This is a genomic window from Streptomyces sp. NPDC001709 (genome assembly GCF_053596375.1).
This window is the reverse complement of record NZ_JBSFGB010000017.1, coordinates 1-111,211: the sequence shown is the minus strand read 5'-3', so window position 1 is coordinate 111,211 and position 111,211 is coordinate 1. Positions and strand designations below refer to the sequence as shown.

Genomic DNA, 111,211 nt, shown 5'->3' with positions numbered 1-111,211 from the left:
GCACCCGGCGGGAGTACGCCACGCAGGCCGGGCAGTTCGTCCAGATAGGCGGAGGGGTCGACGTAGAACCCGTGTTCTTGCCAATGGGCCTTGATGAACCTCATGGCCGCCATCCTCTCGGCAAGGAAGGCTCCTGCTGAATTCCATATCGGCGCCTCATTGAACCGTCACGGTGACAAGACCGGGCTCCGGCGGCTCGGTCGGAGCGGCGCTGCCGTACCACGAGTACTCGAGGGCGGACAGCCTGCCGCCGCCCACCCAGACGAGCAACTCGCCGACCAGCTCCGGCCTCCGGGACCTGGGCTCTGAGCTCGCGCGCGCCGGTGAGATCCACTTCGAGGAGCTTGGTGAGGAGGCGTCGGTGCAGGGGAGCGAGGGGGGCGGTTGTCATGAGGACGGGGGGCGGTAGCGGAGTAGCGCGGGGATGGTGGCGTGGTCGGTGCTCTCCATGGTCACGATGACTTCTCGGCCGGTGGATGTCCCCAGCCATGTCACGAAGTCGCGGACACGCGCGAACGTCCCCGGGTCCACCACATCGCGCGGATCGAAGGTGAACCCGATCTCCTCGATCTCGAAGAAGTAGCAGGTGAACCACATACCTCCGATGTCGATGGCCAGGCTCACCGATTCCTCCGGATCCTGCCCTAGCCGGGACCAGACGACAGCGGCGTCCGGCACGCTCGTGTCGGTGACGCCGGCGAGCGTCCACGTGAGGACGTGTCTCCCCGGCAGTACGTGCAGCCCCCCGAACACGCGCCGCCAGTCCTCGAGCGCGGTGCCGAGGACACAGACGTCACGCAGGGCTCCGTCGACGACGAAATGCTCCGGCCGGTACCGAGGCTCGCTCTCCCGGCGCCCGGTGCTCATCGCTTGCCGCCTGCTACGAGGGGGCGGAAATCTGCGATGGCGCTTTCCCAGTCGAACCTGACCGTGTCGTGCGGAGGAAGGCCGCGGCCAAGGGCCTCCGCCGCGTGCAGTACGGCGGAGGCCAGCTCCGGAGCGGTTGTCCGGGCGACGACGCCGTTCTCGCCGGCGACCGACAGGCCGTCCTTGGTCCGTCGTACGACAAGACCGAACGAGGTGTCGGCACCGGTGAAGCTGAGCACGCGGGCGTCACCCCGCAGAAAGCCGCGCAGGCTGTCCAGCAACCGGACGACCGAGATGTAGATCATCATGCCCTGATCGGGGACGTGACCGGCCGAGTCGGCCGTGCCGAGGTCCCCGGTGACGGTCATGTCGCCCATGTCGAAACCGTGGGCGTCACCCTGTCCGGGCCGAACCGTGAACTGCACAGTCATCACGGGGTCATTGTCGCCGTGCCCTTCTCCGCCTGCTCACGGGTGGTCCGTGGAGACGCGGTCCGTAGGGGGAAATGTGTATCGATCGGATAACAGGCCTCGCAGCGTCGGTTGTTATGCGCGTAGATAGTCCCTGACCTGGTACATCACTCTCATTCACCAGATCCGGAGAATCCATGCGGAAGTCCCACAGAGCCGTCGCCGCCGGTGCCGCCTGTGCTCTCGCCGGTCTCGCGCTGTACGGCGCGGGCACGGCCACCGCCGGGCAGTCGACGGCGAACTCCACCCACGAGCCCTACAACATAGGGCAGTTGGTGAAGGACATCGACACCTACTACGGCACCCACGCCGACAGCAACGGCGTCTACCAGGCGTCCCCGGACAGCCCGTACGCCCAGGACCTGGCCGACATCGACGCCGGCGCCAAGCGGTACATCGACAAGGCGGCCCGCAAGGCGCACCGTCACGGCGAGAAGCCGGCCGTCGTCTTCGACATCGACGACACGCTGCTCCTCAGCCTCGACTACGAGAAGCGCTACAACTACACGTTCAACCCCACCACGTGGAACGACTACGTGAACCGCGCCGACCGCCCGGCCGTCTTCGGCAGCCCCGAGCTGGTGCAGTACGCCGCGTCCAAGGGCGTCGAGGTCTTCTACAACTCCGGTCTGAGCGAGGCCCAGCGCGCCGCCGCGGTCGCGAACCTGAAGAAGGTCGGCGCCGACGTGAACCTCGACGCCGACCACATGTTCCTCAAGGACAAGGCCAACCCGCCGGTCTACCTGAGCGACTGCGCCACCCCGGCCGCCTGGAACTGCACGACCGTGCAGTACAAGTCCGGGACGCGCAAGCACATCGAGGACGACCTCGGATACAAGATCATCGCTGACTTCGGCGACCAGTACTCGGACCTCGACGGTGGCTACACCGGCCGCACGTACAAGATCCCGAACCCGACCTACTTCGTCTCCTGACGACCCCGCAGCCGCTCGTACCCGGCCCCCGTCACCGGCAGCACCGTGCCGTGGCGGGGGCCGGCCGGCAGACGCCACTCAAGAATTGCCCCCCTGGCTCTCATGCGCGGCAAAGTCACCGGTCACCGCATGAACATGCCCCGCGGCAGTACCGGTGATCGTGTAGCTGTCACCCTTCGCGTCGCGCCCGCCCCGCGCATGGTCGTACTGCCCCGCGAACACCCACTGCCCCGCCGGTACCGTACGGCCCTCCTTGAGCGTCCACCGGTAGACGACGAACCCGTCCCTCTCCTCGACCGCCTGCGTGAAGTCGTCCTCCGGCAGCGAGCGCCACGCACCCGTCGAAGCCACCCCACCGGTCTGCGCCACCTTCAACTCGACGGTGAGGGCAGTCAGTTGCTCGGACGTCTTCAGGGTCAGATCGCTCTGCGCCCAGAAGTCGTTGCTGTGCGGGTCCACCGAGCCGTCCGACCACAGGGGGCCGTCCTGCTCGCCGTGTGCCTCGGGCGGTCGCCGGGAGGCCGTCGGTGTCCGGGAAGGTGTGGCACTCGGGGTGCGGGACGGGCGCGGGGTGCCCGGACCCGGCACCGGATCGGCGGAATGCGCCGGTGGGCGCGCGGTCCCGTTCGGCGAGGAACTCGGCGTCGGGGAGACCGCGACCGTCTGCCGGGCCGGCTGGTCGCCGTGGACCGCGGAGGCCACCGCGTACCCGCCGACGGCGAGCACCCCGGCGACCGCCGCCGTGGCGCCGGCCACCCGCACCCAGCCGAGGAGCGGCGGACGCGTGGCCCGGTGGCCGGAGGGACGGGACGGCATCGCCATACCGCGCTCCACCCGGGCCAGGATGCGCGCCCGGTCGGGTTCGTGGGCCTCGGCCGCCTCGTGCAGCCGGGCGCGCAGCTCGTCGTGCACGTCCTGCTGCCTCATCGGTTCCTTCCTCCGCTCTCGCCGCCCCGGGCGGCCATCGCCGCGTGCACCCGCCGCGGATCGCCCTGGGGGCCGATCAATCGCTGCAGTTCGGCCATGCCCTTGGACGTCTGGCTCTTAACCGTACCCACCGGCACCCCGAGCGCGAGCGCCGTGTCCTTCTCCGAGAGGTCGCACGCATGCCGCAGCACCACGCACGCCCGTTTGCGGAACGGCAGTCTGCACCGCCCTGCGGATCCGGGTGCGGGCCAGGTTGGCGACCACGCCTCGCGCGTACGCCACCGGGTGGTCGGCCGCGCGCACCCGGTCCCAGCGGTGCCACAGCGCCAGCAGCGCGTCCGCCGCCAGGTCGTCGCCGAACCGGATTCCGTAACACAGAGAAAACCTGAAACAGGTTGAACAGGGGAACAATCCAGCCAGCATCCGCAAGCCGATCATCAGGTGACGAGGAGTGGGACCATGTCAGTGGACCGGTACTTCAGGATCTCCGAGCGGGGATCCACGCTCGGCCGGGAGATACGCGGCGGCTTCGCCACGTTCTTCACCATGGCCTACATCCTTGTCCTGAATCCGATCATCCTGGGCAGCGCCAAGGACAAGTACGGGCACGCGCTCGACACCGGCCAACTCGTCACGGCCACCGCGCTGGTGGCCTGTGTGATGACGATCGTGATGGGCGTCGGCGGCAATCTCCCGCTCGCCATCGCCGCCGGCCTCGGCCTCAACGCCGTCGTCGCCTTCCAGCTGGCCCCGCTGATGAGCTGGCCCGACGCGATGGGCCTGGTGGTCCTGGAGGGACTGGTCATCTGCCTGCTGGTCCTCACCGGACTGCGGAAGGCCATCATGAACGCGATCCCGCAGCAGCTGAAGCAGGCCATCGGCGTCGGCATCGGCCTGTTCATCGCCTTCATCGGCTTCGTCGACGCCGGGTTCGTCAGCCGTATCCCGGACGCCGCGCACACCACCGTGCCCGTGCAACTGGGCGCCGTCGGACGCCTGACCGGCTGGCCCGTGCTCGTCTTCTGTCTCGGCGTGCTGCTGACCATCGCCCTGCTCGCCCGGAAGGTGAAGGGCGCGATCCTCATCAGCATCGTGACGATGACCGTCGTCGCGATCATCGTCAACGCCGTCGCCGACATCAAGAGCTGGGGCCTGACCACGCCCAAGGTCCCCGACAAGGTCGTCGCGGCCCCGGACTTCGGGCTCATCGGTCACTTCAGCCTGTTCGGCGGCTTCGCCAAGGCCGGCGTCCTCACCGCCGTCCTGCTGGTCTTCACCCTGATCCTGTCGGACTTCTTCGACGCCATGGGCACCATCGTCGGCATCAGCGCGGAGGCCGGACTGCTCGACGAGAAGGGGCAGGTACCCGGCATCGGCCGCGTGCTCTTCATCGACGGCGCCGCGGCCGTCGCCGGCGGTCTCGGCTCCGCCTCCTCCAACACCGCCTACATCGAGTCCGCGGCCGGCGTCGGCGAGGGCGCCCGCACCGGCCTCGCCAACCTCGTCACCGGCGGCCTGTTCGGCCTCGCCCTCTTCCTCACCCCGCTGCTCACCATCGTCCCGCTCCAGGCGGCGGCGCCCGCGCTGATCGCGGTGGGCTTCCTGATGATGACCCACGTCAAGCACATCGACTGGGACCGGTACGAGATCGCCATCCCGGCGTTCCTGACGATTGCCGCGATGCCGTTCACCTACTCCATCACCGACGGGATCGGCGCGGGCTTTGTGTCCTACGTCGGCATCAAGTCGGTGCTGGGGAAGGCGCGGGAGGTCAACTGGCTGTTGTGGGGGGTTTCGGTGCTGTTCCTGGTGTACTTCGCGATCGACCCGATCGAGCAGATTCTCGGGGTGAAGTGAGGGCCGGGACCCTTACTTCAACGCCGCCTGCATCATCGCCTTGGCCACCGGCGCCGCCAGGCCGTTACCGCTCACTTCCGACCGGGCCGCGTCCGACTGCTCCACCATCACGGCGACCGCCACTTCCTTGCCGTTGCCGTCGGACTTGGCGAAGGACGTGAACCAGGCGTAGGGCGTCTTGCTGTTGTTCTCGCCGTGCTGGGCGGTGCCGGTCTTGCCGCCGACGGTGGCGCCGTCGACCAGGGCGTTCGTGCCGGTGCCGTCCTTGACCACCGTCTCCATCGCCGACTGGAGCTGCTCGGCGGTGGAGGCGGAGACGATCTCCTTGCTGTCCGTGTTGTCGTCGTAGTTCTGCAACACCTCACCGCCACTGTCGGTGATCTGCGACACCATATGCGGCGAGACCAGCTTGCCGCCGTTGGCTATGGCCGCGGACACCATGGCCATCTGCAGCGGGGTCGCGGTGACATCGAACTGGCCGATGCCGGAGTACGCGGTCTGCGGCTGGTCCATCCGGGAGGGGTACACGCTGGCGTAGGAGCGCACCGGCACATCGAGCTTGTCGTCGTTGAAGCCGAACTTCTCGGCCATGGCCTTCACCTTGTCCTGGCCGAGCTGGACGGCCATATGGCCGAAGACGTTGTTGCAGGAGTACTGCAGGGCGACGCGGATGGGGGCGTTCTTGCACGGCGCCGACTTGTTCTCGTTCACCAGCACGTGCGTCGTGCCCGGCGGGGTGTAGGGGTCGGGGCTGTCGGTCGGGTCGTCCACGTTCTTGTACAGCCCGTCCTCCAGCGCGGCCGCCGCCACGACCAGCTTGAACGTCGAACCCGGCGGCAGCGGCTGGCGCAGCGCGCGGTTGGTGAGCGGCTTGTCCTTGTCCGCGTTCAGCGACTTCCAGGCCACACCGGCCGTGTTCGCGTCGGTGAGCGCGGAGGGGTCGTACGACGGCGTGGACACCGCCGCGAGGACCTTGCCGGTCTTCGGGTCGATCGCGACGGCCCCGCCCTTCTTGTCGCCGAGGGCGCGGTACGCCGCCTTCTGCACGTCCGGGTCGATCGTCGTGAGCACGTTGCCCGGCTCGGCGCGCTTGCCGGTGAGCGTGTCCATCACGGTCTTCAGCCGGTTGTCCGTGCCGTTGAGCAGGTCCTGGTAGATGCCCTCCAGCTGCGTGGGCGCATAGGCCTGCGAGGCGTAGCCCGTCACCGCCGCGTAGAGCTTGCCGTCCTTGTACGTCCGTTTGTACGCGAGGTCGCTCTTCGAGGTCCGGGTGGAGCCGGTGATCGCGTCTCCGGCCACGATGATGTTCCCGAGCGGCCGTGAGTACGTCTGGATCACGTTCCGCCGGTTGTCATTGTCGTCCGCGAGGGCCTTGCCGTCGTAGAACTGCACCCAGGTCGCCCTGACCAGCAGAGCGAGCACGAGCAGCAGCGCGAAGACGGACGCCCGCCTGATCGTCTTGTTCATCCCGCTCCGAAGACGATCGAGAGGGGGCCGATCGTTCCCGTACGCCCCGATTTCTCATCCCGCGCTCAGGAAACCCGCCTCGTACGCGGCGATCACCGCCTGGGTGCGGTCCCGGGCGCCCGTCTTCGCCAGGACCGCCGCGACGTGCGACTTCACGGTGGCGGGGCCCACGTCCAGATGCCGGGCGATCTCGGCGTTGGTCAGTCCGCCGGCCATGTGCCGCAGCACATCGCGCTCGCGTCCGGTGAGCTTGCTCACCCAGGGCGCGGCCGGGGCGGCCCGGTGCGCGTGCGCGGCCGCGAGGGACCGTACCGCCGACGGGAACAGCAGGCTGTCGGTGCGCGCGACCAGCCGTACGGCCTGTACCAGGGCGTCGGCGTCGGACCGTTTCAGCAGGAAGCCGGCGGCACCGGCGCGCAGGGCTTCGTACACATAGGAGTCGTTCTCGAAGGTGGTCACGACGACGATCCGCGGCGGCTGCTCCATGCCGGCGACGATCTGCTCGGTGGCCCGGATGCCGTCGATCTCCGGCATCCGCACGTCCATGAGCACGACGTCGGGCCGCAGTTCCCGGACCACCGACACGGCCTCGGCGCCGGTCGTCGCCTCGCCGACCACCTCCAGGCCGGGCTCGGCGGCGAGGATGGCGCGCAGGGCGGTGCGGACCATGCGCTCGTCGTCGGCGAGGACGATCCGGATGGCGGGCGGGTTCATGCGGTTCCTTTCGGGAGCGGTCGGGTGCGCGCGTCGGCCGCCGCGGCCTGCATGGTCAGGGGCAGCCGTACGGACAGGCGCCAGGAGTTCCCGGATCGCCCCGCCTCCGCCGTGCCGCCCAGCAGCCGCACCCGGTCGGCGATGCCCCGCAGACCATGGCCACCGCCGGGGCGGGGTGCCGCCGCGGTACCCAGGGGGTTCTCGACGGTGATCTCCAAGTGGCCGCCGGCGCCGGCGATATGGACGGTGACCGGTGTGGCGGCGTGTTTCAGGGCGTTGCTCAGGCCCTCCTGCACGATCCGGTACGCCTCCCGGGAGACCAGCGGGGGCAGCGCGGCGGGGTCGGCGGCGACGGTGGCCGTCACGCGCTGCCCGGCGGCCCGGGTCCGGCGCAGCAGCCCGTCCAGGTCGCTCGCGAGGGTCGGCGCGGGCGCGGTGCCCGGCGCGTCACCGTCCCGCAACACGCCCAGCACGGCGTCGAGTTCGCCGACCGTACGCCGGGTGGTCTCCTCGATGGCGGCCAGCGCCTCGCGGACGAACTCCGGGTCGGTGCCGAGGAGCCGGCGGGCCGCGCTCGCCTGGAGGGTGACGGCGCTCAGGGCGTGCCCGACGGAGTCGTGCAGCTCGCGGGCGAGCCGGTTGCGTACCGCGAGGTCGGCGGCGCGGGCCTCGGCGGCGGCCAGCCGGTCCTGAGGGGTGGGCCCGAGCAGTGCGGGTGCCCAGTGGGCCAGCAGCGCCCCGCAACCGGCGGCGCACGCGGCGAGCGCGACCAGCGCGGCCAGGCCCGCGACCGGGGAGAGCGCCAGTACCCAGCCGTGGTGCAGGGATTCGGGCAGGCCGAGCGGGTGGCCCAGCGCGACGAACAGGGGCAGGACGATCAGCGCCCCCGCGAACGGCGGCACGGACAGCGTCATGCCCGAGATGATCCCGCCGAGACCGAGGTGCAGCGTGAACCAGGCCGCCGTACGCGCCCGTTCGGCGGGAGTGGGGGCCGGCCCGTGCGCCAGGGCGTCCCCGTCGATCCCGCACAGGGCCCGCGCCGCCCCGGACTCCAGCGGCCGGGTCAGCGGGAACAGCGAGGTGATCGCGGCGATCGGCAACCCGATGCCGAAGGAGCCGAGTTGGAGCGGAAGGGAGCCGAAGACGTTGTCCACGCCGGTGAACGGCCCGATGATCACCGAGCCGACGAGGACGTACGGCATGGCGAGGGCGCCGCCCAGGATCAGATGGATCCAGCGGCGCCGCGCCCGCCCGCCGAAGAGCGGCCTCGACATCCGCGTCACTGCGGGACCTTGCCGGACCGGTCCGCGAGGAAGCGGGCGGTGACGGTCGCCACGAGAAGGCCGGTGATCATCTGCCCAGCGTAGGTCAGGCCGGTCAGCGGTGTCGGCCCGTCGCCCGTGACCAGCACGGCCAGCGACATCCAGCCGCCCCAGCAGGCCACCGCTCCGGAACCGGTCCAGGCCAGCGCCAGCGGCACGGCGACGGGCAGCGTACGGCCCCGGCGGAAGGCGAGCTGCCAGGCGCCGGTGACGGCCGCGGCGAGGAAGAGGACGTAGACGAACTCCATGGACCGGTCCCCGTCCCCGCCGCCGTCCATCGCGATCGCCCCGCAGCCCCGCAGCAGCCGCACCGCGCACGGGAGCAGCGCGACAAGCGCCGCCGACACGGCCGTCACCGCCGTCAGCCGCCGCGCCGCCGTCCCGGCCCCGGCCGGCAGCTCCCGCACCCGCCCGCGCCACAGCCGCCCCCAGCGCTCGCGGGCGTACCCGGCGAACAGCGCGCCCAGCGCCAGCCCCTGCACGATGAACCCGCTGTACACCACGCCGAAGACCCAGTCGTCCAGGAAGGGCTTGTCGGTCGCGTTGCCGCCCCCGCCGCCGTGCAGGACGAGCTGCAGCGGGAAGCCCACCATGATGGGGGCGAGGAGCCCCACGGCGCACCACATCGGCACCGCGAGCAGCCAGGCCGGCACCCGCCGGCCCCACGGTCGGGTCAGCAGCAGCGCCAGCACGACGACGGCCGCGTCCATCAGCACGGTGAGGCCGTTGGTGAGCGCCATGGTCAGCCGGTGCTCCAGCAGCGGGCTGCCGTCCGGGATGCCCAGGTGACTCCCGGCGATCCAGGCGAACTTGAGGGACAGATACGGCAGGCAGGCGGCGATGGCCACGAGCCGGAGCGAACGGCGCCGCGCGGAGATGCCGCCAGGGAGAGCGGCCGTCGAGATCGTCATGCCGCAACGCTCCCGCGCCGCCCGGGGTGTTCACCTCCTGCGGCCCGACGATCCGTCTCCGCCGCACGGGGGAGACGCTCAGCCCTCCAGGACGAGCACGACCTCGTCGATCTCCCGGCCCCGCCCGTTGGCGTAACCCCGTGCCCGGGCCCTCTCGCGGAACCCGCACTTCTCCAGTACCCGCAGCGAGGCGGTGTTGTCGGCCGCCGCCCGCGCGTACAGGGGCCGTTCGGGGACCTCGGCGAGCAGGGCCCGCAGCGCGGCCGTGGCCACGCCGCGACCCCAGTACGCGCGGTCGATCCAGTACGTCACCTCGCGCTCGCCCGGCTCCCCGTAGACCGCGGTGCTGCCCGCCACCCGCCCGTCGACGAGCACCGTCCGCGGTACGGCGGAGGAAGCGCGGATGCGTTTCCACTGGGCGTCGAAGGCGTCCCGGTCCGCCGGGTCCTCGGGTCCGAACGCGGCCATGAGGAGCGCCTCCGGGTCGCTCATCTGCCGGAAGAACACCGGCAGATCACTGTCCCGCACGGCACGCAGCGCGATCTCCATGAGACCCGACCCTACGACGGCGGCGGCCCCCAGCCAACGACAGCACAGCCGACGCGCCCGCGGCGGTACCGGTGGCGAGCGGCGACGCCACGGGCGGCGCATCTGCGCCGCGACGTCACGGCCGGCGCGCCTGCGCTCGGCCGCTCGCGGTCAGAGTCGCCGGGTCGCCAGCGCCAGACGGTCGCGCGCGTCGAACAGGGCGTCCTTGATCATCTGCTCGTGGGCGGGGGTCAGCCGGGCCACCGGCACCGAGCAGCTGATCGCGTCCCGGGCCGGTGTGCGGTACGGGATCGCCACGCCGAAGCAGCGCAGGCCCAGCGTGTTCTCCTCGCGGTCGACCGCGAAGCCCTGCTCCCGTACCTGGTGCAGCTCCTCGATGAGCTTCTCCCGGTCGGTGATGGTGTTCTCGGTGAGCGCGGGCAGGGTCTCCGGCAGCAGCTTGCGCACCTGCTCGTCGGTGTACGTGGCGAGGATCGACTTGCCGAGGGAGGTGGAGTGGGCGGGCAGCCGGCGCCCGACCCGGGTGAAGGGCCGCAGATAGTGCTGGGACTGGCGGGTCGCCAGATAGACGACATTGGTGCCGTCGAGCCGGGCCAGGTGGATGGTCTCGGTGGTGTCGTCGGAGAGCCGGTCCAGGGTCGGCCGGGCGGCGGCCACCACCTCGTCGCCGTCGATGTACGACGTGCCCACCAGCAGCGCCCGCACCCCGATGCCGTACCGCGTGCCGGTCGCGTCCGTCTCCACCCAGCCCAGCTCCACGAGCGTGCGCAGCAGCATGTACAGGCTGGACTTGGGGTACCCGACGGCCTCCTGCACGGCCGCGAGGGAGTGCATGCCGGGCCGGCCGGCGAAGTACTCGAGCAGTTCAACGGTCCGTACCGCGGACTTGACCTGCGCGCCGCCGCCTGTGTCGCCTGCCGACATCGCCCTTGACCCCTTCGTTGGACGCCAAATAGTCTCCGACAGCATATTCATCATCAGAGACAGCGTTCAGTATATCGAACATCGCTGATGGATGACCCCGTACTGCGGCATGACATGTGGAGGGACCCGCGGTGGCAGCAGCACCAGTCTGGAGTGTCGACCCGCGCACCGGGAAGCAGCGTGAACAGGTTGCGGTGGAGGCCACGGCCCAGGAGGTGGACGCGGCCGTCAAGGCGGCGCACGCCGCGCGCGGTGCCCTCGCCGACCGCACCGTACGCGCCGCGTTCCTGCGCTCCGCCGCCGCGGGCCTGGACGCGGCCAGGGACGGTCTGGTCGAGACCGCCGACGCCGAGACCGCCCTCGGCCCGGTCCGGCTGACCGGTGAACTCGCCCGCACCAGCTACCAGCTGCGGGCCTTCGCCGGCATCGTCGACGAGGGCGCCTTCCTGGACGTCGTCATCAACCACCCCGACGACACCGCGACCCCGCCCGTCCCGGACCTGCGCCGCTACAAGGTCCCGCTCGGTGTCGTCGCGGTCTACTCCGCCTCCAACTTCCCCTTCGCCTTCTCCGTGGCGGGCGGCGACACCGCGAGCGCGCTGGCCGCGGGCTGCCCGGTCGTCGTCAAGGCCCACCCCGACCACCCGGCCCTGTCCGAGCTGGTCGCCAAGGTGCTGCGCCGGGCCGCCGCCGAGCACGGCATCCCCGAGGGCGTCGTCGGTCTGGTGCACGGCTTCGAGGCGGGCGTGGAGCTGATCGAGCACCCACTGGTCGCCGCCGCGGGCTTCACCGGGTCGGTGCGGGGTGGGCGTGCCCTCTTCGACGCCGCGGCCGCGCGTCCCGTGCCGATCCCGTTCCACGGCGAGCTGGGTTCGCTGAACCCGGTCCTGGTGACCGAGGCCGCCGCCGCCGAGCGGGCCGATGAGATCGGTATCGGGCTCGCCGGGTCCATGACGCTGGGAGTCGGGCAGTTCTGCGTCAAGCCGGGCCTGGTGCTCGTGCCGTCCGGCGCGGCGGGCGACGGCCTGCTCAAGGCCCTGACGGACGCGGTGAGCAACTCCGAGGCCGGGGTGCTGCTCGACCACCGGATGCGGGACAACTTCATCGCCGGGGTCGAGGAGCGCGGCCGCCTCGCGGACGTGGACTCCCCGGTCACCCCGGGGGCCGGCGGCGCGCACACCGTCAGCGCCGGGCTGCTCACCGTGCCGGCGAACAGGCTGGCCTCGCCGGGGGCGCACGACCTGCTGCTGGAGGAGTGCTTCGGGCCGGTCACCGTGGTGGCACGGTACGACGGCGAAGCCGAGGCCGCCGCGGTGCTGTCCCGCCTTCCCGGCAACCTCACCGCGACGGTCCAGCTGTCCGCCGAGGAGGCCGCCGGCAACGGCCGGGGCGCGGAGATTCTCGCCGAGCTGACTCCGCTGGCCGGCCGCGTGCTGGTCAACGGGTGGCCGACGGGGGTCGCCGTGGCACCGGCCCAGCATCACGGGGGGCCGTACCCCGCGACCACGTCCACGTCCACGTCCGTGGGCGGTACGGCCATCGAGCGGTGGTTGCGGCCGGTCGCGTACCAGAACGCGCCCGCCGCCCTGCTCCCGGCCGAGCTGAAGGACGAGAACCCCTTGGGACTTCCCCGGAGGTTCAACGGGGTTCTGGAACGGTAGCGCGGGCCTCGAAAAGTTCTCCTGAGACAATCGGACCATGGACGTGGAACTTCCCGAACTCCCCTTCCTCCTGCGCACCTACGGCCCCGACGGGCACTGGTCCTACGAGAACGGCGTACTGACCGGATGGGCCGGGCCCCGGCAGGACCGGTTCGTCACGCCCACCGGGGAGGCCCTGGACCCCGCCTCCGACGCGCCCCGGCTGCTGGGGGCGCCGGAAGGGGACTTCCAGCTGATCGCCCGGGTCACCGTCGGGTTCAACGCGTCCTTCGACGCGGGCGCGCTGTACGTCCACGTCGGCGAGCGGGCCTGGGCCAAGCTGTGCCTGGAGTACTCCCCGGACGTGCCCACCGTCTGCACGGTGGTCACCCGGGGGCACTCCGACGACGCCAACTCCTTCACGGTGGAGGGGAGTTCGGTATGGCTGCGAGTCAGCCGCACCGGGCGGGCCTTCGCCTTCCACGCCTCCCGGGACGGTGAACGCTGGACCTTCGTCCGGCTGTTCACCCTGGGCGACGAGAAGGAGACCGGCGACGCGCTGGTCGGCTTCATGACCCAGGCGCCGCTGGGGGAGGGGTGCGTGGTGACGTACGACCACCTCACCTTCCGGCCCGGCTGGCCGGACGACCTCCGAGACGGCAGCTGAGGACGAAGGTCAGGGCGAACAGGATCGCACCCAGCGCCAGGCTCGCCCGCATCCCGGTGGCGAAACCGCCGTTCACCAGCGCGCCGAACACCGCGATCCCGAGGCCCCCGGCCACCTGGCGTGCCGCGTTGAGCACCCCGGCGGCCAGGCCCGCCCGCTCGGCCGGTACGGCGTCCATCATCACGGCCGTCAGCGGCGGGACGGTCAGCGCGCAGCCGAGGGCCACCGGGACGAGCAGGACGGCCACCACGGCGGCGGGCGTGCCGGAGCCGACGGTCAGCAGACCCAGCAGGCCGGCCACGGCCAGCGCCTGGCCGAGCAGCATCGGCAGCCGGGGGCCGTAACGGCCGGCCAGCTTCCCGGAGGCCACGTTGGTCACCGCGATCAGCCCGGACATCGGCAGGAAGAGCAGCCCGGTGTAGAGCGCCGAACGGCCCTGCACTTGCTGGAAGAAGAGCGAGAAGAGGAACACCACGCCGTAGAAGGCCACGCTGCACGCCGCCCCGGCCGCCACGGAGACCCGCACCGCCCGGTCCCGGAACAGCCCGAGTGGCACGACCGGGTGCGGCTGCCGTGACTCGATCCAGACGAACAGCGCGGCGGCCGCCACCGCCACGGCCCCGGCCGCGATGCCCGTCGTACCGCCCTCGATGACCGCGAAGGTGAGGGCGGTCAGCGCGACCACGGCCGTGAGCTGGCCCGGCAGGTCCAGGGGTGCCGGGCGGCGCTCGGAGCGCGGGGCACGCAGCAGCATGAGCAGGGCGACCGCGCCCAGCGGCAGATTGATGAAGAAGATCCCGCGCCAGTCCCAGGCCGTGGTCAGCGCCCCGCCCGCCACCGGACCCAGCGCCACCGCGACCGAGCCCCCGGCCGCCCACAGCGCCACCGCCCGCGCGCGCTGCGCCGGATCGGTGTACGCCTGCCGTACCAGGGACAGCGACGCGGGCAGGACGACGGCCGCCGCGACGCCCTGCACCACGCGGGCGCCGATCAGCACCGGGAGGGTCGGCGCCAGTCCGCAGGCCGCCGAGGCGAGCGTGAAGACGGTGATGCCGAGGGCGTACGCCCTGCTGGCCCCGGCCCGGTCCGCGAAGGCGCCGGTGGAGAGCATCAGGGCGGCGAAGGCCAGCGTGTAGGCGTCCACCACCCATTGGAGGCCGGACATCCCGCCGCCGAGTGACGAGCCGATCGCCGGGAGGGCCACGTTCACCACCGACGCGTCGAGGGTGATCAACGCGAAGCCCAGCAGGGCGGCGGTCAGGGCGCGGGCGGGGGTGTGCCCGGACTCGAACCCGCCCTTCTTCGAGGGGAGTTGGATGGCTCGAAGGCTCTGGTTGGTTGGCATGGCTCCATGCTGCGGATCTCTCCCCGCGTACAGTAGTGGCCTGAACGCCATGCATCCGGAGGTTCTGGCCATGCTGCGAGTCGCGGTCGTCGCGTCCCCGCCCGTGTCGATGTTCAACCTCGCCATCCCCGAGCTGCTGTTCGACAAGGTCGAGGTCGACGGGCGGCCCGGCTACGAGGTGGTGATCTGCGCACCCGACCCCGGCCCCGTGCCCACCACCGGCAGCCTCGACCTGCACATCCCGCACGGTCTGGAGGCGCTGCGGGAGGCGGACACCGTGATCGTGGCGGGCACCGGCAAGCCCTTCTCGCCGGATGCGCGCGTGCTGGAGGTGCTGCGCGAGGTCGCCGGCGCGGGCGTGCGCATCGCCTCCATCTGCACCGGCGCCTTCTCGCTCGCCGAGGCCGGTCTGCTCAAGGGCCGCAAGGCGACCACCTACTGGGCGCACGCCGCCGAACTGCGCCGCCGGCACCCCGATATCGAGGTCCAGGGTGATGTCCTCTACGCCCAGGACGGCCAGTTCCTCACCTCCTCCGGGTACGCCGCCGGCATCGACCTGTGCCTGCACCTCATCCGCACCGACTACGGCGCCGCCGTCGCCAACGAGGTCGCCCGCCTCGCCCTGGTCGCCCCGGTCCGCCCCGGCGGCCAGACCCAGTTCACCCACACCCCGCTGCCGCCCGAGCGCGGCACCGCCTGCGCCGACACCCGCGGCTGGGCCATGCGCAACCTCGACAAGCCGCTCACCCTCACCGACCTGGCCCGGCACGCCGGGGTCTCCGTACGCACCCTCACCCGGCGCTTCCACGCCGAGAGCGGCGTCAGCCCCCTGCAATGGCTGCTGCACCAGCGCATCGAGCGCGCCAAGGAACTCCTGGAGACCACCACCCTGCCCATGGACCAGGTGGCCGCCGCCTGCGGCCTCGGCACCGCCGACTCCCTGCGCACCCACCTGGTCCGCCGCGCCGGCCTCACCCCGAGCGCGTACCGGGCCCAGTTCAGCCGCCTCGGAACCGGACAACCGGCGGTCACGTCCTCCGTAGCATGATCAGTGAACGCGTGACCGGCGGTCTGATGATCCGTACCGCCGTGCCCGCCGAGGCCGAGACCATCGCCGACCTGCACTCCCGCGCCCGCTCGACGTACTACCCGCACGGTGCCCCCCAGTCCGACTTCGACTGGTGCGAGGCTTGGCGCGGGTCCATCGAGCGCCCCGACGGCCATGTGCTGTGCGCCGTCGAGCAGGGCCGGATCGTCGGCATCGCCTCCTTCCGCACCCCCGACGGCGCACCCGCGGAAACGGTCAAGCTGTTCCAGTTCCACGTCGACCCCGACCACTGGCGCTCCGGCATCGGCACGGCCCTGCACGCCGCCTGTGTGGAGGAGTGGCACGCCGACGGCAAGCGCGCGGCCGTACTCGACGTACACGTGGACAACCAGCGGGCCCAGGCCTTCTACGCCCGCCAGGGCTGGGTCGCCGACCCGGAGAACCCGCCCGCCGAGGGCGACCACCACCTCTTCCTGCGCTTCTCCGTGACCGGGGAATGAAGCAGGGGCGGGGAATGATGCGCGCTGCTTGAACGTTCATGTACCGGTGTGGAGAGAGTCTCCGCGCCCGTACGACCTGGAGAGCCGAAGACATGCGCGTCGAAATATGGACCGATATCGCCTGCCCCTGGTGTTATGTCGGAAAAGCCCGTTTCGACAAGGCGCTCGCTGCCTTCCCGCACCGCGACGACGTCGAGGTGGTGCACCGCTCCTTCGAGCTGGATCCCGGCCGCGCCAAGGGCGATGTCCAGCCGGTGATCACCATGCTCACCAGGAAGTACGGCATGAGCGAGGCGCAGGCCGAGGCCGGCGAGGACAACCTGGGTGCCCAGGCCGCCGCCGAGGGCCTGGACTACCGCACCCGGGGCCGCGACCACGGCAACACCTTCGACATGCACCGCCTGCTGCACTTCGCCAAGGAGCAGGGCAGGCAGGACGAGCTGATCCAGGTCCTGTACCGGGCGAACTTCGCCGAGGAGCGGTCCGTCTTCACCGAGGGCGACGAGCGCCTGGTAGAGCTGGCCGCCGAGGCCGGACTGGACGCCGGGGCCGCCCGCGCGGTGCTCGCCGACCCGAAGGCGTACGCCGACGACGTCCGCGCCGACGAGCGCGAGGCCGCCCAGCTCGGCGCCACCGGCGTGCCGTTCTTCGTCCTGGACCGGAAGTACGGCGTCTCCGGCGCCCAGCCCGCCGAGGTCTTCACCCGGGCGCTGACCCAGGCCTGGGGCGAGCACTCCCCGCTGAAGCCGGTCGACCAGGAGGACGCCCAGGCCTGTGGGCCGGACGGGTGCGCGGTGCCGCAGCAGGGCTGAAACCGCAGGTCGGCGCGGATGTATAAGGCCTCCTAAGCGAATCCACGTAAAAATTCGCAATGGACGGGGAGTTCCATGACCCGCACAGTGGGGTCATGGAGACCTTCGAGAGCCTCGTCCGCGCCGAGTTCAGCCCGAAGAACACCTATCTGAACACCGCGAGCAGCGGCCTGCTCCCGGCCCGCACGGTCGCCGCGCTGCACGAGGCGGCGGTCATCCGGGCCGAGGGACGGCCGCTGGATCCGCTGTTCGACGACGTCGAGGGGGCCCGGGCCGCGTTCGCCCGGCTGGCCGGGGTGCCGGTGGCCCGGGTGGCGGCGGGCGCGTCCGTCTCCTCCCAGACGGGCCTGATCGCCGCCTCGCTGCCCACGGGCGCCGAAGTGCTCACCGCCGAGGACGACTTCACCTCCGTGCTCAACCCGTTCCATGTGCGGGGCGACCTCAAGGTCCGCGCCGTGCCGCTGGAGCGCCTCGCCGAGTCCGTCCGCCCCGGCACCGCGCTGGTCGCGGTCAGCGCCGCACAGTCCGCCGACGGCCGGGTCGCCGACCTCGCCGCCCTGCGCGAGGCGGCCCGCGTCCACGGCACCCGCACCTACGTGGACTTCTCCCAGGCCGCGGGCTGGCTGCCGATGGACGCCGGTGCCTACGACTTCACCGTGGCGACGACCTTCAAATGGCTGCTCGGTCCGCACGGGGCGGCCTTCCTCGTCGTCCCCGAGGACTTCGGCGGGCTGTCCCCGCTGCTCGCGGGCTGGATGGCGGCCGAGGAACCGTGGACCAGCTGCTACGGCCCGGTGCTCGAACTGGCCCACTCGGCACGCCGGTTCGACGTCAGCCCCGCCCTGTTCACCCACGCCGGGGTGCGTCACTCGCTCGCCCTGATCGAGGAGCTGGGCGTGACCGCCGTGCAGGCCCACGACCTGGCGCTGGCCGACCGGTTCCGCACCGGACTCGCCTCGCTCGGCCACGAACCGCTGCCCGCCCCCGGCTCGGCGATCGTCTCCGTCCCCGGACTCGGCTCCCGCCAGCCGGAGTTGAGCCGAGCCGGCATCGAGGTCTCCAATCGTGCGGGCAATCTGCGCGCGTCCTTCCACCTCTACAACACGGAGGCGGACGTGGACCGCCTGCTGGACGTGCTGTCCGGCTGACCGCTCAGCCCCGCTCCGGGTTCCCCTCGCACAGATTGGCCTCGACCCGGCCGAGCAGCGTGAGCAGCTGCTCGCGCTCGGCCGGGGCCAGCCCCGCGAAGCTCTGCTCCTCCAGCTCGCTCCACAGCCGCTCCACCTCGGTCAGCAGCCGGGCGCCGGAGTCTGTCGCCTCCACCAGCACCGCGCGCCGGTCCGCCGGGTCCGGCAGCCGCCGCACATGCCCGGCCTGCTCCAGCCGCTGGACCATCTTGGTCACCGTGGAGGGGTCGAGGCCGAGCGTCCGGATCAGGTCCGACTGCCGGGCCGGGCCGCTCTCCCACAGGTGCATCATGACGAACTCCTGGCCCGGGTAGAGCCCGAGTTCGCGCAGCAGCCCGGCGGCCGCCGTGCGGTGCAGCCGGGCGACCCGGCTCAGCGCGTGGCTGACCGGGCCACCCCGGGCGGCCGCGGGCAGCGCACGGGCATGCCCGGCCGCGCCCGCTGCTGCCGGCTCCTTGGTGGCGTCCATCGCTGCTCCCGCGCCTGTTCGACGTTGCGTCGAGTGTCCCCGAAGGGTCCTCGAAGGGTCTTCGAAGGGTACCCACGGCTATTTACTTGGTCGGCCAATGAATCGGTGTAGGGTGGCCTCGACGGCATTACTTGGTCGGCCACATAATTCTTACCCGTGGGGAGAACCATGACCACCGCATTCGACCCGATCGACCTCCCGGGCCTGCGCCTGGCCAACCGCATCGCCATGGCCCCGATGACCCGCAGCCGTGCCGTACCGGGCGGCCTGCCGACCGCCCTCACCGCCGAGTACTACGCCCAGCGCGCCTCCGCCGGCCTGATCGTCACCGAGGGCATCCAGCCCTCCGTCATCGGCCAGGGCTACCCGGACACCCCGGGCCTGCACAGCCCCGACCAGGTCACCGCCTGGCGCGCGGTCACCGACGCCGTGCACGCCGCCGGAGGCCGGATCTTCGCCCAGCTCATGCACACCGGCCGGATCGGTCACCCCGACCTGCTGCCCGACGGACTGGTCAACGTCGCGCCCTCCGCGGTCGCCGCGCACGGCACGGTCTACACCCACGAGGGGCCGAAGGACTTCGTCACGCCCCGCGAACTGACCGGTGACGAGATCCACGCCACCGTCGCCGATTTCGCGACCGCCGCGCGGAACGCCGTCCGGGCGGGCTTCGACGGAGTCGAACTCCACGGAGCCAACGGCTACTTGATCCACCAGTTCCTGGCACCCGGCAGCAACCGGCGAACCGACGAGTGGGGCGGCTCGGTGTCCGGCCGGATCCGGTTCGCCGTGGAGACCGCCCGGGCCGTGGCCGAGGCCATCGGCCCCGAGCGCACCGCACTGCGGCTGTCCCCGGGCAACCTGGGCGACGAGGAGCCCGAGCCGGAGCCCGCGTACACCGCGCTGGTCGACGCGCTGGAGCCGCTGGGCCTGGCCTATCTGCACATCCTGGAGGCCGCCCCGGACGTCCGCGGGCTGACGCTGGAGCTGCGCAAGCGGTTCGGCGGCGCCCTCGTCCTCAACCCCGCGACCGAGGGCCCGACCGGTCCCGAGTCGCTCTCCCTCGTCGAGGACGGCACGGCCGACCTGATCGCCTACGGCCGGCTGTTCCTCGCCAACCCCGACCTGCCGGCCAGGCTGAAGTCGGGCGGCCCGTTCAACACCGCGAACCCGGCGACCTTCTACGGCGGCGGGGCCGGGGGATACACCGACTATCCGGCGCTCTGACACACAGCAGTGGGCCCCCGCACGGAACGCGGAGGCCCACTGCTGTGGCACGGAGCTCCCCGTCCCACACGAGGAGGCCCCGGCCCGGTCTTCCCGGCCGGCTACTTCACCGGCGTGAAGTCCCGCGCCCCGATGAACTCGGGTCGGCGGATGGGCGCGGCGAACGGCTCCACCGCCGTGTTCTCCACGCTGTTGAACACGATGAAGACGTTGCTGCGCGGGAACGGCGTGATGTTGTCGCCCGAGCCGTGCATGCAGTTGCAGTCGAACCAGGTCGCCGAGCCGGCCTTGCCGGTGAACAGCCGGATGCCGTGCTCGCCGGCCAGCGAGGTCAGTGCCTCGTCCGACGGCGTGCCCGCGTCCTGCATCTGCAGCGACTTCTTGTAGTTGTCCTCGGGCGTGGCGCCGGCGCAGCCCAGGAACGTCCGGTGCGAGCCCGGCATGATCATCAGGCCGCCGTTGGTGTCGTGGTTCTCGGTCAGCGCGATCGAGACGGACACCGTACGCATGTGGGGCAGGCCGTCCTCGGCGTGCCAGGTCTCGAAGTCCGAGTGCCAGTAGAAGCCGCTCGCGCCGAAGCCCGGCTTGACGTTGATGCGGGACTGGTGGACGTACACGTCCGAGCCGAGGATCTGCCGGGCGCGGCCGACCACACGCGGATCGCGCACCAGGGTCGCGAACACCTCGCTGATCCGGTGCACTTCGAAGACCGAGCGGATCTCCTTGGACTTCGGCTCCACGATGGAGCGCTCGTCGGCGCGGATCGCCGGGTCGGTGACCAGCCGGTCCAGCTCACGCTTGTAGACCTCGACCTCGTCCGGGGTGATCAGCTGGTCGATGGCGAGGAAGCCGTCACGCTCGTACGCCTGCAGATCGGCCGTGGGGATCGGGCCCGGCGTGTCCGGGGAACCCCACACGACCGGGTCCTGGCGCGGGACGGTCACCTCGGTGGTGCCGCGGGTCGGGTAGAGATCGGTGATGCCGGCAGCGGTCATGGGTTCTCACACCTCCTCGGGCTCGGTGAGCAGCGGGTAGACGCCGTTCTCGTCGTGGTCCTCCCGTCCCGTCACAGGCGGGTTGAACACGCAGATGCAGTGGAAGTCCTCCTTGACCCGCAGCGTGTGCCGCTCGTGCCCGTCGAGGAGGTACATGGTGCCGGGCGTGATGGTGTACGTCTTCCCGGCCTCGTGGTCGGTGAGTTCGGCCTCGCCCCGGGTGCAGACGACGGCCTCGATGTGGTTGGCGTACCACATCGACGTCTCGGTGCCGGCGTACAGGATGGTCTCGTGCAGGGAGAAGCCGACCCGCTCCTTGGCCAGGACGATCCGCTTGCTCTCCCAGGTGCCGGACTTCGCCTTGACGTGCCGGTCGGTGCCTTCGATGTCCTTGAACGATCGGACGATCACGGTGGTGCTTTCCTCCTGGTCGGCTTGCGGTTCAGACGGTTTCGCGGATGGCGCGGGCGAGGGTGCTCAGGCCCTCGTCCAGCTCGTCCGGGGTGATGGTGAGGGCGGGCAGCAACTTGACGACCTCGCCCTCCGGGCCGGACGTCTCGATGAGCAGCCCGAGCTCGAAGGCCCGCCGGGCGACCCGAGAGGCCCGGTCCTTGTCGCGGAACTCCAGGCCCCACACCAGGCCGCGCCCGCGGTACTCCTTCACATCGGCGAGGTTCTCCTCGGTGATGGCGATCAGCGCCTGCTCGACCTGCTCACCACGGGCACGGGTCTGCTTCTCCATGGCCGAGCCGTCGGTCCAGTACGTCTCCAGGGCCGCGGTGGCGGTGACGAACGCGGGGTTGTTGCCCCGGAAGGTGCCGTTGTGCTCGCCCGGCTCCCAGACGTCCAGCTCCGGCTTGAACAGGCACAGCGACATCGGCAGCCCGTAGCCGCTGATCGACTTGGACACCGTGACGATGTCGGGCGTGATCCCGGCCTCCTCGAAGGAGAAGAAGGCACCGGTACGGCCGCAGCCCATCTGGATGTCGTCGACGATCAGCAGCATGTCCTGCCGCTCGCACAACTCCTTCAGCGCGCGCAGCCACTCGGGCCGGGCGACATTGATGCCGCCCTCGCCCTGCACGGTCTCCACGATCACGGCGGCGGGCTTGTTGAGCCCGGAGCCCTGGTCCTCCAGCAGCCGCTCGAACCACAGGAAGTCCGGGACCGTGCCGTCGAAGTAGTTGTCGAACGGCATCGGCGTGCCGTGCACCAGCGGGATCCCGGCGCCGGCCCGCTTGAAGGCGTTGCCGGTCACGGCGAGCGACCCCAGCGACATCCCGTGGAAGGCGTTGGTGAACGACACGATCGCCTCGCGGGACTTCACCTTGCGGGCCAGCTTCAACGCCGACTCCACGGCGTTGGTGCCCGTCGGCCCCGGGAACATGACCTTGTACGGCAGATCGCGCGGGCGCAGCACCAGATCCTGGAAGGCCTGCAGGAAGGACCGCTTGGCCGTGGTCGACATGTCCAGGCCGTGGGTCACCCCGTCCCGGGACAGATAGTCGATCAACGCCCGTTTGAGTACGGCGTTGTTGTGGCCGTAGTTGAGTGAACCGGCACCGGCGAAGAAGTCGAGGTAGGCATGACCGTCCTCGTCGTACATCCGGCTGCCCTGTGCGCGGTCGAAGACCGTGGGCCAGCCGCGGCAGTAGCTGCGCACCTCGGACTCGAGGGTCTCGAAGACGCTGAGGTCGGGCTGGGTGATGGTCACGGTGAATCGCTCCTCAGTGGGCGGTGAAGTCGGTCAGCGGACCGATGCGGTAGAGGACTTCGGGGTCGTGCGGGCCGTCCGGGAACAGCTCGGCGGGGAACAGCACCTCACGCTCCAGGCGTGCCCCGTGCCGGGCGGCGAACGAGGTGAACAGCCGCTCGGAGGCGGTGTTGCCGGGGGTGATGGTCGTCTCCACGTCGGTGATGCCGCGCTCGGCGGCGAGGCGCCTGGTCAGCCCCTCCAGCAGGGCGGCGGCGATGCCGCGGCCGCGGTGGGCGGAGTCGACGGCCACCTGCCAGACGAGCAGGGTGCGGGGGTGCTCCGGCCGCACATAGCCGGTGACGAAACCGACCGGCTCCCCGTCCGCGCCCCGTGCCACCGCCGAGGTGCCGGAGAAGTCCCGGCACCACAGCAGATAGCTGTACGAGGAGTTCAGGTCGAGGGTTTTCGAGTCCTTGGCGAGACGCCAGAGCGCGGCTCCGTCGGTCACCGCCGGCTGGTCGATCAGCAGGTCTGCGGGTGCGGCAGTCATGCGGCACGAATTTAGCGAGGCGAATTAGGAAATGCACGGGCGCCGTCGCTGTGCCGCACAGAGGGCATTATGAAATGCCTGAATTATCCCACGTCAAACCGGGACAAAGCCCTGCCTGTGTGGAGTGTGTCACACCCCGGAAACCGCCGGAAACCCGCTGGAAAACTGCCCGGTTTAGCCTCGCAAAAAGCGGGCAGAAGAAGATGGGAAGCTATCGTCCTGGGAATTGGCGGGAATTGTGAAAGTAAATTGAATTCAGAATCCGGTGGTGCCGTCGATCCGTTCACGCAGAATGTCGGCGTGTCCGTTGTGCCGGGCGTACTCCTCGATGAGGTGGATCAGCACCCAGCGCACACTGACCTCGACACCGGCCATCGGCTCGTCGACGATCCGCCCGGTGTCCTCCAGATCCCGCTCGGCGAGCAGCTCCCGGCCGCGCGCGATCTCCCGCCGCCACACCTCCAGCGCGTCCGCCAGCCCCCGCCCCGGATCAAGGGCGTACCCCGTCTCCTCCTCGAACACCGGCGGCACCTCCCGCCCGGCCAGCACCCGCTGGAACCAGTTCCGTTCGACCTCGGCGAGGTGCTGGACGAGTCCGAGCAGCGTCAGCGACGACGGCTCCGCCGAGGCCAGCCGCACCTGACCGTCGTCCAGCCCCCGGCACTTCAGCTCCAGCGTGGCCCGGTGGAAGTCCAGCCAGCCCTCCAGCATGGGGCGTTCGGGTCCGGCCATCGCGGGCACGGGCCGGCCGTCGGGAAGGGTCTGGGGCGCCTGGGGTGTGGTCATGGCGGCAGCATGGCACGGGGGTACGACAACGTGGCGTGGACGGCGCCGGCCGCCGGTACGGATGCCTGGACCGGGCTGCGGGCGGCCGTGGCACGCCGGTTCGGCCGGGGCGACGGACAGCGCGAGCGAGCGGAACACGAACGCCTGGAGCAGACCACCGCCGATCCGCGATCCGCGCAGCCGCCCCGCTCGGAGCACCTGCGCATCCGCCAGGAGGCGACCTGGCAGGCCACCGGGCGCGGCGAGACGGGCGTGGCCACTGCTTGCCCGGCGTATGTGCGCTACCGCACCTGCGCCCAGGCCGCGTCGGCGGCCCCTCGGGCTCGCTTGTGGTTCACCGGTACCCCGAACTCCGTGAGTGCCGAGCCCAGCGCGGTGAGGCAGGACTCCACGAGGTTCTGCCGGGCGTGCGGGCCATAGTGGTTCACGCGGATCATCTCCCCGGCCAGGGGACCCCCGCCCGCGGCCAGCGGCAGCCCGGGGGCCTCACTGAGGGCCTTGGCCACGACCGCCGACGCGTCCACGCCGGGCGGCGTCCTCAGTGTCGTCGCGACCGGCGCGGCCTCGGCGTCCACGTGCACGAAGGGCTCCAGACCGCCGCCCAGCGCCACCGCACCCGCCCGCGTGGCCAGCGCGGCGCGCCGGTGCCGGGCCATCACCGCCTCCAGGCCTGCCGACTTGATCCGCTCCAGACACGCCTCCAGCGCCAGCATCTCCAGCTGGGCCGGAGCATGCGGCAGCACCCTGCGGCCGGCATCGATCCAGCGCTCCTTCCAGTCCAGCAGGGACAGATAGGAGCGGCGCGGCGCGTTCGGGTTGGCCGCCATCCGAGCCCACGCCCGCTCGCTCACCGAGATCGCCGACACACCCGCCGGGCCGCCCATCGCCTTCTGCGCCCCGATCACGCACAGGTCCACACCCCACGCGTCCGGCAGCACCGGCTCCGCGCCCACGGAGGCCACCGCGTCCAGATAGAACAGCGCGCCCTGCTCCCGTACCACTTCCCCGATCTCGGCGACCGGGTTGGTGTTGCCGGTCGCCGCCTCCGCGTGGACGAGGGACACGAAGTCGACCTCGGGGTGCTCGGCGAACGCCTCCCGGATCTGCTCGGCCGTGACCGCCGTGTGGAAGGGAACGGAGACGTCGTACACGGTCGCGCCGGAGTCGCGCAGCCAGTCGCCGAAGGTCTGCCCGTACGGTCCCGTGATCACGTTCAGGGCCACCGTGCCCGGACCGGCCGCCGCGCGGATCGCGCCCTCCAGCGGCAGCAGCGCCTCGCCCTGCGTGATCAGCACGTCCTGCCGGGTGTCCAGCAGCCGGGCGACCCCGTCCTCGACGGCGGCGAAGCGCTCGGCACTCAGCGGGGGCAGGTCGAGGAAGGGGTGGGACACGGCGGCGCTCTCTTCATACTCGGGGGCAACTCCACCGATCTTAGGTCGAACGGCTCCCCAACCATGGGTTTGATTTGAGAGACTCAAACCCTTCCTTATAATCGGAACTCACAGGTCCCCCACAGAGAAGATCCCCCCCATGAAAACGCTCCTCGGACGCCGGACCCGCCTCCTGGCTGCCACCACCGCGACCGCCGGGCTGGTCCTCGTCGTGGCCGGCTGCTCCTCGAACGGCAGCGGGAGCGGCGGTGCCACCGTCAAGGGGGTCCACATCGCCAAGGCCGGTCAGCTGACCACCTGCACCCACCTGCCGTACCCGCCGTTCCAGTCGGAGATCAACGGCAAGGTGCAGGGCTTCGACGTCTCCCTCATCGACCTCGTCGCCAAGAACCTGGGCGTCAAGCAGCAGATCCTCGACACGCCCTTCGAGAACTTCAAGACCGGCGCGTTCCTGAACTCCGGCCAGTGCGACCTGGCCGCCGCCGGCATGACGATCACGCCCGAGCGCAAGAAGAACGTCGACTTCTCCGACCCGTACTTCGAGGCCACCCAGGCCGTCCTCGTCGACAAGAACAGCGGCGTCAACTCCCTCGCGGACGTCAAGGCCAAGGGCAAGAAGCTCGGCGCCCAGGCGCAGACCACCGGCGAGGACTACGTCAAGGGCAAGGGCTTCGACCCGATCTCCTTCGAGTCCTCCGACGCGGTCCTCAACGGCCTGCGCACCGGCCAGGTCCAGGCCGTCGTCATCGACTACCCGGTCGTCCAGGGGTGGCTGAAGGACAAGGCCAACGCCGAGAAGTTCAAGGTCGTCGACAACCTCAAGACCGGCGAGCAGTACGGCTTCACGGTCAAGAAGGGCAACAAGGCGCTGCTCGACGCCATCAACAAGGCCCTCAAGGACGCCAAGGCCGACGGCACCTACAAGAAGATCTACGAGCAGTGGATCGGGCCGTACAACGCCTCCGTCGCCTCGCCCGCCGCCTCATGACCGAAACGGACGTACAACTCCAGCCGAGGAAAAAGGGACTGACCCGCCGTCAGAAGCGGAGCCTGTCCCGGGGCATCCAGTACGTCGTCTTCGTCGCCGCCGTGGCCGCCTTCGCGGCCGCGGCGGACTGGGGGCGGCTGCAGAACCAGTTCGCCCAGGGCAGCATCGCCCGGCAGATGTTCCCGGACGTCATCACACTGGCGCTGAAGAACACCGTGCTCTACACGCTGTCCGGCTTTGTCGTCGGACTCGTCCTCGGCATGGCCATCGCGCTGATGCGGCTGTCCTCCGTGGGCCCGTACCGCTGGCTGGCGAGCGTCTACATCGAGATCTTCCGGGGCCTGCCCGCCCTGCTGATCTTCATCTTCGTCGGCGTGGCCGTGCCCCTCGCCTTCCCCGGCACGGAGATCCCCGGCGGCACCTACGGCAAGGTCGCGATCGCGCTCGGCCTGGTCTCGGCCGCGTACATGGCGGAGACCATCCGCGCCGGCATCCAGGCCGTGCCCAAGGGACAGATGGAGGCGGCCCGTTCGCTCGGCTTCTCGCCGGCCAAGGCCATGATCTCCATCATCATCCCGCAGGCCTTCCGGATCATCCTGCCGCCGCTCACCAACGAACTCGTCCTGCTGTTCAAGGACTCCTCGCTGGTGCTGTTCCTCGGTGTCACCCTGGAGGAGCGGGAGCTGTCCAAGTTCGGCCGCGACCTCGCCAGTACGACCGCCAACTCCACGCCGATCCTCGTCGCGGGCCTGTGCTACCTGCTGGTCACCATCCCGCTCAGCTATGTCGTCAGGCGCATGGAGTCCAAGGCCCAGGAGGCGATCCGGTGAGCCGCCCGGAGATTCAGGTACGGGACCTGTACAAGTCCTTCGGTGACAACCAGGTGCTCAAGGGCATCGACCTGGAGATCGGCCGGGGCGAGGTCGTCTGTGTCATCGGCCCCTCAGGGTCCGGCAAGTCGACCCTCCTGCGCTGTGTGAACCTGCTGGAGGAGCCCAGCAAGGGCCAGGTCTTCGTCGGCGGCACCGAGCTCACCGACCCGGACGTCGACATCGACGCCGTACGCCGCCGGATCGGCATGGTCTTCCAGCAGTTCAACCTCTTCCCGCACCTGAGCGTCACCGAGAACCTCACGCTCCCGCAGCGCCGGGTCCTCGGGCGGGACAAGGCGACGGCCGCGAGGATCGCCGCCGAGAACCTGGCCCGCGTCGGCCTGGCCGAGAAGGCGGAGGCGTACCCCTCCTCCCTCTCCGGCGGCCAGCAGCAGCGCGTGGCCATCGCCCGGGCGCTGGCGATGGGCCCGGAGGTCATGCTCTTCGACGAACCGACCTCCGCGCTCGACCCGGAACTGGTCGGCGACGTCCTCGCCGTCATGCGCATGCTCGCCACCGAGGGCATGACGATGATGGTCGTCACCCATGAGATGACCTTCGCCCGCGAGGTCGCCGACCGGGTCGTCTTCATGGACGGCGGCGTGATCGTCGAGGACGGCACCCCCGAGCAGGTCATCGGCGACCCGCGGCACGAGCGCACCCGCCACTTCCTCTCCCGCCTGCTCGACCCGGCGATGGCCGAGGTGGAGGAGGAGACTTCCGACCAGGTGGGGAAGGACCAGCCCTAGGTAGTTAAGGTGCGGTCATGAGCGATGGCGCGGTGCTGCACGTGAAGGGGCGGGTCCTCGTCGGGCCCGAGGATGTCCGCGACGAGCTGTGGGTGGTCGGGGGCCGGGTGACCTACGACCGCCCCGCCGGCGCCCGTGACGTGCGTACCGTCGAGGGCTGGGCGCTGCCCGGCCTGGTCGACGCGCACTGCCACGTCGGCCTCGGCACACACGGCCCGGTCGACGCCGGCACCGCCGAGAAGCAGGCGCTCACCGACCGGGAGGCCGGCACCCTGCTGATCCGGGACGCCGGCTCGCCCTCCGACACCCGCTGGGTCGACGACCGCGAGGACCTGCCGAAGATCATCCGGGCCGGCCGGCACATCGCCCGCACCCGCCGCTACATAAGGAACTACGCGCACGAGATCGAGCCCGACGACCTGGTCGCGTACGTCGCCCAGGAAGCCCGGCGCGGCGACGGCTGGGTCAAGCTGGTCGGCGACTGGATCGACCGCGACCTCGGCGACCTCTCGCCCTGCTGGCCGCGCGAAGCGGTCGAGGCGGCCATCGCCGAGGCCCACCGGCTCGGCGCCCGCGTCACCGCGCACTGCTTCGCCCAGAGCTCCCTGCGTGACCTCGTCGAGGCGGGCATCGACTGCATCGAGCACGCGACCGGCCTCACCGACGACCTGATCCCGCTCTTCGCCGAGCGCGGCGTCGCGATCGTCCCGACCCTCGTCAACATCGCCACCTTCCCGCAGCTCGCCGCCGGCGGTGACACCAGGTTCCCGCGCTGGTCGGCACACATGCGCCGGCTGCACGAGCGCCGCTACGACACCGTGCGGGGCGCCTACGACGCCGGTGTCCCGGTGTACGTCGGCACGGACGCCGGCGGCTCACTGGCCCACGGCCTGGTCGCCGAGGAGGTCGCCGAGCTGGTCACCGCGGGCATCCCGCCCCTCGCGGCGCTGTCGGCGACCAGCTGGGGCGCCCGCGCCTGGCTCGGCCGCCCCGGGCTGGAAGAGGGCGCGCCGGCCGACCTGGTGGTGTACGAGGGCGATCCGCGCGCGGACGTACGGGTGCTGGCCGCGCCGCGCCGGGTGGTGCTGAACGGGCGGATCGTGCAGTAGGGGAACGCGCGTGCCCGGTGATTCGAAACGATGTACGGCATATCCACGTTTGAGTGAAGTAGCCCGGGATCGCTGACCGTTCACCCACACCGCGTACAAGGTTGACGGGTCCCAAGCATGTTCCCACTGGGGGTCCCACCGCCTTGAACAGCAAAAACTTCAGCATGCCCGCACGCCGTCTCGCCGCCGTGGCGACGGTCACCGCCCTCGCCGCGGCGCCCGCGGTCCTGGGCGCGGGCGCCGCGCACGCGACCACTGACCACGGTCGCGCCTCCGCCGTCGTCCTGCGCACCGGGCTCGACGTGTCCCTGCTCAACAAGACCGTTCATGTCCCGCTCGCGGTCTCCCTCAACGAGGTGTCGGCACCGCGCAGCGCCGACAAGACCGCACTGTCCGCCCGGCTCGACGGCGTGGCCGGCGGCAAGCCGTTCACCGTCCTCGGTGCGGACGTCGCCTCCGCGAAGGCCACCGTGACCGCGCGGCGCGCCGAGGGCTCGGTCCGGCTCGTCGACGCCAAGCTGCACGTACCCGGCCTGCCCCTGCTGTCCCTGATCGAGGTCGGCACGGTCACCGCCAAGGCGACCTGCGAGGCCGGCAAGGCACCGGCCGCCTCGGCGAACGTCCTCGGCTCCGTCACCGTCCTCGGCAAGCGCGTCACGCTCACCGTCGGCGGCCCGACCGAGGTCAAGGTGCCCGGCGTCGGCGAGGTCCGCCTCGACCTGGCCCAGCGGCGCACCACGACCCGTACGGCCGCCGCCACCGCCCTCGAACTCAAGGTCTCCGTCAACCCCTTGAAGCTCAACGTCGCCGACATCGAGGGCACGGTCACCCTGGCCAAGGCGACCTGCGAGTCCCCGCTGGCCCCGCCCACCGGCCACCCGGTGCCGAGCCACGACCCGGCCGCCGACGTGCGGCCCCAGGGAGCCCGCACCGACCTCGCGGAGACCGGCAGCAGCTCGGCGACCCCGTACATCGCGGGCGGCGCGCTGGCACTGCTGCTGGTCGGCGGGGGAGCGGTGACGCTGGCCAGACGCCGCAAGAGCTGACGCCGACACCCGGCTGGGGGCACGCACGCCGCGCCCCCACGCCCGGCGGTCAGGCGCGGGCGATCTCGTGGCAGGACCCCGGCTACGGCAGGGCAGCGGACAGCGCCGACAGAAAACCGCTCACCGTGCCCCGGTCCCGCACAGCCACCCGCACCCACTCCGCACCCAGCCCCGGAAAGGTGTCCCCCCGCCGAACGGCGTAGCCAAGGTCACGCAACCGGTGTCGTACAGCGGCAGCACCCGGCATGCGGACCAGCACGAACGGCCCCTCCGCAGGCTCCACCACCCGCACACCCCGGTCGGCGAGAGCCGTCAACCCCGCCACCAGATGGGCCCGGTCCGCCGCGATGCGATGCGCCGCATGCCCGGCCTCCGCCAGTGCCCGTGGCGTCACACACGCCTGGGCAGCGGCCAGCGCGGGCGTCGACACCGGCCACAGCGGCTGGGCCCGCGCCAGCTCGCCAATGATCTCCGCACAAGCCAGGACGTACCCGATCCGCAGGCCGGCCAGCCCCCACGTCTTGGTCAGACTGCGCAGCACGACCAGCCCCGGCACATCGGTACGTCCGGCCAGCGCCTCCCGCTCACCCGGCACCGCGTCCATGAACGCCTCGTCGACCACCAACACCCGCCCGGGGCGGGCCAGTTGAGCGATCGCCTCCGCCGGGTGCAGCACCGACGTCGGATTCGTCGGATTCCCGATGACGACCAGGTCCGCATCCTCCGGCACCGCCGCCGGATCCAGCCGGAACCCGTCCTCCGCCCGCAGCAGTACCCGCTCCACGGTGTGCCCCGCGTCGCGCAACGCGGCCTCCGGCTCGGTGAACTGCGGGTGCACGACGACCGGCTGCCGCACTTTCAGCGCACGGGCGAGCAGCACGAACGCCTCCGCCGCGCCCGCCGTCAGCAGCACCCGCTCCGCCGGCAGCCCGTGCCGCGCCGCCACCGCCGCCCGTGCGGCCCGCCCGTCCGGGTAGGCCGCGAGGGCGCCCAGCGAGGCGGCGATCTCCTCCCGCAGCCACGGCGGGGGCGTGTCCGCACGGACGTTGACGGCGAGATCGACCAACGCGGCCCCGTCGTCGCGTACTTCGGCGTCCCCGTGGTGCCGCAGATCGTGCCCGGCCCCAGTCTCCTCAGTGCGCATGGCTGTGCGAGTGCCCCCCGTGATGGTGATGCCCGTGTCCATGCCCGTGTCCATGGCCGTGGTCGCCGTCGTCGTCCGGGTGGAAGTGCGGCTGCTGCGGCAGCCCCACCTTGTCCTCGAAGCCAGGCAGCGCGATCCGGTACACGCACGAGTCGCAGTTCATGCGCAGATCACCCTTGACGGCCTCCTCGTACCGCTCCATCACCAGGTCCAGCAGCTCCGGCTCGGGCCCGATGACATCGGCCGAGCGCACCTCGACCTCCGGGTGCGCGGCGGCCCAGCCCTCGGTCTGCTGCCGCACCCGGTCCGGCAGGATCCCGGTGAACAGGAAGTACGGCAGGACGACGATCCTGCGCGCTCCCAGCGCCTTGCAGCGGTCCAGGCCGCTCGGCACGTCCGGCGCCGCCAGCGACACGAACGCCGTCTCCACCCCGGCGTACCCACGGCCCTCCCACAGCAGCCGCGCCGCCTTGTACACCTCGGCGTTGGCGTCGGGGTCCGTCGAACCGCGCCCCACCAGCAGCACCGTCACATCGGCCCGGTCCTCGGGGCTCCTGCCGGAGGAACCCAGCGCCTCGTCCAGCCGTCGCTCCAGCACGCTCAGCAGCGCCGGATGCGGGCCGAGCGGTCGGCCGTAGGTGTACGAGATGCCCGGGTGCCGCTCCTTCTCGCGGGCCAGTGCGGCCGGGATGTCACCCTTGGCGTGCCCGGCGGACACCAGCATCAGCGGAACCGCCGCGAACCGCCGTACACCCTGCTCGACCAGTTCGGTGACGGCGTCGCCCAGCGGCGGCGGGGACAGTTCGATGAAGCCGCCCGCGACGGGCAGCTCGGGGTGGCGGCGCCCGAGCTCCCGGACGAAGTCGCGGAACGCCTCGGCTCCGGCGTCGTCACGGGTGCCGTGTCCGGCGATGAGCAGGGCGGGCGGGGTGGTCACGAGGTCTCCTCAGGTGAAACGGGGTGGTACAGCAGGGCGTTGAGCGCGGCGGCGGCGACCGCCGACCCGCCCTTCTCGGACACGTTGCTCACGGCGGGCAGCCCGCTCGCGCGCAACGCGGCCTTGGACTCGGCCGCGCCGACGAAACCGACGGGCAGGCCGATGACGAGCGCGGGGGAGGCGTCCAGGGTGAGCAGTTCCTCCAGGGCGGTCGGCGCACAGCCGATCACCCACAGGGCCCCGGGACCGACCTCCTCGTACGCGAGCCGGACGGCATGGGCCGAACGCGTCAGTCCCGGGCCGGACGTGGCGTCCTTCAGCCGGCAGACGGTCTCCCGGCGGGTGATGCCGGCCGCGACCATCTCCACGTCCACGACGACCGGCGCTCCGGCGTGCAGCGCGGCATGCGCCTTGACCAGGTCGTCCTCGGCCATGACGAGATCGGTCGCGTACTCCAGGTCGGCGGCGGAGTGGATGACCCGCTCCACCACCGCCCGGCTCAGCGGCGGGAAGTGCGAGGTGTCCAGCCGGGCGCGCAGCCGCCGGAAGGACTCCTGCTCGATGGGGTGGACGACACGGTTCACTGGGCCTCCTCCGGGCGGGTGTCCTGCCAGCGGTAGCCGCGCGGGGTCACCATGCGCCCGGCGATGTTCCGGGTCGCGGTGTTGCCCACGGTCACGACCGTCATCATGTCGACCGACGCCGGATCCAGTGCGGCGAGCGTGGTCACCCGGCTCGACTCGTCCGGCCGGGAAGCGTTGCGGACGACACCCACCGGGGTCGTCGGCTCCCGGTGCCCGGCGAGGATCGCGAGCGCCTTCGGCAGCTGCCAGTCGCGGCCCCGGGAGCGCGGGTTGTAGAAGGTGACGACGATGTCCGCCTCGGCCGCCGCCCGCACCCGCCGCTCGATGACCTCCCACGGCGTGTGCAGGTCGGACAGGCTGATGGACACGTGGTCGTGGCCCAGCGGCGCGCCCAGGATCGCCCCGGCGGCCAGCGCGGCCGTCACCCCGGGCACCCCGACCACGTCGATGTCGTCCGAGGCCTCGGCGAGCGCCGGGGAGGCCATGGCGTACACGCCCGCGTCCCCGCTGCCGATCAGCGCCACCGCGTGCCCCTTGCGGGCCTCCGCGACCGCCGTACGGGCCCGCTCCTCCTCCGCGCCGAGCCCCGACTCCAGCACCCGGGTACCGGGCCTGAGCAGATCGCGGATCTGGTCGACGTACTGGTCGAGCCCGACCAGCACCGAGGCCCGGCGCAGCTCGGCCGCCGCGCGCGGGGTGAGCAGGTCCCGGGCGCCGGGTCCGAGCCCGACCACCGCGAGCCGCCCGCGCCCAGGACGCCGTACGACGGCACAGGTCGCCATGGCCGGCTGTCCGTCGGCCCGCACGGACTTCCGCTTGGGCACGAGGAGTTCACCGCCCCGCACCAGAGCGGCCGCCTCGGCGACCGACGGGGTGCCGACGGCGGCGAGGGGAGCGTCGGACGGATGGGGCACCTCGACCGCCGCCAGCTCCCCGGCGGAGTACGTCACCAGGGGCACGCCCAGCCGCTCGGCGGCGGCGACGATGCCGGGCTCCTCCGACTTGGCGTCCACGGTGGCGAGTTCGGCCACGGACTTCGGCGACAGCCCCGCCTCCCGCAGCGCCTCCTCGATCAGCCCGAGGACCTCCGCCACGGGCGCGCCCTTGGACGCGCCGACCCCGACCACCAGCGACGGCGGCCTGAGCAGCACCTCACGCTCGCCCGGCTCGACGGCCCGATCCGTCAGCCGGACGGTGTACGCCCCCTGTGCGGAGGCGGGCAGCGGGGGCAGCGGCCACGCCGACTCGGCCTCCAGCGCGACCGGTTCACCGTCCAGCAGCGCCCGGGACACGGCCGCGACCGCACCCTCGTACGGCAGCCCCAGCGTGTCCAGCGCCGCCAGCCCGACGGAGTCCGTCGCGGTGGTCACCACCGGCTCGGCACCCAGCAACCCGCCCACCTCGCGGGCGAGTTCATTGGCCCCGCCGCCGTGCCCGCCGACCAGCGACACCGCGAACCGGCCGCCCTCGTCCACGCACACCACACCCGGGTCGGCCGTCTTGTCGCCGAGCAGCGGCGCGAGCAGTCGTACCACCGCGCCCGTCGCCAGGAAGCACACCAGCTGCTCGCACTCGGCGAACGCGGCCCGCACCGCCTCCCCGACGGGACCCTCGTACACCCGCGCCCGGTCCGGCCAGGCCGCGGCCAGCCGGTCCCGCGCCGCCGCCCCCGCCGCGGTGGCGGAAATCAGGCCGATCACAGAGCAACTCCTTCACTGGATACCGGGGTTCTGACGCCCCAGAGCAGAAACACAGGATTGGTCGCCGCGAGCCGGGTCACATCGCCCGGCAGCGGCGCCAGCCGCGAGGACTGCAGCAGCACCCCGTCGCAGGTGAACCCGGCGGCCGTGAGCGCCTCGCGCGCGGCCGGCACGCGGTCCAGGGCGGCCATGGCGACGACCACGGTCCGCCGGGCCCGCCGGGCGCACGCGGTGACGACGGCGGGCAGTTCGCGCCCCCCGCCGCCGACGAACACGGCGTCGGGATCGTCGGCGAGCCGGTCCAGAGCCTCGGGTGCCGAGCCGTGCACCACGTCCACGTCCACGCCGTGGGCGTGCGCGTTGGCGCGGATCCGCTCCACCCCGTCCGCCGCCTTCTCCACGGCGACGACGGCCGCGCCGAGCCGCGCGCACTCCACGGCCACGGAGCCGGAGCCCGCGCCGACGTCCCAGACCAGATCGCCGAGCCGGGGCCCGAGCCGGGCCAGGGCGAGCGCCCGTACCTCGAACTTGGTGATCATCGAGTCGCGGTGGGCGAACCCGCCCTCGTCCAGGGCCCATCCGACGGGCCTGGCCGGCGCCCCGGCCACCGTGCGCACCCCGCCGAGGGCGCGTGTCTCGTCGAGGCACAGCACCACGCTGACGTCCGGGCCCCAGTCCCGCGCGGCGGCCTCGGCGGGCGTGACCCGTTCCACGCGCTCGCCCGCGGAGCCGAGGGCGGACGCGACGACGAGGACACGCGGGTCGGGCAGCAGCGCCGCCCCCAGTTCCGCCGGCCCCGCGCCCGGCCCCGTCAGCACCGCCACCTTCGGCCGCGCCCGGCACACGTTGACCGCCGTACGAAGCTCCCGGCCGTGCGCGCTGACGACCACGGCGTCGTCCCACGGCAGCCCCACCCGCGCGAACGCGGCGGCGACGGACGAGACCCCGGGCCGCACATCCAGCCGCCGCGACCCGAACCGCTCGGCCAGCACCCGCACGATCCCGAAGAACCCCGGATCACCGGAGGCCAGCACGACGACCCGGCTCTCCTTCTCCAGATGCCGCTCGATGACGTCCAGCGCCGGCGCCAGTGGTCCCAGCACCACCGACTCGGCGCCCTCGGGCAGCCGCACCGCGTCCAGGTGCCGACGACCGCCGACCACCAGCGCGGCATCCGCGAGGACGTCCTCGGGAACCGGCGCGCCCGTCCCCGTACCGACGACCGTGATCAACTGCTCGCTCCCCGCTCACGCAGGGCCCGCCGGGCCTCGGGGTCGGCCTTGCGGTAGCCGTGGAAGTGACCGGGGTGGTACAGGTGCGAACGCGTCCCGTGGGCGTCCAGCGCCGGGCCGACCAGGAAGAGCGTGTGCTTCCAGAGCTTGTGCTCCTTGACCGTCTCCTCCAGCGTGCCGATCGTGCACTTCGCGACCAGCTCCTCCGGCCAGGTCGCCTGGTAGGCGACGACCACCGGGGTGTCCGTCGGGTAGCCGCCCTCCAGCAGCTCGCGCACCAGCTGCCCGCTGCGCGCGGCCGACAGGAAGATCGCCATGGTCGTGCCGTGCCGGGCGAACTCGCGCACCTCCTCGCCGGGCGGCATCGGCGTCTTGCCACCGCCGAGCCGGGTGAGGACGACCGACTGCGCGACCTCGGGGATGGTCAGCTCGCGCTGCGCGAGCGCGGCGACGGCGGAGAAGGACGAGACGCCCGGTACGACCTCCGTGGCGATCCCGATCTCCGCGCACCGGTCCAGCTGCTCCTGCGTGCCGCCCCACAGCGCCGGGTCGCCGGAGTGGATCCGCGCCACCTTCCGGCCCTCCGCGTGGGCGCGCCGGTAGACGGCGACGACGTCCTCCAGGGACATGGCCGCCGAGTCCAGGACCTCAGCGTCGGCGCGCGCGTGCTCGAGGACCTCGGCCTGGACCAGGCTCGCCGCCCAGATCACCACGTCCGCCTCCGCGATCGCGCGCGCGGCCCGGAAGGTCAGCAGGTCGGCGGCGCCGGGGCCGGCACCGACGAAGGTCACCTTGCCGGTGGGGGCATCGGCCATGGGAAGGGTCCTCTCGTACGGAGACATCAGAGACATCAGAGGTGTCGCAAACGTCGGAAACGCAAGTCGGAATCGGTGAAATGTCAGGGTCTGGGGGAGTGTGATCGGCGCCCGATGTGCGCGAAGGGCCCTCCATCGGATAGCAAGTGCCTATGGCGGTCTTCGTCGCGCTCGGCGCGTTCCTGATGACGCTGGCCGGCGGCTGGACGGCACAGCGCGTGACCGACCGTCGCCATCTCGTCCTGGGACTGGCCGGCGGTCTGATGCTGGGCGTGGTCGGCCTGGACCTGCTGCCGGAGGCGCTGCACGCGGCCCACCACGAGGTCTTCGGCGTACCCGCCGCCCTGCTGCTGTTCGTGACCGGCTTTCTGCTGGCCCATCTGGTGGAACGCACCCTGGCCGCCCGGCAGGCCGCGCACGGCGGCGCCGAGGGCCACAATCACCGGGCGCCCGAGGTGGGCCTGACGGCGGCCGCCGCGATGGTGGGGCACAGCGCCATGGACGGCGTGGCGATCGGCGCCGCCTTCCAGGTGGGCGGGGGCATGGGCACGGCCGTGGCGCTCGCCGTGATCGCGCACGACTTCGCCGACGGCTTCAACACCTTCACCATCACCAGCCTGTACGGCAACGCCCGCCGCCGTGCGATCGCGATGCTGGTGGCCGACGCCCTGGCACCCCTGGTGGGCGCGGTGTCGACCGCCTTCTTCCACATTCCCGAAGCGGTGCTCGGCGGCTATCTGGGCCTCTTCGGCGGCGTTCTGCTCTATCTCGCCGCCGCCGAGATCCTGCCCGAGGCCCACCACGAGCACCCCGCGCGCTCCACCCTGCTGTGCACGGTGGCGGGCGCGGCCTTCATCTGGCTGGTGGTGGGCCTGTCCGGCGGCTGAGCCGCCCGGCCGCCCGGTTCGCCTCACAGCTTCCCGCCCCGCCCGCCGTCCCGCCGCGGGGGCGCGATCAGCGTCGACAGATACGGCAACGGCACCCCGTCCAGCTCGGCGGCCGGCCGTACCGACTCCTCCGGCAGCCCGAGGGCCGACCCCCACACGGCGTCACCGAGCCGCCCCGTCTCCCGCAGCGCCTCGGCGACCTCTCCGGCCTGCCGCCCGAACTTGTACGCGACGACGGTCCCCGGCCCGGCCAGCGCCTCCTTGAGCACGGCGGACCCGGCCGTCACCGGCACCAGCGTCAGCGGCTCGGTGCCCTCGGTCAGCACGGCACCGGAGCGCGCCGCGAGATCCTGCATGGCGGTGATCCCGGGCACGGTCTCCACTTCGACACCCGGCACCAGCTCGGCGATCGTCTGCGCGAGGTAGGTGAACGTGGAGTACACGTTCGGGTCGCCGATGGTGGCGAAGGCGACGGACGCGTGCTGCCTCAGCAGCCCGGCGACCCGCTCGCCCGCCGCATCCCAGGCGGCCTCCCGGCGCGCCCGGTCGGTCCGCTCGTTCAGCGCGAACACCACCCGGACGACCTTGTCCTCGGGCACGTAGTGCAACACGGTCGCCTCGGCCCGCCCCCGCTCGCCCATGTCCTTGCCATCGGCTGCGGCCATCACGGGTACGACGACGACATCGGCCGCCCGCAGGGCATTGACCCCCTTGACGGTCACCAGCTCCGGATCACCGGGACCGACCCCGACTCCGACCAGCCTGCTGCTCATGACGTCCGGCACCTCTCCACGAACCGACGGGCGACACCGGGCTCGGACGCCCAGTGCGTGTGCAGATAACTCGCGTGCACGCCCTGCTGTATGAAACCTTCCAACCGCCGCACGGGCGCCCGCACACCCCACGCCGGAGCGGCCCCGGCACCGGGCTCGACGACGGTGCGGTGGAACTCGTGCCCCCGCATCCGCGTCCCGGCCACGGCCAGCACACTGTCCCCGACGGCCACGGCGTCCCGGTAGCCCAGGGTGAGCCGTTCCGTCATCCGGGCGGTGGCATCCAGCACCCCGCACATGGGCTGCCCGTCCAGCTCCCGGCACAGATAGAGCAGCCCGGCGCACTCGGCCGCCACAGGGGCGCCACCGAGGGCCAGTTCGGCAACGGCTTTACGCAGCGGCTCGTTGGCGGACAACTCGGCGGCGTACACCTCGGGGAAACCGCCGCCGATGACCAAACCCGCGGTTCCGTCGGGCAGTTGCTCGTCCCGCAGCGGATCGAAGGTGACGACCTCGGCACCGGCGGCGGTGAGCAGCTCGGTGTGCTCGGCGTAGGAGAAGGTGAACGCGGACCCACCGGCAACGGCGACACGCGGCGGCCGCCTCTCAGCCAACCGAGTCGGGTGGTGGGTGGGCGAGGCGGGGGTCCAGGGGGCGGAGCCCCCTGGGAGGGCACCTGCAGTACGGGCAAGTGCCTCGAGGGCGCCCAGGTCACACCCGTCGGAGATCAACGCGGCCATGGCGGCAACGGCGTCCACCGCAACAGCCCCCCGTTCGGCAACCGGCACCAACCCCAGATGCCGCGACGGCGTCGACACCCGCTCAGCCCGCCGCAGCACCCCCAACACCGGCACCCCCGCCGAGTCCAGCGCCTCCCGCAGCAGCTCCTCATGCCGGTCGGACGCGACCTTGTTCAAGATCACGCCCCTGACCCGCACCTCCGGATCCCAGGAAGCGAACCCGTGCACCAGCGCAGCCACCGACCGCGACTGCGACGACGCGTCGACGACGAGCACCACCGGCGCCCTGAGCAGCTTGGCGACGTGCGCGGTGGACGCGAGTTCCCCCTCGCCCGCCGCCCCGTCGTACAGCCCCATCACACCCTCGACGACGGCGATGTCACACCCCCGCGCCCCGTGCAGGAACAGCGGAGCGACCAGCTCCGGCCCGCACAGGTACGCGTCCAGGTTGCGCCCCACCCGCCCGGTCGCGAGCGCGTGGTACCCGGGGTCGATGTAGTCCGGCCCGACCTTGTGCGGGGACACGACGAGCCCCCGCGCGGCGAACGCGGCCATCAGCCCCGTGGCGACGGTGGTCTTGCCGCTGCCCGAGGAGGGCGCGGCGATGACCAGCCGAGGCACCGACGATGTCACCACTCGATGCCCTTCTGGCCCTTCTGCCCCACGTCCATGGGGTGCTTGACCTTGGACATGTCGGTGACGAGGTCGGCGAAGTCCACCAGCTTCTCCGGCGCGTTGCGCCCGGTGATGACGACGTGCTGGGTGCCCGGCCGGTCCCGCAACACGGAGATCACCTCATCGGTGTCCACCCACCCCCAGTGCATCGGATAGGCGAACTCGTCCAGCACGTACAGCCGGTAGGTCTCGGCGGCCAGGTCCCGCTTGACCTGCTCCCAGCCCTCCCGGGCCTTCTCCTCGTTGTCCATCTGGGCGTCCCGCTGGACCCACGACCAGCCCTCGCCCATCTTGTGCCAGTCGACGGTCCCGCCCTCGCCGGAGGCACCGAGCACGCGCAGCGCGTTCTCCTCGCCGACCTTCCACTTCGCCGACTTGACGAACTGGAACACCCCGATGGGCCACCCCTGGTTCCAGGCGCGCAGCGCGAGCCCGAACGCGGCGGTGGACTTGCCCTTGCCGATCCCGGTGTGCACGACGACGAGCGGCCGGTTCCGCCGTTGACGAGTCGTCAAACCGTCATCGGGTACCACACTTGGCTGTCCCTGAGGCATTACGCGGCCCTCCTCTGTACGTCCTTCACCAGCCCGGCGATCGAGTCCGCCCGCAACTCGTCGAGCGTCACCGCCGTACCACCCAGCTCACCCGCCAGCTGCCCGGCGAGCCCGAGCCGCACCGGCCCCGACTCGCAGTCCACGACCACCGAGGCGACCGACTCGGCCGCGAACAACCGAGCCGCGCGCCCCGCCAACGCGACCGGCTCGGGGCCACCCGTGGCCCGCCCATCCGTCACGACGACCATCAGCGCCCGCCGCGCCGGATCCCGCAGCCGCTCCACGCGCAGCACGTCGTGCGCCTTGAGCAGCCCGGCGGCCAGCGGCGTACGGCCACCGGTCGGCAGCGACTCCAGCCGGACCGCCGCCGCGTCCACGGAGGAGGTCGGCGGCAGCGCGACATCCGCGGCCGCCCCCCGGAAGGTCACCAGACCCACCTTGTCGCGCCGCTGGTAGGCGTCGAGCAGCAGCGACAGCACGGCACCCTTCACGGCGCTCATCCGCTGCCGCGCGGCCATCGACCCCGAGGCGTCCACGACGAACAGCACGAGGTTGCCCTCGCGCCCCTCCCGGGTCGCCTGCCGCAGATCGTCCCGGCGGACCACCAGCCCCGGCCCGGACCGGCCGCGCGCCCGCTGGTGCGGGGCCGCGGCCTGCACGGTGGCGGCCAGGTGCAGCTTGGTCAGCGCGCCCCGGGGCCGCCGGGCCCCGGTCGTCCGCCCGTGCTCGGTCCGCGCCCGCGAGCGCCGCCCGGCGGCACCCTCCCCGATCCCGGGCACGCTCAGCACCTTGGTCCGGAACGGCTCGGAGGCGCGCACGGCCGACTGTTCCTGCGAGCCGGACGCCTGCGGCTCCCCGCCCTCACCGGCCTCGGGCCGTGCGGCGGTGTCCCCGTCCCCGTGCGGACCGGAGTCGGGCCGCGGCTGACCGCCGCCGCCACCGGGACCGTCCGGATCGGGATCGTCCTCGCCCTCGTCCTCCCCGGAGAACTGCTCCAGCGTCTCGTCCAGCTTGTCCTCGTCCAGGCCCGGCGCGTCGAAGGGGTTACGCCGCCTGCGGTGCGGCAGCGCGAGCAGCGCCGCCTGCCGCACGTCCTCGGCGAGGACGTCGGTCCGCCCGGCCCACGCGGCCAGCGCGGTCGCCGTACGCGCCATCACGATGTCGGCGCGCATGCCGTCCACCTCGAAGGCCGCGCAGGTCGCCGCGATCTGCCGCAGCGCACCGTCGCCCAGCCGCACCTGCGGCAGCAACGCACGTGCCGCGACGATCCGTTGCCGTACGCCGGCCTCCTCCTCGGCCCACCGCGCGGCGAAGCCGGCCGGATCGTCGTCGTAGGCCAGCCGGCGCCGCACCACCTCGACCCGCTGGTCCGGCTCCCGCGAGGCCACGACCTCCACGGTCAGCCCGAACCGGTCCAGCAGCTGCGGCCGCAGTTCGCCCTCTTCGGGGTTCATGGTGCCGACGAGCAGGAAACGCGCCGCGTGCCGTACGGACACACCCTCGCGCTCCACGTACGAGGCACCCATCGCCGCCGCGTCCAGCAGCAGGTCGACCAGGTGGTCGTGGAGGAGGTTGACCTCGTCGACGTACAGGATCCCGCGGTGCGCGTCGGCCAGCAGGCCCGGCTCGAAGGCCTTCACGCCCTCGGCGAGCGCCCGCTCGATGTCCAGGGCGCCGACCAGCCGGTCCTCGGAGGCGCCGACGGGCAGCTCGACCATCCGTGCCGGGCGTGCCGTACCGGCTCCCGGCTCGTGCGGGCCGTCGGGGCAGGACGGGTCCGGGGCCGCCGGGTCACAGGAGAACCGGCAGCCGGGGACGACCGCGACCTCGGGCAGCAGCGCCGAAAGGGCGCGCACCGCCGTCGACTTGGCCGTGCCCTTCTCGCCGCGCACCAGCACACCGCCGACAGCGGGGCTGACCGCGTTCAGCAGCAACGCGAGCCGCAGATCGTCCTGGCCGACGACGGCCGTGAAAGGAAAGGGAGTCGTCACTGGTCGTCGCCCTCCAAGTCGCCTTCCAGCTCCAGGTAGGTGGCGCGCAGCCGCTCCAGCGTGTCCGCGTCCGGCTCGGCCCACAGGCCCCGGTCCGCCGCCTCCAGCAGCCGCTCGGTGATGCCGCGCAGCGCCCACGGGTTGGACTTCTTCATGAAATCCCGGTTCTCCGGGTCGAAGACGTACTCCGCGCTGAGCTTCTCGTACATCCAGTCGTCGACCACGCCGGCGGTGGCGTCGTAGCCGAACAGATAGTCCACGGTCGCCGCCATCTCGAAGGCGCCCTTGTAGCCGTGCCGGCGCATCGCCGCCATCCAGCGCGGGTTGACCACCCGGGCACGGAACACGCGGTGCGTCTCCTCGCCGAGCGTGCGGGTCTTCACCTGGTCCGGTACGGCACTGTCACCCACGTAGGCCTCGGGGTTGGCGCCGGTCAGGTGGCGGACCATGGCGACCATGCCGCCGTGGTACTGGAAGTAGTCGTCGGCGTCGACCAGGTCGTGCTCCCGGGTGTCGACGTTCTTCGCGGCGACCGCGATCCGCTTGAACGCGGTCTCCATGTCGCCGCGCGCCGCCCGCCCGTCGAGCCCGCGCCCGTACGCGTAGCCGCCCCAGACGGCGTACACCTCGGCCAGATCCGCGTCGCTGCGCCAGTTGCGGGCGTCGATCAGCGGCAGCAGACCGGCGCCGTACGCGCCCGGCTTCGAGCCGAAGATACGGGCCGTCGCGCGCCGCCGGTCGCCGTGCCCGGCGGTGTCCTCGTCGGCGTGCGCCTTGACGAAGTTGCTCTCGGCGGGCTCGTCCAGCTCGGCCACGGCCCGCACCGCGTCGTCGATCAGGCCGACGACGTGCGGGAAGGCGTCCCGGAAGAACCCGGAGATCCGGACCGTGACATCGATGCGCGGCCGGCCCAGCTCGGCCGGCGGCACCACCTCGAAGCCCGTGACCCGGCGCGAGGCGTCGTCCCACACCGGACGGCAGCCCAGCAGCGCCAGGATCTCGGCGATGTCGTCGCCCTGGGTACGCATCGCGGACGTGCCCCAGACCGTCAGGCCGACGGACTTCGGATACTCGCCCGTGTCCTGGAGGTAGCGCTGCACCAGCGAGTCGGCCAGCGACTGCCCGACCTCCCAGCTCAGCCGGGACGGAATGGCCTTGGGGTCGACCGAGTAGAAGTTCCGGCCCGTCGGCAGCACGTTGACCAGACCACGGGTCGGGGAGCCGGAGGGACCTGCCGGGACGTAACCGCCGTCCAGGGCCCGCAGGATGTGCCCGATCTCGTCGCCGGTGCGGGCGAGCCGGGGTACGACTTCGTCGCAGGCGAACTCCAACACCGCGACCGCGTCGGGGAGTTGGCTGCCGAGCGCGTCACTCAGGACCGCGGGTACGGCCGTGCGCTCCCAGGCCCGCGCCTCCATCCCCTCCGCGATCCGCCGGCACAGCTGCTCCAGCAGGTCGATCGCGTCGGAGGCGGTACGAGCCGGGCCCTGCACCAGGTCCGTCAGCTCCACCGGCACCTTCACCGCGGCGCCCGGCTCGGCGAGCAGCTCCTTCTCGACGAGCCCGAAGTGAGCCGCCAGCGAGGCCCGCAGCCCCGGCAGCGCGTTCGCCTGCCCGCCCCACACCTGCGAGGCGCGCAGCACGGCGAGGACCAGGTTCACACGGGGTTCGGCGACCGGCCCGCCGCCGAGGATGTGGAGCCCGTCCCGGATCTGCACGTCCTTGATCTCGCACAGATAGCCGTCGATGTGCATGACGAACTCGTCGAAAGCGTCGTCGCCCGGCTGCTCGTCCACGTGCAGGTCGTGGTGCAGCTCCGCCGCCTTGACCAGCGTCCAGATCTGGGCGCGGACGGCCGGGGCCTTCGTCGGGTCCAGATCGGAGACGAGCGCGTACTCGTCCAGCAGCTGTTCCAGCTTGGCCAGGTCGCCGTAGGTGTCGGCGCGGGCCATCGGCGGCACCAGGTGGTCCACCACCGTGGCGTGGCCGCGCCGCTTGGCCTGGGTGCCCTCGCCGGGGTCGTTGACGATGAACGGGTAGATGAGGGGGAGGTCACCGAGGACCGCGTCCGGAGCGCACCCGCGCGACAGACCCAGCCCCTTGCCGGGCAGCCACTCCATCGTGCCGTGCTTGCCCATGTGCACGACCGCGTCCGCGCCGAACGAGTTCTCGAGCCACCGGTACGCCGCCATGTAGTGGTGCGAGGGCGGCATGTCCGGGTCGTGGTAGATCGCGATCGGGTTCTCGCCGAAGCCGCGCGGCGGCTGGATCATGACCACGACGTTCCCGAACTGGAGCGACGCCAGCACGATGTCCTCGCCGTCGACGTACAGGCTGCCCGGCGGCTCGCCCCACGCCTCGGTCATCGCGTCACGCAGCTCCGGGTCCAGCTCCTCGAACCACGCCCGGTAGTCGGCCAGCGGCACCCGCGCGGGCGCCGCCGCCAGCTGCTCCTCCGTCAGCCACTCCACGTCATGGCCGCCGGCCTCGATCAGCCGGTGGATCAGCTCGTCGCCGCCGGAGGGGTACGCGGTGAGCCCGTAGCCGGCGTCCCGGAGGGCGTCCAGCACCCGCACCGCCGACGCGGGCGTGTCCAGACCGACCGCGTTGCCGACCCGCGAGTGCTTGGTGGGGTACGCCGTGAAGACGAGCGCGATGCGCTTGTCCGCGTTCGGCTTGTGCTTCAGCCGCGCGTGCCGGAGGGCGATTCCGGCCACTCGGCCCGCCCGCTCGGGGTCGGCGACGTACACCGGCACCTCGTCCGGGCCCTGCTCCTTGAAGGAGAACGGCACGGTGATCAGCCGGCCGTCGAACTCCGGGATCGCGACCTGCATCGCCGCGTCCATGGGGGAGAGGGCGGCGTCCGACTCGTCCCACGCGGCCCGCGAGGAGGTGAGGCAAAGCCCTTGCAGGACGGGGATGTTCAGATCGGCGAGCGCGCCGATGTCCCAGGACTCCTCGTCGCCGCCCGCCGAGGCCTGCGAGGCGTGCGTGCCGCCGGCCGCGAGCACGGTGGCGACCAGCGCGTCGGCCTTGCCCAGCAGCTCGTACAGCCCGGCGTCCGCGCCGCGCAGCGAACCGCAGTACACGGGGAGGGCGTTGGCGCCCTTCGCCTCGATGGCGTCGCACAGGGTGTCCACGAAGCCGGTGTTGCCGCTGAGCTCGTGCGCCCGGTAGAAGAGCACGCCCACGGTGGGACGGCCGTCCCGGATCCTGTACGAGCCGTGGACGCCGTACTCCGGCATCTTCCGTGGCTCCTCGAAGCCCTCACCGGTCAGCAGCACGGTGTCCGACAGGAACCGGGACAGCTCCAGCAGGTTCGCGGGGCCGCCCTCGACCAGGTACTTCAGCGCCTCCGCCACCACACCGGCCGGCACCGACGACTCGGCCATCAGCTCGGCGTCGGGGACCGCCTCGCCGCCCAGCAGCACGGTCGGGATCCCGGCCGCCTTCAGCGCGGCCAGCCCCTCCTCCCAGGCGCGCTTGCCGCCCAGCAGCCGTACGACGGCGAGGTCCGCCTCCCGGAGGAGGCCCGGCAGTTCGTCGGCGACGTCCACCCGGGTCGGGTTGCCGATGCGGTAGTCCGCGCCGGAGGCCCGTGCCGCCAGCAGATCCGTGTCGGCGGTCGACAACAACAACACTGTGCTCATGCAGGCGCTCCCGGTGGGATGAAAGGCAGTCCTTGCGGCGCGCCCGACTCGATGAGCCGCCACAGCGCGTCCGTGTCCGCGTGTTGTTCGATCAGGTCGCCGAGCCGGTCGAGCTGCTCCTCGCGCAGCGCGGCGAAAGAGGTGTCCGGCGCCGGCACGAAGCGGCGGCCCGCGGCGGCGGCCACCTCGCGCAGGAAGGCCCGCCGGAAGCCGTCCGACTCCAGCGAACCGTGCCAGTGCGTGCCCCAGGTGTGGCCGACCCGGCAGCCGTCCAGGAAGGCTTCTCCGCCGAGGACGTCGGCGACCCCGTGGTGGATCTCGTACCCCTCGACCCGCTCGCCCAGGGCCTCGCCGGCCGGCCGGGTCAGGGTCTTCTCGCGGGCGAACCGCACCCGTACGGGCAGCACACCGAGCCCGTCGACCGCGCCGGCCCGCGACTCGACCTCGTCCTCGATGTGCTCGCCGAGGATCTGGAAGCCGCCGCAGATGCCGAGGACCGGGCGGCCTTCGGCGGCCCGCCGCACGAGGGCGTCCGCCAGTCCGCGCTCGCGCAGCCACCGCAGCGCGCGCACCGTGCCCCGGGTGCCCGGAATCACCACGAGGTCCGCGTCCGCCAGCTCCTCGGGGCGGTCCACGAACCGCACCACGACGCCCGGTTCGGCGGCGAGCGCGTCCACGTCCGTGAAGTTGGACATCAGCGGGATCGCACACACCGCGACCCGCAGTACGTCCTCGCCGACGGGCGGGGTCACGGCGGACTCGCGCACGGTGCCGCGCAGCGACACCCGCAGTCCGTCCTCCTCGTCGATGCCGAGCCCGTGCCGGAAGGGCAGCACGCCGTACGTGTGCCGCCCGGTGAGGCCGTGCAGCATGTCGAGACCCGGCTCCAGCAGGCTGACATCACCCCGGAACTTGTTCACCAGGAATCCGGCGACCAGCTCCTGGTCCTCCGGCGAGAGCAGGGCGACGGTCCCGAAGAAGGAGGCGAAGACACCGCCGCGGTCGATGTCGCCGACGACGAGCACGGGCAGCCGCGCGTTCCGCGCGATCCCCATGTTCACGATGTCCGTCCGCCGCAGATTGATCTCCGCCGGTGAACCGGCACCCTCACAGATCACCGCGTCATACGTGCCCCGCAACTCGGCCAGGCAGTCCAGCACCGTGCCGAGGAGCTTCTGCTGCCGTCCGCCGTGATACCCGCGCGCGCTCAGCTCGCCCACCGGCCTGCCCAGCAGCACCACCTGGCTGCTCTGTTCGCCGCCCGGCTTGAGCAGCACCGGGTTCATCAGCGCGGTCGGCTCGATCCGGCACGCCTGGGCCTGCATGGCCTGCGCCCGCCCGATCTCCGCGCCCTCCCGGGTCACGAAGGAGTTGAGCGACATGTTCTGCGCCTTGAACGGCGCGACCTTCACGCCCTGCCGCACCAGCCACCGGCAGATCCCGGCCGTCACGACGCTCTTGCCGGCGTCGGAGGTGGTACCGGCGACGAGGAGACCCCCGCTCACTTGCCACGTCCCTTCACGAGTCGGCGCGCGGCGAGACTGACGCCGAGCGCGAGCAGGCCGACGCGGCGGGAGAGCCGTACGGCCCGGTCGATGTCGGTGACCCGGACGGCGCGTCCGGCCCGCCCGTTGAGCACGGGGCGGTGCTCGACCCGGCCGCCGTAGGACAGCGTGCCGCCCAGCCGCACCCCCAGCGCCCCCGCGAACGAGGCCTCCACGGGCCCGGCGTTGGGGCTGGGGTGCTTGCGGGCGTCGGCCTTCCAGGCGCGCAGGGCGCCCCGGGCATCGGGTCCGGCCGCGGCGGCGAGTACGGCGGTGAGCCGCGCCCCCGGCCAGCCGGCCACGTCGTCGAGCCGGGCGGAGGCCCAGCCGTAGCGGCGGTAGCGGGGGGACTTGTGACCCACCATCGCGTCCAGGGTGTTGACGGCCCGGAACCCGAGCAGCCCCGGCACCCCCGCCACGGCCCCCCACACCAGCGCGCCCACGACCGCGTCGGAGGTGTTCTCGGCGACCGACTCGACCACGGCCCGGGCGATCCCGTCGGCGTCCAGCGCCTGCGGGTCCCGGCCGCACAGGTGCGGCAGCCGCTCCCGGGCCGCCTCGACGTCCCCGCGCTCCAGGGCGCTGCCGATGGTGCGGGCCTCGCGGGCGAGCGAGGTACCGCCGACGACCGCCCAGGTGGCGGCGGCGGTCAGCGCGACGGAGGCGGCGGGGGAGGGGCGTACGGCGCGTGCGGCCAGCGAGCCGAGTGCGACGGCGCCACCGGCGCACACGACGGTGTGCAGGGCGCCCCAGCCGCGGTGGTCGCGCCACAACGCGCGGTCCACGGCAGCGGCCGCACGCCCGAACGCGGCGACCGGATGCCCGCGGCGCGGATCGCCGAGGAGCAGGTCACCGAGAAGGCCGGCGGCGGCGCCGTACGCGTAGGTGCGATCGGCCCCCATCGGCTCAGCCGGCCGTGGGTACAGGAGCGGGCCTGACGGGGGTCCTTCGGCAGCCGAGCATGGCGATCTGTGTCCTCACTCAGGGTGTCCGCGCCCTGGTTCGACGAGATTCGGCGGTGAGAGTTCCTGGCTCCCGGGGGTTCTTCCCCGGTGACAGTGGCGGGACCGCGCCGGATTCGCACCGGCTTCCTCTCCTGCCGCCGTACATGGCCTGGGCAGTCCACCACGCGCCCGGAACGGCCGTCAACTTGCCGTTGACCTGCACGGGGAGAGTGTGCCGATCCCCACATCGCGGGGCGTGGGCCGACGAAAAAGGCCCCCCTCAGGACGCGAGGGGGGCCGAAGCGCCCCGAAGGGGCGCGGGGAACTGCGCGACCAGCCACGACGGCGCGGCAGCCGATCGACGGCACTTCGCGGTGGTTCCAGCGAAGCGCTCTGTCAGGGCTTGGCGACGATCAGGTAGATGCCGTACGCCACCGCGGCCGCGCAGGCGGCGAAGCAGACGTAGGCGCCGGTCACGGCGAGCGTGGCGGAGCCGCCCTGGGCCGCGGCCTTCTCGCGCCGGGCCAGACCGTTGATGCCGAGGGTGAACAGGGCCACCAGGCCCACCGTGAAGGCGAGGCTGACGCCGAAGACGGAGCCGAGGGCCGACCAGTCGATCTTCATGGGGTTGCTTCCTTGGTTACCGGTGTGGCCGGGGTCAGACGGTGGCGGCCGGCGGGACGGCCTCGGGCGCGGGCTCGGTGGCGGCCGGGGAGGGGATCATGGCCGTCAGGTCCTCGCTGATCGTGCCCGCCGGGGGCGGGGTCACCGCGGCGATGGCGGTGGTCACCACGCCGGCCGGCTCCTCGGACTCGGTGACGACGTTGGTGTGGTCGACGACCTCGCGGCGGGAGATCTTCCAGATCGCGGCGCTCGCGGCGACGAGGAAGACGGCCACGACGGCGGTGCCCCAGTCACCGAGGTCCGTGACGGACTCGGCACCCGCGCCGACCAGCGCGGCGGCCGGGAGCGTGAGCACCCAGGCGACGACCATCCGGGTCGCGGTGGACCAGCGGACCACCCCGCCCTTGCGGCCGAGGCCGGCGCCCATCACCGAGCCGGAGACGACGTGCGTGGTGGAGAGGGAGAAGCCCAGGTGGGAGGAGGCCAGGATGGCGGTCGCGGCGCTGGTCTGGGCGGCGAAGCCCTGGCGCGGCTCCAGGTCGGTCAGGCCCTTGCCCATGGTGCGGATGATGCGCCAGCCGCCGATGTAGGTGCCGAGCGCGATGGCCAGGCCGGCGGAGAGGATGACCCAGGTGGGAGGGTTCGAGCCCGGGGCGATGGCGCCGCCCGCGATCAGCGCGAGGGTGATGATGCCCATCGTCTTCTGGGCGTCGTTGGTGCCGTGGGCGAGGGAGACCAGGCCGGCGGAGGCGATCTGGCCGGCGCGGTAGCCCTTGCGGGTGGCCTCGCCCTCGGCCTTGCCGCCGATGCCGTAGGAGAACCTGGTGGCCAGCATCGAGGCGATGCCCGCCACGACCGGCGCGGCGACCGCCGGGAGCAGCACCTTGGTGACCAGGACGTCACCGTGCACGGCTCCGAAGCCGGCGGAGGCGACGGTGGCGCCGATCAGACCGCCCATCAGGGCGTGCGACGAGCTCGAGGGGAGGCCCACCAGCCAGGTCAGCAGGTTCCAGAGGATCGCGCCGACCAGGGCGGCGAAGATGACCTCGGGACGGATGCCGGTCTCGTCGACGAGACCCTTGGAGATCGTGTTCGCGACCTCCACGGAGAGAAAGGCGCCCACCAGGTTGAGGGCCGCGGACATGATCACCGCGATCTTGGGCTTCAGGGCGCCTGTGGAGATGGTGGTGGCCATCGCGTTGGCGGTGTCGTGGAAACCGTTCGTGAAATCGAACGCGAGAGCGGTTACCACCACTATCGCGAGGATCAGCGAGAAGCTTTCCATTTACCCAGGCAATCGTTCGAGGTCATTGGGTGGTCGACCGTAGGCAACCTGGGTGAACGGAAGATGAACTGAGACGGGCGTGGGGGTGTCGCAAGGGAGGGGCTGATGTTCCGTTTGGTCCCGGCTGGGCCCCCTTTGCCCAAGTGCCCCTTGGTCACCAGCCTCGCGCGAAGACGCGGAGCCGGCTCGCGGAGCCGTTGAAGAGATTCTGGTCACCCGGCAGCCGGCCCTTGGTGCCGTACTGCCAGAACGTCCAGTACCGCCACCCGCCCGGCAGCGTCCCCGGCCGCGAGGTGCCGCGCCGGGCGATCCACAGGGGGTGGTTCTTCGAGAACGCGCGGCTGTTGCCGGTGCAGAGCCGCCACCACTGGGCCGTCGTGTAGATGACCGGGCGGCGGCCGGTCTCCCGCTTGACCTCGTCGCTGAACGACCGGATCCAGCGGACCATCCGCGTCCTGCCCAGCCCGTAGCACTTGTGCTTCTTGCTGTACGGGTTGTATTCGATGTCGAGCGCGGGCGGCAGCGTCCAGCCGTCCGCCCGCCAGCCGCCGCCGTGCCGCACGAAGTACGCGGCCTGCCGGGCGCCGGAGGACTTGTCCGGCCGCGCGAAGTGGTACGCGCCCCGGATCAGGCCCGCCTTGCGCGCCCCCTTGTACTGCTGGGAGAAGTAGGGGTTGCGGTAGTACGTGGACTCGGTCGCCTTGACGTAGACGAACCGTGCCCCGTCGGACCGGGCGGCCGGCCAGTCGACGCTCTTCTGGTGGGACGAGACGTCGTGTCCCCGGGACGAACCCGAGGCCAGTGCCGCAGGCCCGGCCGCCGCGGACGCGGTGCCCGCGAGGGTGAGCGCCGCGGAGGCCGCCACGAGGACACCGGCGCGGCGACGGAGAAGAGTGCGTTCACGGCCCATGTGTCTCCCCGGGTCGGCGGATGCGGGATCGTCCGGCGGCAAGGGGGACCATTGAAGGCCCGGCGATCATCGAATCGGCGGTCATTTGCGGCGATTCGCCCGACTTACGCCCGTTCGGTGGTGTGAGCGCATGCGTGGGGGCGCGCGCTTTCCGGCCGGAGCCCACCGACCACCCCGCTCCCCCTGCGCGCGGCTGGCAGGATCACGGCATGGCTGAACAGGGGCGGGACGCGGAGCAGAAACGTATCTGGGCGGAACTGGTCGCGACGGCGCGGCGGACCGTGGCCGACGGGCTGGTGGTCGGCACCTCGGGCAACGTCTCGGCGCGCGTCGGGGACCTCGTGCTGGTCACCCCGTCGGGTGTGCCGTACGACCGGCTCACCCCGGACGACCTCACCGGCGTCGACCTCACCGGCCGCCAGGTGCTCGGCACGCTGGTGCCGACCAGCGAGCTGCCCATGCACCTCGCCGTCTACCGCACCACCGACGCCCGCGCGATCGTCCACACCCACGCCGTGCACGCGACGGCGGTCTCCACACTCGTGCCCGAGCTGCCCCTGGTCCACTACATGGCCGCCGCCCTCGGCGGCCCCGTCCGCGTCGCCCCCTACGCGACCTACGGCACCGACGAACTCGCCGAGAACATGCTCGCCGCCCTGACCGACCGTTCCGGCTGCCTCCTGCAGAACCACGGCACGATCACCTACGGCGCCACCCTCGACCAGGCCTACGACCGCACCGCCCAACTGGAGTGGATGTGCCGCCTGTGGCTGACGGCGTCCTCTGTGCCGGGCCTGGCATCGTCCCTGCTGACGGAGGCACAACTGAGGGAGGCGGGGGACCGCTTGAGGGGGTACGGACAACGCAGGTGACGCCGTGCTGCCCAGCCCTTCGCGACGCACGTGTCCGGCGGTGCCGGATCCACCGCACTGCGACCCTCCCCGCCCGGCCCCACATCTCCGCTGGCCGGTGACGACGACGCCCACGACACTGGACCCGTGCGCACCGTCAAAGCGACCGCCCTCACCACAGCCGTAGCCGCCGGCATGGCCATGGCATCCGTCGCCGCCGGCCGCCTCGCCAGCGACGCCGCACTGAAGGTGCCCGCCGGCCGGCCCCTGCCCACCGAACCCCGCCTCACCGTGCACGGCACGGCCGCCGGCCAGATCACCCTCACCCGCGACCTGGCCTCGCTGCGCCCCGGCACCTACGGCCTCGCCGGCGACGGCTCCCACGCGATCGTCGGCCCCGTCCTGGAGGCGGCCCGGCACGCGGCCGACACCGTCGTACGCCGACTGGAACGCGTCACGCACGGCACCTTCGCCTCCGGCGACGCGGTGTGGCTCACCCCGAACCTGTACGTCGGCAATCCGTCCACCGCCCTCGGCCTCGACCACGCCGACATCGACGTGCCCGGCGAACTGGGCGAGCTGCCCGCCTGGTTCGTGCCCGGGGCCCGGGACACCTGGGTGATCGCCGTGCACGGCCTGGGCACCACCCGCGAACAGGCCATGAACCTCATGGCACCCCTGCACGCCCGCCGGGTGCCGGTCCTCGCGCTCGCCTACCGCGGCGACCTCGGCGCCCCGCGCCCGTCCGACGGCCTGAACCACCTCGGCGAGACCGAGTGGCGCGACCTGGACGCCGCGATCCGCTACGCCGTCCGCTACGGCGCCCGCCGGGTCGTCCTGCTCGGCTGGTCCACCGGCGCCACCATGGCGCTGCGCGCCGCCGAGTACTCCCCGGTGCGCGAGCGCATCGCCGGACTGGTCCTCGACTCCCCGGTGCTGAGCTGGGAGGCCACGCTGCGCGCCCTCGCCCGGGCCCGCCACACCCCGCAGCCGCTGCTGTCGCTCGCCGTGCGGGCCGCGCAGGGCCGGGCCGGTCTCAACGCCGACGGGGTCGCCGAGAGCACCGACCCCGACCGGCTCGCCGTACCGACCCTGATCTTCCACGGCCCGGACGACGAGGTGTCCCCCTGGGAGTTCTCCCGCCGCCTCGCCCACCGCCGGGCCGGTCTGGTCACCCTGCACACCGTGCCGCAGGCCCCGCACGCGGCGATGTGGAACGCCGACCCGAAGGAGTACGAGGAGCGGCTGCGCCGCTTCATGACCCCGCTGGTATGAGGACACTCGTGAGGACGGTCCCGACGCTCCGGCGGGCGTGCCGAAGCCCGGTGCCGGGCATTCCGTTTAAGGTCGTACAACTGGCTTGATCCACCCTCCTCACCCCGTATCGAACCCCGTGCCTTGGCCAGCCCCGTCGCCCGCCGTGACATTCCGTTTGGGTTTTCGGACCGTCAACCGGAAGACTGCACCCGTGACGTCCCGTATCCCGCGCGACTCCAGGCTCCGACTCGTCCGACCGCGACCCCTGGCCGCCGCCCCCAGAGCTGTGAACCAGAGGCGCCCGCGCCGCCTCGCGCCCCGGCCGCCGGAGGGCACCCCCGCCCCGGCGGAACTGGCCAGAATGGCCCGCGCCGGGCTGGCCGGCCCGGTGCGCGTGGCTCGCTGGGCCGACACCGCACTCGGCCCCGGCAGCGACGGCGCCACCGCCGACGGCAAGGCCACCCTCTCCGACGCCACCGCCGAACGCGCCGCCGCCGACCTCGGCCTGAGCGCCGTTCAGGTCCGTGCCGACTGGGACACCGCACGCCTGGCCGGACTCGTCGAGGTGCACGGCGACAGCGCGCGCCCCGGCTGGCGGCTGCGGGCCTGGGACCGCGATGAAAGTGCCGTCCTGCGCGGCTGGGTCGCCCTCTTCGACGCCTGGTCGCTCGCGTCCCCGGAACCCGAGGAGCACGAGCCGGCCGCCGTCGCCGAGGTCGTCTCGGCCATGCCCCAGGTGCTCTCCTTCCTCCAGCTGTCCGCCGGGCCGGTCCCGGTCGAGCAGCTCCTCGACCTGCTCCAGCAGCGGGTCACCGAACTGCGCACCGAACGCTGCGAGGTCCCCTACGAGCCCGGCGCCGAGCAGCCCGCCGAGCACGCCCCCGAACCAGGAGTCTCCGCACCCGTCGGCGACACCCCGCTCGAACCCCTCCTCGACTGGGCCCTGCGGGCCCTCGCCTCCGTCGGTGCCCTGACCTACGGCGCCGGCCACGCCACCCTCACCCCGCTGGGCAGCTGGGCGGTGTGGGTCAAGCTGGAGCAGATCTGCGTGGCCGCGCAGAGCCCGGCCGGCAACATCGAGGCCGCCGCCGAGGAGATGCTCCGCGGCTGCGCCCAGCTGCGCCCCAACGCCGCCCGCGCCGAATACCGCGCCTGGCTCGCCGCCCGGCCCGTCGGCAGCGCCGTCACCGAGCTGATCCACGCCGCCCGCGGCGAGGACGCCCTGCTGCGCGGTCTCGCCTTCGAGGCGCTGCGCGTCGTCGGCGCCCCCGCCGAGCCCGACGTGCGCGCCGTCGTGGACGAGCCCGCCCTCAGGCCGTACGCCCTGCTGTGGCTGGCCGAGCACGACGGGATCGACCCGGAGGACGCCCACGAGGTCCTCACCCGTGAGGAGGCGACCTGGCTGTGGGTGGACACCGCCGCCGCCGTCGCCGACCACGGCGAGTCGCCGATGCTGGTCCGGCATCTGGAGTCCGCGGTGCAGCCCACGGTTCCCCAGCTGCTCGACGAGGTCCGCGCCGTCGGTCACCCACGCACCGTGCAGGTCCTGGTCGCGCTCGCGGCCGCGCACCCCGACCCGGCCCTGGCCAAGGCCGTGCGCCGGGCCGCGTTCCAGGTGCACACCGGGGGCTGAGCGGCGCGGGGGTCGCTCAGACGCCTATCTCCGGGGCGTACGTCCCGAAGCTCCAGATGTTGCCCTCGGCGTCCCGGGCCATGTACTCCCGCGAGCCGTAGTCCTGGTCCGTCGGGGGCAGCAGGATCTCCACGCCGTGCTCCAGGGCCCGCTGGTGGTGGGCGTCGACGTCGTCCACGACGATGTACACCCCGGTGGGCCCGGAGTCCTTCATCGCCGTGTCGAAGCGGCCGCCCCGGCCCTTGGAACCGAGCATCACCGCGCCGTTGCCCTGGACCAGCTCGGCGTGCATCACCTTGCCGTCCTCCGTCTCGTACACCGACAGCTCGGTGAAGCCGAGGCCCTCCGTGAGCTGTTTGATCGCCGCCTTCGCGTCCGCGTACAGCAGCGAGGGATAGATGCTCGGCCGTCCACCGCCCAGGCCTGCCATGCCGATCACTCCTTCCTGTCGCCGGTTTTGTGGCGTCTCGTTCAGTCTTGCAGCCACCACTGACAACGCCTCAGCGGAACGCGACGATCGACCCCGCCCGCAGCCTTGCCCGCACCGAGTTGCCGCACACCCGAACAGGCGCCTGATCCGGGGCCGAGGACACGAGGCCCCGTTGCGCACGGCCCCCGGCGGCTCAGCAGGTGATCGCGCTGCGGGCGGACGGGCTGCTCACCGGCGCCGAAGATCTCCCGGTGCGCCGGCACCGTGCGCTGCCCGGCGCCGACGAGTGGCTGCACGTGGAGGGCGGCACCGGTGTCCTGCGCGCTCTCGGGCACGGCATCCTCGCGGTCGTCACCCCGCACCGCGCCGCGTCGCCGCGTACCCGCATCGCCGACGGCGGCCTGCGCCGGGTGCGGCCCGTCCACGCGAGCCGCGCGTTCCGGGCCGAGCGCGCCGTACGCCGCGGCGCCCGGCGGGCAGCCGGCCCCGCTGATCGCCCGGCCGTGCACACAGGGCGACGGGACCGGGCAGCCGGTGGTCCTGGACGACCTCGGGCGGATCACCCCGGACCGTACGCCCCTCGGCAACGATCTTCCGTGACGATCTCTGCGGCACGGGCCGAACGCACGGACGTAGAAAAACCGCTTGCACGGCCCCGTTAGACTTCTCCCATGGCCATTCTCCTCGCGCATTAGACGGCGGGAACGTCCTCAGCCGCCCACCCGCCAATCCCTGTACGCCCTGGAGTCTGTCCGTGATCTCCGCCTCCGGTATCGAGCTGCGCGCCGGTGCGCGCGTCCTCATCGAGAACGCCACCTTCCGTGTCGCCAAGGGCGACCGCATCGGCCTCGTCGGCCGTAACGGCGCCGGCAAGACCACCCTCACCAAGTGCCTGGCCGGCGAGGGCATCCCGGCCGCCGGTCAGATCACCCGCTCCGGCGAGGTCGGCTACCTCCCGCAGGACCCCCGTACCGGCGACCTCGACGTCCTCGCCCGCGACCGCATCCTCTCCGCGCGCGGGCTCGACGTACTGATCCGCAAGATGCGCGAGAACGAGCAGCGCATCGCGAGCGGCAAGGGCACCACCCGCGAGAAGGCCCTCAAGCAGTACGAGCGCCAGGAGACGGAGTTCCTCACCAAGGGCGGGTACGCCGCCGAGGCCGAGGCCGCCACCATCGCCGCCGCCCTGAACCTGCCCGACCGCGTCCTCGGTCAGCCGCTGCACACCCTCTCCGGCGGTCAGCGCCGCCGTATCGAGCTGGCCCGCATCCTGTTCTCCGACGCGGACACCCTGCTGCTCGACGAGCCGACGAACCACCTCGACGCGGACTCGATCATCTGGCTGCGGGACTACCTGAAGACCTACCGCGGCGGGTTCATCGTCATCTCCCATGACGTCGACCTGGTCGACACGGTCGTCAACAAGGTCTTCTACCTGGACGCGAACCGGTCGGCGATCGACGTCTACAACATGGGCTGGAAGCTCTACCAGCAGCAGCGCGAGGCCGACGAGAAGCGCCGCAAGCGGGAGCGCGCCAACGCCGAGAAGAAGGCCGCCGCCCTCAACGCCCAGGCCGACAAGATGCGCGCCAAGGCCACCAAGACGGTCGCCGCGCAGAACATGGCCCGCCGGGCCGACAAGCTCCTCTCCGGTCTCGAGGCCGTCCGCCAGTCCGACAAGGTCGCCAAGCTCCGCTTCCCCGAGCCCGCGCCCTGCGGCAAGACCCCGCTGATGGCCGAGGGCCTGTCGAAGTCGTACGGCTCCCTGGAGATCTTCACCGACGTCGACCTGGCCATCGACAAGGGTTCCCGGGTCGTCATCCTCGGCCTCAACGGCGCCGGCAAGACGACCCTGCTGCGCCTCCTCGGCGGCGTCGAGCAGCCCGACACCGGCGAGGTCGTCCCCGGTCACGGACTCAAGCTCGGCTACTACGCCCAGGAGCACGAGACCCTGGACCCCGACCGCACGGTGCTGGAGAACATGCGCTCGGCCGCCCCCGACATGGACCTGGTCGAGGTGCGCAAGGTGCTGGGCTCGTTCCTCTTCTCCGGCGACGACGTCGACAAGCCGGCCGGTGTCCTCTCCGGTGGTGAGAAGACCCGTCTCGCCCTGGCCACCCTGGTCGTCTCCTCGGCGAACGTGCTCCTCCTCGACGAGCCGACCAACAACCTCGACCCCGCCAGCCGCGAGGAGATCCTCGGCGCCCTGCGCACGTACAAGGGCGCGGTCGTCCTCGTCACCCACGACGAGGGCGCGGTCGAGGCGCTCCAGCCGGAGCGGATCATCCTGCTCCCGGACGGCGTCGAGGACCTGTGGGGCTCCGACTACGCGGATCTCGTCGCCCTGGCGTGACCGGAAGAGGACTGATCCACTGCGTATGGATCATTCGGCTCATCCGTGATCCATCATCTGTGTGAGATCTCCTCGTATCGAGGTGTGTCGTACACGGATTTTCCGGCCGATCCCTTGCGCGCCAAGGGATCGGCCGCTGTGCGTCCCTGACCTGGCACTTCGCGAATCCACCCGTTCGGCCCCGGCGACACCACCCCATGGAACCCCTTGTTCCGCTTGTGGGGATCCACTCCTGTCGTCACAACGATGTCTCACGGACCTTGCCGAATGGGTGGCCATCAGGCCCAAGAGGGGTGATCATGAGGAGACCAGAGCGCACTTCCCATGAGGAGGCACGGGTGGCCGAGACTCTGAAGAAGGGCAGCCGGGTGACCGGCGCCGCGCGCGACAAGCTCGCGGCAGACCTGAAGAAGAAGTACGACTCCGGTGCGAGCATCCGGGCGCTGGCCGAGGAGACCGGCCGCTCGTATGGCTTCGTGCACCGGATGCTCAGCGAGTCGGGTGTCACGCTCCGTGGGCGTGGCGGAGCGACCCGGGGCAAGAAGGCCGCATCGTCCTGACTCCGGGCGGCCCATCGGCTTCGATGGTGGCCACCCGGTCGGCCTCCCCCTAGGCCCTTGAGGGGCCCGGGGGACCCGCGGATCGGCCGGGTGGTTACTGTGCAGTCACTTAGCATGCCGTACGGCAATGCGTGATGACTGCACCCATCGGAGGCGCCCCATGGCTTCGCCCGACCAGGACCTCGCTCCTGTACTCGACAAGGACGGCGTACGGCTCACCGTCGACGACGCGCTCGCCACGGTGACGCTGACCAACCCGGCCAAGCGCAACGCGCAGAGCCCCGCCCTGTGGCGGGCGCTCACCGAGGCCGGGCGGCTGCTGCCGGGCTCCGTCCGTGTCGTCGTGCTGCGCGGCGAGGGCAGGTCCTTCTCCGCCGGGCTGGACCGTCAGATGTTCACCCCGGAGGGGATCCCGGGCGAGCCGACCTTCATCGAACTCGCGCGCCGTGACGACGCCGGGCTCGATGCGAGCATCGCCGAGTTCCAGGAGGCGTTCACCTGGTGGCGGCGCAGCGACATCGTGTCCATCGCCGCCGTCCAAGGGCACTCCATCGGGGCCGGCTTCCAGCTCGCGCTCGCGTGCGATCTGCGGGTCGTCGCGGACGACGTGCAGTTCGCCATGCGCGAGACCAGCCTCGGCCTCGTCCCCGACCTGACCGGCACGCACCCGCTGGTCGGTCTCGTCGGGTATGCCCGCGCGCTGGAGATCTGCGCCACCGGGCGGTTCGTCGGCGCGGCGGAGTCGGTGGCGTGCGGGCTGGCCAACGTTGCCGTGCCCGGCGATCAACTGGACGACGCCGTACGGGACTTGGCCGCGGCGCTGTTGGCCGCGCCGCGGGACGCCGTGATCGAGACCAAGGCGTTGTTGCGCGGGGCGCAGGACCGGGACTACGAGGCGCAGCGCGCTGCGGAGCGGGCTGCGCAGGCCCGGCGATTGCGGGATCTGGCCGGGCTCGGCGAATGAACCGCCGGTAAGGCGCCCTGCGGAACGACTGCCCACAGCGGCGGCCTGGTCAGTCCACTGCTGTCACCAGCACCGCCACCGTCGGCCTGTCCTCCAGCGCATCCCTCACGGCCGTGCGGACCCGCCGGGCCACATCGACGGCCCGGTGGTCCCCGCCGGTCGCCAGCTCCACGCGCACGTGCCGCCGCGGTAGCGCCGTGCCGGCCGTGCGCTCCCGCACGTGTACCGCCCGGCCGAGGCCGCCGAGCGAACCCGTCAGAGCGGTCACACCGGGGACGGACAGCGCGGCCTCGGCCGCTCTCGCCTCGTCCGGGTCCGTCGGCTCCCGTGCGGGCAGCGGTCGCGGTGCCCGCACCTGCGGGGCCGGCTCCTCCGGCTCCAGCAGGTCGGTCACCCGCAGATCCACCTCCGTCACCACGAGCCCGAGCCGCTGCGCAGCGGCCGTCGCCAGTGTCAGCCGCAGCCAGGACGCCACCGCCGGCAGCGGCTCGGCGCCCGTCGCCGCGAAGTCCGCGATCAGCCGCAACTCGCCCGGCGGCAGCGCGCTCGGCGGAGCCGGTACGACGGGCTCGTGCACCGCATCCGGATCGGCGAGCGTCAGCCGCAGCGTGTCCAGCCGCACCCCCGGTACCCCGTCCGCCGCCGCACGCTCCAGTACCGCCCGGGCCGCGCCCTCCGCGATCCACACGCCGTCGCGTGGCCCGCCGAGCGGCAGCAGCCTGCCCAGCCCCACCTGGTGCCGCACGACCTGGGTCCACCGGTCCGCCGTCATTCCTCCAGCCTGCCGTATCACCGGCGCGCTGTCGGGGAACCCTGCATACCGTGGGCGCAGGACGATCGCAGCGGACGACGACCGAAAGGGACGTACGGCGATGACCGACATGACGACGACCCCCGAGGGCGACTTCGAGCCGCAGGCGCCGACCCGCAAGACCACCCGGCGGGGCGGCGGCGACCCGGCGGCCCGCGGACGGACCACCATCGCCGACGGTGTCGTGGAGAAGATCGCGGGTCTCGCGGCCCGGGACGTGGTCGGCGTCCATGCCATGGGCAGCGGCCTGGCCCGCACCTTCGGCGCCGTACGGGACCGGGTGCCGGGCGGCTCCAAGTCGGTGACGCGGGGCGTGAAGGCGGAGGTCGGCGAGGTGCAGACCGCACTCGACCTGGAGATCGTCGTGGACTACGGCGTCTCGATCGCCGATGTCGCCCGCGCCGTGCGGGAGAACGTGATCGCCGCCGTGGAACGCATGACCGGGCTCGAGGTGGTCGAGGTCAACATCGCGGTGAGCGACGTCAAGCTGCCCGACGAAGAGGACGAGGAGCCCGAGCCGCCCCGGATCCAGTGACGGGGCGGCGCCCCGGCACCGCACGCCCGACGAGCTGAGGAGTGCTGCATGAGCATGGCCGTGGTCGGCATGATCGCCGGAATGGCGCTGGGTTTCGCCGGGTACTTCGGCGGCTTCGGTGCCTTCCTGCTGGTGGCGGCGCTGGGTGCGATCGGGTTCGTCGTCGGCCGGTTCGCCGAGGGCGACCTGGATCTGGGCGACTTCTTCCGCACCCGCGACGACCGGCGCGACCGGCGGCGGTGACCGGCGGTGACCGCCGAGACCGACGCGGTGCGCCCGGCGTCGGCCCCCGTGCCGCCCGGCGAGCGCGGCGCCACCCGGATCGCCGACCGGGTCGTGGCGAAGATCGCCGCACAGGCCGCCCGCGAGGCGCTGCCGCCGTTGCCCGCCGACGCGGCGGCCCCGCACGCCACGGTGGTCGTACACCATGAGGCAGCCCGTGTCCGGGTCCACCTCGAACTCGCCTACCCCTGCGACATCGCCGCCCACTGCGCCGCCGTGCGTCGCCAGGTCGCCGAGCGGGTAAGCGCGTTGGTGGACATGGAGGTGCCCGACGTCGCCGTCCAGGTCGAACGGCTGCACCCGGCACCGCACGGGAGGGCGTGATGAGCGAGCCGCGGACGACCACCCCGACCCTCGACAAGGACCCCGGCACCACCCCGCCCGGCCCCGCCGAAGGCAGTGGCCGCTTCTGGTCGGCGCGCCGCGTACCGGCCGCCGTGGTCGCGGCGCTGCTGCTGGCGGGCGCCGGCCTTCTGCTGTACGACACCGCCGCCGTACGTGCCCATCGCCCCGCGATGCACTGGCGCCGCGCCCTGGCCCGGCAACTGGCCGAACGCCCCCTGGACGACCGCTGGGTGCTGACCGGCGCGGCCGTCGCCGTCGTGCTCGGCCTGTGGCTGATCGCCCTCGCGGTCACGCCCGGACTGCGCGGTCTGCTGCCCATGCGGCGCCCGCACCCCGACGTCCGCGCCGCACTCCGGCGCGACGCGGCGGCACTCCTGCTGCGCGACCGGGCCCTGGACGTCACCGGGGTCCGGTCGGTGCGGGTGCGGATGCGGCGCAGGAGGGCCGACGTCCGTGTCGTCTCGCACTTCCGTGACCTGGACGACGTACGCACCGACCTGCTCACCGTGCTCACGGCCGCGATCCGGGGCCTCGGCCTGACCCGGCCGCCCACGCTGTCCGTCCATGTGACCCGGCCCGGACGGAAGGGGTGACGGCGATGCGCAGGGGTGCCCTCCACCGTGTTGTGCTGGCGCTCGTCGGCCTGCTCCTGCTCGTGCTCGGCGGCTCGGTGCTGGCCGTCGGCCTGGGCGCGCCGCCGCCGTCCTGGTGGATCCACAGCGGTCCGCACGACGTCCTGCTGACCAAGGCCGAACGCACCCACTGGCGGGGCACCGGCTGGTGGTGGGCCACGGTCCTCGCCGGCCTGGCCGTCGTCGTCCTGCTCACCCTGTGGTGGCTCACCACGGCTCTGCGCCGCCGTCGGCTGACCGAGATCCTGATCGACACCGCCGACGGCGAGTCCGCCCTCCTGCGCGGCAGAGCACTGGAGTCCGCCCTGGCCCAGGACGCCGTACAACAGCAGGGCGTGGCCCACACCGAAATCGAGCTACGGGGCCGCCGCACGGCACCCACGGCGCGGGTCTGGCTCCAGCTGGAGCCCGGCGTGGACCCGGCGACGGCCCTGAACACCTTCACGGCTCAGGCACTGACCCACGCGCGCGAGTCGACGAGACTGACGTCTCTTCCGGCGGAAGTACGACTGAGGGCGGTCAAGCACCGCGCGGAGAGGGTGACTTGACAGCCAACGGGCCACCCCTTTGAAGACGCCCCTCAGAACCCGTGCCGCATCCCCCCGTCCACCGGCAACATGACCCCACTCAAGTAGGAAGCCGCCGGAGACAGCAGGAACGCGGCAACCTTCCCGAACTCCTCCGGCGCCCCGTACCTCCGCAACGGAATCCGGGCCTCGTTCGCAGCCCGAGTGGCCTCAGGATCAGCCGACAACCCGTCCAGCTCGCGCACGCGATCCGTGTCGATGCGCGCCGGCAGCAGCCCCAGCACCCGGATCCCCCGCGGCCCCAGCTCGTCCGCGAGGGACTTGGCGAACCCGGCGAGCCCGGGCCGCAGCCCGTTGGAGATGGTCAGCCCCGGAATCGGCTCGTGCACCGACCCGGACAGCACGAACCCGATGACGCCCCCCTCCTCCAGCTCGGCAGCCGCCGCACGAGCGAGCCGTACCGCACCGAGGAACACCGACTCGAACGCGTTCCGCCACTGCTCGTCGGTGTTGTCCGCGACGAACCCCGGCGCCGGTCCGCCCACGCTCACCAGCACGCCGTGGAAGGCGCCGAAATGCGCACGTGCGGCCGCGATCAGCCGCTCCGGAGCCTCGGCGTCGGCGTTGTCCACGCTCACGCCCACCGTGTTCGGGCCCAGTTCGGCGGCGGCGTCGGCCACCCGCTTCTCGTCCCGGCCGCTGATCACGACCTTCGCCCCGTCGGCGACGAGTTCCCGCGCGGCGGCGTTGCCCAGCCCGCGGGTCGCCCCGGTGACGACGTACACCCGGTCCTTCAGTCCAAGATCCATGGCCCCTATCCTGCCTGGTCGTCCCCGAACAGGATGAGGGCGGTGTTGACGAGGGCGATGTGGCTGAAGGCCTGCGGGAAGTTGCCCACCTGGCAGCCCAGGTCCGGCTCGTACTCCTCCGCCAGCAGCCCCACGTCGTTGGTGAGGCGCACCAGCCGTTCGAACAGCTCCCGGGCCTCGTCGCCGCGGCCGGTCACATGCAGGGCCTGTGCGAGCCAGAACGAGCAGGCCAGGAAGGCTCCCTCGCCGCCCGGCATGCCGTCCACGCCGACGGCGTCGATGTCGTAACGGCGCAGCAAGCCGCCGTGGTCCAGGTCCGCGCGGATCGCGTCGACCGTGCCGATCACGCGCGGATCGTCCGGCGGCAGGAAGCCGACGCGGGGGATCAGCAGCAGGGCGGCGTCCAGCTCGCGCGAACCGTAGTACTGGGTGAAGGTGTTGCGCCGGGGGTCGTACCCCTTCTCGCACACCTCCCGGTGCACCTCGTCGCGCATGGCCCGCCAGCCCTCCAGATCGCCGGCCAGATCCGGGTGCTTCTCCAGCGTCCGTACGGCGCGGTCCGCGGCCACCCAGACCATCACCTTCGAGTGCACGAACTGGCGCCGGCCGCCGCGCACCTCCCACAGGCCCTCGTCGGGCTGCCGCCATTCCGCCGCCAGGAAGTCCATCAGGGAGCGTTGAATGGCCCACATGTGCGGCTTGGTGGGCAGGCCCGCGCGGCGGGCCAGCGACAGCGAGTCCATGACCTCGCCGTACACGTCCAGCTGGAGCTGCTCGACGGCGCCGTTGCCGACCCGTACGGGGGAGGAGTCGGCGAAGCCGGGCAGCCAGGGCAGCTCGAACTCCGGCAGCCGTCGCTCGCCCGCCAGGCCGTACATGATCTGCAGGTCCGCCGGGTCGCCCGCGACCGCGCGCAGCAGCCAGTCGCGCCAGGCCTCGGCCTCCTTGTGGTAGCCGGCGGCCAACAGGGCGCCGAGGGTGAAGGTGGAGTCGCGCAGCCAGCAGAAGCGGTAGTCCCAGTTGCGTACGCCTCCCGGCTCCTCGGGCAGCGAGGTGGTGGCCGCGGCGACGATCCCGCCCGTCGGGGCGTAGGTGAGCGCCTTGAGGGTGATCAGGGACCGTACGACGGCGTCCCGGTACGGCCCGTCGTAGCGACAGCGGGACGCCCATCGCCGCCAGCCCCGGACGCTGCTGCTCAGCGCCTTGTGGGGGTCGATGAGCGGCGGGCGGCTCTCGTGCGAGGGGTGCCAGGTGAGCACGAACGCGACCTGGTCGCCCTTGCGGACGGTGAACTCCGAGTGGGTGCCGAAGTCCTCGCCCCAGGTGCGTACGGCGGGTTCGGCACGCAGCCAGACCGAGTCCGGCCCCGCGACGGCCACCCGGTGCCCGTCCGAGCGGCGCACCCACGGCATGATCGAGCCGTAGTCGAAGCGCAGGCGCAGGGTGCTGCGCATGCCGACCCGGCCCCTGACGCCTTCGACGATGCGTACGACGTCGGGGGCGCGGTCGCGCTGCGGCATCAGGTCGGTGACGCGGACCGTGCCGTCGCGGGTCTCCCACTCGGTGTCGAGGACGAGGGTGTCGGGGCGGTAGGCGCGGCGCGTGCAGGTGTCCGCTCCCTCGGGGGCGATCCGCCAGTAGCCGTGGTCCTCGTTGCCCAGCAAGCGGGCGAAACAGGCGCCGGAGTCGAAGCGGGGCAGGCACAGCCAGTCGATCGAGCCGGTCCTGCTTACCAGCGCCGCGGTCTGTTCGTCGCCGATGAGGGCGTAGTCCTCGATGCGCGCGTTCACGGGATCCGGTTTCCCGGCGGACCAGGGGGCCAATCAGGTGGTGCGCCGGGGGAGTGACGGGCTCGTCCGCGCGGCTATACGGCGGCCGGTGCCGTCTCCTCCGGCTTCGCCTCCGCCGCGGCCTGCTCCCGGTCGCGGATCTCGCGCCGGACCAGGAACCACCAGCCGACCGGGACGCCCGCGGCGAACAGCCACCACTGGATCATGTACGCGTAGTTCAGCGGGGCGTCCTCGCTGCCGGGGTCGGAGATCTGCTCCGGGGAGCCGTCCTTGGGCGTGGGTGCCGTCTGCTCGACGTAGCCGCCGAGCACCTGCGCGCCGAGCCGGTGTGCCTCCTCCGCGCTGTTGATCAGCATGATCTGCCGGTCGGGGAGGTCCCTGACGTTCTTGATGCCGCTCGCCGCGGTCGTCTCGTCGGCCATCAGCCGCGCGGTGACGGTGGTCCGGCCGGAGGGCGGGGCGGGGATCTTCGGGAAGGCGGTCTGCGCTCCGTCTGCGGGGATCCAGCCGCGGTTGACGAGCAGCACCTTGCCGTCCGCGAGGACGAACGGGGTGAGCACGTGGAAGCCGACCTCGCCGTCGGAGTTGGTCCGGCGCCGGACCACGACCTCCCTGGCGGTGTCGAAGGTGCCGGTCGCGGTGACCGTGCGGTACTTCTCGGTGCGGGTCACGGTGTGGCCCGGGGAGGTCAGCTGCTCGACCGGGACCGGCTTGGCGTGCAGCGCCGAGGAGACCAGGTCGTTGCGCGCGGTGCGCTCCTCGTACCGGTGCTGCTGCCAGAAACCCAGCCTGATCATCGTCGGGATCAGCGCGATCGCGACGAGCGTGAGGATCACCCACTGGCGGGACAACAGGAAGCGGTAGCGGTGCACCCCACGACGGTACCTCCGAGCCGTGGGGTGCATTCAGGCGGGTACCGGGTCAGACGTGGTCGACGATCCCCACCTTCCCCTCGGCCCGGGCACAGTGGGCGCCGCAGAAGAACTTGCCGTCGGCCTCCACGCCCTGGCCGATGATCTGCACCTTGCAGTGCTCGCAGATCGGTGCCATGCCGTGGATCGCACAGGAGAAGCAGTCGAACACGTGAACTGCGCCCTGCGCGTGGACCTCGAAGGTCATTCCGTAGTCATTGCCGCAAACTTCGCATTTCGCCATGCGCCACAGAGTGAGCCGTGCCCCCGGCCGACGCGAGCGCGTTCCAGGTGAGTCGTGTGCCGATCACCCTTTCGTACGATCAATCATCTTCGTACGATCACTCGTCGGCGGGCTCGACATCGCGCAGCAGCTGCCCGAACGCGGCCTCGTCGACGATCGGTGTCCCGAACTGCCGCGCCTTGACCACCTTGGACGTCCCCGAGTCGGGGTCGTTGGTCACCAGCAGGCTGGTCAGCCGGGAGATGCTGGACGCCACATGCAGGCCGGCCTCGGTGGCCCGGTCCTCCAGCAGCTCGCGGTCGACGGAGGTGTCCCCGGAGAAGGCCACGCGCATGCCCTGTTTGAGGTGTTTGCCGTCTTCGTAGCGACCCGGGTTGGGATAGGGGCATGCGGGCCTTTTGCGGGTGGGGCGCCAACTGGTGGCCCGATTGCCGCCGTAGCCCCCGTATCCGCCGGACGACTGCCGGGGCACCGGTCGGTCCGACCACTCGGTCAGCGGCCGGCACTCCAGCAGCGGCAGCCGTACGCCGCCCGCCGCCGCGGCCCGCAGGCTCGGCCGGAACGCCTCCGCCAGCACGCGCGCGTCGTCCAGCGCGTGGTGCGCCCGCTGCTGCACGACCCCGTAGTGTGCCGCCAGCGACTCCAGCTTGAAGTTGGGCAGCGGCAGCCCCAGCTCCTTGGACAGCGCGATGGTGCACAGCCGCTGACGCACCGGCGCCTCGCGCTTCGCGCGCGCGTACTCGCGCGCGATCATCTGCCAGTCGAAGACGGCGTTGTGCGCGACCAGCACCCGGCCGTCCAGCCGGGCGGCGAACTCCTCGGCGATGTCCGCGAAGAGCGGCGCGCCTTCGAGCACCTCGCTCGTCAGACCGTGTATCCACACGGGGCCCGGATCGCGCTCCGGGTTGACCAGCGTGTACCAGTGGTCCTCGACCTCGCCGCGCTCGCCCAGCCGGTAGACGGCCGCCGAGATGATCCGGTCGTCCCGGGCCAGCCCGGTGGTCTCCACGTCAACGACCGCGTATCCCTTCGGATACGCGGCCGGCCACTGGGTGGGGGAGGACACTGCGGTCGCACGGTCTTCGAGCATGGTCATTGAGGATACGGGCCACGACTGACAGCCCCGACCTTCAGGTGCCGCCCCCGGCCATCAGGCTTCGCCCCGGCACTCGGGCACCGCACACACGTGCGTGCCTTTCCCGCGCTCCTGTCTGCTTTCCTCTCCCGCTCGCCTCTCCCGCTCGCCTCTCCCGCTCGCCTCTCCCGCTCGCCTCTCCCGTGCCTCTCAGTCGACCGAGTCCGGTGGGTGTGTGGGCAAGGGCTTCTCGGCCAGCAGCGACCGCACCAGTGCCCGCACTCCCCGCACGAACAGCCGCTCGGTGTCCACCGGTCGGGCCAGCGCACGCGCCAGCGCGGGGTCGTCCCCGGCGGTCTCGGCGCTCCACAGCTCCTGCTCGCCGGGGCGCTGCACCGGAGCCCGCTCGCGGTTGCGCTCCACCAGCACATGCCCGACGACCTGGAACTGCACGGCCCGGACGAAGTCGGCGGCCCGCGCGCCGCGCAACCCGGCGGCGTGCGCCTCGCGCACCAGGACCCGCTGGGCGGGCAGGAACATCCGGTCGGTCAGCCCCCGCTCGTGCACCAGCGCCACCAGATGCGGATGCTCGCGCAGTTGCCGGCGCAGGGCGCGGGCGACGCCGACCACGCGCTGTTCGGGCGTGCGGCCGGACGGGCGGATCTCGCCGAGTTCGGCCATGGTCCGCTCCACGAGGGCGTCGAGCAGCGCCTCACGGCCGCCGACATGCCAGTAGATCGAGGTCACGGCGGTGCCCAGCGCGGCCGCGAGCCCCCGCATCGTGAGCGCGTCCGGCCCGTGCCGCTTCACCAGGGCGGCGGCGGCGTCCAGTACCGCCTCCCGGGTCAGCGCACTTCTCGTGCCGCTCGCCATGATCCCCCCAACTCCCGTCCGTACACACGTCTTTACCCCGGACGAGGTCTGCTGTAACTGTGTTACAGATGACGGTCCGTCAGGAACCGGATCGCCGGAAGAAGGGCGGTACGACGTATGGCACGCGTACGGTACGGCGCACGGACCGAGCGGGAGATCGCCGCGACCCGCACCGCGAGCGCGCGGCTTCCCGACATCTGGTCCACCGGAGTGGTGGCCGTCTGGGAGACCGACCCGGACGCGGTCGCCGCGGTGCTGCCGCCACCCCTGAAACCCACCGGCAGCCCGCTCGTCCGGGTGAACATCAGCAGGGTCGACCTGCCCGGATACCCCCTCGGGGCGGGCTCGGTCGCGGTCGCCGCCACGCACGGCACGGTCGAGGGCTGGTACCCGCTGGTCATGCCGATGACCCACGAGCGCGCCCTCACCGGCGGGCGCGAGGTCTTCGGCGAGCCCAAGAAGCTCGGCGAGGTGACGGTCGAGCGCGACGGCCCCGGCGTGCGCGCGTCGATGAGCCGGCACGGCATCGCGTTCGTCGAGGTCCGTGGCACGGTGGGCGGCGAGCTGCCGCTGCCGGAGCCGAGCCGCAAGACCGACTTCTACTTCAAGTTCCTTCCCGCCGTGGACGGTTCCGGCTTCGACACCGACCCGGTGCTGGTGCACTGCATGCGCCACGAGAAGGTGCGCCGGCTGGAACGGGTCACCGGGGAGGTCGTCCTGCGCGAGTCGGCGTACGACCCCGTGGCCGACCTCCCGGTGCTGCACCTGCGCGAGATCACCGTCGGCGAGAAGACCAGCGACCAGAGCGGCCGGGTCGTCGAACGGGTCGATGCCCAGGCCCTGTTGCCGTACGTCCACCAGCGCTACGACGATCCGCTCCAACTCCACGACGCGCCGCCCGAGGGGAGCTGAGCCGCATGGATCTCCAAGCCGGACAGGTCGCCGTCGTCACCGGCGCGGCGAGCGGGATCGGGCTGGCGATGGCCCGGCGGTTCGCCGCCGAGGGCCTGAAGGTGGTCCTCGCCGACGTGGAGGAGGCCGCCCTGGACAAGGCCGCGGCGGACCTGCGGACCGAGGGCGCCGATGTGCACGCGCGCGTGGTCGACGTCGGCGAACGCGCCCAGGTCATGGAGCTGGCCGAGGCGGCGTACGACACCTACGGCGCCGTGCACGTCCTGTGCAACAACGCGGGCGTCGGCTCGGGTGCCGAGGGCCGGATGTGGGAGCACGACCCGAACGACTGGCGGTGGGCCTTCGCCGTCAATGTGTGGGGTGTCTTCCATGGTGTCCAGGCGTTCGTGCCCAGGATGATCAAGTCGGGTCAACCCGGTCATGTGGTCAATACATCCTCCGGTGACGGCGGTATCGCGCCGCTGCCGACCGCCTCCGTCTACGCGGTCACCAAGGCGGCCGTCGTCACCCTGACCGAGTCCCTCTACGCCCATCTGAAGGCCGAGCACGCGCGTGTGGGCGCCTCGGTGCTCTTCCCGGGCCCGCACATGCTGCGCACCGGCCTGTGGGAGTCGCACCGCAACCGCCCCGCCCGCTATGCCAAGCAGCGCCCGCGCCGGACCCCGTACCGCAGCCTCGGCCAGTGGGAGGCGGCGATGCGCGCGGCCGGCCAGGAGGTCCGCTTCACGCCCGTGGAGGAGGTGGCCGAGCTGGTCGTGGACGGCATCCGCGCCGACCGCTTCTGGCTGCTGCCCGCGAGCGAGCACAGCGACGCCCAGATCCGCGCCCGGGCCCGTTCGATGCTGGACCGGGCGAACCCCTCCTACCTCGAAAGCTTCGTCCTCGACTGACCGGGAGGCTGCCGTGACCGACGTCGTGTCCGGCCAGGACCCGTATCTGATCATCTCCTCCGACTGCCATGCCGGGCTGCCCACCGAGGAGTACCGGCCCTATCTGGAGTCCCGTTTCCACCGGGACTTCGACGAGTTCCTCGCGGGCCGGGACCGGCGCCGCGAGGAGATGACCCGGCTCGGCATCCGCAACGAGGCCTTCGCCGACCGGTGGTTCCGCGACAACGAGGAAGGCCTGCGCGGCGGCTGGGACACCGCACAGCGCGTGAAGGAGCTGGACGGGGACGGCGTGGCCGCCGAGGTGGTCTTCCCGGACGCCGACGCCGTCGACAGCCGCACCGCCGCCCCCTTCGGCGTGGGCCTCGGCCTCTCCGGCGACCAGGACCCGGAACTGGGCATGGCGGGCGCGCGGGCGCACAACCGCTGGCTCGCCGACTTCGTCTCCGAACACCCCGAACGGCACTGCGGAGTGGCCCTGTTGCCGATCACCGGCGAGGTGCCCGAGGCCGTCGCCGAGATCCACCGGGCCCGGGAGTCCGGCCTCGGCGCCCTGATGATCCCGGCGATGTGGGCGGGCAGGGAGCCGTACCACGACCGCCGTTACGACCCCGTGTGGGCGGCCGCCGCCGAGTGCGGCATGCCGGTGCTCACCCACTCCGGCACCGCCCCGCGCGAGGAGTACGGCGACCACCTCGGCATCTTTGTGAGCGAGGTGACCTGGTGGCCGGCCCGGCCGCTGTGGTTCCTGCTCTGGTCCGGCGTCTTCGAACGCCACCCCGGGCTGCGCTTCGGTGTCGCCGAGTCCGGCTGCTGGTGGCTGCCGAACCTGCTGTGGTTCATGGACCGCCTCTACCTCGGCGCGCACGGCGGCAAGAAGCTCTCCCCGTTCGAGGAGCTGAAACGCCCGCCGCACGAGTACCTGGACCGGCAGGTCTTCGTCTGCGCCACCAACACCAAGCGGCGCGAGCTGGCCCAGCGGTACGAGATCGGCGTCGACAACATCCTCTGGGGCAGCGACTTCCCGCACCCCGAGGGCACCTGGCCCGACACGCGTGCGTGGCTGCGCCGTACCTTCCACGACATCCCCGTCGCCGAGACCCGCCGCATGCTGGGCCTCGCCGCCGCCGAGGTCTTCGGCTTCGACGTGGACAAGCTCGTGCCGCTGGCCCGCCGCATCGGCCCGGCCCCGGCCGACCTCGGCCAGCCGGACGACCAGGCGGCCGTCGAGGCGTCCTGGGCGCGCTCGCGCGAGACGGGCCGGCACTGGCTGACGGGCGAGGACTTCCCGGTGCTGGGGACCGCCCCCGGCTTCCCGGCGCCGGAGGTGGCCCGATGAACGACGACCGCTACACGGTGATCTCCGCCGACTGCCACGCGGGCGCCGACCTGCTGGACTACAAGCCGTACCTGGAGAAGCGCCACCACGACGACTTCGACGCCTGGGCGGCCACCTACGTCAACCCCCACGCCGACCTGCTCGCCGACTCCGCCGACCGCAACTGGAACTCCGCACGGCGCCTCGCGGAGCTGGAGGCCGACGGGATCGTCGCCGAGGTGATCTTCCCGAACACCATCCCGCCGTTCTTTCCGTCCGGCTCGCTCATGGCCCAGCCGACCGACCCCGAGGACTTCGCCCGCCGCTGGGCCGGACTGCGCGCCCACAACCGCTGGCTCGCGGACTTCTGCGCGGCCGCGCCGGGCCGCCGGGCGGGCGTCTTCCAGATCCTGCTCGGGGACGCCGAGGAAGCCGTCAAGGAGATCCGGCGGGCCGCCTCGGCGGGCCTGAAGGGCGGCCTGATGCTGCCCGGCACCCCGCCCGGCTCCGGGCTGCCCGAGCTGTACTCGCGGACGTACGACCCGATCTGGGCCACGTGCGCGGAACTCGGCGTCCCCGTCAACCACCACGCCGGCTCCGCCTCCCCGCCCCTCGGCGAGGAACCGGCCGCCCGCGCGGTGTTCATGGTGGAGACGACCTGGTTCTCCCACCGCGCCCTGTGGCACCTGGTGTTCGGCGGCGCCTTCCGCCGTCACCCCGAGCTGAAACTGGTCCTCACCGAACAGGGCTCCGGCTGGATCCCCGGGGTGCTCGGCATGCTGGACTACTACCACGGCCGCCTGGTCGCCGCGGCCTCGCAGGCCGGCACCGCCGAGGCCAGGTTCGGCACCGGTCTGGCCGCGGGCATGGGCGCCGCGCCCTCGCAGGTGTGGCGGGACAACTGCTTCGTCGGCGCCAGCTTCATGCGCCCGCACGAGGTGCCGCTGCGGGACCGCATCGGTGTCGACAAGATCATGTGGGGCAGCGACTACCCGCACGACGAGGGCACCCATCCCTACACCCGCGAGGCCCTGCGGTTCGCCTACGCGGGCGTGCCGCGCGAGGAGCTCGCGGCCATGCTCGGCGGCAACGCGGCCCGTGTCTACGGCTTCGACCTCGCCCTCCTCGACCCCATAGCGGCCAAGGTGGGCCCCACGGTGTCCGAGGTCGCCGAGCCCCTGCCGGAACCCCCGACGGACGCGACCAGCCCGGTGTTCGCCCAGGGCGCGTCACTTCGCGTGTGGTGACGGCGGGCGGTCCGTCCGGTGACCGCGGGCGCCGGGGAGCGTCGGTGCGGCGCGAGTGAACCCCGGGGTGCGATCCTCCCTGCTGTGACGGAACCCACCCACGAAGAGGCCCACGGGGGCGCGCTCGGCTCGCGGCTGAACTGGCTGCGGGCCGCCGTGCTGGGCGCGAACGACGGCATCGTCTCCACCGCGGGAATCGTCGTCGGCGTGGCCGGTGCGACCCAGAGCCGGTCCACCCTGCTCACCGCCGGACTGGCCGGACTGCTCGCCGGGTCGATGTCCATGGCGGCCGGCGAGTACGTCTCCGTCTCCACCCAGCGCGACTCCGAGATGGCCGCGCTGGCCGTGGAGAAGCGGGAACTGCGGGAGCAGCCCGAGGCAGAGCTGCGGGAGCTGACGACCCTGCTGGAGGAGCGCGGCCTGTCCCGCGAGGTGGCCCGGGAGGCCGCCGAACAGCTCACCGCGCGCGACCCGCTCAAGGCTCACGCGCGCGTGGAGCTCGGTATCGACCCGGAGGAGCTGACCAACCCCTGGCACGCGGCCTGGGCGAGTTTCCTGGCCTTCACGGTGGGCGCGCTGCTGCCGCTGCTGGCCATCGTCCTGCCCCCGGCGGACCGGCGGCTCCCCGTCACCGTCGTCTCCGTCCTGGCCGCGCTCGTCCTCACCGGCTGGACCAGCGCCCGGCTCGGCGCGGCGGACCCGAAACGGGCGGTGCTGCGCAACATGGTGGGCGGGGCGCTGGCGATGGCGGTCACCTACGCGGCGGGCAGGCTGCTGGGCGCGGCGGGCGTCTGACACGTGGCCGCGGGGCACCCTCGGCGCGCGGGGACGGCCGGCGGCGGCGTACGGTGAGGTGCGCTCGACCACCCCCTGAGCGCATCTCACCATCCCGCACGAGAAGGACCCTCGCCATGCGCGCCACCACCATCCACGCCCCGTACGACATGCGCGTGGAGGACGTACCCGAGCCCGTGGTGCAGCTGCCCACCGACGCCGTGGTACGGGTGCTGCGCGCCTGCATCTGCGGCAGCGACCTGTGGGCCTACCGCGGCGAGGCGGCCCGGCAGCCGGGCCAGCGCATCGGGCACGAGTTCCTCGGCGTGGTCGAGGAGACCGGCTCCGAGGTGGGCACGGTCAGGCGCGGTGACCTGGTGGTCGCGCCGTTCATGTGGTCCGACGGCGTCTGCGACTACTGCCGCGAGGGCCTGACGACGTCCTGCGAGCACGGCGGCTTCTGGGGCTCCGTCGGCTACGACGGCGGCCAGGGCGAGGCCGTGCGCGTGCCGTTCGCCGACGGCACCCTCGTCCAGCTGCCCAAGGACGCGGCCTCCGACGACCACCTGCTGTCCGCCCTGCTGACGCTCTCCGACGTCCTTGGCACCGGCCACCACGCGGCCCTCGGCGCGGGCGCCCGCCCCGGCGCCACGGTCGCCGTGGTCGGTGACGGCGCGGTCGGCCTGTGCGCCGTCCTGGCCGCCAAGCGGCTCGGCGCCGAGCGGATCATCGCGCTCGGCCGGCACGAGGTCCGTACCGACATCGCGCGCCGCTTCGGCGCCACGGACGTCGTCGCCGAGCGCGGGGACGCGGCCGTCGAGGCCGTCCGCGAGCTGACCCGCGGGCAGGGCGCGCACGCCGTTGTCGAGGCCGTCGGTACCGAACAGTCAATGCGTACGGCAGTCAACATCACCCGGGACGGCGGCGCCATCGGCTTCGTGGGCGTGCCCCACGGCAGCGGCACCGGCCTCGACCTCGGCGTCATGTTCGACCGGAACATCGCCCTGCGCGGCGGCGTCGCCCCGGTCCGCGCCTACATCCCCGACCTGCTCCCCGACGTCCTCGACGGCACGATCGACCCCTCGCCGGTGTTCGACATGACCGTCGGCATCGAGAGCGTGCCCGAGGGCTACAAGGCCATGGATGAGCGCACCGCCCTGAAGGTCCTGGTCACCAACGACCGGTAGACGGCGTGCCGGACAGGCCCTAGGTCCAGCGGATCGGCAGCGGCAGTGCCGTGAGCAGGCCCGAGACCGTGAGGACCGCGCCCAGGGCGACCACCTCGGCCCGCGCGGGCACGGTCGCGGTCAGCGGGTCGGCGGCACGGCGCAGCCGGATCCGCGCCCACAGGGCGAGCAGCGCCACGGCGGCGACCAGGATCACCTTGGCCAGCAGGGTGCGGCCGTACGCCGTCGTCGTCAGCTGGTCCAGGATCGTGGCCGACGGCATGCGGCGCAGCGAACTGCACACGCCCGTCGCGGTGGTGGCCGCGAGCAGGGCGGCCGCCACGCGCGCGTAGCGGCCGAGCAGCACGGCCCCGGCCGGGTCGCGGTGCCACAGCCTGACCATCCGCAGGACGTGCAGCAGACCGCCGGTCCACAGGGCCGCGCACATCAGGTGCACCAGCGTCAGGCCCGAGCCGACCAGCGGGCTCTGTTCGGTCGGGGGATGGGCGCGCAGGGCCTCGGCGACGACCACCGCGGCCGGCGGCCACACCTGAGCCGCCGGGCGGCGTCGGAGGAACGCGCACAGCGCCGCCGGCAGAAAGGCGTCGACCTCCAGCAGCGCCAGTCTGCCGTCGCGGGAGCCGTACAGTCCGCCGACGTCGATCTGGCCGAGGCGGTGCGGGATCAGATTGCCGGCGGACACCACCGAGGCGAGCCCCAGCGCGGCGACGAAACCGGCGGTGGCGGCCCACCGTGCCCAGCTGCGGGGCCGCTCAGGCGGCGGGCCCGGCACACGCCGGGCGAGCCGGTGCACGAACAGCTCCCCCAGGGGCACGCTCACGGCGACGAACAGCACCGCGCGCAGCAGCCCGATGCCGCCGACGCCCGGAGCGGCGGCCTCCCCGGTGCCGTGCAGCGCCGCCGACGGCCCGAGCAGCGGGATCACGGAGCCCAGCGCCACCAGAGCCAGGAGCGCGACGGCCCGGCCGGTGCCGGACCGGCGGGCGGGGCCGCCGTCGTCGCTCACCTCGGCCGTCGGTCGTATCAAGCTCACCCCGTGATCTTCGCGAGCCCCCGCAGAACCGGGCAAGTCCCTGAAAACAACTGGTGGTGCGGCATTCCACGCATACGTACGTTTCCGGCCGTCCGCGTGCTCACCGCCAGCGGGCGCTGTCCGACCCCCACGGCACCGGAGGCCGCGCCCAGCCGGCGGGGCCGCCCGCGAAGGACACCGGCGGCAGGGCGTGCCGCAGGCGGCCGAGCGGGCTGTCGGTCTCGGCCAGCCAGGCCTCCGGCCCCTCGTACGGCGCGCCCGTGGCCGCAGTCGGCCGGATTTCGCCCGTCAGCCAGTGCGCGGTCCGGGCCAGCGCCAGCCGCACCAGCCGGCCGCCCCCGTCGTACGACTGCTCGGTCAGCGCCCGCAGGACGGCCGCCGCCAGCAGATAGCCGGTGCCGTGGTCCAGCGCCTGCGCCGGTAGCGCGCCGGGCTCCCCGGCCGAGCCCTCGGTCGCGGCGATGCCGGTCGCGACCTGCACCAGGCTGTCGAAGCCGCGCCGCCCGGCCCAGGGGCCGTACGCGCCCCACGCCGAGACCTGCGCCACCACCAGGTCGGGCCGGCGCGCGAACAGCGCCTGGGGTGAGAGCCCGAACCGGTCTAGGGCGCCCGGCCGGTAGCCGGTCACGACGACGTCCGCCGTGGCCAGCAGCTCCTCGAAGGTGCCGGGGGCGGTGCCCAGGTCGAGCGTGGCGGACCGTTTCCCGAAGCCCGTGTCGGCGTGCTGGTCCGGGAGTTCGGGCAGCCCGGGTGCGTCCAGCCGGAGCACGTCCGCGCCCAGCAGGGCGAGGGTGCGGGTGGCGACCGGGCCGGCGAGAACCCGGGTGAGGTCCAGCACCCGCAGTCCGGCGGCGGGCAGCAGGGGAGTGGCGGCCGGGTCCAGCGGTGCGAGCACGCGCGCGGGTGCCGCGGTCGGCCGCTCGCGCTCGATGAGCGACCGTGCGGCCACCTCGGTGGCCTGCTCGTGCGCCTGCCACTCCTCGGGGGTGCGCAGGGCCACGGCGAGGCCGCCGGCGCCGTAGACCGCCTCCTCGACCTCGAGCGCGGGGCGCCCGGCGAGCCGGGCGGCCACCGTCTCCGCCGAGGCGTCCGCCGGCAGGCCCAGGGCGCCGAGCAGCCGGGCCCGGTGGTGGGGGTAGTTGGCGTGGGTGCGCACCCAGCCGTCCGCCGTCCGCCAGAACCTCGACAGTGGCGCGAAGACGACCGGCGCCCGCCCGTCGACCAGAAGGTGGCGTTCGCTGTGGAAGGCGGCCGCCACGGCGCCGTCGTCGACCCGGACACCGGGCACCTCGGCGAGTCCGGCCCGGCGGGCGGCGAGTTCCGCCGCGGCCAGCGCACAGGCGCCGACACAGGCACGGGCCAGCTCGCGTACGGGAAGGCGCGCATCGAGCGCGCCCTCCCGCACCACAGTGGTCAGCCGTGCGAGATGGGCGGGATCGCCGCCCAGAGCGGACCACGCGAACTTGATAGCAGTCATGACTGCACTATGCAGTATTGACTGAATCAATATATGGAGGAGTCGACCCTACTCGGTCACCGCGGCCAGCGCGTCCGCCGTGCCGAAGCCGTAGAAGCCGTTGTAGTTCTTCGTTCCCTCGCACACCGCGTCGACCTTGCCGTCACCGTTGATGTCGTACGGATCCGTGCACGGCGTGGCGTTGGCCTCCGCGTACAGCAGCGCCTTGACCAGGGCGGCCGGGGCATGCGGATGGGTTGACTTGATCAATGCGGCAATGCCCGCGACATGCGGCGTCGCCATCGACGTACCGGCCATGTAGCCCCACTTGCCGCCCGGCAGCGGGCCCAGGATGAGACCGCTGGTGGCCGGGGGTTCCGGCTTCTGGTAGGCGGTCGAGTCGCCGCCGGGCGCGGCGATGTCGATGACACCGAGACCGTAGTTGGAGAAGGACGACTTCAGGCCCTTCGCACCCGTCGCCGCGACCGTCACGACACCCGGCAGCTGGGTCGGTATGTCGTAGCAGGTGTGCGGGTCGATCACACGGTCCGACGGGGTGCCGTCGTTCGGGGAGACCGGGTCGGTGATCGAGTCGGAGGCGAGGTCGTAGCTCTCGTTGCCCGCCGCCGCGACGTTGACCGTGCCCTTCTTCTCCGCGTATCGCGAGGCCCGGGTGATGGCGTCCACCAGCGCCTTCTGGTCCGGGTCGGTCGTGCAGTTGAAGTACCACGGGTCGGTGTAATAGCTGTTGTTGGTCACGTCGACGTGGTGCTCGGCCGCCCATACGAAGCCGCAGACCACGGCCTCGGTGTAGAAGTAGCCCTTCGGGTCGGCGACCTTGATTCCGGCCACCTTGACGCCCGGTGCCACACCGGTGATGCCGACGCCGTTCTTCGCACCCGCGATCTCACCCGCCACGTGCGTGCCGTGGGGGCTCTCCGTAGCGCTCGGCCGCCAGGCGCCGTCGGTGGTGTCGGGCTTGCCGGAGACGCAGTTGGCGGAGGCCGCCCGGTCGAAGTTGGGTGCGATGTCCGGGTGGGTGTCGTCCACGCCGGTGTCGATGACCGCGACCGTGACGTCCGGGCTGCCCAGGGTCTTCTCGTGCGCCTTGTCCGCCTTGATGGCCGGCAGATCCCACTGCAGTGGCTCCAGCGGGTCCTGCCCGTCGGCGGCCCTGGCCTCGGCCACCTGCTGGGCGCTCAGCACCTTCGGCGTGTCCACGTCGGTGGTGGACTGGGCAGGCAGCGGCGCGTTGCGGGTGGCACCGGCCGAGTCCACCCCGCGCACCGTGCGGATCTCCTGGGCGAAGGAGGGGTTGGCCGAGTGGGCGACGATCACACCGATCCGGTCGTACGCGATCACCACCGAACCACCGGCCTCGGCGATCGACTGCTGCACATGCGCGGACACCCCGTTCCCGGGGCGGACGTTGACGACATAGCTGAGCATGGGCCCGTCGGCGGTGGCCGCCGGGGTGTGGTCCGCCGCGGACGCGGTGACGTTCGGCAGGAACGCCAGTGCCGTGGCCAGGGCCATCCCGGCGGGGATCGCGAGGGCGCGGCGGTAGCGCGGTTCGGGCGCTGTCATGGGTCGGTTCTCTCCAGTTCGTTCGCGGTACGGGCGTGCCGTGCGGGAGGTCCGGGAGGAATGCGGCTGCCTGACCGGCTACTTGACCGCGCGCAGCGCGTTGACCACGCCGAAGCCGTAGAAGCCGTTCACGCGCTTGCCGCCGACACAGGTCGCGTCCACGACGCCGTCCCCGTCGCCGTCGTACGGGCCGCTCGGGCAGCCCGGGTTGTCCGCCTCGGCCTTCAGCAGGGCCTGCAGCTGGGCCGGAGTGGCCTGCGGATGCGCGGACTTCAGCAGCGCGGCGACCGCGGCCACGTGCGGGGAGGCCATCGAGGTGCCCTGGAGGAAGCCGTACTGGTCGTTGGGCAGGGTGGAGAGGATGCGGCCGTTCTTCGACGGCGTGTCCGGGATCTGGTACTTGTCGCCGCCCGGCCCCGCCACGTCGATCACGCCCTGGCCGTAGCTGGAGTAGTATGACTTGGCGCCCTTCACACCCACCGCGCTCACCGTCACCACGCCGGGCAGCTGGGTCGGTACGTCGAAGCACTCGTGCGGGTCGACCGTGCGGGTCGTGGCCGTCGAGTCGTCGGGGCTGGAGTCGTCCGTGAGCGCGTGTGCGTCCAGGTCGTCGTTGGAGTTGCCCGCGGCGGCCACATTGAGCGTGCCCTTGCGCTGTGCATACAGCTGCGCCCTGTTGACCGCGTCAACGATGGCACGTTGATCGGGATCATCCATGCAGTTGTACAGCCACGGATCAACGTAATAGCTGTTGTTGGTGACCTGTATGCCGTGGTCGGCGGCGAACACGAACGCGCAGACCACGCTCTCCGGGTAGAACAGCTGCGTCGAGTCCGGCTGGGCCACCGTGATGCTCGATACCTTCACGCCCGGCGCCACACCGGCCACGCCTATGCCGTTGCGGGCCGCGGCTATCTCACCGGCCACATGGGTGCCGTGGTAGTGGTTGGCGTCCGCCGGGCGCCACGCGCCGTACGTCGTGTCCGCCTTGCCGCTCACGCAGTTCGCCGACTGGGAGGCGGAGAAGTTCGGCGCGATGTCCGGGTGGGTGTCGTCCACGCCGGTGTCGATGATGCCGACGGTTATGTTGCCGCTGCCCGGGTTGATCCGCGCGGCCTTCTCGGCGCCGATCGCGCGCAGGTCCCACTGGTCCGCCTCGAGGGGCTCCTCGCCCGGCGCCGCGGCCTCGGTGAGCTTCGCGGCCTCCGCCTTCGACAGCACCTGCACCGCGCCCTCGTCGGTCGTCCCCGCCGCACTCAGCGGCGCGGTACGCGTGGCGCCCGCCGACTCCACCCCGTCCACCGCGCGCATCCGCGCGCCGAACTCCGGGTTCGCGGAGTGCGCGACGATCACACCGATCCTGTCGTAACTGGCCACGATCGAACCACCGTTGCGGGTGATCTCCCGCTGCACGGACTCGATCGTGCGGCGGTCCGTACGCGTGTTGACCACGTACGCGAGGTTCGGACCGTCGTCCGCCGCCCGCACCGCGCCGGCCGAGGCGGGTGCCGCCGAGGCCGCCGCCGGCAGGAAACCGAGCGAGGCGGTCAGCGACAGCACGACGGGCACGGCGAGCGCGAGCCGGTGTCTGGAGCGCAGATGAGCCATGGGATCTCCACATCATCCGGATACGAAACCGCCCGAGACACAGGTGGTGCTCGGGCAGGTACATGACGGGTGGTGCAGGCAGAAGCTATCCCCACGGCTCACCGGTCAGCAATGACTTGGCAATGGCTCGCCAAGACCGCTTGCGAAACAACTCATAGGACTTGAACCGGTCCTCGCGTGGCGCCGTGGACCTTGGGCAGGGAGCGCCAGCACGATCGAGCCCCCGTTTCGTCATCGCATCCGCAACGCGAGGAGACTCCGTGGCCACCGAGACACCGCCCCCTGCCACACCGGGGGCCCCGCTTCCGTCCACCGAGGAGTTCGCCGAGGTCCAGCAGAGCGCGGAGTTCGGTGAACTGCGCCGCGCCCATCGCTCCTTCGCCATTCCGCTGACCGTCGCCTTCATCGCCTGGTACCTGCTGTACGTACTCCTCTCCAACTACGCGGACGGCTTCATGGGCACCAAGGTGGCCGGCAACATCAACGTGGCCCTCGTCCTGGGCCTCGCCCAATTCCTCACCACCTTCCTCATCGCGTGGTGGTACGCACGACACGCCGCCGCCAAGCTCGACCCCAAGGCGGAGGCGATCAAGTCCCGGATGGAGGGCGGCGCATGAGCCCCGTACCGCACACCCTGCTCGCCGCCGGCGAGGCGAGCCAGCACCGGCCGCTGATCATCACCCTGTTCGCGGTGTTCGTCGCCGCGACCCTCGTCATCACCGTCTGGGCGGGCCGCCAGACCAGGGACGCCGCCGACTTCTACGCCGGCGGACGCCAGTTCACCGGCTTCCAGAACGGACTCGCCGTCTCCGGCGACTACATGTCCGCCGCGTCCTTCCTCGGCATCGCCGGCGCCATCGCCCTCTTCGGCTACGACGGCTTCCTGTACTCCATCGGCTTCCTCGTCGCCTGGCTCGTCGCCCTGCTCCTGGTCGCCGAACCGCTGCGCAACTCCGGCCGCTACACCATGGGCGACGTACTGGCCTACCGCATGCGCCAGCGCCCGGTCCGCACGGCAGCCGGCACCTCCACGATCGTGGTCTCGATCTTCTACCTGCTCGCCCAGATGGCCGGTGCGGGCGTCCTGGTCTCCCTCCTCCTGGGCATCACCAGCGACGGCGGCAAGATCGGCATCGTTGCCCTGGTCGGCGTCCTGATGATCGTGTACGTCACCATCGGCGGCATGAAGGGCACCACCTGGGTGCAGATGGTCAAGGCGGTGCTGCTGATCGCGGGCGCCCTGCTGCTGACCTTCCTGGTCCTGCTGAAGTTCCACTTCAACGTCTCCGACCTGCTCGGCAGGGCCGCCGACAACAGCGGCAAGGGCGCGGCCTTCCTTGAGCCGGGCCTGAAGTACGGCGCCAGCGGCACCACCAAGCTGGACTTCATCTCGCTCGGCATCGCCCTGGTCCTGGGCACCGCGGGCCTGCCGCACATCCTGATCCGTTTCTACACCGTGCCCACGGCCAAGGCCGCCCGTAAGTCGGTCATCTGGGCGATCGGACTGATCGGCGCCTTCTACCTGATGACCCTCGCCCTCGGCTTCGGCGCGGCGGCCCTCATCAAGCCGGACGAGATCATCGCCTCCAACAAGGCGGGCAACACGGCGGCACCGCTCCTCGCCCTCCATCTGGGCGGCGTGAACTCCAACTGGGGCGCCGTGCTGCTGGCCAGCATCTCGGCGGTCGCCTTCGCCACGATCCTCGCGGTCGTCGCGGGCCTGACCCTGGCCTCGTCGTCCTCCTTCGCGCACGACATCTACGCCAACGTCATCAAGAAGGGGCAGGCCACGGAGAAGCAGGAGATCGGCGCGGCCCGCTGGGCGACCGTCGGCATCGGCGCGGTCTCGATCCTCCTGGGCGCCCTGGCCCGCGACCTGAACGTGGCCGGCCTGGTCGCCCTCGCCTTCGCGGTCGCGGCCTCCGCAAACCTCCCCACGATCCTCTACAGCCTCTTCTGGAAGCGGTTTACCACCTCGGGCGCCCTGTGGTCGATCTACGGCGGCCTGGTCACCGCGGTCGGCCTGGTGCTGTTCTCCCCGGTGGTCTCCGGCAAGGCGACCTCGATGTTCCCCGACGTCGACTTCCACTGGTTCCCGCTGGAGAACCCCGGCATCATCTCCATCCCGGTCGGGTTCCTGCTCGGCGCCGTGGGCACCCTGCTGTCGAAGGAGGCCCCGGACGCCGGCAAGTACGCCGAACTGGAGGTGCGGTCCCTGACCGGCACCGGAGCACACTGAGGTTCGTACGACGGCCGCGTCGTCCAGGGCTGTACGGTCCTACGACGCGGCCGCTTCGTACCTCGTCGGATCGGGCCGCTGTCGTTGTCAGTGGTGTCACGTAGGCTCGCAAGTGACAGGACAAGTGACGGAGAATACTTGCTCGGATCGAGGGAGGGGGCCCACGTGCTCATCGACACCTACGGCCGGGTGGCCACCGACCTGAGGGTCTCGCTCACCGACCGCTGCAATCTGCGGTGCACGTACTGCATGCCCGAGGAGGGCCTGCAGTGGCTGGCCAAGCCCGACCTGCTCACGGACGACGAGATCGTCCGCCTCGTCGACATCGCCGTACGGCTGCTCGGCATCGAGGAGGTCCGCTTCACCGGCGGCGAGCCCCTCCTGCGCCCCGGCCTGGTCGGCATCGTCGAGCGCGTAGCGGCTCTGACCCCCCGCCCCCAGATGTCCCTCACCACCAACGGCATCGGCCTCAAGCGCACGGCGACGGCCCTGAAGGCCGCCGGCCTGGACCGGGTCAACGTCTCCCTGGACACCCTCCGCCCGGACGTCTTCAAGACCCTGACCCGCCGCGACCGCCACAAGGACGTCCTCGAAGGCCTTCAGTCCGCCCGCGAGGCCGGCCTGACCCCCGTCAAGGTCAACTCGGTCCTGATGCCGGGATTGAACGACGACGAGGCCCCCGACCTGCTGGCCTGGGCGGTCGAGCACGACTACGAGCTGCGCTTCATCGAGCAGATGCCCCTGGACGCCCAGCACGGCTGGAAGCGCGACGGCATGGTCACCGCCGGCGACATCCTCGCCTCGCTGCGCACCCGCTTCGATCTCACCCCCGAGGGCTCCGACGTGCGCGGCTCGGCCCCGGCGGAGCGCTGGCTGGTCAACGGCGGCCCGCACCGCGTCGGCGTCATCGCCTCGGTCACCCGCCCCTTCTGCGCCGCCTGCGACCGCACCCGCCTCACGGCCGACGGCCAGATACGCACGTGTCTGTTCGCGACCGAGGAAACCGACCTCCGCGCAGCCCTCCGCTCCGACGCCCCGGACGAGGAGATCGCCCGCATCTGGAAGCTGGCGATGTGGGGGAAGAAGGCGGGCGCGGGACTGGACGACCCGTCGTTCGTGCAGCCGGACCGACCGATGTCGGCAATCGGCGGTTAGGCCCCTTCGGGATCCTGCCAGTCCGCGAACTTCACCACGTCCTTCAGGAACCCCCGCACCCCCAGGAACTGCGAAAGATGCTCACGGTGCTTCTCGCACGCGAGCCATGTCTTGCGCCGCTCCGGCGTGTGGATCTTCGGGTTGTTCCACGCCAGCACCCACACGGCAGCGGCACGGCACCCCTTGGCGGAGCAGATGGGCGTCTCGTCACTCACAGGTTCGTCTCACAGAAAAAGGGCCCGAACAAAGGCGACGCCGAGCAGCCACGGGGGGAGCTGCCCGGCGTCGGTCCGTCGCTCCGACGGGGGATGCGGAGCGCGTACGCAGTATGTCACGGGTACCCCGCCGCCCGGCACTGGAACTACACGATTGATCTGAGCTTTTCTTGAGCTTGACGGGCGGCTGCCGTTCCGCTTCCGCCCCCTCCGGCGTGGTCACGCGGGGTCGGATCGCTCGCCACCCGCCCCCGTCGGATGAGCCGCCGCGTCCTCCGGAACGGATTCCGCCTGTGCCTCCTCCGCCTGCGGCGCCGTGATCATCGGCCGCATCGGTGCGGCGATGAAGGTCGAGGGAAGGGAGGGCGGCCGTTCCCGGCCCGCGTTCGCGATCACCACGGCGATATAGGGGAGCAGCGCGCCGGCCACGAGGGCCACGACGGCGACGTACCGTTCGACGTTCCACAGGGAGACGGCCAGGATCACCGAGATCGTGCGGATCGTCATCGAGATGACGTACCGCCGCTGCCGGCCCCGTACGTCCTCGGCGAGTCCGGTCCGGGCTCCGGTGATCCGGAACACCTGGACGTTGCCGCCGTGCTGTTTCCGCATCACATTCCACCATCCGCCCGCTTCAGCTCTCCCCGGGCTTCCACGTTACGCCGCGGCTGCGCCGCCTACGAGACCGGGTCGCCCGCTGCCTGCGGCAACGTCCCCGGCCCCGCCGTCACAGCGCCCCGAAAGGGGCGCGGGGAACTGCGCGAGCAACCGCGGACGAGCCGCAGTCGCCAGTCCACCCACGCCCCTGTGGCGCTCAGGCGCGCGTGACCTCCACCGCGGCGAGGTTCTTCTTCCCCCGCCGCAGCACCAGCCAACGCCCATCCAGCAGATCCTCGGACGAGGGCACCGCGTCCTCGGCGACGACCTTCACGTTGTTCACGTAGGCGCCGCCCTCCTTCACGGTCCGCCGCGCAGCGGACTTGCTGGCGACAAGCCCGACCTCGGCGAAGAGGTCCACGACCGGACCCAGCTCGGAGACCTGGATGTGCGGCACCTCCGACAGCGCCGCGGCCAGCGTCCTGCCGTCCAGTTCCGAAAGCTCGCCCTGCCCGAACAGGGCGCGGCTCGCGGCCATCACCGCGGCGGTCTGGTCGGCGCCGTGCACCAGCGTCGTCAGCTCCTCGGCGAGCGCACGCTGCGCGGCCCGCGCCTGCGGACGCTCCTCGGTCTGCCGCTCCAGCTCCTCGATCTCCTCACGGGACTTGAAGCTGAAGATGCGCAGGAACTTCGAGACGTCACGGTCGTCCGCGTTGACCCAGAACTGGTAGAACGCGTACGGCGTGGTCATCTCGGGGTCGAGCCACACCGTGCCGGACTCGGTCTTGCCGAACTTGGTGCCGTCCGCCTTGGTGATCAGCGGGGTGCCGAGCGCGTGCACCACGGCGTCCTGCTCGACCCGGTGGATCAGGTCCGTGCCCGAGGTGAGGTTGCCCCACTGGTCGCTGCCGCCGGTCTGCAGGGTGCAGCCGTACCGCCGGTACAGCTCCAGGAAGTCCATGCCCTGCAGGATCTGGTAGCTGAACTCGGTGTAGCTGATGCCCGCGTCGGAGTTCAGCCGCCGGGAGACGGCCTCCTTCGCGATCATCTTGTTGACCCGGAAGTGCTTGCCGATGTCCCGCAGGAACTCGATGGCCGACAGGCCCTGGGTCCAGTCCAGGTTGTTGACCATGACGGCGGCGTGCGGCCCGTCGAAGCGCAGCAGGGGCTGGATCTGGGCGCGCAGCCGCTCCACCCAGCTCGCCACGACCTCCGGTGCGTTCAGCGTGCGCTCGGCCGTCGGCTTCGGGTCGCCGATAAGCCCCGTGGCACCACCGACCAGCGCCAGCGGCCGGTTCCCGGCCTCCTGGATGCGGCGCATGGTGAGGATCTGCACGAGGTTGCCGAGGTGCAGGCTGGGCGCGGTCGGGTCGAAGCCGCAATAGAACGTGACGGGGCCGTCCGCGAACGCCTTGCGCAGTGCGTCCTCGTCCGTGGAGAGGGCGATGAGCCCACGCCACTTCAGCTCGTCGACGATGTCCGTCACGGTTCTCGTGTCTCCTCGGTGATCTTGGGGCAGTCGGGTGACAGCCGACTACGAGGTTATACGCCCTGACTGACAGAGCTCATGTTGAAATCCGGGATCCGCAGCGCGGGCATCGCGGCCCGGGTGAACCAGTCGCCCCACTCGCGGGGCAGGGTCTTCTCCGTGCGGCCCGCCTCGGAGGCCCGCCGCAGCAGGTTCACCGGCGACTCGTTGAACCGGAAGTTGTTCACCTGGCCGGTCACCTCGCCGTTCTCCACGAGGTAGACGCCGTCCCGGGTCAGGCCCGTGAGCAGCAGCGTCGCCGGGTCGACCTCGCGGATGTACCACAGGCAGGTCAGCAGAAGCCCGCGTTCGGTGTTCGCGACCATCTCCTCCAGGGAGCGGTCGTCGCCGCCGTCCAGGATCAGGTTCCCGAGCACGGGGGCGACCGGAAGCCCGGTCAGACCCGCGCTGTGCCGCGTGGTCGTCAGGTGCGTGAGCACACCCTCGCTGATCCACTCGGTGGAACGGGTCGGCAGTCCGTTGTCGAACACGGACTGGTCGCCGCCGGAGGAGTGGGCGACCACGAATGGCGGGCACTCCAGGCCTGGCTCGTCGGGGTCGCTGCGCAGGGTCAGCGGCAGCTCGCTCAGCTTCTCGCCGACCCGCGTGCCTCCGCCCGGCTTGGAGAACACCGTCCGGCCCTCGGCCGCGTCCCGGCCCGACGCCGACCACAGCTGGTAGATCAGCAGGTCCGCCACGGCAGTGGGCGGCAGCAGCGTCTCGTAGCGGCCCGCGGGCAGCTCCACGCGGCGCTCGGCCCAGCCGAGGCGTACGGCCAGCTCGGCGTCGAGCGTGCCCGCGTCGATGTCCTTGAAGTCCCGGGTGGAGCGGCCCGCCCAGGCCGAGCGCGTACGGTCCGGCGACTTGGCGTTCAGCTCCAGCGTGCCGGTGGGCTGGTCGTGCCTGAGCCGGAGCCCGGTGGACGTGCCCAGGTACGTCGACACCAGCTCGTGGTTGGCGAAGCCGTACAGCTCCCGTCCGCCCGCACGCGCGCGTGCGAACGCCTCGCCGAGCGCCGGTGCGAAGTCGGCGAACACGGCGGAGGACGTCTCGGCCGGTGCGTCCGTGAAGTCCGGTGACGGGGGCACATCGCCGACCAGCGGCTGCGCGTCCTCGGCGGGCCCGGCACCGCGCGCCGCGGTCTCGGCGGCCCGCACCAGCGGCTCCAGCTCCTGCGCGGTGACCGCCGAGCGTGAGACGACACCGGAGGCGGTGCCCTCCTTGCCGTCCACGGTCGCGATCACGGTGAGGGTACGACCGCGGGTCACACCGTTGGTGGTGAGCGCGTTGCCCGCCCAGCGCAGGTTGGCGGTGGAGTGCTCGTCGGCGATGACGACACAGCCGTCGGCCCGCGACAGCGCCAGCGCCTGCTCGACGATCTCGTGCGGCTTGTGGGTACGGGCGCTCATCGACCGGCCTCCTGCGTGGTGTTCAGAATGTTGACGCCCTTGAAGAGGGCGGACGGGCACCCGTGCGACACGGAGGCCACCTGGCCGGGCTGGGCCTTGCCGCAGTTGAAGGCGCCGCCGAGGACGTAGGTCTGCGGACCGCCCACGGCGGCCATCGAGCCCCAGAAGTCGGTCGTGGTCGCCTGGTAGGCCACGTCCTTCAGCTGCCCGGTGATCCGCCCGTTCTCGATCTTGAAGAAGCGCTGCCCGGTGAACTGGAAGTTGTACCGCTGCATGTCGATCGACCAGGACCGGTCGCCGACCACATAGATGCCCCGGTCGACACCGCCGATCAGGTCCTCGGTGGACAGCCCGGCCGGATCCGGCTGCAGGGACACGTTGGCCATGCGCTGCACCGGGACATGGGCGGGGGAGTCGGCGTAGGCGCACCCGTTGGACCGGTCGAACCCGGTCAGCTTCGCGATCCTGCGGTCCAGCTGGTAGCCGACCAGCGTGCCGTCCTTCACCAGATCCCAGGACTGCGCGGCGACGCCCTCGTCGTCGTACCCGATGGTCGCGAGGCCGTGCTCGGCGGTGCGGTCACCGGTGACGTTCATCAGCTCGGAGCCGTAACGCAGCTTGCCCAGCTGGTCGAAGGTGGCGAAGGAGGTGCCGGCGTAGGCGGCCTCGTAGCCGAGCGCGCGGTCCAGTTCGGTGGCGTGGCCGATGGACTCGTGGATGGTCAGCCACAGGTTGGACGGGTCGACCACCAGGTCGTACAGGCCCGGCTCCACGCTCGGGGCGCGCATCTTCTCGGCGAGCAGCTCCGGGATCCGCTCCAGTTCGCCGTCCCAGTCCCAGCCGGTGCCGGTCAGGTACTCCCAGCCCCGCCCGACCGGCGGCGCGATGGTCCGCATCGAGTCGAACTCGCCGCTGGACTCGTCCACCGACACCGCGGTCAGCTCCGGATGCAGCCGCACCCGCTGCTGGGTGGTCACGGTCCCGGCCGTGTCGGCGTAGAACTTGTTCTCGTGCACGGTGAGCAGCGAGGCGTCCACATGACTGACGCCGTTCGCGGCCAGCAGCCGGGCACTCCAGTCCGCCAGCAGCGCGGCCTTCTCCTCGTCGGGCACCGAGAAGGGATCGATCTCGTACGACGACACCCACGTCCGGTCCGCGTGCACCGGCTCATCGGCCAGCTCGACCCGCTCGTCGGACCCGGCGGCCTTGATGACCTGCGCGGACAGCTTGGCCATGGCCACCGCCTGGGAGGCGACCCTGGCCGCCGCGTCCAGGGTCAGATCCACCCCGGAGGCGAAGCCCCACGTACCGCCGTGCACGACCCGGACCGCGTACCCGAGGTCGGTGGTGTCCGACGATCCGGCGGGCTTGGCGTCCCGCAGCCGCCAGGACGCGCTGCGCACCCGCTCGAACCGGAAGTCCGCGTGCTCGGCCCCGAGCGCACGCGCGCGTGCCAGCGCGGCGTCGGCGAGAGCCCGTAGGGGAAGCGCCGTGAAGGCTTCGTCGATGGAATGAGGCACGGAGGTCTCCCTGCTGTCGTGGCCTGTCGGTCCGATCATGTCGTGGGAGCGGCCCGGCGGACCACATGTTTCGAGGCCCGGACCGGGATCGTTCTGTAGGGACCCGACAGTGACTTCCCCGTGCCACTGTCGGTGCCCGATTGCCCACGCGGACGGCCGGACCGATAGGTTTTCGATGAAGCCGCCTGTCATCCAGGTGTTCGGGCGGTTTGTCGGACCGCTGCAGACCGCTATCGAAAGGGTGATCCGTTGAGCCGCTCGGTTCTGGTCACCGGAGGAAACCGGGGCATCGGCCTCGCCATCGCCCGCGCATTCGCCGACGCCGGCGACAAGGTCGCGATCACATACCGCTCGGGTGAGCCGCCGTCCGGCTTCCTCGCCGTCAAGTGCGACATCACCGACGCGGAGCAGGTGGAGCAGGCCTACAAGGAGATCGAGGACCAGCACGGTCCGGTCGAGGTCCTGGTCGCCAACGCCGGCGTGACCAAGGACCAACTCCTGATGCGCATGTCCGAGGAGGACTTCACCTCGGTCATCGACACCAACCTCACCGGCACCTTCCGCGTCGTCAAGCGCGCCAACCGCGGCATGCTGCGCGCCAAGAAGGGCCGCGTCGTCCTGATCTCGTCCGTGGTCGGCCTGCTCGGCTCGGCGGGCCAGGCGAACTACGCCGCCTCCAAGGCCGCCCTGGTCGGCTTCGCGCGCTCCCTCGCCCGTGAGCTGGGCTCGCGCAACATCACCTTCAACGTCGTCGCGCCCGGCTTCGTCGACACCGACATGACCAAGGCGCTCACCGACGAGCAGCGCGCGAACATCATGTCGCAGGTGCCGCTCGGCCGTTACGCGCAGCCCGAGGAGATCGCCGCGACGGTGCGGTTCCTCGCCTCGGACGACGCCTCGTACATCACTGGAGCCGTCATCCCCGTTGACGGCGGACTGGGAATGGGTCACTGATCACCATGAGCGGAATCCTCGAGGGCAAGCGCATCCTGATCACGGGTGTGCTGATGGAGTCCTCCATCGCCTTCCACGCGGCCAAGCTGGCCCAGGAGCAGGGCGCGGAGATCATCCTGACGGCGTTCCCGCGGCCCACGCTGACCGAGCGCATCGCCAAGAAGCTGCCGAAGCCCACCAAGGTCATCGAGCTGGACGTGACGAACGAGGAGCACCTCGCGCGCCTGGCCGACGTCGTCGGCGAGGAGCTGGGCGGGCTCGACGGCGTCGTCCACTCCATCGGCTTCGCCCCGCAGGACGCGCTCGGCGGCAACTTCCTCAACACGCCGTTCGAGTCCGTCTCCACGGCCATGCACGTCTCGGCGTTCTCCTTGAAGTCGCTCACCATGGCCTGCCTGCCGCTGATGCAGAACGGCGGCTCGGTCGTCGGCCTCACCTTCGACGCGCAGTTCGCCTGGCCGCAGTACGACTGGATGGGCCCGGCCAAGGCCGCCCTGGAGGCGACCAGCCGCTACATGGCGCGCGACCTGGGCAAGCAGAACATCCGCTGCAACCTCATCTCCGCGGGCCCCATCGGCTCCATGGCCGCCAAGTCGATCCCCGGCTTCGCGGACCTGGCCTCCGTCTGGGACACCCGTTCCCCGCTGGAGTGGGACCTGAAGGACCCGGAGCCGGCCGGCCGCGGCATCGTCGCGCTGCTGAGCGACTGGTTCCCCAAGACCACCGGCGAGATCATCCACGTCGACGGTGGCCTGCACGCGATCGGCGCGTGACGGCCGCCTAGGCGTGACCGACGGCTGAGTGAGGCCCGCACCCCTTCGGGGGCGCGGGCCTCACCCGTTCGGTCCACCGGCCGGGCGCGGATCGGACCGGGCAGCACACCCTGGATTACGCGTTCACTCGCGCGTTCCTCCGCAGCCCGGCAGAGGAGGTCCCCGTTGTGCGCCTGTCCCGCAGCCTGGCCCCGGTGACCGTGGCCGTGGCCCTCGTGCTCTCCCTGTCGTACGACGCGATGCCCTACGCGCGCGTGGAGGACGGAAAGCCACCCGCGCCGAACCTGTTCGGGGCCGCCTGCCGGTCAGCCGTCCACGGCTCCCATGTGGTGGCCTACTGCCACAACCCCTATGTCGACACCGATCGCGTGCGTCTGCACATCGAGTGCGCCCGCTGGTGGGATATCGACACCGACAGCGCACCGGTGGACACCGGACCCGCCATGACCGTACGGCTCACGGGCCGGTGCTGGAAGGAAGTCCGGTCCGTCTGGATCAGCCACCAGAACGAGCACTGAACCGGTCCGGCCGGCACAGGAACGGATAGCTGGCGGCCTCGGTCGCCGCCGCCTCCGCGTCCCCGGTGCGGATCGCGTCCAGCAGGCGCGAGTGATCCATGTGCGTCTCCGGTGTCAGCTCCGCGCCCACGTCCGCGCGCAGCCAGTCCCGCAGCACCTCGCCCAGATCCGCGTACATCGCCGTCATCGCGTCGTTGTGGGAGGCGGCCACGACGGCCAGGTGGAAGGTGGCGTCGGCGGTCACGAAGGCCTCCGCATCGCCCGTCTCCCAGGCGACCTCGCGCCGCTCCAGCAGTGCGTCCAGCTGCTTGAGGTCCTTCTCGGTGCGCCGCTCGGCAGCCAGCTTCGCCGCGGCCGACTCCAGCGCGGCGCGCAGCTCCGCGATGTGCCGGGGATCGGCGTCGGCGAACCGGCGGTGCATCACACCGGCCAGCTCGCTCGTCGCCACCACATAGGTGCCGGAGCCCTGCCGGATGTCCAGCAGACCGTTGTGGGCGAGCGCGCGGACGGCCTCGCGGACGGTGTTGCGGGCCACACCGAGCTGCTCGACCAGTTCCGGCTCCGTCGGGATGCGTGCGCCCACCGGCCACTCGCCGGAGGTGATCTGGTTGCGCAGTTCGGCGATGACCTGCTCGGACAGCGCAGAACGGCGCGGGTGGCTCAGAGGCATGGCACACCTTCGCACGACGGGCCCGGGCGGGAAGACCACGGGGATGGACAACCAATCATCCCATGATTCTATGATGGCTCTCATGGCACGTGAGGAAACCCGGACAGTGGACACCCGTACGGCGATGTCACCGACCGACCGCGATACGGCCGCCGTGACGAGCACCCGGGAAAAGACCCACGGCGCGGGCCGCACGCGCCCGTGGGCGACCCGCCTGGTCGTCGTCGGCATCGTGCTGTCCGCGCTGAACCTCCGCCCGGCCATCACCAGCCTCGGCGCGCTCCTGGAAGAGGTCCGTGACGGGCTCGGTATGAGCGGCGGCGTGGCCGGACTGCTCACCTCCGTGCCCCCGCTGTGCTTCGCGGTCTTCGGGGTCACCGCGCCCCGGCTGGCCCGCCGCTTCGGTCCGGCCGCCGTGGTGTGCGCCGGCATGACCGCCATCACCGCGGGCCTGCTGATACGGCCGTTCGCCGGCGGCACGGCCGGTTTCCTGGCCGCCAGCGCGCTGGCCCTGATGGGCATCGCCGTCAGCAATGTGCTCATGCCGGTCATCGTCAAGCGCTGGTTCCCCGACCGGGTCGGTCCCATGACCGGCCTGTACTCGATGGCCCTCGCCCTCGGCACCTCCCTCGCCGCCGCGGTGACCGTGCCCCTGACCGACGCCATGGGCGGCAGCTGGCAGTCCGGCCTCGCCGTGTGGGCCGCCCTCGCGGGGACCGCCGTGCTGCCCTGGCTGCCGCTCGTACGGGACCGCGGCACCGCGCTCGCACAGCCGCGGCAGCGGGAGCGCCCGGCCGGGGACAAGCACGCGGGGGAACGGCACGCGGAGGAACGGCGTGCGGAGGAGCGGCGCGCGGAGGAACGCCACGCACCCGTGCGCATCACCCGCAGCCGTACCGCCTGGGCACTGGCCGTCTTCTTCGGCCTCCAGGCCACCGCCGCGTACATCACCATGGGCTGGATGCCGCAGATCTTCCGGGACGCCGGCGTCCCGGCCGGCACCGCGGGCGTGCTGCTCGCGGTCACCATGGTGATGGGCGTGCCGCTGGCCTTCGTCATCCCGCGGGTCGCCACCCGGCTGCCCCACCAGGGGCCGATCGTCCTGGTCCTGGGCGTGTGCGGGCTCGCCGGGTACACCGGCCTGTACGTCGCGCCGGCCGCCGGCGCCTGGGCCTGGGCGCTGCTGCTCGGCGTCTCCAACTGCGCCTTCCCGCTGGCCCTGACGATGGTCGGCATGCGGGCCAGGAGCGGGGCGGGCGTGGCCCAGTTGTCCGCATTCGCGCAGAGCACCGGCTATCTGATCTCCATTCCCGGGCCGCTGCTGGTCGGCGTGCTCTATCAGCAGAGCGGCGGCTGGGGAGTGCCGATCGCCCTCATGGCGGGCCTGATGGTGCCGCAGATGGCGGTCGGCTTCCTGGCGGGCCGCAACCGCACGGTGGAGGACGAGGCGGCCCGCCGGCGCGCGCCCGACGCGACCACGCGCGCGTAGCGGGCCGGTGCAGCGTGGGCATGGGTGCGGGCGGGTCGGACCTGCGGCCGGGTCCGGAGACGGCGACGCGCCGCCCCCCCGCGGACAAGTGCCGGGGGAAGGGTGCGAGACTGGGCGCATGCAGCCTGTGCTCGACCCGAACCCGCAGAACGGCCAGAAGAAGATGCTGCTCGTCTTCGGCTCGTTCTTCGCCATCTTCGTGATCATCGCCGTCATCGCGACCATCGCCTCCCCGTGACGACCGGGTCCCGGCCCGCGTCTTCCGGCGGATGGTGGGGCTAGCCCCACCATCCCCTAGGGGGTAAGGGTCAGGGTCAACTGGGTGGAAGTCCGGATGGGTTGGCGGCCCCGGATTCCGTAGCTTCGAGTTGTGACCGCGACACCCGGTCATGACCCGCTCGAAGACCCACGGAGGCGATCATGTCGGCCCGCACCCGCTCCCTGCCCCACCCGGCGACCACGGGCGGCGTCGACATCCGGCTGCCCTGGTGGGCCCTCGCCCTGCCCGCGCTCGCCTTCATCGCGCTCCTGGTGCTGATACTGAACCCGTCGGACGCGCACGCGGCAAGCGGCGACCCGGCGATCACGCATCTCTTCGAGCGCGCCCAGAAGCTCCTCGCGCGCTGACCCGGAGCCCCCGCGCGCGGTGAATCCGCATGTCAACTCCCTGCGCCGCATGGTCTGTTTCATGCGAAGCTGGGTCCCATGAGCGCCGCAGAACCTCGCACGATCGTCCTCTTCCGGCATGCGAAAGCCGACTGGCCCCAGGTGTCCGACCATGAACGCCCGCTCGCCGAGCGCGGCCGCAAGGACGCCGCGGTCGCCGGACGCAAGCTGGCCGACACCGGTATCACCTTCGACCTGGCCCTGTGCTCCACCGCGACCCGGACCCGCGAGACCTGGAAGCTCGCCGTCCACGAGCTGGCGCACCGGCCGAGGACCGTCTACGAGGAGCGGGTCTACGACGCCTCGCCCGGCGAGCTGATCGCCCTGCTCAACGAGACCCCGGAGGACGTACGGAACGTGATCCTGATCGGTCACAACCCCGGCATCCACGGCCTGGCCGACATCCTGTCCGGCACGGCCGGGGGCGACGCCCGTGAGCGGATGGACCGCCGCGGCTTCCCGGCGGCCGCCTTCGCGCTGCTGTCCTTCGACGGCCCCTGGAAGGGCCTGGAGCCGGGCGTGGCCACCCTGACGGACTACTGGGCACCCGCCGAGTGACCTCACCCCATGCGTGAGGGCCCGGCACCTGTGCGGTACCGGGCCCTCACGCATCCGGGCCGGCCGGGCCGGCTCAGTCCTCGTCGTGCGTGTCGGCCGCCTCGACCTCTTCGCGGGTGATGCCGAGCAGATACAGGACCGTGTCGAGGAAGGGGAAGTTCACCGCCGTGTGCGCCGCCTCGCGGACCACCGGCTTGGCGTTGAAGGCGACGCCCAGACCGGCCGCGTTCAGCATGTCCAGGTCGTTGGCACCGTCGCCGATCGCCACCGTCTGCGACAGCGGCACCCCGGCCTCCGCGGCGAACCGGCGCAGCAGCCGCGCCTTGCCCGCGCGGTCCACGATCTCGCCGGTGACCCGGCCGGTGAGCCTGCCGTCGACGATCTCCAGCGTGTTGGCCTGCGCGAAGTCCAGGCCCAACCGTTCCTTCAGATCGTCCGTGACCTGGGTGAAGCCGCCGGAGACGACACCGACCTGGTAGCCGAGCCGCTTCAGCGTGCGGATCAGGGTGCGGGCGCCCGGTGTCAGCCGGACCTCGTTGCGCACCTTCTCCACCACGGAGGCGTCCAGCCCCTTCAGCAGCGCCACGCGTGCGTGCAGGGACTGCTCGAAGTCCAGCTCCCCGCGCATCGCCGCCGCCGTCACCTCGGCGACCTTGTCCTCGCAGCCGGCGTGCGCCGCGAACAGCTCGATGACCTCGTCCTGGATCAGGGTCGAGTCCACGTCCATCACGACGAGACGCTGGGCGCGCCGGTGCAGGCCCGCCGCGACGACCGCGATGTCGACACCCAGTGCCGCCGCGTCCGTGACCAGGGCCGTGCGCAGCGGCTCGGTCTCGACACCGGAGACAGCGAACTCCACTGCCGTCACGGGGTACTTGGCGAGCCGGAAGATACGGTCGATGTTGCCCCCGGCCTTCGCGATCCGGTCGGCGATGGCCGCCGTCGACTCGGCGGTCAGCGGATGCCCGAGGACGGTCACCAGCGAACGCCCGAGGCCGCGCGGGCGGTTGTCGCCGCGCCCCGAGATGATCTCCGCCTGCATCTTCATCGACTCGGCCCAGCTGTGCACGGTGGCCCTCAGATCGCCCTCCAGACCGGCCGGCGGCTCGGTGACCAGCGCACACAGCACCAGGCGGCCCCGCGTGACGACCTGCTCGATGTCGACCACGTCGACGAGGTAGGCGGCGAGGGTGTCGAAGAGGCCCGCCGTGATGCCCGGCCTGTCCTTGCCGAAGATCTTGACGAGGAGAGTGGGGGCCTCGGGGGTCTGTGCGGCGGAGGTCTGCGAAGCGCTCATGGTGTTACCACCGTATCCGGCACCCAGTGCCGACTGCCGCCGAGGTCCGCCTGACGGACACGGAACAGTGGATGACGCGCGGATGTCAGGAATCTTGCCACCGGAAGACACTGCACCCCCCGGCACGCAGGGGCAGGCCCCGGCTCCAACACGACTGTGCCACGAGATGGGGTCTGGTGCGCAGGGCGGGGGGCGGGGAAGGCAGCGGGGGCAGGGAAGCGCCGGTCACGTCCCGAGGACGGTCAGCAGGGCGCGGCGCCGGGCGGCCGGGCGACGGCCAGGGCGCGATATGTGTCATCCCCGGCGACCGGCGGGTCCTCCGGCACCCGGAGCGCTTCGGCACCAGGACACAGGGATCCGCGTCCCGGTTCGGTGGCCGGATACGGCGTGCTGGGCGCGTATTGGTCCGACGCCGTCACCGGGTGCGGGGGACCGGCTTTCGCGGCAGTGCAGGGCCGCCGCACCGGGCCCCACCGCATCCCGTACGCCTTGCCCGCAGCCCCGCCGCCACCGTAGGTCGTACCCGATCGCCGCCCACGCCGTGGCTGCGAGCCCCGTCACCACGGTCACCGGCGACACGGCGACGAGCGCCGGGACCGCCGCCGTGCCCCCGGCGCATGGCCGATCAGCCGGCCGGTAGCAGAGAACGTGCCGGGAGGCGAGCAGAGCGATCAGCAGGGCATCGGCACACCAGCGGCACCGCCGAGCGGCATGGCCCCCATACGTACGGTGCCCGTGCAGACGGTGAAGCCCACCGCGGCCTTGGCATGCGCCACCACCGTCCCCCCGCCGGCGAGGAGTTCGACGGGAATCAAGGCAACTCCGCCATGTGCGGGGACGACCGCCGCCGTGACGAGGCCCCCGGTACCGGAGCCGCCCTGTCCTGCTCGCCGGGATTGCCACTCTCCGGCCCGGTTTCGGCCCCGTCGGCGCGGTGAGTTGAAGCGTGCGGGGCGTCCGTGGCAAGGCCCGGGTTTCGGTCAGGGGGCCGAGCCTGAAATAGTTCCCCACGATGTTCGACATCCCTAGACTCCCTGCGATGGGGGTAACTCGGGGGACAACTCAGTGGGGCATGGAGTGCCGGAACTCGTACTGGAATCAAACGGACGGACCTGGACGTTGGACCCGTCCAGGCCCTACACCCTCGGCCGCGATCCGCAGGGTGACATCGTCTTCGACGACGCAAGAGTGTCCTGGCGGCACGCCACGGTCAGCTTCAACGGCCGCAGTTGGGTCATCGAGGACCACGGCAGCACCAACGGCACGTTCGTGCAGGGCCGACGGATCCAGCTGGTGGAGATCGGGCCGGGCGCGTCGCTGCACCTCGGCAACGCGACCGACGGACCGCGGCTGAACCTGTCCGGGGCCGCGGCAGGCCAGCCGCAGCAGGCGCCGTACGCCGCGCAGGGCGCCGGTGCGCCTGGCTGGGCCCAGCCGGCCCCGCAGCAGGCGGCCGCTCAGCCACCGGCCGCCGCCGCACAACCGCAGGCTCCGGCCCCGCAGCAGGCCGTACCGCAGCAGGCCGTACCGCACCAGGCGCAGCCGCAGGCCGCGCAGCCGGGCTGGCAGCAGCAGGCGGCTCCCGCCGAGCAGTACGTGCAGAAGGCACCCGGTGGTGGCGCGGGGGCGCCGCCGGTCCACGGCGACCGCAGCCCGACCACGTTCCATCAGTTCGCGCTCGGCCGCGTGATGCGGATCGGCCGTGCCCTGGAGAACGAGCTGGTCGTCTCCGACCTGCAGGTCTCCCGGCACCACGCCGAGTTCCACGCCACCCCCGACGGCCGCCTGGAGATCCGCGACCTCGGCTCGCACAACGGCACCTACGTCAACGGCCAGCCGATCCCCAAGGGCGGCTCGGTGCAGCTGGGCCCGGCCGACATCGTCGGCGTCGGCCACTCCACCTTCCGGATCGTCGGCGACCGGCTCGAGGAGTTCGTCGACACCGGTGAGGTCTCCTTCTCCGCGCGCCACCTGACCGTCACGGTCGACGGCGGCAAGCAGATCCTGAAGGACGTCTCCTTCGGCGTCCCGGAGAAGTCCCTGATCGCGGTCATCGGCCCGTCGGGCTCCGGCAAGTCGACCCTGCTGAAGGCGCTCACCGGCTACCGGCCCGCCAACCAGGGCGAGGTGCTCTACGACAACCGCAACCTGTACAAGCAGTTCGCCGAGCTGCGCCAGCGCATCGGTCTGGTCCCGCAGGACGACATCCTGCACAAGGAGCTGACCGTCAAGAAGGCCCTGAAGTACGCGGCCAAGCTGCGCTTCCCGGCCGACACCACCGCCGCCGAGCGCGAGGCCCGCATCGACGAGGTGCTGCGCGAGCTGAAGCTGGACATCCACAAGGAGAAGAAGGTCACCTCCCTCTCCGGTGGCCAGCGCAAGCGTGTCTCGGTGGCCCTGGAGCTGCTGACCAAGCCGTCGCTGATCTTCCTGGACGAGCCGACCTCCGGTCTCGACCCGGGCATGGACCGCGATGTCATGCAGCTGCTGCGGGGCCTCGCCGACGACGGCCGTACGGTCCTCGTCGTCACCCACTCCGTGGCCGAGCTGGCGCTGTGCGACAAGCTGCTGGTGATGGCGCCGGGCGGCGCGGTCGCCTACTTCGGTCCGCCGGAGGAGGCGCTGAACTTCTTCGGCTACGACAGCTGGGCCGACGTCTTCTCCGCCTTCGAGAACTACCGCGACTACGACTGGGCGGGCCGCTGGAAGGGCTCGGAGCACTACCAGCTGTACGCGGCGGACGTCGACTCCGTCGCCCCGCAGCCCGTCCACCACATGCCGCCGCCGGTGGCCATGAGGCCGCCCAAGCCGCAGGGCTGGGGCTCGCAGCTGCTGACCCTGATCCGGCGCTATGTGTCGGTCATCGCCTCCGACCGGGGCTTCCTGCTGCTGAGCGTGGTCCTGCCGGCGGTCCTCGGCGCGGTCAGCCTGCCGATCCAGCACAACCGCGGCCTTAAGGTCAACGCGGCGATCAACCCGCAGACCGGCCTGCACGTCCCGAACGGCACGGCCACCACGGTGCTGCTGATCCTCGCGGTCGGCGCGTGCTTCGCGGGCGCCGCCAACTCCGTGCGTGAGCTGATCAAGGAACGGGTGATCTACGAGCGGGAGCGGGCCACCGGCCTGTCCCGGTCGGCGTACCTGATGTCCAAGGTGGTCGTGCTCGGCGCCGTCACCGTGCTGCAGGGGCTGCTGGTCGGCCTGATCGGCTTCTCCAGCCGTGACATCCCCGACCAGGGACTCATCCTGGGCAGCTCCACCCTCCTGGAGCTGTGCCTGCCGATCATGGCTCTCGGCTTCACCTCGATGATGGTCGGCCTGGTGATCTCCTCGCTGGTGAAGACCGCCGAGAAGACCATGCCGCTGCTGGTGATGTTCGCGATCATCCAGGTCGTCTTCACGGGCTGCCTCTTCACCCTGCACGGCACGCTCGGGGTGAACGAGGTCTCGTACCTGATGCCGTCGCGCTGGGGTGTGGCCGCCGCCGGCACCACGCTGGACTTCAACAACATCGCCCCGAACACCGACGACCCGGGCAGCACCGACCCGCTGTGGAACCACACGGGTGGCGCCTGGGGCATGGACATGATCATCCTGCTCCTGCTCGGTGTGCTCTGCGGCTTCCTCGTGGCCCGCTTCCTGCGCCGCCATGAGCCGGAGGTCATGCGCAAGTAGCCCCCGCGCGGCTGCGCACATGCCGAAGGGCGGCACCCCGCAACGGGGTGCCGCCCTTCCGCGTACGTCAGAGGTCCGCGCCGGCCTCAGTACGCGCTGTTGACGTTGTCCATCGAGCCGTACCGATGGGCCGCGTAGTTGGCGGCGGCGGTGATGTTGGCGACCGGGTCGTAGATGTTCCACGACGTGCCGGGCACGTGGTAGGCGTTGAAGGTGGGCTGGATCACCTGCAGCAGGCCCTTGGACGGGATGCCGTTGACGGCGTTGATGTCCCAGTTGTTGATGGCCATCGGGTTGCCCGAGGACTCGCGCATGATGTTGCGCTGCAGGCCGCTGTAGGAGCCCGGGATGTTGTGCTGCTGCATGATGTCCAGCGCCTGCCGGATCCAGCCGTCGAGGTTGTTCGCGTAGGTCTTCGTCGCGGCGACCGGCTGTATGTCGAGACGCTGGGTGGAGCGGCTCGCGGCCTCCTTGGCGGCGCGCTCCTGCGCGGCCTTCTTGGCGGCGGCGTCGGCGGCGGCCTTCTTCGCGGCGGCCTCGGCGCGCTGCTTGGCGGCGGCGGCCTCGTCGGCGGCCTTCTTCTGCCCGGCGAACGTGTCGAGCTTGACCGTCTCGGCGGCGAGCTGGTCGGTGACCGTGCCCTTGACGTTCTTCAGCGTCGTGCCGGCGGCGACCTGGGCGGCCGTGGCCGGGGCGCCGGTGGTGACGGTGTCGGCGTTGCTGGGGACGGCCGAAAGGGCGATGGCGGCGGTGCCGAGGGCGGCGACGCCGGCCATGGCGATCTTGTGCTGCTTGGTCAGGGCACGACTATGAGCACGGTTGAGGAAGTTCTTGGGCATGGCTGATGGACCTCTTCGATAGCGCGGAGGTCGCTCCTGCGTCCGCCGGGGGAATCGGCTCCTCCCACACGAACGCCGCGGGCCGTAGACCCACGGCGCTGAGCGACGGAAGCAATTCTTAGCTGGCGCAAAATGCCCAGGCAAAGGTGTGACGTACGATCCCCGGTAGTGGATCAGGGAAGGGCAAAACGGGACAGACTGGACCGTCTGTCCCGTTCATGCGGGGATGGTTTATCTCCTATGACCCTTAGTACGTGATGTGGGCCCTATGCGCGGGCTCACATAGGAGACGTAACAATCTCACCAGGAGTTGCCCTCGCAACGCTCTGTGTGAGGGCCCTCCTCCGGGAGGATGAGATGGACGTCGCCGAACTCGTGCCACAGGTAGAGCCCCCGGAGCGCCTCCTCGTACGCCCGGTCGACCCCGGCCCGCCCCGCGACCGCCTCCAGCATCAGCAGATGCGAGGCCTCCGGCTCGTGCAGCCCCGTCAGCAGCCCGCTCACCACCCGCACCCCGCGCTCGGGCGTCACGACCAGATCCGTCCACCCCGCGGCCGCCCGCACCACCCCGTCCGGCCCGGCCGCCGACTCCACGGCCCGCACAGCCGTCGTACCCACCGCGATCACCCGGCCGTCGCCCGCCCGCACGGCGTTGATCAGCCGCGCCGACGCCTCGGGCACCGCGAACCGCTCCGGGTACGGCGGCTCGTGCGCCTCCGCCGACGCCACGCCGGTGTGCAGCGTGACCGGTGCGAACTGCACCCCCCGGCTCACCAGCTCCGCCACCAGGCGCGTGGTGAAGGGCCGCGCCGCACTCGGCATCTCCGCACTGCCCGTCCCGTCCGGCGACGGCAGCGCGAACACGGTCTGGTACGCCGACAACGGCTGGTCCCGCTCCGTATAGGAGTAGCGAATGGGCCGCCCGTACGCGCGCAGCACAACGAGGACGTCCCCGGCCGGCCGGGCCCACCACAGCCGCTCCCCGCGCCGGCTCAACGGCTCCTCCAGCACCAGCCGCCCCGCCCCCGGCAACACCACCTCCGTACCCGCATGCGTGCCCGCACGCGCGCGCGTGGTGCCCCGCCCGTCCGGTTCCCGCAGCTCCACCGCCCACCGGCCGTCGTCCCCGCGCGTGGAGAAATGCACCACCACGCGTGCGTGCCCGATCCGCCCGTCCACCGCCGCGGCGAGCGTGGGCGAGGTGTTCACCACCAGCAGGTCCCCGGCCCGCAGCAGCCGCGGCAGCTCCGGGAACGCGTGATGCGTCACCTCCGTACCGCGCGACACCAGCAGCCGTACGGCGTCCCGGTCCAGCCCGGGACCGCGCTGCTCGGCGGGCACGCGCGCGGACAGCTCTTGCGGAACCCGCACCGTGACGGTCACCGTGCCTCCAGCAGCGCCGGGGCCGCGTACCGCCCGCTGGCCGGCCGCTCGTCCAGCAGCCGCAGGAACGCCGGTACGACCGTGGCAGGCGCCGGACGCGGATCGTCGTCGCCCGGTACGGCCGCCGCGTACAGGTCCGTCGCCATGTCCCCGGGATCCACCGCCCACACCCGCAGGCCCGGCTCCTCCACGCCCAGCACCGCCGCCAGCTGGTCCAGGGCCGCCTTCGAGGCGCCGTAGCCGCCCCACGTCCCGTACGCCTCCGCCGCCGCGTCCGAGCTGACCGCGACCACCGCCCCGGCCGGCGACTCCCGCAGCAGCGGCAGCGCCTCGCGGACCAGGCCCAGCGCGGCCACGACGTTCACCTCCAGTGCCCGCCGCAGCCCCTCCAGCGGCAGCTCGGCCAGCGGCACCAGCGGCTCGGCGCCCAGGGCGCTCGCATTGCTCACCAGCAGGTCGACACCGCCCAGCCGCCGCGCTGCCGCCACCAGGGCCGTCCGATGCCCGGCGTCCGTCACGTCCCCGGCCAGCGCCTCCACGCGCGTGCCGTGCCCGGCGGCGTCCTCCGCGGCCTCCTTGAGCACCTCGGTGCCCCGGGCGTCCAGCACCAGATCCCATCCCCGCGCGGCCAGCGCCCCGGCGAGCGCCCGCCCCAGGCCCTTCGAGGCCCCCGTGATGATCGCAACCGGCATGACTACCGTCCCCTCGTCACTCACCGCCCTCAGCCGGGCGGTGACGACACCGTAGGAACGGCACCCGCCCGGCCGCCTCGGACGCGGGCCGCAATGCGCAGGGGCCCTTCGGCGTACACCGCACGCCCGGGTCCCCGGGATCTACACCGGGAGTCCTAGGACCAGCGGACCGGGCCCGGCCGTCACCGGTCCGATCCGCGTTGTCACAGCTCGCCGGTACCGTGAGGGCATGAGTCAAGGCCCCCGGTCCGGCCTCGCCGCGGTGAGTTCCGCGCTGCTGGCCATGAGCAGGCATCTGGAGGTGCGCGACGTCCTCAAGACGATCGTCGCCTCCGCCCGCGAGCTGCTCGACGCGCAGTACGCCGCCCTCGGCGTCCCCGACGACCACGGCGGCTTCGCCCAGTTCGTCGTCGACGGCGTCAGTGACGCCCAGTGGAAGGCCATCGGCCCGCTGCCCCGCCAGCACGGCATCCTCGCCGCGATGCTGCACGAGGCCCGCCCCGAGCGCCTCGCCGACGTGCGCAAAGACCCCCGCTTCGAGGGCTGGCCGGCCGCGCACCCGGACCTGGCCGACTTCCTCGGGCTGCCCATCCGCGACGGCGACGAGGTCATCGGCGCGCTCTTCCTCGCCAACAAGAACTGCCCCAAGAAGGACGGGAGCTGCGGCTTCACCGAGGAGGACGAGGAACTGCTCTCCATCCTCGCCCAGCACGCCGCCATCGCCCTCACCAACGCCCGCCTGTACGAGCGCAGCCGCGAGCTGACCATCGCCGAGGAACGCTCCCGCCTCGCGCACGAACTGCACGACGCGGTCAGCCAGAAGCTCTTCTCCCTGCGCCTGACCGCCCAGGCCGCGGCGGCCCTCGTCGACCGCGACCCCACCCGGGCCAAGGGCGAACTGCACCAGGTCGCCGCCCTCGCCGCCGAGGCCGCCGACGAACTGCGCGCCGCCGTCGTGGAGTTGCGCCCCGCCGCCCTGGACGAGGACGGCCTGATCGCCACCCTGCGCACCCAGACCCAGGTCCTCGACCGCGCCCACACCGCGCGCGTGACCTTCACCAGCGGCGGCTTCCGGGCCCTGCCGGCCGCCCAGGAGGAGGCCCTGCTGAGGGTCGCCCAGGAGGCCCTGCACAACGCGCTGCGCCACTCTGGCGCCGCACACGTCGACGTGAGCGTGGAGCGCCGCGGCTGCGGAGCCGTGCTGCGCGTCACCGACGACGGCAAAGGCTTCGCCCCCCAGGCCGTCCGCCGCGCCGGCCGGCATCTGGGGCTGGTCTCGATGCGGGACCGCGCGAGCGGGGTCGGCGGCACGCTGACCGTGGGGTCGGTACCCGGCAAGGGCACCACGATCGAGATGGAGGTGCCCGGTGGCTGACCCGATCAAGGTGCTGCTCGTCGACGACCACCAGGTCGTCCGCCGGGGCCTGCGCACCTTCCTGGAGGTGCAGGACGACATCGAGGTCGTCGGCGAGGCCGCCGACGGCGCCGAGGGCGTCGCCCGCGCCGAGGAACTGCGCCCGGACATCGTCCTGATGGACGTCAAGATGCCCGGCATGGACGGCATCGAGGCCCTGCGCCGCCTGCGCGAACTCGACAACCCCGCGCGCGTGCTCATCGTCACCAGCTTCACCGAGAAGCGCACGGTCGTACCGGCCCTGCGCGCGGGCGCCGCCGGATACGTCTACAAGGACGTGGACCCCGACGCCCTCGCCGGCGCCATCCGGTCCGTGCACGCCGGGCACATCCTGCTCCAGCCGGAGGTCGCCGGCGCCCTGCTCTCCCAGGAGGAGGCCAACTCCGGCCAGAGCAGAGGCGGTTCGCTCACCGATCGGGAGCGCGAGGTGCTCGGCCTGATCGCGGACGGCCGCTCCAACCGGGAGATAGCCCGCGCCCTCGTCCTGTCCGAGAAGACCGTCAAGACGCATGTCTCGAACATCCTGATGAAACTCGACCTCGCCGACCGCACGCAGGCCGCGCTGTGGGCCGTTCGCCACGGCGTGACCGGCTGAAACGCCTTGCCCAACGCCTCACCCACGGCAACAGCCCGGGATGAGATTCATACCGTCGTGGGAATGTAACCCGGATGGCGCATCCTCCGGCGATCCCCGCCGTTCTCCAGTGCGTGCTGCGGCGAACCGCCGCGGTGAACGTCTAGGAGGGGTTGGAAAGTGAAGAACCTGAAGAAGGCCGTCGCCGTGTCGCTGGTGGCCGGTGGCCTGGTGGCCGCCGGTGCGGGGATGGCCTCCGCCACGGAGGGCGCCCACGCCTGCGGCGACGCCCAGGGCTCCCCGGGCGTCGTCTCGGGCAACGTCATCCAGGCCCCGGTGCACATCCCGGTGAACGCGGTCGGCAACAGCGTGAACGTCGTCGGCCTGCTGAACCCGGCCTTCGGCAACACCGGCCTCAACCACTGAGGTCCGACCCACAGCGACCACAGGCCTCCCGGGCACACCGGGAGGCCTGTCGGCTCGGTACCGGCCGGTCCCCGGGTGCCCCGGGTGTCCGCACCGGCACCCGACCGAGCCAGGGCCTGCCCGGCGGATCAGGTCGCAGGAAAGTGACGGCGCCTCATCAGCGCAGATGGGCGTGCCAGCCCCCGCGTCTGCGACAGGATCCGCCGGACAGGCCCTAGCGCACCCCCCGCTCCCGCTCCTCCACGATGGAGTTGTACGCCGCCACCTGTGCCCGCCGGGCCGTCCGCTCCACCGGCCGCAACGCCTCCGCCCGCGCCGCCATCTCGCTGGAACTGACCGCACCCCCGTGCCCGTTGCCGTACGCCAGCGAAACCAGCAGCGCGACCCGCTGCGCCAGCTCCAACACCCGCACCGCACGCGGCGGATACCCCGGCGCCAGCACCTCCCGCCCGGGCTCGGCCCGCGCCCGGTATGCGTCGATCGCCGCCTCCGCCACCGGACCCGACCCGGCGACATCCAGCTTCGACAGCACCTCGGTCGCCTCGCGCAGCGCCTCCGCCAGCTCCCGCTCGGCCTCGCCCAGTGAGGGCACGTCGGCGGGCGGCGCCTCCCGCACCGGCAGCACATGCCAGACCACCTCGGCATGCACATCACCCGCGGGCCCGGCCTCGTAGACCTCGGGTACCAGACCGAACGCGGCACCGAAGCAGACCACCGCCTCCTCGGCTTCCAGGGCCCGCGCATTGAACTCCGGCGGACCGCTCAGGCCCAGCGGATGCCCCGGGGCCGGCAGCGCCACCCGTAGACCGGTCACCCCCAGCGCCCGCAGCCGCCCCAGCGCGAGCGTGAGCCCTACCGGCGCGGACTCCCCGGGCAGCCCCTCCACCCGGTGCACCGTGTCCTCGGCCACAATGGCGAGCGCGGCGTCATCCGGCGAGACAAGTCCGGCCAAAAGGGCATTTCCCCAAGCGGCAAGGCGTCCTGAACGCGGTTCCGTGAGCATGCCCCCACCCTAAGGACCGGACCGATGGAATGGAGCGGGGCACTCGTGGCGTAGATTTCATGACAGGCTGCGCCCACCGGCGCGGCGGACCGAGCCACAGGCGCACGCGACAGCCGAGACCGGCCACACTGCAAGGGGAGACAACGCGCTCATGAGCGATGTTCTTGAGCTTCAGGACGTATCCGTGATCCGCGAGGGCCGGGCTCTGGTGGACCAGGTCTCCTGGTCGGTGAAGGAGGGAGAGCGCTGGGTCATCCTCGGCCCCAACGGCGCCGGCAAGACCACCCTCCTGAACGTCGCCTCCAGCTACCTCTTCCCCAGCAAGGGCACCGCCACCATCCTCGGCGACACCCTGGGCAAGGTCGACGTCTTCGAGCTGCGCCCCCGCATCGGCGTGGCCGGCATCGCCCTCGCCGAGAAGCTCCCCAAGCGCCAGACGGTCCTGCAGACGGTCCTCACCGCCGCCTACGGCATGACCGCCGGCTGGCAGGAGGAGTACGAGGACGTCGACGAGGAGCGCGCCCGCGCCTTCCTCGACCGCCTCGGCATGAGCGACTACCTCGACCGCCGCTTCGGCACCCTCTCCGAGGGCGAGCGCAAGCGCACCCTCATCGCCCGCGCCCTGATGACCGACCCCGAGCTGCTCCTCCTCGACGAGCCCGCCGCCGGACTCGACCTCGGCGGCCGCGAGGACCTGGTCCGCCGCCTCGGCCGGCTCGCCCGCGACCCCATCGCCCCCTCGATGATCATGGTCACGCACCACGTCGAGGAGATCGCCCCCGGCTTCACCCACGTCCTGATGATCCGCCAGGGCAAGGTCCTCGCCGCCGGCCCGATCGAGCTGGAACTGACCTCCCGCAACCTCTCCCACTGCTTCGGCCTGCCGCTCGTCGTCGAGCAGGTCGGCGAGCGCTGGACCGCCCAGGGCCTGCCCCTGTCCTGACCCCCCCGCCGCGCTTCCCTTTCGCGCCCTGTCCGCCGCCCGACCCCGGCCCTACCATGACCATGTGAACGACATCGACGCATGGGTATGGTGGCTCGTCGGCGCGGCGGCGCTCGGAATCCCGCTCGTCGTCACCGCGATGCCGGAGTTCGGCATGCTCGCGGTGGGAGCCCTCGCGGCCGCGGTCGCCGCCGGACTCGGCTTCAACGGCGTGGTCCAGGTCCTCGCGTTCGTCGTCGTCTCCGTCGCGCTCATCGCCGTCGTCCGCCCCATCGCGGCCCGGCACACCAGACAACGCCCCCAACTCGCCACCGGCGTCGACGCCTTGAAGGGCAAGCAGGCAGTCGTCCTGGAACGCGTCGACGGCTCCGGCGGCCGCATAAAACTCGCCGGAGAGATCTGGTCGGCCCGCTCCCTCGACACCGACCGCGCCTACGAAGTGGGCCAGGAGGTGGATGTCGTGGACATCGAAGGGGCCACCGCCATCGTGATCTGACGCATCCGGCCCACGAGTTGGGCGCATCCGGCCCACGAGCGGGGCGAAGGTCTGTCAGACTCGACCAGCAAGATCTTCTACAGGCACGAGATCTGCCGAAGGCGCCAAGGCGGAGAGGGGTACGGGGAACACGATGGGCTCGGTCATCATCGTCCTGGTCATTCTGGTGGTGTTGGTCTTCATCGCCCTGATCAAGACCATCCAGGTCATCCCACAGGCCAGCGCCGCCATCGTCGAGCGCTTCGGCCGCTACACACGCACCCTGAACGCGGGCCTGAACATCGTCGTCCCGTTCATCGACACCATCCGCAACCGCATCGACCTGCGCGAACAGGTCGTACCGTTCCCGCCCCAGCCGGTGATCACCCAGGACAACCTGGTGGTCAACATCGACACGGTCATCTACTACCAGGTGACGGACGCGAGGGCGGCCACCTACGAGGTCGCCAGCTACATCCAGGCCATCGAGCAGCTCACGGTCACCACGCTCCGCAACATCATCGGCGGCATGGACCTCGAACGCACCCTGACCTCCCGCGAGGAGATCAACGCCGCCCTGCGCGGCGTCCTCGACGAGGCGACGGGCAAGTGGGGCATCCGCGTCAACCGCGTGGAACTCAAGGCCATCGAGCCCCCGACCTCCATCCAGGACTCGATGGAGAAGCAGATGCGCGCCGACCGTGACAAGCGCGCCGCGATCCTCACCGCCGAAGGTACGCGCCAGGCCGCCATCCTCACCGCAGAGGGCGAGAAGCAGTCCCAGATCCTGCGCGCCGAAGGTGAGGCCAAGGCCGCCGCCCTCCGCGCCGAGGGCGAGGCCCAGGCGGTCCGTACGGTCTTCGAGGCCATCCACGCCGGCGACCCGGACCAGAAGCTCCTGTCCTACCAGTACCTGCAGATGCTCCCGAAGATCGCCGAGGGCGACGCCAACAAACTCTGGATCGTCCCCAGCGAAATCGGCGACGCCCTCAAGGGCCTCTCCGGCGCCATGGGCAACTTCGGCCCCCTCGGCGGCGGCGGCCAGGGCAACGGCGGAGCCAACGTCCCAGCACAGAACAACGGCCCGAGCACGGAGCGCCGCGAGAAGCCGAGCATCGACTGAAGCCCCTACGGCGACTGCTCAGGCAGCATCCCGAGCCAACCAGTCCGGCAGAGCCTCGAACTCCTCGGTACCCAAAGCCAAGAGCATCGCATCCGCAGGAGTCGGCTCGAAAGGCTCCTGCAGCAAGGTCATCCCGGCCTCCTCCGGAGTCCGGTTGGCCTTGCTGTGGTTGTCCTCCGCGCACGCGGCCACCGTATTCAGCCACGTGTCCTGCCCGCCCTGCGCCCGCGGCACCACATGGTCCACGGTCGTCGCCCTGCGCCCGCAGTACGCGCACCGGTGCCGGTCCCGGATCAGCACACCCCGCCTCGACCACGGAGCTTGTCTTCGGAACGGCACCCGGACATACCTGCACAGCCTGATCACCCGGGGCGCGGGTATGTCCACATCGGCACCGCGCATACGCAGTTCGGGATGGGCCTGCTCGACGACGGCCTTGTCCTGGAGCACCAGAACGACGGCTCGATTCAGTGTCACCGTCGACAGCGGCTCGAAGCTCGCGTTCAGCACCAGCGTGTCCCGCATCCAGCCCACCTCCCGTGCGCACCTGCCCACCCCCCCGGCGGGCTTGGATCAACTCTGGACGGGCGCGCCGAGATGGACAACGCAATAAAAACTGCCCGCCCCCGATCACTTCCAAGACCGGGGGCGGGCAAACGTTCAATGAACGCTCGGCTGAATCCGTGCTGTGCGGTCAGCCCTGCGCGGGGTTCTCGTACTCACCGATGAGCTGCGCACGCGCGATCGCGTGGAACCGCAGATTGAAACCGATGACGGCCGGAGAGACATCGGCATCCGGGCCGAGCTTCTCCTGGTCCACCGCGTAGACCGTGAAGACGTACCGGTGCGGCCCGTCCCCGGGCGGGGGCGCGGCACCACCGAAGTCCTTCGACCCATAGTCGTTGCGCACATGCACCGCGCCCTCGGGCAGGCCCTCGAACTTACCGCTGCCCGCACCCGCCGGCAGCTCCGTCACGGACGCCGGGATGTCGAACAGGACCCAGTGCCAGAACCCGCTGCCGGTCGGCGCATCGGGGTCGTAGCAGGTCACGGCGAAGCTCTTGGTCTCCGGCGGGAAGCCCTCCCAGCGCAGCTGCGGAGAGGTGTTGCCCTCCGCGTAGACCTGGGCGCTCTTGAGCGTCGTACCCTCCTCGATGTCCGCGCTCGTCACCGTGAACGACGGCACGGGCGGATGGAAGTCGTGGGGGAGCGGCCGCCGCTTGAGCTCGGTCACCTCGGTACCTCCTGAACGACGATCTCGAACCGATCTGGAACCAGCAGCTCCCGAGCCTAGAACCAGTTGCGCTTGCTGCCGACCTCGGACAGCCACTGGTTCAGATAAGCCGCCCAGTCGGTCCCCATCCAGTCGTTCAGCCCCACCTGGAAGGACCGGTAGGTGTCCGAGCCCTCGCTGAACAGACCCGGCTTCTTGTCCATCTCCAGTACGACGTCCATCGCGTGCTCGTCGGCCACGAAGCTCAGCTCGACCTGGTTCAGGCCCCGGTACTGCGACGGCGGGTAGAACTCGATCTCCTGGTAGAACGGCAGCGTCTGCCGCGTCCCCCGGATGTGACCGCGCTCCATGTCCGCGTTCTTGAAGCGGAAGCCCAACTGGATGAACGCGTCCAGGATCGCCTTCTGCGCCGGCAGCGGATGCACATGGAGCGGATCCAGGTCGGAGGAGTCGATGGCCCGCGCGATCGCCAGCTCGGTCGTCACCCCGATGTGCATCCCGCGCAGCGCCTGCCCGTCGATCATCGTGACCGGCGTCTCCCAGGGGATCTCGAGCCCGAACGGCACCGCGTGCACCGCACCGGCCTGCAGCTCGAAGGCACCACCGAGCCGCACCTTGGTGAACTCGATGTTCTGCTTGTACTCCTCGTCGCCGCTCTCCACCTCGACCTTGGCCTGCAGCCCGACGGACAGCCCCTCGATGTCCTGGTTCACGGACCCGCCCTGGATCCGCACCTCACCCTGGACGACACCACCCGGCACGACATTGACCTCGGTCAGTACCGTCTCGACCGACGCCCCACCGGCCCCGAGGCTCGCGAGCAGCTTCTTGAACGCCATTGACTCTCCCTTTACGAAGGACCCTCGACCCGTACAAACGCGATCCGCCCCCGACCGGTTCCGCCGGTGCGGCGTCCCGTCTGCACTACCCTCGGAGGCCATGATCGCGCCCCCGGACCGTACGCCACTGCCCAGAAGGTTCTTCGACCGCCCGGTCCTGGAGGTGGCACCGGACCTCCTCGGCCGCATCCTGGTACGTACGACCCCCGACGGTCCGATCGCCGTCCGCCTCACCGAGGTCGAGGCGTACGACGGCCCGAACGACCCCGGCTCACACGCGTACCGCGGCTGTACCGCCCGCAACGAGGTGATGTTCGGTCCGCCCGGACACGTATACGTCTATTTCACCTACGGCATGTGGCACTGCATGAACCTCGTCTGCGGTGCCGAGGGCCGAGCGAGCGCCGTCCTGCTCCGCGCCGGCGAGATCGTCGAGGGCGTGGAACTGGCCCGCAAACGGCGACTTTCGGCCCGGAACGACAAGGAACTGGCCAAGGGTCCGGCCCGTCTGGCGACGGCCCTGGAAGTCGACCGCACCCTGGACGGCACGGACGCGTGCGCCTCCGGCGAGACCCCGCTGCGGATGCTGACCGGCACACCGGTAGCCGCTGACCAGGTACGAAACGGCCCCCGCACCGGAGTCGCCGGCGAAGGCGGGAATGGCGACGCCCATCCCTGGCGCTACTGGGTGGCCAACGACCCTACGGTGAGCCCCTATCGGGCCCATGTACCGAGGCGCCGCTCAAGTTGACGCACCCCGCGAAGGTGCGTAATGTATCCCGAGCCGCTGAACCGGGTACGGCAATCGCCTGCAGCCGGAGCGGCCAACCCACTACTCAGCTACAACCCCTCAGCGGGGTCGGTTTTGGCGCGCCTGCGTGCCCGAATTCGAACTCGCGAGACTCGATTATGAGTCGCCGAGGAAATGAGCTAACGTAGTGAATGTCGAAAGGGCGGACGGCGAAAGTCGAAAACCCCGAAGACATCCCGCCGACAGGGAATCGGATTGAGAAAAGATCTGATAGAGTCGGAAACGCAAGACCGAAGGGAAGCGCCCGGAGGAAAGCCCGAGAGGGTGAGTACAAAGGAAGCGACCGTTCCTT

General features: G+C 71.8%; 112 protein-coding genes, 1 pseudogene and 1 riboswitch (1 of these 114 cut by a window edge). Of the genes and pseudogenes, 51 read left to right on the top strand and 62 right to left on the bottom strand.

From position 1 onward, the window contains the following. From ACWC0C_RS24770 to ACWC0C_RS24760, 3 genes are all read right to left on the bottom strand, one after another. Positions 1–104, bottom strand: the 5' end (the start) of a protein-coding gene (locus tag ACWC0C_RS24770; RefSeq protein WP_450865933.1) for a hypothetical protein. The gene continues 394 nt to the left of window position 1, outside the view; the window shows 104 of its 498 coding nt (coding positions 1–104); it begins with the start codon at positions 102–104; the stop codon falls past the left edge of the window. Positions 105–387: 283 nt separating this feature from the next. Next, entirely contained in the window at positions 388–867 is a 480-nt protein-coding gene (locus ACWC0C_RS24765; RefSeq protein ID WP_450865931.1) for a hypothetical protein, read from the bottom strand. After that, positions 864–1,301: a hypothetical protein gene (locus ACWC0C_RS24760; protein ID WP_450865930.1), complete on the bottom strand. Its 438-nt coding sequence runs from the start codon at positions 1,299–1,301 to the stop codon at positions 864–866. Before ACWC0C_RS24760 ends, ACWC0C_RS24765 begins: the two co-directional genes overlap by 4 nt. Positions 1,302–1,474: 173 nt before the next feature. Between ACWC0C_RS24760 and ACWC0C_RS24755 the strand changes: the two genes are divergently transcribed. After that, positions 1,475–2,272 carry an HAD family acid phosphatase gene (locus ACWC0C_RS24755; RefSeq protein ID WP_450865928.1) on the top strand — a complete coding sequence of 266 codons (798 nt, stop codon included), beginning with the start codon at positions 1,475–1,477 and terminating at the stop codon, positions 2,270–2,272. A gap of 78 nt (positions 2,273–2,350) precedes the next feature. Here ACWC0C_RS24755 and ACWC0C_RS24750 read toward each other — a convergent pair whose 3' ends face one another. Then, positions 2,351–3,199, bottom strand: coding sequence for a hypothetical protein (locus tag ACWC0C_RS24750; RefSeq protein WP_450865927.1), 849 nt, complete (start codon positions 3,197–3,199; stop codon positions 2,351–2,353). Further along, a pseudogene (locus ACWC0C_RS24745) lies at positions 3,196–3,553 on the bottom strand (sigma factor-like helix-turn-helix DNA-binding protein); the annotation flags it as partial. The gene ACWC0C_RS24750 and the pseudogene ACWC0C_RS24745, both read right to left, overlap by 4 nt. Before the next feature lie 105 nt (positions 3,554–3,658). On the opposite strand from ACWC0C_RS24745, the gene ACWC0C_RS24740 reads away from it, so the two are divergent. After that, complete coding sequence (locus ACWC0C_RS24740) at positions 3,659–5,056, top strand: NCS2 family permease (RefSeq protein ID WP_450865926.1); 1,398 nt, start codon at positions 3,659–3,661, stop codon at positions 5,054–5,056. Between the two features lie 12 nt (positions 5,057–5,068). Here ACWC0C_RS24740 and ACWC0C_RS24735 read toward each other — a convergent pair whose 3' ends face one another. The 6 genes from ACWC0C_RS24735 to ACWC0C_RS24710 all read right to left on the bottom strand — a co-directional run bounded on the left by ACWC0C_RS24735 (position 5,069) and on the right by ACWC0C_RS24710 (position 10,943). Continuing rightward, a complete protein-coding gene (locus ACWC0C_RS24735; RefSeq protein ID WP_450865924.1) occupies positions 5,069–6,523 on the bottom strand; it encodes a peptidoglycan D,D-transpeptidase FtsI family protein in 1,455 nt (484 codons plus the stop codon). Between the two features lie 54 nt (positions 6,524–6,577). Beyond that, the gene (locus ACWC0C_RS24730; RefSeq protein ID WP_450865922.1) at positions 6,578–7,237 is read right to left on the bottom strand and encodes a response regulator; all 660 of its coding nucleotides are present in this window, start codon (positions 7,235–7,237) and stop codon (positions 6,578–6,580) included. After that, entirely contained in the window at positions 7,234–8,511 is a 1,278-nt protein-coding gene (locus ACWC0C_RS24725) for a sensor histidine kinase (protein ID WP_450865921.1), read from the bottom strand. Before ACWC0C_RS24725 ends, ACWC0C_RS24730 begins: the two co-directional genes overlap by 4 nt. Before the next feature lie 5 nt (positions 8,512–8,516). Further along, complete coding sequence (locus ACWC0C_RS24720) at positions 8,517–9,470, bottom strand: hypothetical protein (RefSeq protein ID WP_450865920.1); 954 nt, start codon at positions 9,468–9,470, stop codon at positions 8,517–8,519. Positions 9,471–9,548: 78 nt separating this feature from the next. Next, a complete protein-coding gene (locus tag ACWC0C_RS24715; RefSeq protein ID WP_450865919.1) occupies positions 9,549–10,019 on the bottom strand; it encodes a GNAT family N-acetyltransferase in 471 nt (156 codons plus the stop codon). Positions 10,020–10,169: 150 nt separating this feature from the next. Further along, positions 10,170–10,943: an IclR family transcriptional regulator gene (locus ACWC0C_RS24710; protein ID WP_449198453.1), complete on the bottom strand. Its 774-nt coding sequence runs from the start codon at positions 10,941–10,943 to the stop codon at positions 10,170–10,172. Positions 10,944–11,074: 131 nt separating this feature from the next. On the opposite strand from ACWC0C_RS24710, the gene ACWC0C_RS24705 reads away from it, so the two are divergent. Next, on the top strand, positions 11,075–12,604 hold the full coding sequence (locus ACWC0C_RS24705) for an aldehyde dehydrogenase (NADP(+)) (RefSeq protein ID WP_450865917.1): 1,530 nt from the start codon (positions 11,075–11,077) through the stop codon (positions 12,602–12,604). 37 nt (positions 12,605–12,641) lie between these two features. Further along, positions 12,642–13,250 carry a DUF1349 domain-containing protein gene (locus ACWC0C_RS24700; RefSeq protein WP_450865915.1) on the top strand — a complete coding sequence of 203 codons (609 nt, stop codon included), beginning with the start codon at positions 12,642–12,644 and terminating at the stop codon, positions 13,248–13,250. On the opposite strand, the gene ACWC0C_RS24695 is transcribed toward ACWC0C_RS24700, so the two are convergent. After that, complete coding sequence (locus tag ACWC0C_RS24695; RefSeq protein WP_450865914.1) at positions 13,204–14,595, bottom strand: MFS transporter; 1,392 nt, start codon at positions 14,593–14,595, stop codon at positions 13,204–13,206. The genes ACWC0C_RS24700 and ACWC0C_RS24695 overlap by 47 nt on opposite strands. Positions 14,596–14,665: 70 nt before the next feature. Between ACWC0C_RS24695 and ACWC0C_RS24690 the strand changes: the two genes are divergently transcribed. The 4 genes from ACWC0C_RS24690 (at position 14,666) to ACWC0C_RS24675 (ending at position 18,103) form a co-directional block, all read left to right on the top strand. Next, positions 14,666–15,643, top strand: coding sequence for a GlxA family transcriptional regulator (locus ACWC0C_RS24690; protein ID WP_450865912.1), 978 nt, complete (start codon positions 14,666–14,668; stop codon positions 15,641–15,643). Then, positions 15,640–16,143 (top strand): N-acetyltransferase family protein, encoded by a 504-nt coding sequence (locus ACWC0C_RS24685; protein WP_450865910.1) that lies wholly within the window; start codon positions 15,640–15,642, stop codon positions 16,141–16,143. Before ACWC0C_RS24690 ends, ACWC0C_RS24685 begins: the two co-directional genes overlap by 4 nt. 92 nt (positions 16,144–16,235) lie before the next feature. Then, entirely contained in the window at positions 16,236–16,955 is a 720-nt protein-coding gene (locus ACWC0C_RS24680; protein WP_450865908.1) for a DsbA family oxidoreductase, read from the top strand. A 95-nt stretch (positions 16,956–17,050) separates the two neighbouring features. Next, positions 17,051–18,103, top strand: coding sequence for an aminotransferase class V-fold PLP-dependent enzyme (locus ACWC0C_RS24675; RefSeq protein ID WP_450865907.1), 1,053 nt, complete (start codon positions 17,051–17,053; stop codon positions 18,101–18,103). A 4-nt stretch (positions 18,104–18,107) separates the two neighbouring features. Here ACWC0C_RS24675 and ACWC0C_RS24670 read toward each other — a convergent pair whose 3' ends face one another. After that, positions 18,108–18,611, bottom strand: a complete 504-nt coding sequence (locus ACWC0C_RS24670; protein WP_449198445.1) for a MarR family winged helix-turn-helix transcriptional regulator — start codon at positions 18,609–18,611, stop codon at positions 18,108–18,110. A 168-nt stretch (positions 18,612–18,779) separates the two neighbouring features. Between ACWC0C_RS24670 and ACWC0C_RS24665 the strand changes: the two genes are divergently transcribed. Continuing rightward, positions 18,780–19,838, top strand: coding sequence for an alkene reductase (locus tag ACWC0C_RS24665; RefSeq protein WP_450865906.1), 1,059 nt, complete (start codon positions 18,780–18,782; stop codon positions 19,836–19,838). Positions 19,839–19,939: 101 nt separating this feature from the next. On the opposite strand, the gene thpD is transcribed toward ACWC0C_RS24665, so the two are convergent. From thpD to ACWC0C_RS24635, 6 genes are all read right to left on the bottom strand, one after another. Continuing rightward, a complete protein-coding gene (gene thpD, locus ACWC0C_RS24660; protein ID WP_449198443.1) occupies positions 19,940–20,833 on the bottom strand; it encodes an ectoine hydroxylase in 894 nt (297 codons plus the stop codon). Positions 20,834–20,839: 6 nt separating this feature from the next. Next, positions 20,840–21,244 carry an ectoine synthase gene (locus ACWC0C_RS24655; protein ID WP_450865904.1) on the bottom strand — a complete coding sequence of 135 codons (405 nt, stop codon included), beginning with the start codon at positions 21,242–21,244 and terminating at the stop codon, positions 20,840–20,842. Positions 21,245–21,275: 31 nt separating this feature from the next. After that, complete coding sequence (gene ectB / locus ACWC0C_RS24650; protein ID WP_449198441.1) at positions 21,276–22,547, bottom strand: diaminobutyrate--2-oxoglutarate transaminase; 1,272 nt, start codon at positions 22,545–22,547, stop codon at positions 21,276–21,278. Between the two features lie 13 nt (positions 22,548–22,560). Then, the gene (gene ectA, locus ACWC0C_RS24645; RefSeq protein WP_450865902.1) at positions 22,561–23,079 is read right to left on the bottom strand and encodes a diaminobutyrate acetyltransferase; all 519 of its coding nucleotides are present in this window, start codon (positions 23,077–23,079) and stop codon (positions 22,561–22,563) included. A 255-nt stretch (positions 23,080–23,334) separates the two neighbouring features. Further along, positions 23,335–23,865, bottom strand: coding sequence for a DinB family protein (locus tag ACWC0C_RS24640; protein WP_449198439.1), 531 nt, complete (start codon positions 23,863–23,865; stop codon positions 23,335–23,337). 281 nt (positions 23,866–24,146) lie between these two features. Continuing rightward, a complete protein-coding gene (locus ACWC0C_RS24635) occupies positions 24,147–25,256 on the bottom strand; it encodes a pyridoxal-phosphate-dependent aminotransferase family protein (protein ID WP_450865900.1) in 1,110 nt (369 codons plus the stop codon). A gap of 139 nt (positions 25,257–25,395) precedes the next feature. Here ACWC0C_RS24635 and ACWC0C_RS24630 point away from each other — a divergent pair, with 139 nt between their 5' ends. The 5 genes from ACWC0C_RS24630 (at position 25,396) to ACWC0C_RS24610 (ending at position 30,020) form a co-directional block, all read left to right on the top strand. Next, positions 25,396–26,244 (top strand): transporter substrate-binding domain-containing protein, encoded by an 849-nt coding sequence (locus tag ACWC0C_RS24630; protein ID WP_450865899.1) that lies wholly within the window; start codon positions 25,396–25,398, stop codon positions 26,242–26,244. Beyond that, positions 26,241–27,074: an amino acid ABC transporter permease gene (locus tag ACWC0C_RS24625; RefSeq protein WP_450865897.1), complete on the top strand. Its 834-nt coding sequence runs from the start codon at positions 26,241–26,243 to the stop codon at positions 27,072–27,074. The genes ACWC0C_RS24630 and ACWC0C_RS24625 overlap by 4 nt, the downstream gene beginning before the upstream one ends. Next, positions 27,071–27,865 (top strand): amino acid ABC transporter ATP-binding protein, encoded by a 795-nt coding sequence (locus tag ACWC0C_RS24620; protein WP_449198435.1) that lies wholly within the window; start codon positions 27,071–27,073, stop codon positions 27,863–27,865. Before ACWC0C_RS24625 ends, ACWC0C_RS24620 begins: the two co-directional genes overlap by 4 nt. Positions 27,866–27,882: 17 nt before the next feature. Then, complete coding sequence (locus tag ACWC0C_RS24615) at positions 27,883–28,974, top strand: amidohydrolase family protein (protein WP_449198434.1); 1,092 nt, start codon at positions 27,883–27,885, stop codon at positions 28,972–28,974. 143 nt (positions 28,975–29,117) lie between these two features. Then, positions 29,118–30,020, top strand: coding sequence for an SCO1860 family LAETG-anchored protein (locus tag ACWC0C_RS24610; protein WP_450865894.1), 903 nt, complete (start codon positions 29,118–29,120; stop codon positions 30,018–30,020). A gap of 82 nt (positions 30,021–30,102) precedes the next feature. On the opposite strand, the gene cobC is transcribed toward ACWC0C_RS24610, so the two are convergent. From cobC to cobM, 6 genes are read right to left on the bottom strand one after another with little or no spacing between them, the layout of a single operon-like run. Then, positions 30,103–31,164 (bottom strand): Rv2231c family pyridoxal phosphate-dependent protein CobC, encoded by a 1,062-nt coding sequence (gene cobC / locus ACWC0C_RS24605; protein WP_449198432.1) that lies wholly within the window; start codon positions 31,162–31,164, stop codon positions 30,103–30,105. Further along, entirely contained in the window at positions 31,154–32,101 is a 948-nt protein-coding gene (locus tag ACWC0C_RS24600) for a sirohydrochlorin chelatase (RefSeq protein WP_449198431.1), read from the bottom strand. Before ACWC0C_RS24600 ends, cobC begins: the two co-directional genes overlap by 11 nt. Further along, a complete protein-coding gene (locus ACWC0C_RS24595) occupies positions 32,098–32,685 on the bottom strand; it encodes a precorrin-8X methylmutase (protein ID WP_450865892.1) in 588 nt (195 codons plus the stop codon). The genes ACWC0C_RS24600 and ACWC0C_RS24595 overlap by 4 nt, the downstream gene beginning before the upstream one ends. Continuing rightward, positions 32,682–34,385: a precorrin-3B C(17)-methyltransferase gene (cobJ, locus tag ACWC0C_RS24590; protein ID WP_450865890.1), complete on the bottom strand. Its 1,704-nt coding sequence runs from the start codon at positions 34,383–34,385 to the stop codon at positions 32,682–32,684. Before cobJ ends, ACWC0C_RS24595 begins: the two co-directional genes overlap by 4 nt. After that, positions 34,382–35,617, bottom strand: a complete 1,236-nt coding sequence (gene cbiE, locus ACWC0C_RS24585) for a precorrin-6y C5,15-methyltransferase (decarboxylating) subunit CbiE (RefSeq protein WP_450865889.1) — start codon at positions 35,615–35,617, stop codon at positions 34,382–34,384. The genes cobJ and cbiE overlap by 4 nt, the downstream gene beginning before the upstream one ends. Then, positions 35,614–36,432 carry a precorrin-4 C(11)-methyltransferase gene (gene cobM / locus ACWC0C_RS24580; RefSeq protein ID WP_449198427.1) on the bottom strand — a complete coding sequence of 273 codons (819 nt, stop codon included), beginning with the start codon at positions 36,430–36,432 and terminating at the stop codon, positions 35,614–35,616. Before cobM ends, cbiE begins: the two co-directional genes overlap by 4 nt. 152 nt (positions 36,433–36,584) lie before the next feature. Here cobM and ACWC0C_RS24575 point away from each other — a divergent pair, with 152 nt between their 5' ends. After that, positions 36,585–37,319 carry a ZIP family metal transporter gene (locus tag ACWC0C_RS24575; RefSeq protein WP_449198426.1) on the top strand — a complete coding sequence of 245 codons (735 nt, stop codon included), beginning with the start codon at positions 36,585–36,587 and terminating at the stop codon, positions 37,317–37,319. A 23-nt stretch (positions 37,320–37,342) separates the two neighbouring features. On the opposite strand, the gene cobI is transcribed toward ACWC0C_RS24575, so the two are convergent. The 10 genes from cobI to ACWC0C_RS24525 all read right to left on the bottom strand — a co-directional run bounded on the left by cobI (position 37,343) and on the right by ACWC0C_RS24525 (position 51,009). Next, positions 37,343–38,092, bottom strand: a complete 750-nt coding sequence (gene cobI, locus ACWC0C_RS24570; protein ID WP_450865887.1) for a precorrin-2 C(20)-methyltransferase — start codon at positions 38,090–38,092, stop codon at positions 37,343–37,345. Continuing rightward, entirely contained in the window at positions 38,089–39,465 is a 1,377-nt protein-coding gene (locus ACWC0C_RS24565; protein WP_450865885.1) for a cobyrinate a,c-diamide synthase, read from the bottom strand. The genes cobI and ACWC0C_RS24565 overlap by 4 nt, the downstream gene beginning before the upstream one ends. Beyond that, positions 39,462–40,061: a cob(I)yrinic acid a,c-diamide adenosyltransferase gene (cobO, locus tag ACWC0C_RS24560; protein ID WP_449198423.1), complete on the bottom strand. Its 600-nt coding sequence runs from the start codon at positions 40,059–40,061 to the stop codon at positions 39,462–39,464. The genes ACWC0C_RS24565 and cobO overlap by 4 nt, the downstream gene beginning before the upstream one ends. Continuing rightward, on the bottom strand, positions 40,061–42,052 hold the full coding sequence (locus ACWC0C_RS24555) for a putative cobaltochelatase (protein WP_450865883.1): 1,992 nt from the start codon (positions 42,050–42,052) through the stop codon (positions 40,061–40,063). The genes cobO and ACWC0C_RS24555 overlap by 1 nt, the downstream gene beginning before the upstream one ends. Beyond that, positions 42,049–45,702, bottom strand: coding sequence for a cobaltochelatase subunit CobN (gene cobN / locus ACWC0C_RS24550; RefSeq protein WP_450865881.1), 3,654 nt, complete (start codon positions 45,700–45,702; stop codon positions 42,049–42,051). The genes ACWC0C_RS24555 and cobN overlap by 4 nt, the downstream gene beginning before the upstream one ends. Continuing rightward, positions 45,699–47,207, bottom strand: a complete 1,509-nt coding sequence (locus ACWC0C_RS24545; RefSeq protein WP_450865880.1) for a cobyric acid synthase — start codon at positions 47,205–47,207, stop codon at positions 45,699–45,701. Before ACWC0C_RS24545 ends, cobN begins: the two co-directional genes overlap by 4 nt. Next, positions 47,204–48,148 carry a cobalamin biosynthesis protein gene (locus ACWC0C_RS24540; protein ID WP_449198419.1) on the bottom strand — a complete coding sequence of 315 codons (945 nt, stop codon included), beginning with the start codon at positions 48,146–48,148 and terminating at the stop codon, positions 47,204–47,206. Before ACWC0C_RS24540 ends, ACWC0C_RS24545 begins: the two co-directional genes overlap by 4 nt. A gap of 98 nt (positions 48,149–48,246) precedes the next feature. Beyond that, positions 48,247–48,388: riboswitch (cobalamin riboswitch) on the bottom strand. A gap of 198 nt (positions 48,389–48,586) precedes the next feature. Then, entirely contained in the window at positions 48,587–48,814 is a 228-nt protein-coding gene (locus ACWC0C_RS24535) for a hypothetical protein (RefSeq protein WP_450865877.1), read from the bottom strand. A 34-nt stretch (positions 48,815–48,848) separates the two neighbouring features. Next, a complete protein-coding gene (locus tag ACWC0C_RS24530; RefSeq protein ID WP_449198417.1) occupies positions 48,849–50,099 on the bottom strand; it encodes an anion permease in 1,251 nt (416 codons plus the stop codon). 154 nt (positions 50,100–50,253) lie between these two features. Beyond that, positions 50,254–51,009 (bottom strand): lysozyme, encoded by a 756-nt coding sequence (locus tag ACWC0C_RS24525; protein ID WP_450865876.1) that lies wholly within the window; start codon positions 51,007–51,009, stop codon positions 50,254–50,256. Between the two features lie 209 nt (positions 51,010–51,218). Between ACWC0C_RS24525 and ACWC0C_RS24520 the strand changes: the two genes are divergently transcribed. From ACWC0C_RS24520 to ACWC0C_RS24510, 3 genes are all read left to right on the top strand, one after another. Next, positions 51,219–51,881: a class II aldolase/adducin family protein gene (locus ACWC0C_RS24520; protein ID WP_450865874.1), complete on the top strand. Its 663-nt coding sequence runs from the start codon at positions 51,219–51,221 to the stop codon at positions 51,879–51,881. Positions 51,882–52,007: 126 nt separating this feature from the next. Beyond that, positions 52,008–53,135 carry an alpha/beta hydrolase gene (locus ACWC0C_RS24515; RefSeq protein WP_450865872.1) on the top strand — a complete coding sequence of 376 codons (1,128 nt, stop codon included), beginning with the start codon at positions 52,008–52,010 and terminating at the stop codon, positions 53,133–53,135. Between the two features lie 343 nt (positions 53,136–53,478). After that, positions 53,479–54,750: a hypothetical protein gene (locus ACWC0C_RS24510; protein WP_450866031.1), complete on the top strand. Its 1,272-nt coding sequence runs from the start codon at positions 53,479–53,481 to the stop codon at positions 54,748–54,750. 16 nt (positions 54,751–54,766) lie between these two features. On the opposite strand, the gene ACWC0C_RS24505 is transcribed toward ACWC0C_RS24510, so the two are convergent. Next, the gene (locus ACWC0C_RS24505) at positions 54,767–55,180 is read right to left on the bottom strand and encodes a VOC family protein (protein WP_450865871.1); all 414 of its coding nucleotides are present in this window, start codon (positions 55,178–55,180) and stop codon (positions 54,767–54,769) included. Positions 55,181–55,380: 200 nt separating this feature from the next. Between ACWC0C_RS24505 and ACWC0C_RS24500 the strand changes: the two genes are divergently transcribed. The 4 genes from ACWC0C_RS24500 (at position 55,381) to ACWC0C_RS24485 (ending at position 59,057) form a co-directional block, all read left to right on the top strand. Further along, positions 55,381–55,842: a hypothetical protein gene (locus ACWC0C_RS24500; protein ID WP_450865869.1), complete on the top strand. Its 462-nt coding sequence runs from the start codon at positions 55,381–55,383 to the stop codon at positions 55,840–55,842. A gap of 92 nt (positions 55,843–55,934) precedes the next feature. Next, the gene (locus ACWC0C_RS24495) at positions 55,935–57,533 is read left to right on the top strand and encodes an ABC-F family ATP-binding cassette domain-containing protein (RefSeq protein WP_449198411.1); all 1,599 of its coding nucleotides are present in this window, start codon (positions 55,935–55,937) and stop codon (positions 57,531–57,533) included. A 338-nt stretch (positions 57,534–57,871) separates the two neighbouring features. After that, positions 57,872–58,093, top strand: a complete 222-nt coding sequence (locus ACWC0C_RS24490) for a helix-turn-helix domain-containing protein (RefSeq protein WP_004002281.1) — start codon at positions 57,872–57,874, stop codon at positions 58,091–58,093. A 160-nt stretch (positions 58,094–58,253) separates the two neighbouring features. Next, positions 58,254–59,057 (top strand): enoyl-CoA hydratase/isomerase family protein, encoded by an 804-nt coding sequence (locus ACWC0C_RS24485; RefSeq protein ID WP_449198410.1) that lies wholly within the window; start codon positions 58,254–58,256, stop codon positions 59,055–59,057. Positions 59,058–59,106: 49 nt separating this feature from the next. On the opposite strand, the gene ACWC0C_RS24480 is transcribed toward ACWC0C_RS24485, so the two are convergent. Next, positions 59,107–59,829, bottom strand: a complete 723-nt coding sequence (locus ACWC0C_RS24480) for a nucleopolyhedrovirus P10 family protein (RefSeq protein ID WP_450865866.1) — start codon at positions 59,827–59,829, stop codon at positions 59,107–59,109. A gap of 100 nt (positions 59,830–59,929) precedes the next feature. On the opposite strand from ACWC0C_RS24480, the gene ACWC0C_RS24475 reads away from it, so the two are divergent. From ACWC0C_RS24475 to amaP, 5 genes are read left to right on the top strand one after another with little or no spacing between them, the layout of a single operon-like run. Continuing rightward, on the top strand, positions 59,930–60,403 hold the full coding sequence (locus ACWC0C_RS24475; RefSeq protein ID WP_449198408.1) for an Asp23/Gls24 family envelope stress response protein: 474 nt from the start codon (positions 59,930–59,932) through the stop codon (positions 60,401–60,403). Between the two features lie 48 nt (positions 60,404–60,451). After that, complete coding sequence (locus ACWC0C_RS24470; protein WP_449198407.1) at positions 60,452–60,646, top strand: hypothetical protein; 195 nt, start codon at positions 60,452–60,454, stop codon at positions 60,644–60,646. Between the two features lie 6 nt (positions 60,647–60,652). Further along, positions 60,653–61,009 carry a hypothetical protein gene (locus ACWC0C_RS24465; RefSeq protein WP_449198406.1) on the top strand — a complete coding sequence of 119 codons (357 nt, stop codon included), beginning with the start codon at positions 60,653–60,655 and terminating at the stop codon, positions 61,007–61,009. Next, a complete protein-coding gene (locus ACWC0C_RS24460; protein WP_449198405.1) occupies positions 61,009–61,623 on the top strand; it encodes a DUF6286 domain-containing protein in 615 nt (204 codons plus the stop codon). The genes ACWC0C_RS24465 and ACWC0C_RS24460 overlap by 1 nt, the downstream gene beginning before the upstream one ends. A gap of 5 nt (positions 61,624–61,628) precedes the next feature. Then, positions 61,629–62,210: an alkaline shock response membrane anchor protein AmaP gene (amaP, locus tag ACWC0C_RS24455; RefSeq protein WP_449198404.1), complete on the top strand. Its 582-nt coding sequence runs from the start codon at positions 61,629–61,631 to the stop codon at positions 62,208–62,210. A gap of 32 nt (positions 62,211–62,242) precedes the next feature. Here the strand turns inward: amaP and ACWC0C_RS24450 are convergent, their stop codons facing one another. The 6 genes from ACWC0C_RS24450 to ACWC0C_RS24425 all read right to left on the bottom strand — a co-directional run bounded on the left by ACWC0C_RS24450 (position 62,243) and on the right by ACWC0C_RS24425 (position 67,891). Further along, on the bottom strand, positions 62,243–62,998 hold the full coding sequence (locus ACWC0C_RS24450; protein ID WP_450865864.1) for an SDR family oxidoreductase: 756 nt from the start codon (positions 62,996–62,998) through the stop codon (positions 62,243–62,245). 5 nt (positions 62,999–63,003) lie between these two features. Further along, positions 63,004–64,788 carry a glycoside hydrolase family 15 protein gene (locus tag ACWC0C_RS24445; RefSeq protein ID WP_449198402.1) on the bottom strand — a complete coding sequence of 595 codons (1,785 nt, stop codon included), beginning with the start codon at positions 64,786–64,788 and terminating at the stop codon, positions 63,004–63,006. 74 nt (positions 64,789–64,862) lie between these two features. After that, on the bottom strand, positions 64,863–65,693 hold the full coding sequence (locus tag ACWC0C_RS24440; RefSeq protein WP_450865863.1) for an SURF1 family cytochrome oxidase biogenesis protein: 831 nt from the start codon (positions 65,691–65,693) through the stop codon (positions 64,863–64,865). Between the two features lie 16 nt (positions 65,694–65,709). Beyond that, positions 65,710–65,943, bottom strand: coding sequence for a hypothetical protein (locus tag ACWC0C_RS24435; RefSeq protein WP_449198400.1), 234 nt, complete (start codon positions 65,941–65,943; stop codon positions 65,710–65,712). 97 nt (positions 65,944–66,040) lie between these two features. Further along, positions 66,041–67,033: a DEDDh family exonuclease gene (locus ACWC0C_RS24430; protein WP_450865862.1), complete on the bottom strand. Its 993-nt coding sequence runs from the start codon at positions 67,031–67,033 to the stop codon at positions 66,041–66,043. Positions 67,034–67,228: 195 nt separating this feature from the next. Then, positions 67,229–67,891, bottom strand: coding sequence for a TetR/AcrR family transcriptional regulator (locus tag ACWC0C_RS24425; protein ID WP_450865860.1), 663 nt, complete (start codon positions 67,889–67,891; stop codon positions 67,229–67,231). A gap of 117 nt (positions 67,892–68,008) precedes the next feature. Between ACWC0C_RS24425 and ACWC0C_RS24420 the strand changes: the two genes are divergently transcribed. The 6 genes from ACWC0C_RS24420 to ACWC0C_RS24395 all read left to right on the top strand — a co-directional run bounded on the left by ACWC0C_RS24420 (position 68,009) and on the right by ACWC0C_RS24395 (position 74,216). Beyond that, positions 68,009–68,803, top strand: coding sequence for an acetoacetate decarboxylase family protein (locus ACWC0C_RS24420; RefSeq protein WP_450865858.1), 795 nt, complete (start codon positions 68,009–68,011; stop codon positions 68,801–68,803). A 5-nt stretch (positions 68,804–68,808) separates the two neighbouring features. Then, positions 68,809–69,693 carry an SDR family NAD(P)-dependent oxidoreductase gene (locus tag ACWC0C_RS24415; protein WP_450865857.1) on the top strand — a complete coding sequence of 295 codons (885 nt, stop codon included), beginning with the start codon at positions 68,809–68,811 and terminating at the stop codon, positions 69,691–69,693. A gap of 25 nt (positions 69,694–69,718) precedes the next feature. Beyond that, positions 69,719–71,029 (top strand): amidohydrolase family protein, encoded by a 1,311-nt coding sequence (locus tag ACWC0C_RS24410; RefSeq protein WP_449198520.1) that lies wholly within the window; start codon positions 69,719–69,721, stop codon positions 71,027–71,029. Further along, positions 71,026–72,255: an amidohydrolase family protein gene (locus ACWC0C_RS24405; RefSeq protein ID WP_450865855.1), complete on the top strand. Its 1,230-nt coding sequence runs from the start codon at positions 71,026–71,028 to the stop codon at positions 72,253–72,255. Before ACWC0C_RS24410 ends, ACWC0C_RS24405 begins: the two co-directional genes overlap by 4 nt. 84 nt (positions 72,256–72,339) lie before the next feature. Beyond that, on the top strand, positions 72,340–73,050 hold the full coding sequence (locus ACWC0C_RS24400) for a VIT1/CCC1 transporter family protein (protein WP_450865854.1): 711 nt from the start codon (positions 72,340–72,342) through the stop codon (positions 73,048–73,050). A gap of 116 nt (positions 73,051–73,166) precedes the next feature. Next, positions 73,167–74,216, top strand: coding sequence for a zinc-dependent alcohol dehydrogenase family protein (locus ACWC0C_RS24395; protein ID WP_449198393.1), 1,050 nt, complete (start codon positions 73,167–73,169; stop codon positions 74,214–74,216). Between the two features lie 19 nt (positions 74,217–74,235). Here ACWC0C_RS24395 and ACWC0C_RS24390 read toward each other — a convergent pair whose 3' ends face one another. The 4 genes from ACWC0C_RS24390 to ACWC0C_RS24375 form a co-directional block, all read right to left on the bottom strand. Next, on the bottom strand, positions 74,236–75,249 hold the full coding sequence (locus ACWC0C_RS24390; RefSeq protein WP_450865852.1) for a CopD family protein: 1,014 nt from the start codon (positions 75,247–75,249) through the stop codon (positions 74,236–74,238). A 100-nt stretch (positions 75,250–75,349) separates the two neighbouring features. Further along, positions 75,350–76,726, bottom strand: a complete 1,377-nt coding sequence (locus ACWC0C_RS24385; RefSeq protein ID WP_450865850.1) for a CoA transferase — start codon at positions 76,724–76,726, stop codon at positions 75,350–75,352. Positions 76,727–76,774: 48 nt separating this feature from the next. Further along, complete coding sequence (locus ACWC0C_RS24380; protein ID WP_450865848.1) at positions 76,775–78,292, bottom strand: S8 family peptidase; 1,518 nt, start codon at positions 78,290–78,292, stop codon at positions 76,775–76,777. Positions 78,293–78,370: 78 nt separating this feature from the next. Further along, entirely contained in the window at positions 78,371–79,900 is a 1,530-nt protein-coding gene (locus ACWC0C_RS24375; RefSeq protein WP_450865846.1) for a S8 family peptidase, read from the bottom strand. Positions 79,901–80,160: 260 nt separating this feature from the next. On the opposite strand from ACWC0C_RS24375, the gene ACWC0C_RS24370 reads away from it, so the two are divergent. The 3 genes from ACWC0C_RS24370 to moaA all read left to right on the top strand — a co-directional run bounded on the left by ACWC0C_RS24370 (position 80,161) and on the right by moaA (position 83,294). Beyond that, positions 80,161–80,517: a DUF485 domain-containing protein gene (locus ACWC0C_RS24370; protein WP_449198388.1), complete on the top strand. Its 357-nt coding sequence runs from the start codon at positions 80,161–80,163 to the stop codon at positions 80,515–80,517. Next, on the top strand, positions 80,514–82,139 hold the full coding sequence (locus ACWC0C_RS24365) for a solute symporter family protein (protein WP_450865845.1): 1,626 nt from the start codon (positions 80,514–80,516) through the stop codon (positions 82,137–82,139). Before ACWC0C_RS24370 ends, ACWC0C_RS24365 begins: the two co-directional genes overlap by 4 nt. Before the next feature lie 165 nt (positions 82,140–82,304). After that, positions 82,305–83,294, top strand: coding sequence for a GTP 3',8-cyclase MoaA (gene moaA / locus ACWC0C_RS24360; RefSeq protein ID WP_450865843.1), 990 nt, complete (start codon positions 82,305–82,307; stop codon positions 83,292–83,294). On the opposite strand, the gene ACWC0C_RS24355 is transcribed toward moaA, so the two are convergent. The 5 genes from ACWC0C_RS24355 to ACWC0C_RS24335 form a co-directional block, all read right to left on the bottom strand. After that, a complete protein-coding gene (locus ACWC0C_RS24355) occupies positions 83,291–83,509 on the bottom strand; it encodes a hypothetical protein (protein WP_450865841.1) in 219 nt (72 codons plus the stop codon). The two genes, moaA and ACWC0C_RS24355, sit on opposite strands and share 4 nt — an antisense overlap. 219 nt (positions 83,510–83,728) lie before the next feature. Beyond that, the gene (locus tag ACWC0C_RS24350) at positions 83,729–84,121 is read right to left on the bottom strand and encodes a DUF3099 domain-containing protein (protein ID WP_449198384.1); all 393 of its coding nucleotides are present in this window, start codon (positions 84,119–84,121) and stop codon (positions 83,729–83,731) included. 202 nt (positions 84,122–84,323) lie between these two features. Then, positions 84,324–85,592, bottom strand: coding sequence for a tyrosine--tRNA ligase (tyrS, locus tag ACWC0C_RS24345; RefSeq protein WP_449198383.1), 1,269 nt, complete (start codon positions 85,590–85,592; stop codon positions 84,324–84,326). 56 nt (positions 85,593–85,648) lie between these two features. Then, positions 85,649–87,043, bottom strand: coding sequence for a metallopeptidase TldD-related protein (locus ACWC0C_RS24340; RefSeq protein ID WP_450865840.1), 1,395 nt, complete (start codon positions 87,041–87,043; stop codon positions 85,649–85,651). Continuing rightward, a complete protein-coding gene (locus tag ACWC0C_RS24335; RefSeq protein WP_449198381.1) occupies positions 87,040–88,602 on the bottom strand; it encodes a TldD/PmbA family protein in 1,563 nt (520 codons plus the stop codon). Before ACWC0C_RS24335 ends, ACWC0C_RS24340 begins: the two co-directional genes overlap by 4 nt. Positions 88,603–88,812: 210 nt before the next feature. Here ACWC0C_RS24335 and fabG point away from each other — a divergent pair, with 210 nt between their 5' ends. From fabG to ACWC0C_RS24320, 3 genes are all read left to right on the top strand, one after another. Next, positions 88,813–89,517, top strand: a complete 705-nt coding sequence (fabG, locus tag ACWC0C_RS24330) for a 3-oxoacyl-[acyl-carrier-protein] reductase (protein WP_449198380.1) — start codon at positions 88,813–88,815, stop codon at positions 89,515–89,517. Between the two features lie 5 nt (positions 89,518–89,522). Next, positions 89,523–90,290, top strand: a complete 768-nt coding sequence (fabI, locus tag ACWC0C_RS24325; protein ID WP_449198379.1) for an enoyl-ACP reductase FabI — start codon at positions 89,523–89,525, stop codon at positions 90,288–90,290. 167 nt (positions 90,291–90,457) lie between these two features. Beyond that, positions 90,458–90,808, top strand: a complete 351-nt coding sequence (locus tag ACWC0C_RS24320) for a hypothetical protein (RefSeq protein ID WP_449198378.1) — start codon at positions 90,458–90,460, stop codon at positions 90,806–90,808. Here ACWC0C_RS24320 and ACWC0C_RS24315 read toward each other — a convergent pair. Beyond that, on the bottom strand, positions 90,786–91,478 hold the full coding sequence (locus ACWC0C_RS24315; RefSeq protein WP_449198377.1) for a FadR/GntR family transcriptional regulator: 693 nt from the start codon (positions 91,476–91,478) through the stop codon (positions 90,786–90,788). The genes ACWC0C_RS24320 and ACWC0C_RS24315 overlap by 23 nt on opposite strands. Positions 91,479–91,560: 82 nt before the next feature. On the opposite strand from ACWC0C_RS24315, the gene ACWC0C_RS24310 reads away from it, so the two are divergent. The 4 genes from ACWC0C_RS24310 (at position 91,561) to ACWC0C_RS24295 (ending at position 94,191) form a co-directional block, all read left to right on the top strand. Then, positions 91,561–92,967 (top strand): CynX/NimT family MFS transporter, encoded by a 1,407-nt coding sequence (locus tag ACWC0C_RS24310; protein WP_450865838.1) that lies wholly within the window; start codon positions 91,561–91,563, stop codon positions 92,965–92,967. Positions 92,968–93,085: 118 nt separating this feature from the next. After that, positions 93,086–93,205 carry an SGM_5486 family transporter-associated protein gene (locus ACWC0C_RS24305; RefSeq protein WP_449198375.1) on the top strand — a complete coding sequence of 40 codons (120 nt, stop codon included), beginning with the start codon at positions 93,086–93,088 and terminating at the stop codon, positions 93,203–93,205. A 182-nt stretch (positions 93,206–93,387) separates the two neighbouring features. After that, positions 93,388–93,594, top strand: coding sequence for a hypothetical protein (locus tag ACWC0C_RS24300; protein WP_449198374.1), 207 nt, complete (start codon positions 93,388–93,390; stop codon positions 93,592–93,594). A 78-nt stretch (positions 93,595–93,672) separates the two neighbouring features. Beyond that, entirely contained in the window at positions 93,673–94,191 is a 519-nt protein-coding gene (locus ACWC0C_RS24295) for a SixA phosphatase family protein (RefSeq protein WP_449198373.1), read from the top strand. 73 nt (positions 94,192–94,264) lie between these two features. On the opposite strand, the gene serB is transcribed toward ACWC0C_RS24295, so the two are convergent. After that, on the bottom strand, positions 94,265–95,488 hold the full coding sequence (gene serB, locus ACWC0C_RS24290; protein ID WP_449198372.1) for a phosphoserine phosphatase SerB: 1,224 nt from the start codon (positions 95,486–95,488) through the stop codon (positions 94,265–94,267). Between the two features lie 671 nt (positions 95,489–96,159). Then, positions 96,160–96,303 carry a hypothetical protein gene (locus ACWC0C_RS24285; protein WP_450865835.1) on the bottom strand — a complete coding sequence of 48 codons (144 nt, stop codon included), beginning with the start codon at positions 96,301–96,303 and terminating at the stop codon, positions 96,160–96,162. A 262-nt stretch (positions 96,304–96,565) separates the two neighbouring features. Here ACWC0C_RS24285 and ACWC0C_RS24280 point away from each other — a divergent pair, with 262 nt between their 5' ends. Next, positions 96,566–99,163: an FHA domain-containing protein gene (locus ACWC0C_RS24280; RefSeq protein ID WP_450865833.1), complete on the top strand. Its 2,598-nt coding sequence runs from the start codon at positions 96,566–96,568 to the stop codon at positions 99,161–99,163. An 86-nt stretch (positions 99,164–99,249) separates the two neighbouring features. Here the strand turns inward: ACWC0C_RS24280 and ACWC0C_RS24275 are convergent, their stop codons facing one another. From ACWC0C_RS24275 to ACWC0C_RS24265, 3 genes are all read right to left on the bottom strand, one after another. Then, positions 99,250–100,002, bottom strand: a complete 753-nt coding sequence (locus ACWC0C_RS24275) for a transglycosylase SLT domain-containing protein (protein ID WP_449198370.1) — start codon at positions 100,000–100,002, stop codon at positions 99,250–99,252. A 300-nt stretch (positions 100,003–100,302) separates the two neighbouring features. Beyond that, a complete protein-coding gene (locus tag ACWC0C_RS24270) occupies positions 100,303–101,385 on the bottom strand; it encodes an S-adenosylmethionine:tRNA ribosyltransferase-isomerase (protein WP_450865831.1) in 1,083 nt (360 codons plus the stop codon). After that, positions 101,382–102,077, bottom strand: coding sequence for an SDR family NAD(P)-dependent oxidoreductase (locus tag ACWC0C_RS24265; RefSeq protein ID WP_450865829.1), 696 nt, complete (start codon positions 102,075–102,077; stop codon positions 101,382–101,384). Before ACWC0C_RS24265 ends, ACWC0C_RS24270 begins: the two co-directional genes overlap by 4 nt. A 229-nt stretch (positions 102,078–102,306) precedes the next feature. Here ACWC0C_RS24265 and ACWC0C_RS24260 point away from each other — a divergent pair, with 229 nt between their 5' ends. From ACWC0C_RS24260 to ACWC0C_RS24250, 3 genes are all read left to right on the top strand, one after another. Beyond that, a complete protein-coding gene (locus ACWC0C_RS24260; RefSeq protein WP_449198367.1) occupies positions 102,307–103,452 on the top strand; it encodes a GAF domain-containing sensor histidine kinase in 1,146 nt (381 codons plus the stop codon). Continuing rightward, positions 103,445–104,086 carry a response regulator gene (locus tag ACWC0C_RS24255; protein ID WP_449198366.1) on the top strand — a complete coding sequence of 214 codons (642 nt, stop codon included), beginning with the start codon at positions 103,445–103,447 and terminating at the stop codon, positions 104,084–104,086. Before ACWC0C_RS24260 ends, ACWC0C_RS24255 begins: the two co-directional genes overlap by 8 nt. Before the next feature lie 159 nt (positions 104,087–104,245). Further along, positions 104,246–104,491 carry a chaplin gene (locus ACWC0C_RS24250; protein WP_449198365.1) on the top strand — a complete coding sequence of 82 codons (246 nt, stop codon included), beginning with the start codon at positions 104,246–104,248 and terminating at the stop codon, positions 104,489–104,491. Between the two features lie 214 nt (positions 104,492–104,705). On the opposite strand, the gene ACWC0C_RS24245 is transcribed toward ACWC0C_RS24250, so the two are convergent. After that, the gene (locus ACWC0C_RS24245) at positions 104,706–105,494 is read right to left on the bottom strand and encodes a hypothetical protein (protein WP_449198364.1); all 789 of its coding nucleotides are present in this window, start codon (positions 105,492–105,494) and stop codon (positions 104,706–104,708) included. A 151-nt stretch (positions 105,495–105,645) separates the two neighbouring features. Here ACWC0C_RS24245 and ACWC0C_RS24240 point away from each other — a divergent pair, with 151 nt between their 5' ends. The 3 genes from ACWC0C_RS24240 (at position 105,646) to ACWC0C_RS24230 (ending at position 108,035) form a co-directional block, all read left to right on the top strand. Next, on the top strand, positions 105,646–106,437 hold the full coding sequence (locus ACWC0C_RS24240) for an ABC transporter ATP-binding protein (RefSeq protein ID WP_449198363.1): 792 nt from the start codon (positions 105,646–105,648) through the stop codon (positions 106,435–106,437). A 64-nt stretch (positions 106,438–106,501) separates the two neighbouring features. Next, on the top strand, positions 106,502–106,933 hold the full coding sequence (locus ACWC0C_RS24235) for an NfeD family protein (protein WP_450865826.1): 432 nt from the start codon (positions 106,502–106,504) through the stop codon (positions 106,931–106,933). Positions 106,934–107,066: 133 nt separating this feature from the next. Next, positions 107,067–108,035: an SPFH domain-containing protein gene (locus tag ACWC0C_RS24230; protein ID WP_351617571.1), complete on the top strand. Its 969-nt coding sequence runs from the start codon at positions 107,067–107,069 to the stop codon at positions 108,033–108,035. 18 nt (positions 108,036–108,053) lie between these two features. On the opposite strand, the gene ACWC0C_RS24225 is transcribed toward ACWC0C_RS24230, so the two are convergent. The 3 genes from ACWC0C_RS24225 to ACWC0C_RS24215 form a co-directional block, all read right to left on the bottom strand. Continuing rightward, the gene (locus tag ACWC0C_RS24225) at positions 108,054–108,560 is read right to left on the bottom strand and encodes an HNH endonuclease (protein WP_449198361.1); all 507 of its coding nucleotides are present in this window, start codon (positions 108,558–108,560) and stop codon (positions 108,054–108,056) included. Between the two features lie 169 nt (positions 108,561–108,729). Next, positions 108,730–109,269, bottom strand: coding sequence for a YbhB/YbcL family Raf kinase inhibitor-like protein (locus tag ACWC0C_RS24220; RefSeq protein ID WP_450865823.1), 540 nt, complete (start codon positions 109,267–109,269; stop codon positions 108,730–108,732). A gap of 56 nt (positions 109,270–109,325) precedes the next feature. Then, positions 109,326–110,108, bottom strand: a complete 783-nt coding sequence (locus tag ACWC0C_RS24215) for a sporulation protein (protein WP_449198359.1) — start codon at positions 110,106–110,108, stop codon at positions 109,326–109,328. Between the two features lie 100 nt (positions 110,109–110,208). Between ACWC0C_RS24215 and ACWC0C_RS24210 the strand changes: the two genes are divergently transcribed. Next, the gene (locus ACWC0C_RS24210) at positions 110,209–110,859 is read left to right on the top strand and encodes a DNA-3-methyladenine glycosylase (RefSeq protein WP_450865820.1); all 651 of its coding nucleotides are present in this window, start codon (positions 110,209–110,211) and stop codon (positions 110,857–110,859) included. Positions 110,860–111,211: the final 352 nt, after the last annotated feature.

What these genes read in the sequence shown, in the direction of transcription:
- ACWC0C_RS24350 (WP_449198384.1), bottom strand. Translation starts at nt 84,121, where the DNA reads ATGCGGAAACAGCACGGCGGCAACGTCCAGGTGTTCCGGATCACCGGA.
- ACWC0C_RS24450 (WP_450865864.1), bottom strand. Translation starts at nt 62,998, where the DNA reads ATGGATCTTGGACTGAAGGACCGGGTGTACGTCGTCACCGGGGCGACC.
- ACWC0C_RS24310 (WP_450865838.1), top strand. Translation starts at nt 91,561, where the DNA reads ATGGCACGTGAGGAAACCCGGACAGTGGACACCCGTACGGCGATGTCA.
- ACWC0C_RS24670 (WP_449198445.1), bottom strand. Translation starts at nt 18,611, where the DNA reads ATGGACGCCACCAAGGAGCCGGCAGCAGCGGGCGCGGCCGGGCATGCC.
- cobO (WP_449198423.1), bottom strand. Translation starts at nt 40,061, where the DNA reads ATGCCTCAGGGACAGCCAAGTGTGGTACCCGATGACGGTTTGACGACT.
- ACWC0C_RS24625 (WP_450865897.1), top strand. Translation starts at nt 26,241, where the DNA reads ATGACCGAAACGGACGTACAACTCCAGCCGAGGAAAAAGGGACTGACC.
- ACWC0C_RS24315 (WP_449198377.1), bottom strand. Translation starts at nt 91,478, where the DNA reads ATGCCTCTGAGCCACCCGCGCCGTTCTGCGCTGTCCGAGCAGGTCATC.
- ACWC0C_RS24225 (WP_449198361.1), bottom strand. Translation starts at nt 108,560, where the DNA reads ATGCGGGACACGCTGGTGCTGAACGCGAGCTTCGAGCCGCTGTCGACG.
- ACWC0C_RS24730 (WP_450865922.1), bottom strand. Translation starts at nt 7,237, where the DNA reads ATGAACCCGCCCGCCATCCGGATCGTCCTCGCCGACGACGAGCGCATG.
- ACWC0C_RS24740 (WP_450865926.1), top strand. Translation starts at nt 3,659, where the DNA reads ATGTCAGTGGACCGGTACTTCAGGATCTCCGAGCGGGGATCCACGCTC.
- ACWC0C_RS24665 (WP_450865906.1), top strand. Translation starts at nt 18,780, where the DNA reads ATGACCACCGCATTCGACCCGATCGACCTCCCGGGCCTGCGCCTGGCC.
- ACWC0C_RS24425 (WP_450865860.1), bottom strand. Translation starts at nt 67,891, where the DNA reads ATGGCGAGCGGCACGAGAAGTGCGCTGACCCGGGAGGCGGTACTGGAC.
- ACWC0C_RS24275 (WP_449198370.1), bottom strand. Translation starts at nt 100,002, where the DNA reads ATGCCCAAGAACTTCCTCAACCGTGCTCATAGTCGTGCCCTGACCAAG.
- ACWC0C_RS24340 (WP_450865840.1), bottom strand. Translation starts at nt 87,043, where the DNA reads ATGAGCGCCCGTACCCACAAGCCGCACGAGATCGTCGAGCAGGCGCTG.
- ACWC0C_RS24385 (WP_450865850.1), bottom strand. Translation starts at nt 76,726, where the DNA reads ATGACTGCTATCAAGTTCGCGTGGTCCGCTCTGGGCGGCGATCCCGCC.
- ACWC0C_RS24405 (WP_450865855.1), top strand. Translation starts at nt 71,026, where the DNA reads ATGAACGACGACCGCTACACGGTGATCTCCGCCGACTGCCACGCGGGC.
- ACWC0C_RS24720 (WP_450865920.1), bottom strand. Translation starts at nt 9,470, where the DNA reads ATGACGATCTCGACGGCCGCTCTCCCTGGCGGCATCTCCGCGCGGCGC.
- ACWC0C_RS24305 (WP_449198375.1), top strand. Translation starts at nt 93,086, where the DNA reads ATGCAGCCTGTGCTCGACCCGAACCCGCAGAACGGCCAGAAGAAGATG.
- ACWC0C_RS24735 (WP_450865924.1), bottom strand. Translation starts at nt 6,523, where the DNA reads ATGAACAAGACGATCAGGCGGGCGTCCGTCTTCGCGCTGCTGCTCGTG.
- ACWC0C_RS24440 (WP_450865863.1), bottom strand. Translation starts at nt 65,693, where the DNA reads ATGCACCCCACGGCTCGGAGGTACCGTCGTGGGGTGCACCGCTACCGC.
- cobM (WP_449198427.1), bottom strand. Translation starts at nt 36,432, where the DNA reads ATGGCCGATGCCCCCACCGGCAAGGTGACCTTCGTCGGTGCCGGCCCC.
- ACWC0C_RS24685 (WP_450865910.1), top strand. Translation starts at nt 15,640, where the DNA reads ATGATCAGTGAACGCGTGACCGGCGGTCTGATGATCCGTACCGCCGTG.
- ectA (WP_450865902.1), bottom strand. Translation starts at nt 23,079, where the DNA reads ATGACTGCCGCACCCGCAGACCTGCTGATCGACCAGCCGGCGGTGACC.
- ACWC0C_RS24300 (WP_449198374.1), top strand. Translation starts at nt 93,388, where the DNA reads ATGTCGGCCCGCACCCGCTCCCTGCCCCACCCGGCGACCACGGGCGGC.
- ACWC0C_RS24335 (WP_449198381.1), bottom strand. Translation starts at nt 88,602, where the DNA reads ATGATCGGACCGACAGGCCACGACAGCAGGGAGACCTCCGTGCCTCAT.
- ACWC0C_RS24520 (WP_450865874.1), top strand. Translation starts at nt 51,219, where the DNA reads ATGGCTGAACAGGGGCGGGACGCGGAGCAGAAACGTATCTGGGCGGAA.
- ACWC0C_RS24435 (WP_449198400.1), bottom strand. Translation starts at nt 65,943, where the DNA reads ATGGCGAAATGCGAAGTTTGCGGCAATGACTACGGAATGACCTTCGAG.
- ACWC0C_RS24430 (WP_450865862.1), bottom strand. Translation starts at nt 67,033, where the DNA reads ATGCTCGAAGACCGTGCGACCGCAGTGTCCTCCCCCACCCAGTGGCCG.
- cobI (WP_450865887.1), bottom strand. Translation starts at nt 38,092, where the DNA reads ATGAGCAGCAGGCTGGTCGGAGTCGGGGTCGGTCCCGGTGATCCGGAG.
- ACWC0C_RS24265 (WP_450865829.1), bottom strand. Translation starts at nt 102,077, where the DNA reads ATGCCGGTTGCGATCATCACGGGGGCCTCGAAGGGCCTGGGGCGGGCG.
- ACWC0C_RS24230 (WP_351617571.1), top strand. Translation starts at nt 107,067, where the DNA reads ATGGGCTCGGTCATCATCGTCCTGGTCATTCTGGTGGTGTTGGTCTTC.
- ACWC0C_RS24470 (WP_449198407.1), top strand. Translation starts at nt 60,452, where the DNA reads ATGAGCATGGCCGTGGTCGGCATGATCGCCGGAATGGCGCTGGGTTTC.
- ACWC0C_RS24725 (WP_450865921.1), bottom strand. Translation starts at nt 8,511, where the DNA reads ATGTCGAGGCCGCTCTTCGGCGGGCGGGCGCGGCGCCGCTGGATCCAT.
- ACWC0C_RS24420 (WP_450865858.1), top strand. Translation starts at nt 68,009, where the DNA reads ATGGCACGCGTACGGTACGGCGCACGGACCGAGCGGGAGATCGCCGCG.
- ACWC0C_RS24215 (WP_449198359.1), bottom strand. Translation starts at nt 110,108, where the DNA reads ATGGCGTTCAAGAAGCTGCTCGCGAGCCTCGGGGCCGGTGGGGCGTCG.
- ACWC0C_RS24480 (WP_450865866.1), bottom strand. Translation starts at nt 59,829, where the DNA reads ATGACGGCGGACCGGTGGACCCAGGTCGTGCGGCACCAGGTGGGGCTG.
- fabI (WP_449198379.1), top strand. Translation starts at nt 89,523, where the DNA reads ATGAGCGGAATCCTCGAGGGCAAGCGCATCCTGATCACGGGTGTGCTG.
- ACWC0C_RS24505 (WP_450865871.1), bottom strand. Translation starts at nt 55,180, where the DNA reads ATGGCAGGCCTGGGCGGTGGACGGCCGAGCATCTATCCCTCGCTGCTG.
- ACWC0C_RS24640 (WP_449198439.1), bottom strand. Translation starts at nt 23,865, where the DNA reads ATGACCACACCCCAGGCGCCCCAGACCCTTCCCGACGGCCGGCCCGTG.
- ACWC0C_RS24210 (WP_450865820.1), top strand. Translation starts at nt 110,209, where the DNA reads ATGATCGCGCCCCCGGACCGTACGCCACTGCCCAGAAGGTTCTTCGAC.
- ACWC0C_RS24295 (WP_449198373.1), top strand. Translation starts at nt 93,673, where the DNA reads ATGAGCGCCGCAGAACCTCGCACGATCGTCCTCTTCCGGCATGCGAAA.
- ACWC0C_RS24755 (WP_450865928.1), top strand. Translation starts at nt 1,475, where the DNA reads ATGCGGAAGTCCCACAGAGCCGTCGCCGCCGGTGCCGCCTGTGCTCTC.
- ACWC0C_RS24375 (WP_450865846.1), bottom strand. Translation starts at nt 79,900, where the DNA reads ATGGCTCATCTGCGCTCCAGACACCGGCTCGCGCTCGCCGTGCCCGTC.
- ACWC0C_RS24475 (WP_449198408.1), top strand. Translation starts at nt 59,930, where the DNA reads ATGACCGACATGACGACGACCCCCGAGGGCGACTTCGAGCCGCAGGCG.
- ACWC0C_RS24365 (WP_450865845.1), top strand. Translation starts at nt 80,514, where the DNA reads ATGAGCCCCGTACCGCACACCCTGCTCGCCGCCGGCGAGGCGAGCCAG.
- ACWC0C_RS24380 (WP_450865848.1), bottom strand. Translation starts at nt 78,292, where the DNA reads ATGACAGCGCCCGAACCGCGCTACCGCCGCGCCCTCGCGATCCCCGCC.
- thpD (WP_449198443.1), bottom strand. Translation starts at nt 20,833, where the DNA reads ATGACCGCTGCCGGCATCACCGATCTCTACCCGACCCGCGGCACCACC.
- ACWC0C_RS24395 (WP_449198393.1), top strand. Translation starts at nt 73,167, where the DNA reads ATGCGCGCCACCACCATCCACGCCCCGTACGACATGCGCGTGGAGGAC.
- ACWC0C_RS24700 (WP_450865915.1), top strand. Translation starts at nt 12,642, where the DNA reads ATGGACGTGGAACTTCCCGAACTCCCCTTCCTCCTGCGCACCTACGGC.
- ACWC0C_RS24415 (WP_450865857.1), top strand. Translation starts at nt 68,809, where the DNA reads ATGGATCTCCAAGCCGGACAGGTCGCCGTCGTCACCGGCGCGGCGAGC.
- ACWC0C_RS24765 (WP_450865931.1), bottom strand. Translation starts at nt 867, where the DNA reads ATGAGCACCGGGCGCCGGGAGAGCGAGCCTCGGTACCGGCCGGAGCAT.
- ACWC0C_RS24525 (WP_450865876.1), bottom strand. Translation starts at nt 51,009, where the DNA reads ATGGGCCGTGAACGCACTCTTCTCCGTCGCCGCGCCGGTGTCCTCGTG.
- serB (WP_449198372.1), bottom strand. Translation starts at nt 95,488, where the DNA reads ATGAGCGCTTCGCAGACCTCCGCCGCACAGACCCCCGAGGCCCCCACT.
- ACWC0C_RS24715 (WP_450865919.1), bottom strand. Translation starts at nt 10,019, where the DNA reads ATGGAGATCGCGCTGCGTGCCGTGCGGGACAGTGATCTGCCGGTGTTC.
- ACWC0C_RS24630 (WP_450865899.1), top strand. Translation starts at nt 25,396, where the DNA reads ATGAAAACGCTCCTCGGACGCCGGACCCGCCTCCTGGCTGCCACCACC.
- ACWC0C_RS24245 (WP_449198364.1), bottom strand. Translation starts at nt 105,494, where the DNA reads ATGCTCACGGAACCGCGTTCAGGACGCCTTGCCGCTTGGGGAAATGCC.
- ACWC0C_RS24260 (WP_449198367.1), top strand. Translation starts at nt 102,307, where the DNA reads ATGAGTCAAGGCCCCCGGTCCGGCCTCGCCGCGGTGAGTTCCGCGCTG.
- ACWC0C_RS24535 (WP_450865877.1), bottom strand. Translation starts at nt 48,814, where the DNA reads ATGAAGATCGACTGGTCGGCCCTCGGCTCCGTCTTCGGCGTCAGCCTC.
- ACWC0C_RS24540 (WP_449198419.1), bottom strand. Translation starts at nt 48,148, where the DNA reads ATGGGGGCCGATCGCACCTACGCGTACGGCGCCGCCGCCGGCCTTCTC.
- ACWC0C_RS24680 (WP_450865908.1), top strand. Translation starts at nt 16,236, where the DNA reads ATGCGCGTCGAAATATGGACCGATATCGCCTGCCCCTGGTGTTATGTC.
- ACWC0C_RS24530 (WP_449198417.1), bottom strand. Translation starts at nt 50,099, where the DNA reads ATGGAAAGCTTCTCGCTGATCCTCGCGATAGTGGTGGTAACCGCTCTC.
- cobC (WP_449198432.1), bottom strand. Translation starts at nt 31,164, where the DNA reads ATGCGCACTGAGGAGACTGGGGCCGGGCACGATCTGCGGCACCACGGG.
- ACWC0C_RS24240 (WP_449198363.1), top strand. Translation starts at nt 105,646, where the DNA reads ATGAGCGATGTTCTTGAGCTTCAGGACGTATCCGTGATCCGCGAGGGC.
- ACWC0C_RS24690 (WP_450865912.1), top strand. Translation starts at nt 14,666, where the DNA reads ATGCTGCGAGTCGCGGTCGTCGCGTCCCCGCCCGTGTCGATGTTCAAC.
- cobN (WP_450865881.1), bottom strand. Translation starts at nt 45,702, where the DNA reads ATGAGCACAGTGTTGTTGTTGTCGACCGCCGACACGGATCTGCTGGCG.
- ACWC0C_RS24460 (WP_449198405.1), top strand. Translation starts at nt 61,009, where the DNA reads ATGAGCGAGCCGCGGACGACCACCCCGACCCTCGACAAGGACCCCGGC.
- ACWC0C_RS24750 (WP_450865927.1), bottom strand. Translation starts at nt 3,199, where the DNA reads ATGAGGCAGCAGGACGTGCACGACGAGCTGCGCGCCCGGCTGCACGAG.
- ACWC0C_RS24675 (WP_450865907.1), top strand. Translation starts at nt 17,051, where the DNA reads ATGGAGACCTTCGAGAGCCTCGTCCGCGCCGAGTTCAGCCCGAAGAAC.
- ACWC0C_RS24575 (WP_449198426.1), top strand. Translation starts at nt 36,585, where the DNA reads ATGGCGGTCTTCGTCGCGCTCGGCGCGTTCCTGATGACGCTGGCCGGC.
- ACWC0C_RS24615 (WP_449198434.1), top strand. Translation starts at nt 27,883, where the DNA reads ATGAGCGATGGCGCGGTGCTGCACGTGAAGGGGCGGGTCCTCGTCGGG.
- ACWC0C_RS24695 (WP_450865914.1), bottom strand. Translation starts at nt 14,595, where the DNA reads ATGCCAACCAACCAGAGCCTTCGAGCCATCCAACTCCCCTCGAAGAAG.
- ACWC0C_RS24485 (WP_449198410.1), top strand. Translation starts at nt 58,254, where the DNA reads ATGGCTTCGCCCGACCAGGACCTCGCTCCTGTACTCGACAAGGACGGC.
- ACWC0C_RS24510 (WP_450866031.1), top strand. Translation starts at nt 53,479, where the DNA reads ATGGCCCGCGCCGGGCTGGCCGGCCCGGTGCGCGTGGCTCGCTGGGCC.
- ACWC0C_RS24710 (WP_449198453.1), bottom strand. Translation starts at nt 10,943, where the DNA reads ATGTCGGCAGGCGACACAGGCGGCGGCGCGCAGGTCAAGTCCGCGGTA.
- amaP (WP_449198404.1), top strand. Translation starts at nt 61,629, where the DNA reads ATGCGCAGGGGTGCCCTCCACCGTGTTGTGCTGGCGCTCGTCGGCCTG.